The 115343-nt window shown below is 67.1% G+C and carries 104 protein-coding genes, 1 tRNA gene and 1 pseudogene (2 of these 106 cut by a window edge); 40 read left to right on the top strand and 66 right to left on the bottom strand.

The features are described from left to right. Together AB3K92_RS19650 and AB3K92_RS19655 are read left to right on the top strand one after the other, a co-directional pair. Positions 1–702: the 3' portion of an Abi family protein gene (locus AB3K92_RS19650; protein WP_369465649.1), read on the top strand. It extends 240 nt beyond the left edge of the window; the window shows 702 of its 942 coding nt (coding positions 241–942); the start codon falls outside the window, past its left edge; the stop codon is at positions 700–702. Positions 703–833: 131 nt separating this feature from the next. Then, positions 834–1061 (top strand): hypothetical protein, encoded by a 228-nt coding sequence (locus AB3K92_RS19655; protein WP_226203903.1) that lies wholly within the window; start codon positions 834–836, stop codon positions 1059–1061. Between the two features lie 90 nt (positions 1062–1151). On the opposite strand, the gene AB3K92_RS19660 is transcribed toward AB3K92_RS19655, so the two are convergent. After that, the gene (locus AB3K92_RS19660) at positions 1152–2429 is read right to left on the bottom strand and encodes a haloacid dehalogenase-like hydrolase (RefSeq protein WP_369465650.1); all 1278 of its coding nucleotides are present in this window, start codon (positions 2427–2429) and stop codon (positions 1152–1154) included. A gap of 431 nt (positions 2430–2860) precedes the next feature. Between AB3K92_RS19660 and AB3K92_RS19665 the strand changes: the two genes are divergently transcribed. The 6 genes from AB3K92_RS19665 to AB3K92_RS19690 all read left to right on the top strand — a co-directional run bounded on the left by AB3K92_RS19665 (position 2861) and on the right by AB3K92_RS19690 (position 8213). Further along, entirely contained in the window at positions 2861–3757 is an 897-nt protein-coding gene (locus AB3K92_RS19665) for a M24 family metallopeptidase (RefSeq protein ID WP_048024754.1), read from the top strand. A 44-nt stretch (positions 3758–3801) separates the two neighbouring features. Continuing rightward, the gene (locus tag AB3K92_RS19670; RefSeq protein ID WP_059492041.1) at positions 3802–5589 is read left to right on the top strand and encodes an SDR family oxidoreductase; all 1788 of its coding nucleotides are present in this window, start codon (positions 3802–3804) and stop codon (positions 5587–5589) included. 30 nt (positions 5590–5619) lie between these two features. Then, positions 5620–6525, top strand: a complete 906-nt coding sequence (locus tag AB3K92_RS19675; protein ID WP_021163287.1) for a metal-dependent hydrolase — start codon at positions 5620–5622, stop codon at positions 6523–6525. A 79-nt stretch (positions 6526–6604) separates the two neighbouring features. After that, a complete protein-coding gene (locus AB3K92_RS19680) occupies positions 6605–6892 on the top strand; it encodes a hypothetical protein (RefSeq protein ID WP_021163286.1) in 288 nt (95 codons plus the stop codon). A 251-nt stretch (positions 6893–7143) separates the two neighbouring features. After that, a complete protein-coding gene (locus AB3K92_RS19685; protein WP_059492152.1) occupies positions 7144–7521 on the top strand; it encodes a DUF2917 domain-containing protein in 378 nt (125 codons plus the stop codon). 314 nt (positions 7522–7835) lie between these two features. Then, positions 7836–8213 carry a DUF2917 domain-containing protein gene (locus AB3K92_RS19690; protein ID WP_021163284.1) on the top strand — a complete coding sequence of 126 codons (378 nt, stop codon included), beginning with the start codon at positions 7836–7838 and terminating at the stop codon, positions 8211–8213. 166 nt (positions 8214–8379) lie between these two features. On the opposite strand, the gene AB3K92_RS19695 is transcribed toward AB3K92_RS19690, so the two are convergent. Together AB3K92_RS19695 and AB3K92_RS19700 are read right to left on the bottom strand one after the other, a co-directional pair. Continuing rightward, entirely contained in the window at positions 8380–8658 is a 279-nt protein-coding gene (locus AB3K92_RS19695; RefSeq protein WP_006480752.1) for a hypothetical protein, read from the bottom strand. A gap of 210 nt (positions 8659–8868) precedes the next feature. Then, positions 8869–9387, bottom strand: a complete 519-nt coding sequence (locus tag AB3K92_RS19700) for a hypothetical protein (RefSeq protein WP_369465651.1) — start codon at positions 9385–9387, stop codon at positions 8869–8871. A gap of 143 nt (positions 9388–9530) precedes the next feature. Here AB3K92_RS19700 and AB3K92_RS19705 point away from each other — a divergent pair, with 143 nt between their 5' ends. Next, on the top strand, positions 9531–10832 hold the full coding sequence (locus AB3K92_RS19705; protein WP_021163282.1) for an NCS2 family permease: 1302 nt from the start codon (positions 9531–9533) through the stop codon (positions 10830–10832). Positions 10833–10922: 90 nt separating this feature from the next. Here AB3K92_RS19705 and AB3K92_RS19710 read toward each other — a convergent pair whose 3' ends face one another. The 3 genes from AB3K92_RS19710 to AB3K92_RS19720 form a co-directional block, all read right to left on the bottom strand. Continuing rightward, positions 10923–11072 (bottom strand): tetratricopeptide repeat protein, encoded by a 150-nt coding sequence (locus tag AB3K92_RS19710; protein ID WP_226203898.1) that lies wholly within the window; start codon positions 11070–11072, stop codon positions 10923–10925. Positions 11073–11409: 337 nt separating this feature from the next. Then, positions 11410–11697, bottom strand: coding sequence for a DUF1488 domain-containing protein (locus AB3K92_RS19715; RefSeq protein WP_011354308.1), 288 nt, complete (start codon positions 11695–11697; stop codon positions 11410–11412). 240 nt (positions 11698–11937) lie between these two features. Beyond that, positions 11938–12213 carry a DUF2964 family protein gene (locus AB3K92_RS19720; RefSeq protein WP_021163278.1) on the bottom strand — a complete coding sequence of 92 codons (276 nt, stop codon included), beginning with the start codon at positions 12211–12213 and terminating at the stop codon, positions 11938–11940. 335 nt (positions 12214–12548) lie between these two features. Between AB3K92_RS19720 and AB3K92_RS19725 the strand changes: the two genes are divergently transcribed. From AB3K92_RS19725 to AB3K92_RS19760, 8 genes are all read left to right on the top strand, one after another. Further along, entirely contained in the window at positions 12549–14453 is a 1905-nt protein-coding gene (locus AB3K92_RS19725) for a sigma-54-dependent Fis family transcriptional regulator (RefSeq protein ID WP_060331498.1), read from the top strand. A gap of 82 nt (positions 14454–14535) precedes the next feature. After that, positions 14536–14838, top strand: coding sequence for a 2Fe-2S iron-sulfur cluster-binding protein (locus tag AB3K92_RS19730; protein ID WP_042977775.1), 303 nt, complete (start codon positions 14536–14538; stop codon positions 14836–14838). 58 nt (positions 14839–14896) lie between these two features. Then, positions 14897–15391 carry an SRPBCC family protein gene (locus tag AB3K92_RS19735; protein ID WP_174415651.1) on the top strand — a complete coding sequence of 165 codons (495 nt, stop codon included), beginning with the start codon at positions 14897–14899 and terminating at the stop codon, positions 15389–15391. A gap of 92 nt (positions 15392–15483) precedes the next feature. Then, positions 15484–15861 carry a DUF2946 domain-containing protein gene (locus AB3K92_RS19740; protein WP_369465652.1) on the top strand — a complete coding sequence of 126 codons (378 nt, stop codon included), beginning with the start codon at positions 15484–15486 and terminating at the stop codon, positions 15859–15861. Between the two features lie 302 nt (positions 15862–16163). After that, positions 16164–16529 carry a copper resistance protein CopC gene (locus AB3K92_RS19745; protein WP_060056907.1) on the top strand — a complete coding sequence of 122 codons (366 nt, stop codon included), beginning with the start codon at positions 16164–16166 and terminating at the stop codon, positions 16527–16529. Positions 16530–16610: 81 nt separating this feature from the next. Continuing rightward, complete coding sequence (locus tag AB3K92_RS19750; protein WP_048024762.1) at positions 16611–17057, top strand: copper chaperone PCu(A)C; 447 nt, start codon at positions 16611–16613, stop codon at positions 17055–17057. 31 nt (positions 17058–17088) lie between these two features. Beyond that, the gene (locus tag AB3K92_RS19755) at positions 17089–17262 is read left to right on the top strand and encodes a hypothetical protein (protein WP_021163271.1); all 174 of its coding nucleotides are present in this window, start codon (positions 17089–17091) and stop codon (positions 17260–17262) included. A gap of 98 nt (positions 17263–17360) precedes the next feature. Then, a complete protein-coding gene (locus AB3K92_RS19760; RefSeq protein WP_233344199.1) occupies positions 17361–17990 on the top strand; it encodes a LysE family translocator in 630 nt (209 codons plus the stop codon). Positions 17991–18030: 40 nt separating this feature from the next. On the opposite strand, the gene AB3K92_RS19765 is transcribed toward AB3K92_RS19760, so the two are convergent. Next, entirely contained in the window at positions 18031–19356 is a 1326-nt protein-coding gene (locus tag AB3K92_RS19765) for a leucine-rich repeat-containing protein kinase family protein (RefSeq protein ID WP_369465654.1), read from the bottom strand. A gap of 151 nt (positions 19357–19507) precedes the next feature. On the opposite strand from AB3K92_RS19765, the gene AB3K92_RS19770 reads away from it, so the two are divergent. Beyond that, positions 19508–19592, top strand: a tRNA-Leu gene (locus tag AB3K92_RS19770). 265 nt (positions 19593–19857) lie between these two features. Here AB3K92_RS19770 and AB3K92_RS19775 read toward each other — a convergent pair. Together AB3K92_RS19775 and AB3K92_RS19780 are read right to left on the bottom strand one after the other, a co-directional pair. Next, a complete protein-coding gene (locus AB3K92_RS19775) occupies positions 19858–20343 on the bottom strand; it encodes a hypothetical protein (protein WP_369465656.1) in 486 nt (161 codons plus the stop codon). A 474-nt stretch (positions 20344–20817) separates the two neighbouring features. Continuing rightward, on the bottom strand, positions 20818–21708 hold the full coding sequence (locus AB3K92_RS19780; RefSeq protein WP_369465657.1) for a LysR substrate-binding domain-containing protein: 891 nt from the start codon (positions 21706–21708) through the stop codon (positions 20818–20820). A gap of 138 nt (positions 21709–21846) precedes the next feature. Here AB3K92_RS19780 and AB3K92_RS19785 point away from each other — a divergent pair, with 138 nt between their 5' ends. Continuing rightward, positions 21847–23088, top strand: coding sequence for an MFS transporter (locus AB3K92_RS19785; RefSeq protein ID WP_059485193.1), 1242 nt, complete (start codon positions 21847–21849; stop codon positions 23086–23088). A gap of 109 nt (positions 23089–23197) precedes the next feature. On the opposite strand, the gene AB3K92_RS19790 is transcribed toward AB3K92_RS19785, so the two are convergent. The 10 genes from AB3K92_RS19790 to AB3K92_RS19835 all read right to left on the bottom strand — a co-directional run bounded on the left by AB3K92_RS19790 (position 23198) and on the right by AB3K92_RS19835 (position 44058). After that, the gene (locus AB3K92_RS19790) at positions 23198–24445 is read right to left on the bottom strand and encodes an MFS transporter (RefSeq protein WP_059649461.1); all 1248 of its coding nucleotides are present in this window, start codon (positions 24443–24445) and stop codon (positions 23198–23200) included. Between the two features lie 22 nt (positions 24446–24467). Beyond that, positions 24468–25979 carry a PepSY-associated TM helix domain-containing protein gene (locus tag AB3K92_RS19795; protein ID WP_369465658.1) on the bottom strand — a complete coding sequence of 504 codons (1512 nt, stop codon included), beginning with the start codon at positions 25977–25979 and terminating at the stop codon, positions 24468–24470. A gap of 1 nt (position 25980) precedes the next feature. Next, on the bottom strand, positions 25981–26244 hold the full coding sequence (locus AB3K92_RS19800; RefSeq protein WP_369465659.1) for a hypothetical protein: 264 nt from the start codon (positions 26242–26244) through the stop codon (positions 25981–25983). Beyond that, positions 26244–28367: a TonB-dependent siderophore receptor gene (locus AB3K92_RS19805; RefSeq protein WP_369465800.1), complete on the bottom strand. Its 2124-nt coding sequence runs from the start codon at positions 28365–28367 to the stop codon at positions 26244–26246. Before AB3K92_RS19805 ends, AB3K92_RS19800 begins: the two co-directional genes overlap by 1 nt. Positions 28368–28579: 212 nt before the next feature. Then, positions 28580–30346, bottom strand: coding sequence for an ABC transporter ATP-binding protein (locus tag AB3K92_RS19810; protein WP_081076592.1), 1767 nt, complete (start codon positions 30344–30346; stop codon positions 28580–28582). After that, a complete protein-coding gene (locus AB3K92_RS19815; protein WP_369465661.1) occupies positions 30343–32064 on the bottom strand; it encodes an ABC transporter ATP-binding protein in 1722 nt (573 codons plus the stop codon). Before AB3K92_RS19815 ends, AB3K92_RS19810 begins: the two co-directional genes overlap by 4 nt. After that, entirely contained in the window at positions 32061–33113 is a 1053-nt protein-coding gene (locus AB3K92_RS19820; RefSeq protein ID WP_369465662.1) for a Gfo/Idh/MocA family oxidoreductase, read from the bottom strand. Before AB3K92_RS19820 ends, AB3K92_RS19815 begins: the two co-directional genes overlap by 4 nt. Next, positions 33110–38584, bottom strand: coding sequence for an amino acid adenylation domain-containing protein (locus AB3K92_RS19825; protein WP_369465663.1), 5475 nt, complete (start codon positions 38582–38584; stop codon positions 33110–33112). Before AB3K92_RS19825 ends, AB3K92_RS19820 begins: the two co-directional genes overlap by 4 nt. Beyond that, the gene (locus AB3K92_RS19830; protein WP_369465664.1) at positions 38581–42993 is read right to left on the bottom strand and encodes an amino acid adenylation domain-containing protein; all 4413 of its coding nucleotides are present in this window, start codon (positions 42991–42993) and stop codon (positions 38581–38583) included. Before AB3K92_RS19830 ends, AB3K92_RS19825 begins: the two co-directional genes overlap by 4 nt. Positions 42994–43116: 123 nt before the next feature. After that, the gene (locus tag AB3K92_RS19835; RefSeq protein ID WP_021163802.1) at positions 43117–44058 is read right to left on the bottom strand and encodes a helix-turn-helix transcriptional regulator; all 942 of its coding nucleotides are present in this window, start codon (positions 44056–44058) and stop codon (positions 43117–43119) included. 217 nt (positions 44059–44275) lie between these two features. Here AB3K92_RS19835 and AB3K92_RS19840 point away from each other — a divergent pair, with 217 nt between their 5' ends. Genes AB3K92_RS19840 through AB3K92_RS19855 form a run of 4 tightly spaced genes read left to right on the top strand, consistent with a single transcriptional unit; the run spans position 44276 to position 48442 of the window. Then, positions 44276–45928, top strand: coding sequence for a (2,3-dihydroxybenzoyl)adenylate synthase (locus tag AB3K92_RS19840; RefSeq protein ID WP_060323306.1), 1653 nt, complete (start codon positions 44276–44278; stop codon positions 45926–45928). Next, positions 45925–46698, top strand: coding sequence for a thioesterase II family protein (locus AB3K92_RS19845; protein ID WP_021163800.1), 774 nt, complete (start codon positions 45925–45927; stop codon positions 46696–46698). Before AB3K92_RS19840 ends, AB3K92_RS19845 begins: the two co-directional genes overlap by 4 nt. Continuing rightward, positions 46695–47000 (top strand): isochorismate lyase, encoded by a 306-nt coding sequence (locus AB3K92_RS19850; RefSeq protein ID WP_021163799.1) that lies wholly within the window; start codon positions 46695–46697, stop codon positions 46998–47000. Before AB3K92_RS19845 ends, AB3K92_RS19850 begins: the two co-directional genes overlap by 4 nt. Then, entirely contained in the window at positions 46997–48442 is a 1446-nt protein-coding gene (locus tag AB3K92_RS19855) for an isochorismate synthase (protein WP_369465665.1), read from the top strand. Before AB3K92_RS19850 ends, AB3K92_RS19855 begins: the two co-directional genes overlap by 4 nt. A gap of 25 nt (positions 48443–48467) precedes the next feature. On the opposite strand, the gene AB3K92_RS19860 is transcribed toward AB3K92_RS19855, so the two are convergent. Next, positions 48468–49352 carry a LysR family transcriptional regulator gene (locus AB3K92_RS19860; RefSeq protein ID WP_369465666.1) on the bottom strand — a complete coding sequence of 295 codons (885 nt, stop codon included), beginning with the start codon at positions 49350–49352 and terminating at the stop codon, positions 48468–48470. Positions 49353–49430: 78 nt separating this feature from the next. On the opposite strand from AB3K92_RS19860, the gene AB3K92_RS19865 reads away from it, so the two are divergent. Then, positions 49431–50732, top strand: a complete 1302-nt coding sequence (locus AB3K92_RS19865) for an aspartate aminotransferase family protein (protein WP_369465667.1) — start codon at positions 49431–49433, stop codon at positions 50730–50732. An 81-nt stretch (positions 50733–50813) separates the two neighbouring features. On the opposite strand, the gene AB3K92_RS19870 is transcribed toward AB3K92_RS19865, so the two are convergent. After that, positions 50814–51563 (bottom strand): SDR family oxidoreductase, encoded by a 750-nt coding sequence (locus AB3K92_RS19870; RefSeq protein ID WP_048024789.1) that lies wholly within the window; start codon positions 51561–51563, stop codon positions 50814–50816. Positions 51564–51611: 48 nt separating this feature from the next. On the opposite strand from AB3K92_RS19870, the gene AB3K92_RS19875 reads away from it, so the two are divergent. The 3 genes from AB3K92_RS19875 to AB3K92_RS19885 all read left to right on the top strand — a co-directional run bounded on the left by AB3K92_RS19875 (position 51612) and on the right by AB3K92_RS19885 (position 53994). Then, positions 51612–52589 carry an AraC family transcriptional regulator gene (locus tag AB3K92_RS19875; protein WP_021161418.1) on the top strand — a complete coding sequence of 326 codons (978 nt, stop codon included), beginning with the start codon at positions 51612–51614 and terminating at the stop codon, positions 52587–52589. Positions 52590–52678: 89 nt separating this feature from the next. Beyond that, positions 52679–53542, top strand: coding sequence for a helix-turn-helix domain-containing protein (locus tag AB3K92_RS19880; protein ID WP_369465668.1), 864 nt, complete (start codon positions 52679–52681; stop codon positions 53540–53542). A 44-nt stretch (positions 53543–53586) separates the two neighbouring features. Then, positions 53587–53994 carry a DUF2000 domain-containing protein gene (locus AB3K92_RS19885; protein WP_021161420.1) on the top strand — a complete coding sequence of 136 codons (408 nt, stop codon included), beginning with the start codon at positions 53587–53589 and terminating at the stop codon, positions 53992–53994. A gap of 27 nt (positions 53995–54021) precedes the next feature. Here AB3K92_RS19885 and AB3K92_RS19890 read toward each other — a convergent pair whose 3' ends face one another. From AB3K92_RS19890 to AB3K92_RS19925, 8 genes are all read right to left on the bottom strand, one after another. Continuing rightward, positions 54022–54372 carry a VOC family protein gene (locus tag AB3K92_RS19890; RefSeq protein WP_059698361.1) on the bottom strand — a complete coding sequence of 117 codons (351 nt, stop codon included), beginning with the start codon at positions 54370–54372 and terminating at the stop codon, positions 54022–54024. Positions 54373–54438: 66 nt separating this feature from the next. After that, entirely contained in the window at positions 54439–54714 is a 276-nt protein-coding gene (locus AB3K92_RS19895) for an EamA family transporter (RefSeq protein WP_226281415.1), read from the bottom strand. Positions 54715–54959: 245 nt separating this feature from the next. Beyond that, positions 54960–55661 carry an ABC transporter ATP-binding protein gene (locus AB3K92_RS19900; protein ID WP_011694813.1) on the bottom strand — a complete coding sequence of 234 codons (702 nt, stop codon included), beginning with the start codon at positions 55659–55661 and terminating at the stop codon, positions 54960–54962. After that, entirely contained in the window at positions 55661–56434 is a 774-nt protein-coding gene (gene livG, locus AB3K92_RS19905) for a high-affinity branched-chain amino acid ABC transporter ATP-binding protein LivG (RefSeq protein ID WP_059497127.1), read from the bottom strand. The genes AB3K92_RS19900 and livG overlap by 1 nt, the downstream gene beginning before the upstream one ends. Next, the gene (locus tag AB3K92_RS19910) at positions 56431–57702 is read right to left on the bottom strand and encodes a high-affinity branched-chain amino acid ABC transporter permease LivM (protein ID WP_042976328.1); all 1272 of its coding nucleotides are present in this window, start codon (positions 57700–57702) and stop codon (positions 56431–56433) included. Before AB3K92_RS19910 ends, livG begins: the two co-directional genes overlap by 4 nt. 11 nt (positions 57703–57713) lie before the next feature. Continuing rightward, positions 57714–58640, bottom strand: coding sequence for a high-affinity branched-chain amino acid ABC transporter permease LivH (gene livH, locus AB3K92_RS19915; protein WP_027789674.1), 927 nt, complete (start codon positions 58638–58640; stop codon positions 57714–57716). Between the two features lie 184 nt (positions 58641–58824). Next, a complete protein-coding gene (locus AB3K92_RS19920) occupies positions 58825–59943 on the bottom strand; it encodes a branched-chain amino acid ABC transporter substrate-binding protein (protein ID WP_027789675.1) in 1119 nt (372 codons plus the stop codon). 425 nt (positions 59944–60368) lie between these two features. After that, complete coding sequence (locus AB3K92_RS19925; RefSeq protein ID WP_369465669.1) at positions 60369–60728, bottom strand: hypothetical protein; 360 nt, start codon at positions 60726–60728, stop codon at positions 60369–60371. Between the two features lie 26 nt (positions 60729–60754). Here AB3K92_RS19925 and AB3K92_RS19930 point away from each other — a divergent pair, with 26 nt between their 5' ends. After that, on the top strand, positions 60755–61378 hold the full coding sequence (locus tag AB3K92_RS19930; RefSeq protein WP_369465670.1) for a hypothetical protein: 624 nt from the start codon (positions 60755–60757) through the stop codon (positions 61376–61378). An 86-nt stretch (positions 61379–61464) separates the two neighbouring features. Here AB3K92_RS19930 and AB3K92_RS19935 read toward each other — a convergent pair whose 3' ends face one another. The 12 genes from AB3K92_RS19935 to AB3K92_RS19990 form a co-directional block, all read right to left on the bottom strand. After that, positions 61465–61620 (bottom strand): hypothetical protein, encoded by a 156-nt coding sequence (locus AB3K92_RS19935; protein WP_369465671.1) that lies wholly within the window; start codon positions 61618–61620, stop codon positions 61465–61467. A gap of 537 nt (positions 61621–62157) precedes the next feature. Next, positions 62158–62442, bottom strand: coding sequence for a hypothetical protein (locus AB3K92_RS19940; protein WP_042976333.1), 285 nt, complete (start codon positions 62440–62442; stop codon positions 62158–62160). Positions 62443–62801: 359 nt separating this feature from the next. Beyond that, entirely contained in the window at positions 62802–63599 is a 798-nt protein-coding gene (locus AB3K92_RS19945; protein ID WP_369465672.1) for a hypothetical protein, read from the bottom strand. A 518-nt stretch (positions 63600–64117) separates the two neighbouring features. Further along, a complete protein-coding gene (locus tag AB3K92_RS19950) occupies positions 64118–64387 on the bottom strand; it encodes a hypothetical protein (protein WP_369465673.1) in 270 nt (89 codons plus the stop codon). Positions 64388–64519: 132 nt separating this feature from the next. Continuing rightward, positions 64520–65134 carry a hypothetical protein gene (locus AB3K92_RS19955; protein ID WP_369465674.1) on the bottom strand — a complete coding sequence of 205 codons (615 nt, stop codon included), beginning with the start codon at positions 65132–65134 and terminating at the stop codon, positions 64520–64522. Between the two features lie 261 nt (positions 65135–65395). After that, positions 65396–65662, bottom strand: coding sequence for a MafI family immunity protein (locus AB3K92_RS19960; protein ID WP_369465675.1), 267 nt, complete (start codon positions 65660–65662; stop codon positions 65396–65398). After that, a complete protein-coding gene (locus tag AB3K92_RS19965; RefSeq protein WP_369465676.1) occupies positions 65663–69955 on the bottom strand; it encodes an RHS repeat-associated core domain-containing protein in 4293 nt (1430 codons plus the stop codon). Further along, complete coding sequence (locus tag AB3K92_RS19970; RefSeq protein WP_369465677.1) at positions 69952–70410, bottom strand: DcrB-related protein; 459 nt, start codon at positions 70408–70410, stop codon at positions 69952–69954. Before AB3K92_RS19970 ends, AB3K92_RS19965 begins: the two co-directional genes overlap by 4 nt. 17 nt (positions 70411–70427) lie before the next feature. Further along, a complete protein-coding gene (locus tag AB3K92_RS19975) occupies positions 70428–72566 on the bottom strand; it encodes a type VI secretion system Vgr family protein (RefSeq protein ID WP_369465678.1) in 2139 nt (712 codons plus the stop codon). Positions 72567–72966: 400 nt separating this feature from the next. Next, positions 72967–73476: an OmpA family protein gene (locus AB3K92_RS19980; protein ID WP_048024871.1), complete on the bottom strand. Its 510-nt coding sequence runs from the start codon at positions 73474–73476 to the stop codon at positions 72967–72969. Between the two features lie 85 nt (positions 73477–73561). Next, positions 73562–74830 (bottom strand): diguanylate cyclase, encoded by a 1269-nt coding sequence (locus AB3K92_RS19985; protein ID WP_059489460.1) that lies wholly within the window; start codon positions 74828–74830, stop codon positions 73562–73564. Continuing rightward, positions 74827–75540 carry a YfiR family protein gene (locus AB3K92_RS19990; protein WP_257249931.1) on the bottom strand — a complete coding sequence of 238 codons (714 nt, stop codon included), beginning with the start codon at positions 75538–75540 and terminating at the stop codon, positions 74827–74829. The genes AB3K92_RS19985 and AB3K92_RS19990 overlap by 4 nt, the downstream gene beginning before the upstream one ends. Before the next feature lie 523 nt (positions 75541–76063). Here AB3K92_RS19990 and AB3K92_RS19995 point away from each other — a divergent pair. Next, positions 76064–77425, top strand: a complete 1362-nt coding sequence (locus AB3K92_RS19995) for a hypothetical protein (protein WP_369465679.1) — start codon at positions 76064–76066, stop codon at positions 77423–77425. Between the two features lie 142 nt (positions 77426–77567). Beyond that, positions 77568–78809 (top strand): NAD(P)/FAD-dependent oxidoreductase, encoded by a 1242-nt coding sequence (locus tag AB3K92_RS20000; RefSeq protein WP_369465680.1) that lies wholly within the window; start codon positions 77568–77570, stop codon positions 78807–78809. 23 nt (positions 78810–78832) lie between these two features. Here AB3K92_RS20000 and AB3K92_RS20005 read toward each other — a convergent pair whose 3' ends face one another. The 9 genes from AB3K92_RS20005 to AB3K92_RS20045 all read right to left on the bottom strand — a co-directional run bounded on the left by AB3K92_RS20005 (position 78833) and on the right by AB3K92_RS20045 (position 88100). Continuing rightward, complete coding sequence (locus AB3K92_RS20005) at positions 78833–79600, bottom strand: FadR/GntR family transcriptional regulator (protein WP_048024861.1); 768 nt, start codon at positions 79598–79600, stop codon at positions 78833–78835. A 68-nt stretch (positions 79601–79668) separates the two neighbouring features. Beyond that, the gene (locus AB3K92_RS20010; protein WP_059489469.1) at positions 79669–80559 is read right to left on the bottom strand and encodes an amidohydrolase; all 891 of its coding nucleotides are present in this window, start codon (positions 80557–80559) and stop codon (positions 79669–79671) included. A 91-nt stretch (positions 80560–80650) separates the two neighbouring features. Continuing rightward, a complete protein-coding gene (locus AB3K92_RS20015; RefSeq protein WP_021161439.1) occupies positions 80651–81592 on the bottom strand; it encodes an ABC transporter substrate-binding protein in 942 nt (313 codons plus the stop codon). Positions 81593–81692: 100 nt separating this feature from the next. Then, positions 81693–82730 carry an ABC transporter permease gene (locus AB3K92_RS20020; RefSeq protein WP_369465681.1) on the bottom strand — a complete coding sequence of 346 codons (1038 nt, stop codon included), beginning with the start codon at positions 82728–82730 and terminating at the stop codon, positions 81693–81695. Positions 82731–82761: 31 nt separating this feature from the next. Next, positions 82762–84300: a sugar ABC transporter ATP-binding protein gene (locus tag AB3K92_RS20025; protein WP_369465682.1), complete on the bottom strand. Its 1539-nt coding sequence runs from the start codon at positions 84298–84300 to the stop codon at positions 82762–82764. A 12-nt stretch (positions 84301–84312) separates the two neighbouring features. Further along, the gene (locus AB3K92_RS20030; protein ID WP_369465683.1) at positions 84313–85089 is read right to left on the bottom strand and encodes an SDR family oxidoreductase; all 777 of its coding nucleotides are present in this window, start codon (positions 85087–85089) and stop codon (positions 84313–84315) included. 59 nt (positions 85090–85148) lie between these two features. Continuing rightward, positions 85149–86426 carry an L-fuconate dehydratase gene (locus AB3K92_RS20035; RefSeq protein WP_059677160.1) on the bottom strand — a complete coding sequence of 426 codons (1278 nt, stop codon included), beginning with the start codon at positions 86424–86426 and terminating at the stop codon, positions 85149–85151. A 23-nt stretch (positions 86427–86449) separates the two neighbouring features. Then, complete coding sequence (locus tag AB3K92_RS20040; protein WP_027789693.1) at positions 86450–87292, bottom strand: ureidoglycolate lyase; 843 nt, start codon at positions 87290–87292, stop codon at positions 86450–86452. 43 nt (positions 87293–87335) lie between these two features. Next, positions 87336–88100, bottom strand: a complete 765-nt coding sequence (locus tag AB3K92_RS20045; protein WP_021161445.1) for an SDR family oxidoreductase — start codon at positions 88098–88100, stop codon at positions 87336–87338. Between the two features lie 665 nt (positions 88101–88765). On the opposite strand from AB3K92_RS20045, the gene AB3K92_RS20050 reads away from it, so the two are divergent. From AB3K92_RS20050 to AB3K92_RS20060, 3 genes are all read left to right on the top strand, one after another. After that, positions 88766–89056, top strand: a complete 291-nt coding sequence (locus AB3K92_RS20050) for a DUF3331 domain-containing protein (protein WP_021161446.1) — start codon at positions 88766–88768, stop codon at positions 89054–89056. Positions 89057–89223: 167 nt separating this feature from the next. Continuing rightward, a complete protein-coding gene (locus AB3K92_RS20055) occupies positions 89224–90210 on the top strand; it encodes an oxidoreductase (RefSeq protein ID WP_369465684.1) in 987 nt (328 codons plus the stop codon). A gap of 214 nt (positions 90211–90424) precedes the next feature. Continuing rightward, positions 90425–90724, top strand: a complete 300-nt coding sequence (locus AB3K92_RS20060) for a DUF4148 domain-containing protein (protein WP_021161448.1) — start codon at positions 90425–90427, stop codon at positions 90722–90724. A gap of 200 nt (positions 90725–90924) precedes the next feature. On the opposite strand, the gene AB3K92_RS20065 is transcribed toward AB3K92_RS20060, so the two are convergent. From AB3K92_RS20065 to AB3K92_RS20090, 6 genes are all read right to left on the bottom strand, one after another. Continuing rightward, entirely contained in the window at positions 90925–92121 is a 1197-nt protein-coding gene (locus tag AB3K92_RS20065; protein ID WP_059489482.1) for a TauD/TfdA family dioxygenase, read from the bottom strand. A 22-nt stretch (positions 92122–92143) separates the two neighbouring features. Continuing rightward, positions 92144–93100, bottom strand: a complete 957-nt coding sequence (locus AB3K92_RS20070) for an alpha/beta hydrolase (RefSeq protein ID WP_059649713.1) — start codon at positions 93098–93100, stop codon at positions 92144–92146. Between the two features lie 33 nt (positions 93101–93133). Further along, entirely contained in the window at positions 93134–93622 is a 489-nt protein-coding gene (locus AB3K92_RS20075) for a thioesterase family protein (protein ID WP_021161452.1), read from the bottom strand. Between the two features lie 21 nt (positions 93623–93643). Next, positions 93644–94609, bottom strand: coding sequence for an L-carnitine dehydrogenase (locus AB3K92_RS20080; RefSeq protein WP_021161453.1), 966 nt, complete (start codon positions 94607–94609; stop codon positions 93644–93646). A gap of 87 nt (positions 94610–94696) precedes the next feature. Further along, a complete protein-coding gene (locus tag AB3K92_RS20085) occupies positions 94697–95626 on the bottom strand; it encodes a 3-keto-5-aminohexanoate cleavage protein (protein WP_369465685.1) in 930 nt (309 codons plus the stop codon). A 79-nt stretch (positions 95627–95705) separates the two neighbouring features. Next, complete coding sequence (locus AB3K92_RS20090) at positions 95706–96659, bottom strand: choline ABC transporter substrate-binding protein (RefSeq protein WP_021161455.1); 954 nt, start codon at positions 96657–96659, stop codon at positions 95706–95708. A gap of 611 nt (positions 96660–97270) precedes the next feature. Here AB3K92_RS20090 and AB3K92_RS20095 point away from each other — a divergent pair. Continuing rightward, positions 97271–98854 carry an isocitrate lyase gene (locus tag AB3K92_RS20095; protein WP_021161457.1) on the top strand — a complete coding sequence of 528 codons (1584 nt, stop codon included), beginning with the start codon at positions 97271–97273 and terminating at the stop codon, positions 98852–98854. Between the two features lie 85 nt (positions 98855–98939). Here the strand turns inward: AB3K92_RS20095 and AB3K92_RS20100 are convergent, their stop codons facing one another. Beyond that, on the bottom strand, positions 98940–99839 hold the full coding sequence (locus tag AB3K92_RS20100) for a LysR family transcriptional regulator (protein ID WP_369465686.1): 900 nt from the start codon (positions 99837–99839) through the stop codon (positions 98940–98942). A gap of 121 nt (positions 99840–99960) precedes the next feature. Between AB3K92_RS20100 and AB3K92_RS20105 the strand changes: the two genes are divergently transcribed. Continuing rightward, a complete protein-coding gene (locus tag AB3K92_RS20105; RefSeq protein ID WP_059489488.1) occupies positions 99961–100404 on the top strand; it encodes a DMT family transporter in 444 nt (147 codons plus the stop codon). A gap of 281 nt (positions 100405–100685) precedes the next feature. Here the strand turns inward: AB3K92_RS20105 and AB3K92_RS20110 are convergent, their stop codons facing one another. From AB3K92_RS20110 to AB3K92_RS20140, 7 genes are all read right to left on the bottom strand, one after another. Beyond that, positions 100686–102191 carry an aldehyde dehydrogenase family protein gene (locus AB3K92_RS20110; RefSeq protein ID WP_059649734.1) on the bottom strand — a complete coding sequence of 502 codons (1506 nt, stop codon included), beginning with the start codon at positions 102189–102191 and terminating at the stop codon, positions 100686–100688. 33 nt (positions 102192–102224) lie between these two features. Further along, a complete protein-coding gene (locus AB3K92_RS20115) occupies positions 102225–102665 on the bottom strand; it encodes a cytochrome c (protein ID WP_205713655.1) in 441 nt (146 codons plus the stop codon). Between the two features lie 101 nt (positions 102666–102766). Beyond that, positions 102767–103267: a cytochrome c gene (locus AB3K92_RS20120; protein ID WP_059709419.1), complete on the bottom strand. Its 501-nt coding sequence runs from the start codon at positions 103265–103267 to the stop codon at positions 102767–102769. Beyond that, positions 103264–103800: a methylamine dehydrogenase light chain gene (locus AB3K92_RS20125; RefSeq protein ID WP_021161464.1), complete on the bottom strand. Its 537-nt coding sequence runs from the start codon at positions 103798–103800 to the stop codon at positions 103264–103266. Before AB3K92_RS20125 ends, AB3K92_RS20120 begins: the two co-directional genes overlap by 4 nt. 39 nt (positions 103801–103839) lie before the next feature. After that, positions 103840–104466: a methylamine dehydrogenase accessory protein MauD gene (mauD, locus tag AB3K92_RS20130; protein WP_369465687.1), complete on the bottom strand. Its 627-nt coding sequence runs from the start codon at positions 104464–104466 to the stop codon at positions 103840–103842. Then, positions 104463–105017, bottom strand: a complete 555-nt coding sequence (locus AB3K92_RS20135; RefSeq protein ID WP_048024826.1) for a MauE/DoxX family redox-associated membrane protein — start codon at positions 105015–105017, stop codon at positions 104463–104465. The genes mauD and AB3K92_RS20135 overlap by 4 nt, the downstream gene beginning before the upstream one ends. Positions 105018–105024: 7 nt before the next feature. Next, on the bottom strand, positions 105025–106182 hold the full coding sequence (locus tag AB3K92_RS20140) for an amine dehydrogenase large subunit (protein WP_060222300.1): 1158 nt from the start codon (positions 106180–106182) through the stop codon (positions 105025–105027). Between the two features lie 244 nt (positions 106183–106426). Between AB3K92_RS20140 and AB3K92_RS20145 the strand changes: the two genes are divergently transcribed. The 5 genes from AB3K92_RS20145 (at position 106427) to AB3K92_RS20165 (ending at position 112503) form a co-directional block, all read left to right on the top strand. Further along, complete coding sequence (locus AB3K92_RS20145; protein WP_048024823.1) at positions 106427–107389, top strand: helix-turn-helix domain-containing protein; 963 nt, start codon at positions 106427–106429, stop codon at positions 107387–107389. Positions 107390–107477: 88 nt separating this feature from the next. Further along, positions 107478–108422 carry a GlxA family transcriptional regulator gene (locus tag AB3K92_RS20150; RefSeq protein ID WP_021161470.1) on the top strand — a complete coding sequence of 315 codons (945 nt, stop codon included), beginning with the start codon at positions 107478–107480 and terminating at the stop codon, positions 108420–108422. Positions 108423–108919: 497 nt separating this feature from the next. Further along, positions 108920–110632 carry a peptidase gene (locus AB3K92_RS20155; protein ID WP_369465688.1) on the top strand — a complete coding sequence of 571 codons (1713 nt, stop codon included), beginning with the start codon at positions 108920–108922 and terminating at the stop codon, positions 110630–110632. 79 nt (positions 110633–110711) lie between these two features. Further along, positions 110712–111965, top strand: coding sequence for a M20/M25/M40 family metallo-hydrolase (locus tag AB3K92_RS20160; protein ID WP_369465689.1), 1254 nt, complete (start codon positions 110712–110714; stop codon positions 111963–111965). Between the two features lie 175 nt (positions 111966–112140). Further along, on the top strand, positions 112141–112503 hold the full coding sequence (locus tag AB3K92_RS20165; RefSeq protein WP_059489505.1) for a YbjQ family protein: 363 nt from the start codon (positions 112141–112143) through the stop codon (positions 112501–112503). Between the two features lie 6 nt (positions 112504–112509). Here the strand turns inward: AB3K92_RS20165 and AB3K92_RS20170 are convergent, their stop codons facing one another. After that, complete coding sequence (locus AB3K92_RS20170) at positions 112510–113760, bottom strand: MFS transporter (RefSeq protein WP_369465690.1); 1251 nt, start codon at positions 113758–113760, stop codon at positions 112510–112512. Between the two features lie 221 nt (positions 113761–113981). Beyond that, positions 113982–115343: pseudogene (gene cysS, locus AB3K92_RS20175) on the bottom strand (cysteine--tRNA ligase) (it continues 49 nt past the right edge of the window).

Consider the following 115343-nt stretch of genomic DNA (forward strand, 5'->3'; position numbering starts at 1 on the left):
ATCGTTGAACTCTACGCATTCGATCGACGTCTGCGCTCGATCACGATGGACGCGGTCGAGCGCATCGAGGTTGCGCTGCGCGCCGCACTCAGCAATCCCCTCGCAATCGACTACGGCAGCCACTGGTACGTCGAGAGGGACCGTTTCGTCGACCTGCGCCACTACGCGCGCGTTCTGGATCAGATCGCCCGGGAGTGTGAAACCCGGAAGGGCTCGGCACTGACTCACTACTATCGGACCTATGCCAGCCCCGACCTGCCGCCGATCTGGCTGGTCTGCGAGCGGCTGAGCCTGGGCGCATTGTCCCGAATTTTCAGCGCGCTCTCGATGCGCGACCGCAAGATCGCCGGACGCCATGCGTGGCCGGACATCCCTGATACGGTGCTCACCAGCTGGCTGCAATCGCTCACCGACCTGCGCAATGCGTGTGCGCACCACGCCCGGCTTTGGGGAATGAAGCTGACGGTATCGCCTCCCGCCAAGCCGGCCGGGCGAACGCTCGCCCGGTATGCTCCGGAAATGACCCGGCCGGAGACGTTCTACGCCCGCGCAACGATGATGAAGGCCCTGCTCGACCCACTCGGTCATGGGAGCGAATGGCGCGAAGCCTTGCGAGCGACGTTGACGGGGTGTGAGCACGTGGACGCGGCGGCCCATCTCGGCTTCACGACCGATTGGCATTCGACGCCGGCGTGGCGGTGAGTTCAGGGCGGATACAACCGAACACGCGGCAGGATGCCCGTCATGCATCCGTTTTCGACACGATGCATTTTGACATTCGTTCGATACTTCGCTAGGATTGCCGATGAAAACGCTGGGGACGCCTCTCGACGATGCGCAACACTTCAGACGGCAAAAGGACGCGCAAGCGTCCTTTTTTATTGCCCGCCTCCTCCGTTGCGAGCTCGATCCGCTTCCCTCCCCGGATTCGGTACCACTCCCGCACCCGATCGATCGTCCGGCGCCCGATCCTGCGCTTCTCCTTCATTTTCATGTTTCCGCTGCCGATCGATCTGCTGGGGGCGTTGCTGGATCGGCCGGGTACGCCGCGCGAGCGCTGAGACACGCGAGTTCCGGCTCGCGCGACGCGCCGCCGTCGATCCCGCCGGATGCCGGACGCCGGGCCGCCACGGCCCGGCATCAAGCACCCGTCAGGCCAGCAGCTTGCGCTCGGTCTTGCCGTACTTGATCGACTTCTCGTCGGGAATCATCAGGCCCGTGTGCTCGTCGCGGCCCTGCAGCAGGAAGCGCGCATCCGGCTGGCCGATCTGCCCGGCCGCGAGGTTGCTGTCCGCGCCGATCTCGCCCTTCTTCATCCGGTTGACGATCACGCCGGCAGCGGTGTCCTTGAAGTCGCGCAGCATCCACGCGTCGCCGTCGCTGTCGCCGAACACCAGCAGCGGGCCGTAGCCCTTCTTCGATTCGAGCACGTTGCGGATACCCACCGTCTTGCCGGGCCCCCAGTTGAAATGCCAGCCGGCCGGATAGGTGCTCGTGTACTTGCCGTCCTGCATGTCGAGGCGCAGACCGATCACGTTTTCAGGCGGCACGCCGTAGCCGTAGTTCGGATTGCCGGCGAACACGCGCACCACATCGTCGAGCGACGCGGTGCTCACGTACACGTCGATGCCGTTCGCGCGCAGCGTGTGCATCACCGCGCGGATTTCCTCATGGATGCGAATGCCGTGGAAATGCGTATCGGCGACGACGCCGGCCTTGCCCGGCAGCGTCTTCGGGCTTTCGTAGCGAACCTTGCGCAGCGCGTCGCCGATCCCGTAGTTGTCCGACGCTTCCGCCATCGCCTGCAGCTCGGCGGTCGTCATGTTCTTGTAGAAATAGATGATCCACTTGTAGCCGACTTCGAGCGGGTGCGTGTCGCAGATCGCGTCGTACATGAAGTACAGCTTCGCGCGGAAATCCTTGAACTGGTCGGTCTCGTGAATCTCGTCGAGGCTCTTGCTGCCGCCGAAACCCTTGTAGTTCGCGTAGAGCCAGCGGTAGTCGGATTCGACGTCGGCGGCGAGATCCTCCATCGTCACCGGCTTGCCGTCGACGGTCGTGTAGTCCTTCATGAACGCGCCCTTCGGCACGTCCTTCCACATCACGCCGACGAATTCGTCCGGTGTCAGCTTGTATTGCAGATGGTTGATCTGGTACATCAGCAACGCCTCTTCGCAGTCGTTCATGATGCACGTGTTGTCCCAGTCGAACACCGCGTACGGGCGGCGCTTTTCGTCGTAGCGCGCGCTCGCGACGCCATGCTGGTCGAGCACCGCCTGCAGGCGCGCGGCGTTGAACGGCGACCAGCGGCCCGGGTCCAGCGCGTCCGGCGCGGTTGCGCGCTTTGCGTCGGCGGTGCCGGCCTTGAGCATCAGCGACGTCGCAGCGGTCGCCGCGGCAAGGGTGTTCATGAACTGGCGGCGTTGCATGGTCTCTCTCCGTGGAAATGTCGAATCGGTTCCGGTCACTGCCCCGTGCGGCGCACTGGCGGGTCATCGCCACCGCGAAGCCGGGACTGCCTCGAATCGGGGGACGAATGATGTGACGAAATTATTTCGGCAATTTGACAGCGTCACGCCGCGACACGACGGCGAGTTGATCCGGCGCGACATGCCGGGCATCACGAAGCGATCGAACTCGGCCGTCCGGGCCGGCGACGCACCCGCTCGCGACATCGCCCGGAAACCTAGAGGCTCCCCTCCATTTCCCCCTGCCATTAGGACAAATCCTCACGTCCCGGCACGTGGAACCGTCTATGATCGTTACATTGATCAATGACACATTAAATGCTGACTGAATAACCCGCGACGGCGACGCCGGCGGACGGATTCCGGATCAGCGCCCCCCTTGGAGACGCATCATGGCCGACCACTCGCTGCCGGAAGTCCACCTCGACGAGCTGCCGCAATTCCGCGCGGTCCAGCAGCTTGCGTACCGCTGTGTCGAGACCGTCGGCGCGATGCTCTACCCCGGCATCACCGAAAAGGAAGCCGCACGCCTCCTGACCGAATGGCTGCAGGACAACGGCGTACACGACTGGCTGCACAAGCCGTTCGCGTGGTTCGGCGACCGCACCGCGTTCGAAGGCTTCTCGGGCCTCAAGCACATGGGCGGCTTCAATCTCGCGTTCTTCCCGAGCAACCGCCAGCTCGAAACCGACATGCCGGTGATCCTCGACGTCGCGCCGGTGCTCGACGGCATCGTGGCCGACGTCGGCTACGCGCACTGCCTCGGCCAGAACCCGATCCTCGAGCAGTTGCAGGACGACCTGATGGACCATCGCGACCTGATCGTGCGGCTCGTGAAGGCGCGCCGGCCGATGGCCGAGGTCGCGCAGGAAGTCGACGCGCTGTGCCGCCGCCAGGGTGTCGAGCCGCGCCACAAGGCCTATCCGTTCAAGGTGCTCGCGCATCGCGTCGCGAAGATCCACAAGCTGTCGAAGCCGCGCTTCGTCGCGCGCTTCGGGCTGAACGCGACGCGCAACCTGCTGCTCGACCAGGGGCGCGCGGCGAAACGGCAAGGCTGGTCGCCGCTGTGGTCGATCGACCGCCGCTCCGAGCATGCGCCCGTGCCGGGCCTGTGGGCCGTCGAGCCGCATCTCGGCTTCGCCGGCGTCGGCGCGAAATTCGAGGAGCTGCTCGTGATCACCGAAGACGACGCGTACTGGCTCGACGAAGACCTGCCGCACGTGCGCCGCTGGCAGCGCCGCCAGGCCGAGCGTGCGCAGGCCGTCGCGACCGTGCCGGCCGCCGCCTGACGCATCCTCGCCTTCTCCCCGACTCCCTGAACGACGGACTCACGATGCAGCCTCTTTCCAACGAAGCGCCGCTGGCCCTGTTCGAATCGGTTCATGGCGAAACGGCGGTCGCCTCCGGCGACCTGACGCTCGCGGTCAGGACCTGGGGCGACCCGGCCCGCTCGCCCGTCGTGCTCGTGCACGGTTATCCCGACGACAGCAGCGTCTGGCAGCACGTCGCGCCGCTGCTCGCGCGCAAGCACTACGTGATCGCATACGACGTGCGCGGCGCGGGCCTGTCCGGCGCGCCGAAGCGCACGGCCGACTACCACCTCGCGAAGCTGACCGACGATTTCGTCGCGGTGATCGACGCGCTCTGCCCCGGCCGCGCCGTGCATCTGGTCGCGCACGACTGGGGCTCGATCCAGGGCTGGGAATTCGTCACCGATCCGCGCCTTTCCGGCCGCATCGCGTCATACACGTCGTGCTCGGGGCCGTGCCTCGACCATGTCGGCTTCTGGCTGCGCGAACGCGTGCTGCACCCGACGCCCGCGTCGCTCGCCAGGCTCGGCGGCCAGCTCGTGCGCTCGTGGTACGTGTACCTGTTCCACCTGCCGCTCATCCCCGAGCTCGGCTGGCGGCTGTGGCTCGGCCGCGCGTGGCCGCGCCTGCTGCGCCGGCTCGAGAAAACGCCCGTCGCGCCGCGTCCGACGCAAGCCGACGACGGCGCGCGCGGCGTGCGCCTCTATCGCGCGAACTTCATCCGCTGCCTGTTCGCGCCGCGCGAACGCCATGCGCATGCACCGGTGCAGACGATCGTGCCGCTCGGCGACAAGTACGTGAGCCCCGCGCTGTCCGAGAACCTGTCGCGCTGGGTGCCGCAGTACTACCGCCGTGAGGTCGCGGCCGGCCACTGGCTGCCGCTCGCCGATCCGGCACGCTTCGCGGATCTGGCCGGGCAACTGATCGACGCGGTCGAATCGGGCAACGAGCCGCCCGCGCTCGCGAACGCGCGCCGCCGCGCAACGAGCGGCCGCTTCAGCGGCAAGGTCGCGGTCGTCACCGGCGCGGGCAGCGGCATCGGCCGCTGCGCGGCGCTCGCGTTCGCGCGCGAAGGCGCGACGATCGTCGCTTGCGACATCGATCCCGCAAGCGCCGAACGCACCGCGCTGCTGATCGGGCTGACCGGCGCGCAGGCCCACGCGAAACGCGTCGACGTCGGGTCCGCCGACGAAATGGAAGCGCTGGCGACGTGGGTCGGCAGCGAACTCGGCGGCGCGGACGTGGTGATCAACAACGCCGGCATCGGCATGGCCGGCGGCATCCTCGACACGAGCACGCGGCACTGGGAGCGCATCCTGCACGTGAACCTGTGGGGCGTGATCCATGGCTCGCGGCTGTTCGCGCAGCAGATGGCCGCGCGCGGCACCGGCGGGCACATCGTCAACACCGCGTCGGCCGCCGCGTTCGGGCCGTCGCGCGACCTGCCCGCGTACGCGACGACGAAGGCCGCCGTGCTGATGCTCAGCGAATGCATGCGCGCGGAGCTCGCGGAAAAAGGCATCGGCGTGACGGCCGTGTGCCCCGGCTTCGCGGAGACCGGAATCATGGCGTCGACGCAATACGCGGGCGCCAATGCCCAGGACGAAGCGCGGCTGCGCAAGCGCGCGACGAAGCTGTACCAGATGCGCGGCCTGAAACCCGAAACCGTCGCGCAGGCGATGGTCGACGGCGTGCTGCGCAACCGCCCCGTCGTCGCCGTCGGCGGCGAGGCGCACGCGATGCGCTTCGTCGGCCGCTTCATGCCGTGGCTCGGCCGGATGATCGCCCGCGTCAGCATGGCATCGCATTGACGGCGCACGCCGCCGCACAGGGAGACAAAGATGACCGATACCGCCGACTATCACAAGATCAAGGCCCGGCACGTGAAGTTCGACTTCAGCGACACGCCGGTCACCTGGGTGCCGAACGACCCGGGCAGCACGCACATCATCAACACGCTGAACCTGCTGTTCCCGGAAGGCGAGCTGTGGTTCTGCCGCGTGTACAACAAGGCCTTGCCGCTGATCACCGACGCGCGCCTGCGCGACGAGGCCGAAGGCTTCCTGCGGCAGGAGGCCGTGCATTCGCGTTCGCACGGCGGCGTGCTGAAGCATTACTACGACCGGCACGGGATCGACACGAAGCCGTTCACGCAAAAGCTCAACCGGCTGTTCACGCGCGTGCTCGGCGAACAGCCGCTCGGGCTGAAGATCGGCCACACGCGTTTCTGGCTGCGGCAGCAGCTCGCGGTGATCGCGTCGCTCGAGCATTTCTTCGGTTATCTCGGCAACTGGGTGCTCAACGCGCACGGGCTCGACGAGGGGAAAGCCGATCCGACGATGGTCGACCTGCTGCGCTGGCACGGCGCGGAGGAGGTCGAGCACCGCACGGTCGCGTTCGACATCTACCGGCACATGGGCGGCACCTATCCGGAGCGCTGCGTGCACATGGCGTTCGTGATCCTGCTGCTGCTCTACTACATCACGACGGGCGCGAAGTTCATGTACCGGCGCGACCCGGACGCCGGCCGCTACCCGGGTTTCGTGCTCGCGTGGTGGCAAGGCTCGCGGCGCGGCCACCTGCCGTCGTTCTGGAAGGTGATCGGCGCGGCACTGCGCTATTTCAAGCCCGGCTATACGCCGCATCACGAAGGCTCGACCGAACAGGCGCTCGCGTACCTCGCCCGCTCGCCGGCCGCACAGGCGGCCGCGCACGGCGGCAACTGGGGCACGGCGAAGGGCGCCTGAGCGGGTTTCTTGCCGGCTCCGCGGGCGGCGCCCGCCGAAATGCGTACAATCGCGGCTTCAATTTCCCGGAGGTGCCGCGATGGCCATGAAGAAAACCGATCTCGAAAAGAACAAGGCGCTCAAGCTGACGCACGCGATGAAGCAGTCGAGTTCAGCACGTTTCGGCAAGGGTGCCGAAGAAGTCGCCAAGCTCGACCGCCGCGCGCAGCGCAAGCTGGACCAGGAACAGGGCCTCGTGCCGTTCGCATGCAAGCTCAACGCCGAACTCGTCGAACAGCTGAAGGCGCGCGCGGCCACGCACCCGGAAGGGATGACGGGCCTGCTGTCCGAGCTGCTCGTGAACGGCCTCGCGCAACGCGACGCGTAACCGTCACGTATCTCGAAATTTCCGTTGACATCGATGCGCTGCCACGACACACTCGTTCGCATGCTTATGCTCAAGCCCGCCGCCATCGCGCATGAAAACCGAGTGAACGCCCATCCGTGGCGAGCACCGGAGGCGCTTGTGCGTTAGCATCGAGATTCAGTTGCGCATGTCACAAGGCCTCGCCGGAAGCGGATGAGGCCTTTTTGTTTTGGTGCGCGTCATCCCGCCCGGCTCAACGGAAGGAGATGACGATGGACCAAGCAAGCCGGCTGGTTGTCTGCCCCGATCGGTGCCGCACCGATGCGATCGCGTTGCCGCGGGTCGTGATCCAGTTCACGGTCGCGCCGCGCAAGACGCTGGCGTGGCGCGCGCAAAACGATGCCGAGATTCGCGTGCACGACGCGACTCTGTGGGTCACGCGGCTGGGCAGCGTCGACGATTACTGGATACGAACCGGCGACGTGCTGCGCGTGCGGCGCGGCGATCGCATCTGGATAAGCACCGACGACGCCCGTCCGGCCGAAGCATCGATCACGACCGCGTACGCGACGGGACGCGGCGCATGGCTGGCGCATGCGCTCGCGCGAATGCGCAGCCTGTTGCGCGAACGATGTCGAAGTCGCTCATGACGAACGTGTCGCGACGCATGCGATCCGGGTGCGCGGCCGCTTGCGCGCAGCCTCCGACGCATCACCTGCACTATCTCGAAAATTGTCGTTGACAACGCCGTTCCACGAAGACAAACTCGTTCGCATGCCTACGTACACGCTCGTCTCCGCCTCGATTCATCGATCGATGAACATTCGAAAGAATGGTTCACGGGAGGCGCTTGTGCGTTAGCAATCGGGCAGTACCGCATGTCACACAAGGCCTCGCCGGAAACGGATGAGGCCTTTTTGTTCTGGTGCACGTCATCCATCCGGCTCAATCACTGGAGAAGACGATGGACCAGGCAAGCCCGCTGTTTGACCGTCCCGATCGGCGCCACGCCGGCACGATCGCGTTACCGACTGTCGTGATCCGTTTCGCGGTCGCGCCGCGCACGACGATGACCTGGCGCGCGCCGCGGGACGCGGAGCTGCGCACGCATGGCGCGGCGCTGTGGGTCACGCGCCCGCCGAGCGTCGACGATTGCTGGGTGCAGCCCGGCGACGTGCTGCGCATCGCACGCGGCGAACGCATCTGGCTCGGCACCGTTGCCGACGACCGGCCGGCCGAAGCGACACTCACGACCGCATACGTGCGTCGCGGCGAGCGCTTCAGGCGCACGCTTGCGCAAGTGCAACGTTTGCTCTTCGGGATAGCGGGAAGGAGCGGATGAGCGACGTGCCGTCAGGCACGCGAGACGCGGAACGGCCGCGACCGGAAACGGACGCACCCGCGGCATGAGGCGCCGCGGGTGCGCATCGAATGACGCGGCACGCCGGTGCGTGCCGCGAGCGATCGCGCGCCGCGATGCAGCTGGTGCATCAGGTGCATCAGGTGCATCAGGTGCTGGCGGCGAGACGCGGGCCCGTGCTGCGGGGAGTGGAATCGAGGTCGGGGCGTTGCGCTGCCTGCGAGGTCACCCACGGATCGATGCCCTGCTTCTGCACCTCTTCGAGGAATGACACACGTGTGCGCCAGTAATCCGCTTGTAATTTCGCGTCGATGACGCGCTGTTCGGCAGCGAACAGTTCCATGCGCGCCGTCACGAGCATCGACGCAGCGGTTTTTTCCGGCGTGGGGGCGTGTCGCATCGCCCAACGGCTGATCCAGTTCAACATGCTGACCTCCGTGATTACGGACGAACCCGCATCGGGCAATCGCAACCGGCCGTGCCTGCCCGAACGCGCAACGGCCTTGACCGCACTTCACCGCCCGGCCTGCACGGACTGCGACTCCCCCGCGTCGGCAATTACCGGCCGGCGTGTGCATGCGCGGTGTATCTATCCTAGAAAGACTTGCCGGTTTATGCGATGGGGTCTTGCAATCTTTTACACAGAAACCACAGTCGCCCCCGCATCGCGAAATGACAGTTGCGGGCGGGACGGCTTCGGCGCACGATAGCCCGATATCTGCTCCCGCCTGGCCTGAAGAATGGCCGCCGCGCGCCGCTGCCAGGCCTCCGCGCCGGCCGCGCACGTGCTGCCTGCCCCGCGTTCGTGCAGCATGCGGGCGATCCGTTTCAGCCGGATGTCATCCCGCACCCGCCACGCGCACCACACCGCGCGCCGCTTTGTGCGTCCGCCTGCACGTCCGGCTTGCACTCGCTTCTCTCGTTGTTGCGCACGCATCGGCCGGCTCCGTTCGCTGGTGTTGCTTCCTTGGCTTGCTTCCTTGGCTTGCTTCCTTGGCTTGCTTCCTTGCCTTGCTTCCCTGCCTTGCTCCCGTTTCCGCCATTTCTTCCGGTTCGTTCCACCCGAACCGGTAAAATGCGCGCCTTCGCCGCGCGGCCGGGCTGCCAGACCGTTCGCGCGCAGGCTGCCGACCGATCTTGCGATCATGCCCTCCAACTATATCGTCCGAGCTATCCGCGCTATTACAATCCGCCGATAGCCGGGCAATAGTGGCTGGTTACATTAAGCCGGCCGTCCGCTGCCTGTACAACAATTCGGCACAACAAGCAACACGACAACCCGACCGGAGAAACGCCTTCATGGAATCCATCAAGCGGTATTTCGGCTTCGCTGAAGCCGGCACCGACTTCCGCACCGAAATACTCGCGGGCGTCACCACATTCCTGACGATGGCCTACATCATCTTCGTCAACCCCGCGATCCTCGGCGACGCCGGCATGCCGAAGGAATCCGTGTTCGTCGCGACCTGCCTCGTCGCGGCGCTGGCATCGATCATCATGGGGCTGTACGCGAACTACCCGATCGCATGCGCGCCCGGCATGGGCCTGAACGCGTATTTCGCGTACACGGTCGTCAAGGGGATGGGCTTCACGTGGCAGGCCGCGCTGGGCGCGGTGTTCATCTCCGGCTGCCTGTTCCTGCTCGTCACGCTGTTCCGCGTGCGCGAGGCGATCGTCAACGGCATTCCGAAATCGCTGCGGATCTCGATCACCGCGGGTATCGGCCTGTTCCTCGGCATCATCTCGCTGAAGACGTCGGGCGTGATCGTCGGCAACCCGGCCACGCTCGTCACGCTCGGCGACCTGCACAAGCCGACGACGATCCTCGCGATCATCGGCTTCTTCACGATCGTCACGCTCGACCACCTGCGCGTGCGCGGCGCGATCCTGATCGGCATCATCGGCGTGACGATCCTGTCGTTCTTCTTCGGCGGCAACCAGTTCCACGGCGTGTTCTCCGCGCCGCCGTCGATCGATGCGACGCTGTTCAAGCTCGACATCGGCGCCGCGCTGTCGACCGGCATCATCAACGTGATCCTCGTGTTCTTCCTCGTCGAGCTGTTCGACGCGACCGGCACGCTGATGGGCGTCGCGAACCGCGCGGGCCTGCTCGTCGAAGGCAAGATGAACCGCCTGAACAAGGCGCTGCTCGCCGACAGCACGGCGATCGTCGCGGGCTCGGTGCTCGGCACGTCGTCGACCACCGCGTATATCGAAAGCGCATCGGGTGTGCAGGCCGGCGGCCGCACGGGCGTGACGGCCATCACCGTCGCGGTGCTGTTCCTCGCGTGCCTGTTCATCGCGCCGCTCGCCGGCGTCGTGCCGGCGTATGCGACGGCACCGGCACTGCTGTACGTGTCGTGCCTGATGCTGCGCGAAATGGTCGAGGTGCCGTGGGACGATGCAACGGAAGCCGTGCCGGCCGCGCTCACCGCGCTGCTGATGCCGTTCACGTACTCGATCGCGAACGGCGTCGCGTTCGGTTTCATCGCTTACGGCGGCCTGAAGCTGCTGACGGGCCAGGCCCGCTCGGTCAAGCCGATCGTGTGGATCATCGCGGCCGTGTTCCTGTTCCGCTTCTTCTATCTCGGCAGCGAGTGACGGTCGCGCTTCGGCGCGATGCTCGACGAACGAACGCCACCTTCGGGTGGCGTTTTCGTTGGGCGGGCCGCGCAGGCCCGCCCGCGCGCATCACGGCGTCGCGACGCCCTTGAGTTCCTCGTCGTACAGCCGCTGCGCCAGCGGCGGATTCAGCGTCTTGACGCGGCGGTACAACTGCATCGCATCATCGATCCGCCCGGTGCGGCGATAGGCAACCGCCAGGTTGGCAATCACGTTCACGTGTGCGTCGTCGGGATACGCGGTTCATGCCGTCGAAGATCCCGACCGCCGCATCGGGCCGGTTGCCGCGGATCGCCGCGATGCCCGTTGCCTCGAGCGCCAGACGGTTCGCCGGATCGAGCTTCAACGCCTGATTCGAATGATTTTCTCTGCGATCCTGACGAATCGATACGCCGGGTCGTGCCGGCACCCCGGCAGCCGGCCGGGCGCGGCAGCAATCCGGTGCGCCCCGCATACGAAAATGCCGCCCGGGCACGCCGAACGGCATCGCATGAAAGGCAACGTCTTCGCGTGCGCGGCGTTCAGCGACGCGCGCAGCAAGACGGGCGTCGTGTCGTCAGCGCCAGTTGGCCTCGTAGAAGCGGACGTAGCCGCTGCGCAGCGTCACGCATTGCGCGCGCGTCTCCGACAGCAGGCGCCGTGCAGCCGCCTCGATACGGTCGCGGTGCTGGTCGAATGCACCGACCATGTCCTCGAAGCGCGGCGAAGCCGCACCGAAGTGGTCTTCCAGTGCCTCGGCGGTGATCTGACATTGAACGCGCTCGCCATTCACCAACGCCGTGAACGCAAGCATCAGGTCGCGCCCCGAATACTCGGGCTTCTCGTTCGTGAAATGGATTTGCATGGGACCCGCCTCGACCGGTAGAAAACGAATGACCGCGTCCGTCGTCCGCCACCGGCCGGACGAAATGTACGCGGGCTCGCCGGCGGGGGCACGGCCCGCGGGTAATGGCGCGGGTAATGCATGCCGGTTGCTTTCCACTTTAGACGGTTTCGCGCGGGAGACAAAATTTACGGCGTGCGTCGTTCCGACGCGCATTTCATCTGATCAGCGCGGCATCCGGCACCGTTTCGGAGACCGGCGTCAGTGAGGATCGTTGGGCCAGACGTTGAGCGCGATTGCGGCCGTCGTGGCGCCGACCGCAATCGCGGCCGCCCCGTATCGCACCGCATCGGTCAGATCGAACAGCAGCCCGTGGATCGCCACGGCAATGCCGCCCAGCATGATGAATGTGGCGATGGCCGCCAGCACGACTCTCAGTTCCGTCCGAACCATGATGCGTCTCCCGAACGGATGCATGTCGCGTCGCATGCATGTTGCAATGCGGAACACGGCGCGTGCGTGCTCCGTTTCCATCATTGCAGGCGGGTATTTAAAAGCAAGTGGATTTTGTACGCGGTCGCACATCGCACGCGGCGCTTGTATGATGTTGTGTGCCCGGATGGCCGGCGTTCGCGCGTCGATGGTGCGCCGCACGCGCAGGCGGGAACCGGTAGAGAAATCCGGCGAGCACGTGTGTGCCGGATCGGCCGGATTCGAGGAGCGTGGGGCTTGGGTGGCGCTAAAGCGCGAACTCTGGTCGACCGCGAAGCATGGGACCCGAGTAAGCGCTAAAGCGCTAACTCTGGTCGACCGCGAAGCATGGGACCCGAGTAAGCGCTAAAGCGCTAACTCGGGTCGACAGGAGACAAGTCATGCCGCAACCTTTCGTGCTGCCCGCCACCGCGGGTCGCACCGACCTGCTCGCGCAGGCGCATGCGCGTTCGACCGCGGTCGGCCTGCGCGCGCACGAACGTCCCGATTTCTCGCCGCTGTCGCGCCTCGCACTGCGCGAACTGCTCGACACGAATCACGCGCTGTTCTCGCACGCCCGCCCGGTAATGGAGAACCTCCACGCGCAAATCGCCGACACGCAAAGCCTCGTGCTGCTGACCGACGCGGACGGCGTCATCCTGCACAGCATCGGCGACGCGGACTTCATCGAAAAAGCCAACCGCGTCGCGCTGTGCACGGGCGTTTCGTGGGCGGAAGGCGCACGCGGCACCAACGCGATCGGCACCGCGCTCGCATCGGGCCAGGCCGTCGCCGTGCACGGCGACGAACACTTCCTGCGCGCCAACCACATCCTCACCTGCTCATGCGCGCCGATCTTCGACCCGTTCGGCCGCACGCTCGGCACGCTCGACGTCAGCGGCGATCCGCGCGGCTCGAGCCCGCACACGCTCGCGCTCGTGCGGATGTCCGCGCAACTGATCGAGAACCACCTGTTCGCGAACCAGTGCGCGGAAGCCCTGCGGCTGCGCTTTCATGCGCACGAGGAATGCGTCGATTCACTGTTCGCCGGGCTCGTCGCCTTCGGCCCCGACGGCGGGCTGATCGCCGCGAACCGCAGCGCACAATTCCAGCTCGGTGCGTCGTTCGACGCACTGCAACATCAGGCCAGCGACGCGCTGTTCGGCATGCGCTTCAGCCAGCTCGCGCAGCAGGCGGCACGCGCACCCGGCGCAATGTTCCGCCTCACGCTGTCGACCGGGGTACGCGTGCTGGCGCGCTGCGAATTCGCGGAAGCGCACAAGACCGCCGTCGCCGTCACGCCGCCCGCGCCCGCCGCACGCGTGCGCACACCGGACCCCGATGCGATCACGTTCGCGACGCTCGACACGGGCGACGCACGCATGGCCGCCGTGCTCGAACGCGTCGCGAAGATCCGCGGGCGCGACCTGCCGCTGTTGATCCTCGGCCAGACCGGCACCGGCAAGGAATGGCTCGCCCGCGCACTGCACCAGGCATCGCCTCGCGCGGACGGCCCGTTCGTCGCGGTCAACTGCGCGGCGCTGCCCGATTCGCTGATCGAGGCCGAGCTGTTCGGCTACGAAGACGGCGCGTTCACCGGCGCGCGCAAGCGCGGCAGCCCCGGCAAGATCGTGCAGGCCGATGGCGGCACGCTGTTTCTCGACGAAATCGGCGACATGCCGCTCGCGCAGCAGGTCCGGCTGATGCGCGTGCTGCAGGAACGCGCGGTGATGCCGCTCGGCGGCGCGCGCGCGGTGCCGGTCGACGTGCGCGTGGTCTGCGCGACCCATCGCGACCTGCGCGCGATGATCGCGGAAGGCACGTTCCGCGAAGACCTGTTCTACCGGATCAACGGGCTCGCGGTCACGCTGCCGGCGCTCGCCGCACGCACCGACCTGCCCGCGCTCGTCGAGCGGATTCTCGCGCGGCTCGCGCGCAGCGAACCGATGCCGCGCCGCATCGCGGCCGACGTGCTCGACGCGTTCATGCGCCACCGCTGGCCCGGCAACCTGCGCCAGATGACCAACGTGCTGCGCACGGCCGGCATGCTGGCCGAGGACGAAGACGAAATCACGCTCACCCATTTGCCCGACGATTTCTGGCTCGACTGCGACGACGCACCGGCGGCGCCGTCATCCGCGGCGCCGGCCGCATCGGCCGGCTCGCACGAAGGCACGACGCTGCAACACCATCAGGCCGCGGTGATCGATGCCGTGCTGGCACGGCATGGCGGCAACGTGTCGGCGGCCGCGCGCGAGCTCGGCCTCGCCCGCAATACCGTGTACCGGCACCTGCGCCGGCATTGACGCCGGCCGCCGGCCGACGCCGGCCGCCAGCCCGTTCGGGTATGCTTGGCGCGTTGCCGCCGAATCGCCGCCCGCCTTCGCCATGACCCATCCGGAACACCTTCCCCTCGTGCGCATCGAGCCGCTCGGCGCGACCTTCGATGCGCCCGATTCGCTCACGCTGCTCGAAGCCGCCGCGTTCGCGCGCGTGTCGCTGCCGCGTTCGTGCCGCAACGGCACATGCCGAAGCTGCCTTTGCCGGATCGTCAGCGGCAGCGTACGCTACACGATCGAATGGCCGGGGCTGAGCCGCGAGGAAAAAGCCGACGGCTATACGCTGCCGTGCGTGGCCGTCGCGACGTCGGACCTCGTGCTCGACGTGCCCGACGCGGTCATGCTCGACTAGACGCGGCCCGCGGTCGCGCGTGCCGTCCGGCAAAGGTTGATCCTGTGTGGAGAACGTCATGACCCAGCAAACCGATCGCATCGAGAAACAGGCCCTGCTCAACGCATCGCCCGACCGCGTGTGGGAAGCCGTCAGCAATTCCGGCGAATTCGGCCAGTGGTTCGGCGTCTCGTTCGACGGGCCGTTCGCGGCCGGCCAGCCGCTGTTCGGCCGCATCACGCCGACCCGCGTCGACGACGACGTCGCCAAGGCGCAAGAACCCTATGCGGGCACTGTGTTCGAAATCGTCGTCGATCGCGTCGAGCCGAAGCAACTGTTCTCCTTTCGCTGGCATCCGTTCGCGATCGACCCGAATGTCGATTACACCTCCGAGCCGATGACGCTCGTCACGTTCACGCTCGCGGCGCAGGCCGGCGGCACGCTGCTCACGGTCACCGAAACGGGCTTCGATCAGTTGCTCGAAACGCGCCGCGCGAAGGCGCGCGAGATGAACGATCAGGGCTGGGCCGCGCAGATGACGCTGATCGCGAAATACCTGGCCAGGCACGCATAGCGCGCCGCAACGCCGCACCGCCGTGTCGACATGCGACTCGACGTGCGTGGCATAATCCGCTCCATCGTCGCCCCTACGCCGCCGCGCATCGCATGCTGAGTCGTCGTCTCCGGAAGATCGGCAGTCTGATCGGGATGCTCGCCATCCTGATGACGGCGCTCGCGCCGACGATCTCGCAGGCCCTGACGACGCAGCGGCGCGTCGATACGCTGCTGGCCGGCTACTGCACGGCCGCGCCGGCCACCGGCGAGCGCGGCGCCGATGCGTCGCGGAAGAGCCTGCAGGCCCACCTACAGGCATGCGGCTACTGCAGCCTGCTCGCCCATACGCCCGCACTGCCCGCGCCCGAACTGACGTTCGCGGCCAACGTGCACATCATTCAGCATCGCGAAGCGACCCGCTTCGAAAGCCTGCGCCGCGCGCTGCCGCTCACGGCGGCGCAACCGCGCGCCCCTCCGTTCACGTCCTGATTCGTCGTCAACGCCCGTGATGCCGTAGCGCATCGCGTGGCCCGCGCACGCCGCCGGCATGCGCGACGTGTCACGTTTCGAAGGACGATCATGTCTCACCGTGTTGCGCGCGGCGTCGTTCCGTGCGTGCGGCCGCTTGCTGCCTGTGCGTACCGTCGCGCCCGCATTAGCCCGCGGGCAAACGCCTGGCCGCGCACGTTCGCGCCGGCGTCGGCCGCCATCGGTGCTGCTGCGATGGTGCGCGTGCATCCGTCCGTCGAATCCGTGTTGCTTCATCCGATTCGCCACTCGCACACTCAACCATGAAAACCGCCACTTTCATTCGCGGCACGCTCGCCGCACTCGGCTTCGTCACCATCCAGGCCGCCCACGCGCACGCACTCCCGAAGACGCAGGAACCGGCCGCCGGCGCCACGCTCTCAACCGCGCCGCATGCGGTCTCGATCGGTTTCAGCGAGGCGCTCGAGCCCGCCTTCAGCTCGATCGCCGTGACCGACAGCCGCGGGCAGTCGGTCGCCGACGGGAAATCGTCCGTCGACGCCGGCAACCGGAAACGCATGCACGTCGCGCTGGCCAGCCTGACCGCCGGCACGTACACGGTCACGTGGATCGCGGTGGCCAGCGATGGTCATCGCACGCAAGGCCACTACGCGTTCACGCTGAAATGACGTTCGCGATGCGCATCGGCGTTTCGTGCCGATCGCGTCGCCGCCGATACCCGCCGCATCCACCCATCAGGAGAACCAACCATGAAACGCCCGATTCCGACCGGCCTGCTGTTCGCACTGCTTGCGCTGCAGGCTCCCGCCACGTTCGCCGCGCCGGCCGTACAGGCAGAAAACTGCTGGATCCGTGCGATGCCGGCGACCGTGCCGTCGTCCGGCTACTTCACGCTGAAGAACGACGGCGACGCGCCCGCCACGCTGACGGGCCTCGACACGCCCGCATACGGAATGGCGATGCTGCATGAAACGCAAACGAACGGCAGCACCGCGAAGATGGTTCACGTCGACGCCGTCGAAGTGCCCGCGCACGGCACGGTGACCTTCAAGCCGAAGAGCTATCACGTGATGCTGGAGCAGCCGCGCCAGGCCGTCGCGCCCGGCGCGAAGGTGCCGTTCCGGCTGCGTTTCGCGGACGGCTCGACGGTATCCGTGACCTGCGACGCCAAGGCGCCGACCTACGCCGGCCAGTAACGCCGCCCGCCCCCGATCGAAGGAGACGCACATGAAACACCGCCTGCCGCTGGCCGACCTGATCGTCCGCTACCGGACGCCGCTGAATGTCGCCGTGCTGATCGTCTGCGGGATATGGGCCGGATGGATCGCGTGGATGACGCGGCCCGCCGCGATCGATACGCCGCCGTCGATCCCCGCCTACTGCATGCGCGACGCACGCTGACGCGCCGCGACGGCACGGTTCCGGGCAAGGCCGGGCCATATATTGGCGTGGCATCATCGCGTCATCCCGCCCGCCGGAACCGCCTCTCGGAGCGCCGCATGTCCCTTCAGACCTGGATGCTGTTTGCCGCAGCCTATCTCGCCACGACGCTGTCGCCGGGGCCCAACGTGCTGCTCGTCATCCGCAACACGGTGCGCTACGGCACGCACGGCACGGCCGCGACGATCGCGGGCAATCTCGTCGCGCAGGGCGTGGTCGTGGTGCTCGTCGCACTCGGCGTCGGCGCGGTGCTCGCCGCGATGCCGCCGCTGTTCGTCGCGATGAAGGTGGCCGGCGCCGCGTACCTGATGGTCCTGGGTGTCAGGCAACTGCGCGGCGAACGCAAGGCCGGCGCGTCGACCGGCGCGGCGGAGGTCGACGCGCCCGACCGCGGGAAGCTGTTCCGCGAAGCGCTGTTCGTGTCGGGCAGCAACCCGAAGACGATGATCTTCCTGTCGGCGTTCATGCCGCAGTTCATCGTGCACGACCGCCCGCTCGCGCTGCAGTTCGTCGTGATGTACGCGACGATCGCGTGCACCGTCGTGGTCGTTCACAGCGTCTATTCGGCCGGCGTGCGCCGGTTCCATCGTGGCTTCGGCATGAGCCGCGCGGTGCGTGCGCTCAAGCGCGCCAGCGGGCTGCTGTTCGTCGGGCTCGGGATCAAGCTGCTGACTGCGCGGCAGGCGTAAGCGCTCGTATTGTCGAGACCGAACCTGCCGCGCCGTCCCGTCAGCGTGTTTGCGCAGCCAGCGCGGCGGTGATCTCCACGAACGACGGCCGCGCGTCGACATCCTCGTTCAAACAGGCGGCCGCCAATGCGTCGAGCGTGGGCCGGCCGGCCCGCGCCTGCTGCCCGCATCGATCGAGCAACTCGCCGAGCAGGTAACCGAACGCACGCACCTCGAGGCGTTCGAACCGCGCACCGCGCATGCGGTCGTTCACGTCGTAGAGCGACGCCGCGCCGAAATCGCCGAGCAACGCGCCACCGGCACCGTCGTGCAGGATGTTGTGCGCATACAGGTCGCCGTGCATGATGCCGCGTTCGTGCAGATGGCCCGCGACCGACGCGATGCCGTGCGCGATCCGCAGCGCCGCGGCAGGCTCGAATCCCGTGCCGTCGGCATACACGTCGCGCGTGCAGGTCGCGAAGCTCGGCGGCCCCGCGAGATTCGTCAGCGCGGAATCGACGAGTTCCATCACGAGGCCGTGCGTGCCGTCCGGGTGCCCGCGCACCTTGCCGATCACCGGGATCATGTTCGGGTGGCGGCCGGCATGCAGGCACGCGGCCATTTCGCAATCGGGCAGGCCGTCGCTCGTCACCGCGCCCTTGAACAGCTTGACGGCGACCGCGCGCGGCGCACGGTTTTCCGCCGCCCATCGCGCGCGGTAAATCACGCCCGATGCGCCTTCACCGAGCTTCTGCTCGCATGCGAGCGATGCCCAATCGACGTCGGCGATGTCCGGCTCCGCCGACGCCGCGGCTTCCGGCGCCGCGCCGAACGGATTGCCGGCGGCAGCAAGCCACGCGAGCCGCGGCATCCGCAGCAGCCAGTCCGGCAGTTCGTCCAGGCGATTCGCCGACAGGCGCACCAGTTCGAGCGCGCGGCAGGCGGCCAGCCCGGCCGGCAGCGTACGCAGCCGGTTGCCGGCGAGCATCAGCTTCTGCAAGCGCGAGCAATCGCCGATATCGGCGGGCAACTCGTCGATTGCGTTGTCGGTGAGGATCAGCCAGCGCAATGCGCGCGGCAGCGATCCGCGCGACACCGTTTGAATCCGGTTCGCCTTGAAGCCGATCATGTCGAGCCGTTCGCACGCGCCGAGCACGCTGGGGAACGCGGTGAAGCGGTTGCCGGACGCGAACAGGATGCGCAGGCGATGCAGGCGCGGCAGGTCGTCCGGCAGCGCGGTGAGCGCATTGCCGGTCAGGTCGAGCACTTCGAGCGTGTCGGCGAGATCGAAAATCTCGCGCGGGAATGCCGTCAACCCGCATGCGAGCTTGAGTTGCCGTGCGCCGGCCAGTTGCCCGGCCTGCAGTTGTTCGAGGGTATGTGTCACGCGGAGAAAACGGGTTGCGGTTGCGGCGGCCATCGGGTCGATCGCCCGAATTCTACCGGGATCGCTTTCGCGCCTCCGCCCATCGTGTCACACCCTCTTCACAAACGCGAAATGTGACGCTACAATTGCGCCCCTTGCAGTGCAATGCAGTGCCGACGTGGTGAAATTGGTAGACACGCTATCTTGAGGGGGTAGTGGCGAAAGCTGTGCGAGTTCGAGTCTCGCCGTCGGCACCAGATGCGGTTTAACCACGTTTCAAGTTCAGCAGTCCACGCCTTGCGTCGAGGTTCAGACGATCCAGCCGCCTCGCAACGAGGTTTTCGTCGTGGTTCCTTCCTCATCCTCGCCTGGCGCGGCATGCGCCAATTGCCGGCCGACAAGACCTGTCGGAGCATGGCCCACATCGATAACCGCACGCTCCCCTTTCCAGCTTGAAGTCCATTCGATCGGACACTGTCGGGAATGCTGCGCGTCACGCTTTACTGACGGCCCGGCCACGCGTCAGGACAAGTTGAAGACCTGACTGCAAGGCAGCTTTGCGCCGCTATCGATCGTCAGATTGAAGTACGGTTTGCGATCGAGATGCCTTTCGTCCGCATCGGGATCGGGGATATTTCGAAATCGCTCGAAAACGAGCGTCTTGCCGTTCCGCAACCGTATCGACATGAACTTCATCGATTGATCGAATGTCGGCGTTCCCCATGACGAATCAATCGGCTTCCCGTCGCCAGCGGACAGGTAGACCGACAGGCTATTGCCCCACTCCTGACGGGGCACCACCTTCATCTGATCGGCATCCGCCTGAGGCACGCCAACATTGACGGAAAGTTTCTTCCCTCCCTTTACCGTGCAAACGAACTCCTGATTGCCGCCGAAGCGCTGCTGAAACGCGACGAACGGATCGGCGTTGCCTTGATCGGCCAGAACTGTCGCCCCCCAGCAAGAAAGCACTGCGCCAGAAATCAAAAACCACGCATTCCATTTCATTTGATCCAGACTCCCGTCACCTTTCTACCCTATTCGGACTGATGTAATCACGCACGAACAACGGTCCGGGCAGTACGACCCCGGCCTGACCATGAGTCGATTCATCGGTCGTATCGTAGACGATCACGGCACCCTCGGGGGGATCATAGGGGCTGGTGATGTATGTGCAAGCAGGCACCCCGCTTCTGCCAGGCGTAGCGAATGAATAGTGAATCCCTCATCGACAGGCTCCACAACCGGTCACGACGATCATCGATTGCAAATTCCGGAATCCATCCTTTATTTTCATCTCGCGATCAACACCGACAGATTGCAGACGGCAGCGCGCAACAATTAGCAAAAATACTTCTTCGTCGATATTGAAATCATTCAAATGCGAAGACCAGCATCCCGTCGAATACGACATCATCGCGCTTCCAGCATGCTCGAAAAACACGACGCCACATCGCTACGCGGTTTTTGTTTCCACGGCCCTCACACCGCCCCATCCTCCCCCGCCAGCAACAGGAAATTCCGGACCACCGCCGACGATTCATCGCATCGTGACGCAATGGCGAGCCGTGCCCGCAACGCATCCCCCGCCAACGGCCGATAAACGACTCCGGCAACCTGCACCTGCGTAATCGCCTTCGGCACGACCGACACGCCGAGCCCGGCCGCGACCAGCGTCACAGCGGACGCCATTTGCGGCGCAGGCTGCGCCATGCGCGGCTCGAACCCGGCGGCATTGCATGCGGCGACGATATGGTCGAACAGCGCGCCGCCGGCCTCCCTCGGCACCTGCACGAACGACTCGTCCGCCAGTTCCACCAGATCGATCCGCCGCCGCTGCGCCAGCCGGTGCGCAACGGGCAGCGCGACGAACATCGGTTCGTCGTCCCAGTCGAGTAACCGCAACGTCGCGGCGGCCCGGCGTGCCGGCCGCACGATCGCGACGTCGAGGTGCCCGGCCTCCAGCGCCTCCAGCAGCATCCGCGACGCGGCCTCCTGCAACGTCAGCTCGGCATCCGGAAACGCTTCCCGAAAGCGCCGGATCAGGTCCGACACTTTCGAATTGAACGCCGCCGTCCCGGTGAAACCCACGCGCAGATGCCCGGTTTCCCCGCGCGCGGCCCGCCTTGCCGCGCGCACCGCACGCACGGCGGCGTCGAGCACGCGGCGCGCTTCCTGCGCGAAGACCTCGCCCGCCAGCGTCAGCTCGGCGCCGCGCGCGGTCCGCCTGAACAGTTCCACATCGAGCTCGCTTTCGAGCGCCTTGATCTGCTGGCTCAACGGCGGCTGCCCGATGCCGAGCGCCTCGGCAGCCTTGGTGAAATTCGATGCGGCCGCCACGGCCAGAAAATAACGGAGATGCCGGAGTTCCATTCGTACGTGCTCTCACGGTGTGCCGGGTTGATTCACCAGCCAGTGGTTAAACATATCGCTGCGGTTACTTTCATATATTGGACATATACATGACCGTGCGCAAGAATTCAGGCATTCCTTCGCACATCGAGCGCAGTCATGTCCTCCCCTTCGCTTTCCCGTGCGCTGCCCGGCACGCAACAGGCCACGCCCGATGCGCTGCCCGCCGGCGTTTCCCCGCGCTCGGCCGCGTACAAGCGCATCGCTCTCGCGCTCTTCCTTGCCGGTTTTTCCACGTTCTCGCTGCTGTACTGCGTCCAGCCGCTGCTTCCCGCGTTCGCACGCGAGTTCGGGCTCGGCGCGGCCTCGAGTTCGCTCTCGCTGTCGCTGTCGACCGGGATGCTGGCGATCTCCATTCTGTGCGCCGGCGCGCTGTCCGAACGCGTCGGGCGGCGCGGGCTGATGTTCGCGTCGATGACGCTCGCCGCGCTGTTCAACGTGCTCGCCGCGCTGTCGCCCGACTGGAACCTGCTGCTGGTCTGGCGCGCGCTGGAAGGTTTCGCGCTGGGCGGCGTCCCGGCAGTCGCGATGGCGTATCTCGCCGAGGAAATCGCGTCGGAAGGGCTCGGTTTCTCGATGGGGCTCTATGTCGGCGGGACCGCGTTCGGCGGCATGGTCGGACGGATCGGCATGAGCATGCTGGAAGAGCACTTCTCGTGGCGCACGGCGATGCTGACGATCGGTGTCGTCGATCTCGTCGCGGCGGCCGCGTTCGTGATGCTGCTGCCGCCGTCGCGGCGCTTCGTGAAGCGCACCGACCTGACGCTGCGCCATCACTTCCGGCTGTGGGGCGAGCAACTGCGTCACGCGCGGCTCCCGTTCGTGTTCGCGATCGGCTTCCTCGTGATGGGCGCATTCGTGACGATCTACAACTACGCGGGGTTCCGGCTCACCGCGGCCCCGTTCAACCTGAGTGCGACCGCGTGCGGGCTGATCTTCGGCGCCTACCTGTTCGGGATGGTGTCGTCATCGAGCGCAGGCGCGCTCGCCGACCGCCTCGGCCGCGCACCGGTGCTCGTCAGCGGCGTGCTCGTGTTCGCGGCGGGCCTCGCGCTGACGCTGTCGCATTCGCTCGTCGCGATCGTCGTCGGCATCGTGCTCGTGACGATCGGCTTCTTCATTGCCCACTCGGTCGCGAGCGGCTGGGTGGGCTACCTCGCGGGGGCCGCGAAGGGGCACGCCGCGTCGCTGTACCTGCTTGCGTACTATCTCGGGTCGAGCGTGCTCGGGTCGATCGGCGGCACGTTCTGGCAACACGGCGCGTGGACGGGCGTCGCCGCTTATGTCGCGGTGCTGCTTGCGCTCGGGCTGCTGGCGGCGCGCCGGCTGGCACGGGCGTAACGGGTGTAGCAGACATAATGGGCGCAGTGAGTGCAGTGAACGCCCCGCGCGATCCGGTCATTCGTCGCGAGCTTCAGGCGCGCGACGCATCCGGCCAGCCGCGCGCCGATCAAGACGCCAGCGCATCATCCCCCTTCACCGCATACGCCGACTCGCGCCGCTTCAGCCGCATCGCGATCAGCGCCGCGAGCACCGCCAGCGCGGCGCCCGTGAGAAACCCGCCCGTATAACCGACCTTCGCGGTGAGCGACAGAATCGTCGACGACGCGATCAGCTCGCCGAGATCGCGCGTGCTCTGCACGGCCGTCACGTCGGTGCCGGCCTGGTCGCTGCCGCCCGCGAAGCGCATGCCGGCCGTCATGATCGACACCGACGTGATCCCGGTCGCCAGCGAACCGAGTACCGTGCACAGCCATGCCCACGACGGCGACACCGGCAGCCACCCGCCCGCCTGCGCGAACCACAGCAGCGCGGCCGCGCCCGCACAGCTCACGCCGGCCGTAAACGCGGGCCACAACCCGAGCCGCCTCACGAGCCACGCACCGCCGCCGCAACCGAGCACGACCGTCACGATGCCGCCGGCCATGCCGAGCTTGCCGATCGCGTCGAGCGTCCAGCCCGCGTCGTTGAGGAACAGCTTCGACAGGCCGAAGCCGGATACGGCCGTCATCGCCGACAGCAGCGCAAGCGACAGCAGCGACCACGAGCGCGGCCGCTTCGCGAAACGGACGAGGCTCGCATCATGCTCGGGCTTCGCGCGCGCACGATCCGCATCGCGCGGCAACACCCACAGCACGCAAACCAGGCTCGCGAGCGGCACGGCCGCCAGCGCGAGAAACGCGGCCCGCTGGCCGAACAGGCCGATCAGCGTCAACGTGCCGGCGCCGCCGCCGAAGAAGCCGATCATCACGCCCGCGATCTGGATCGCGTTGATCTTCGCGAGCGTGTCGCCGCTGAAGTGCTCGGCGGCCATCCCGTCGTTCGCGATGTCCTGGGTCGCGCTCGCAAGCGACGCGACGGCCAGCAGGCCGACCGCCCATCCGGCCGTCGCGACCGTCATCCCGATCTGCGCGAGGCTGCCGAGGCAGAGCACCACGAGCGTCTGCATCGGCAGCATCCAGCTGCGCCTCCGGCCGATGCGCGGCGACCAGCGGTTGTCGACGACAGGCGCCCACAGGAACTTCACGACCCACGGCAAACCGACGAGCGGCAGGAACGCCAGTGCATGAAGCGGTGCGCCGTCGTGGCGCAGCAGGGTCGGCATCGCATCCATCGCGATGCCGATCGGGATTCCCTGTGACAGGTAAAGCAGCGTGATCGTGATGACCAGGCGGCGATGTTCGAGCAGATCGCGCATCGAAGTCTCCAGTTGCATGAAATTAAAAAGGTTCGGCACCGGCCGGCACGGGCGCGGGCCGCATCGCATCGCGGCGCGGACGGCGCGCGGCACGCAGCAGCAATGCGCCGAACGCGACGAGGGCCGCGTCGATCGGCCAGTACACGGGTTCGCCCGCGCCGAGCAGCGCGATCGCGCAATGCGTCGCCCCTGCCAGCCCGTAAGCGGCGCCGGCCGCACGCATCAGCGTGCGCAGCCAGGCCGCGCGATCGGCCACGCAGGCCGCGAGCGCGAGTGCACCGCCCCACACGGCCCAGAACAGCATCGCGAGCACATGGTCGACGTGCACGCCGGCGGGCAACGCACGCCCCGCGAGCAGCAGGACGCCGCCGGCGAGCACCAGCCCGCCGCAGGTGCCGACGGCGACCGCGGCCAGCACGTTCGCCGAGCGGTCGTGCTGCGCCCGCCGCCGCTCGATCCACAGATGCAGCCCCGTCGCGCAGAGCGCGCACGCCGCGAGTCCCATCAGGAAATGCAGCACGCGCAGCACGCCGCCCATCGCACCGACCCAGCCGTATTGCGCGAAATGCAGCGGCTGCACCGCGATGAACGCGCGCAACCAGAAGCCTCGGCCGCGCGACGTGGCGTCCGCGAGCCATTGCCCGTCCACCGCGCGATACTGGTGGCGCTCGAACACCGCCGTGCTCGGCAGGCCGGCGGTCGTCCCGGCAATCTCGACACGCGCATTCACGTCGCCCCACCGATGCAGCACGACGGCTTCGCGCCGGAAATCCGGCGCACGTGCCGCATCGCGCCGCAGCAGCGCCTCGAGATCGGGCGCGCGTTGCCACGCGCCGCCGGCGGCAGTCGGCGGCGGCCCGCCGAGCAGCTCGGCGAACGCGCGCTGCGGTTGCCCCGGATATGCGACGCCCGCAAGCGACACCGTGCCGAGCGCGCCCAGCCCCGACAACGCGCCGGTGAACGCGAACAGCACGAGCCACGGCGAGCCCCACAGGCCGATCCACGCGTGCAGGTCGAACAGCGCGGTGCGCAGCCCGCTGCCGCGCCGGATGCGCGCCGCGGCAGGCCAGCGCCGGTGATGCACGACCAGGCCCGCGACGATGAGCACGAGCAGCACGATCCCCCACAGGCTGACGAAGATCCGCCCGGGAAAGCCCGCGAACAGCGTCTTGTGCAGCGTGACGAGCAACGCCGCGCGTCCGCCGTCGGCCAGCCGCTCGCCCGTCGCCGGGTCGAGCGCCAGCGTGCAGGCCTGGCGCGCGTCGCAGAAACGGATCGCCGGATCGGCCGGTTGCGGCAGCGCGATGCGCGCATCGCGCAACGGCACGCCGAGCGCCGCCGCGCGCGCGACGAGCGCATCGAGCGACAGCGCCGGCCGCGCGACGGCGACCGGCGGCGGCCGCCACCAGCCCTGCATCGAATCGGTCGCAAGACTCCACGTGCCGCTGAACAGCACGACGAACAGCACCACGCCGAACAGCGCACCGGCGCCGCGATGCAGCGCGCGCCAGCGCGAACGCGATGAAGCGTCCATGTCAGCGCCCTCCCCAGAACATCGCGCACGGCACGAGCACCGCGAGCCACAGGCAGGCGCGCCACGCGGCCTGCCGCCGCCCGGGCGCGACGAGCACCCACAGCAGCGCGGCGACACCCGCGGCCAGCGGCAGCAGCACCGCCGCGTAGAGCCGGTTCAGGCCGTCGGCCGGGTAATGACGGGCCAGCGTGACCGCCAGCGCGACCGCGCCCGGCAGCACACCTGCGATCGCGAGCGCCGCCCGCGTCCCCCAGCCGCCCACCATCAGAACTGCCCGCGCACGGTCAGCATCACGTTGCGCGGTTCCCCGTAGCGGTTGTTCCAGCCCGGCTGGCTCAGGCTCAGGTAGTACTTGCGGTCGAACAGGTTGTTGACGTTGACGGCCGCGCTCCAGTGCTTGTCGTAGCGATAGCCGAGCCGCACGCTGGCGAGCGCGTAGCCGCCCTGGCTCATCGTGACGCCGTTCGCCTGCGCCGAGTAATTGCTCTGCACCTGCAAGCCGCCGCCGATGCTCCAGCGCCGCTCCTGCCACGGCAGGTCGTAGTTGGTCCACAGCCGGAACAGGTGGCGCGGGTTCAGCAGCGGCGCGAACGTGCCCGCGTTCGCGAGGTTGTCCGCATAGCGCATCGTGTCGTACGTATAGCTCGCCCACACGCTCCACCACGGCGTGATGCGGCCGTTCGCCTCGAACTCGAAGCCCTGGCTGCGCACGCTGCCGCCGTTCACGTAGTAGCAGTTCGGCCCCGCGCACGGATGCGCGAGATCGACCTGCGGATTGTTGTCGAGATCGATGCGGAACGCCGCGAGCGACACGTTCAGCTTGCCGCCCGCCAGTTCGCCCTTCACGCCCGTCTCGTAGGTGCGCCCCTTCACCGGCGTCAGGATGCCGCCGCCCCACATCGACTTGGTTTGCGGCTGAAACACTTCCGCATAACTCGCGTACCACGACCAGTCGCGCGCGAAATCCCAGATCAGCCCGCCGTACGGCGTGAACTGGTGGCCGGTGTTGTAGTGCGCGCCGAGGCTGTCCTGGTTCCACCAGCTCATCCGGCCGCCGAGCACGAGCGTGACGGGTTCCGCGAGCTTGATGCGGCCGAGCCCGTACACGCCCTTCTGCGACACGTCGTTCTGCTGCGACTGCTGGTACGGGCCGACGCCCGGCTCGGGTACGCTGCCCGGGTTCCAGCGGTAGACGTTCACCGGCGTGCCGGCCACGTTGCCGAGCAGCTGCGCCGACATCTGCCCGCTGCTGCTGTTCGCGTAGGTCACGCCGAACAGCAGGTCGTGCGTCAGCCCGAACGCATGCACCGGCCCCTGCACGTTCGCATCGATGCTGCGGCTGTAGCTGCTGAACTGGTACGCGCCGCCCGTCAGTGCGCCGCCCGCACCGGTCGACGGATCGATCGCGCCGTACGAGCCCGCGTATTTCAGGTCGGAACGCACGCTCTGGTATTCGCCGCTGACCTTCGCTTTCCAGCCGGCGCCGAGCTTCTGCTCGACCGACGCGAACGCGCGCGTCGTGTCCCAGTCGAAGTGGCCCCACGCCGTGTCGAGGAACGTCGAGCGCGACAGGCCGAGGCTCGACCCGTCGCGCGCCATCGGCACGCCGGACATGTCGGGCACCGAGCGCGTCGTCTGGTACTGCGCGCCGAACGTGAGCAGCGTGTCGCGCGTCACGTCGACTTCCGTGATGCCGTAGATCGAGCGCGTGTCCTGTTTCGCATGGTCGTAGAAGAAATGACGATCCTCGTATGCGGCGACGAGCCGGCTGCGCACGGTGCCGGCCGCATTGAGCGGGCCGCCGATGTCGGCTTCCGCGCGGTAGCGGTCCCAGCTGCCGACGCTCACGCTCGCGTTCGCGGAGAACTGGTACTGCGGCCGCTTGCGCACGAGGTTGACCGTCGCGGCCGGGTTGCCCGAGCCGTGCAGCAGGCCGTTCGCGCCACGCAGGATCTCCACGCGTTCGTACACGGAGATGTCCTGCGGCGCGCTCGCCATGTCGCCGATCACCACCGGCACGCCGTCGAATTCGAACGAATCGACCTTGAAGCCGCGCACGAAATACGCGGTGGTGAGCAGCACGTACGGCTGCACGGTCACGCCCGCCGATTGCTGCATCACCTCGTCGAGCGAATACAGGTTCTGCTGGTCGATCCGTTCGCGCGTCGTCACGCTGACCGACTGCGGAATCTCCCGCAACGCCAGCGGCATCTTGCCGACCGTCGCCACGGCCGGATCGTCGGCCACGCCGCGCGACGCGGTCACGGAAATCGCCTTCAGTTCGCCCGCGGCAGGCTTCACGGCGGTCGTTTCCTCCTTCCGGACTTCCGCGCCGGCCGCCGGCGCCGCATCGGCGAACGCCGCCGCCGGATGCGCGGCGATCAGCAGGCCGAGATACAGCGACGGGCGCCAGCGCCCTCGCCCCAGACGGGCGACGCGCGCGCCCTTCGTCATCGATCTCCCAGGTTCCAGCACCTCGTACCGCATTCACGCCCCCGTATTTGATAATCATTCTCATTATCAAATAGAACCGGCAGGCCATTTTTCGATCGAGGGGCTTTTCCTATCGATTCCGGGCACGCCGGCCCGCATTGTTCACGTCAGTGTTCGGATTCGGCCGGCCGGGCTTCCGCGTTCGCGTCGGGCGGTGCGAGCCCGTCGGGCGGCTGCCCCGCGCGGGCGAAGGCCGCGTACCACGCGTCGGCCTCGACGAGCTGCGCGTGCGTGCCGGTCGCCCGCACGCGGCCCGCATCGAGCACGACGATCGTGTCGGCGGCCGCCGCGAGCGCCGGCTGGTGGGTGACGACGATGCGCGTGCGCTGCCCGCGCAGCGCGACGAGGCTGTCGCGCACGCGCCGCGCACTCGATTCGTCGAGGCTCGCCGTCGGCTCGTCGAACATCAGCACCGGCGCACGCGACAGCAGCGCGCGCGCCAGGCACGCCCGCTGGCGCTGCCCGCCCGACAGCAACTGGCCGCCCGGCCCCACGTCGGATTCGAGCCCGTCCGGCAAGCGCTCGGCGTCGTGCAGCAGGCCGACCGCGTCGAGCGCGTCGCGCAGCTCGGCATCGGTCGCGTCCGGGCGGCCCATCCGCACGTTCCACGCGAGGCTGCCGCGAAACATCCCGTTGTCCTGGAACACGAGGTTGCGCGTCGCCGCGAGCGTCGCCTCGCTCAGGTGCCGCACATCGGCGCGGCCGAGCAGCACGCGCCCGGCGCCCGGATCGTCGAGCCGCGCGAGCAGGCCGAGCAGCGTGCTCTTGCCGGCACCCGTGGGGCCGACGATCGCGACGAAGCCGCCCGCCGGGCAATGCAGGTCGACGCCGTCCAGCAGCGTCGCGCCGGCGGGCGAACGGTAGCCGACGCGCACCGCGTCGACACTCGCGTCGTGCACCGGCGTGCCGCGGTCGGGGCTGTCGAAACGCGGCGCATGCAGCACCGCGAGCACGGTGTCGAGTGCGCGCCAGGCGCCGCGCAGCGCCTGGTCGAGCTGCGTGAGCTGCGCGAGCGGTTCGATGAAACGCACGAGCAGCACGAGCACCGCCACGGCCGTCGCGGCATCGAGCCGGCCCGCCGAGACGGCCCATGCGCCGCCGGCCAGCATCGCGACGAACACGCCCTGCACCGCGCCCGCGAAGCCGAGTTCGATCGGCAGCGAGCGGCGCATCAGCGCGCGCGTGCGGCGATGCTGCGCGTCGAACGCGTGCATCAGCGCCGCGCGCGCGTCGCCTTCGCGGCCCGCGAAGCGCAGCAGCCCCTGATGCGCGGCGAAGGTCTGAAGCTGCACGGCCATGTCGCGATCGCCGGACGCGCGCGCCTGCTCGAACGCGAGGGTACGCGTGCCGCCGCGCTCGAGCAGCACGAACAGCAACACGGCGGCTGCCGCGAGGCACAGCGCGATGCGCCAGTCGATCCACGCGAGCCCGGCGACGACCGCAAGCGGCGTCACGACCGCGCCGATCAGCGGCCCGAGCAGGTGCGCCGGAATCCCCATCGCCTGCATGACCGGCCCGCGCAACAACCCGGCCGGATGACTGTCGCGCACGGCCTGCCACGACGCGATGCGCGGCAGGTGCCGCACGAGGCGTTCGACGAGACCGGCCGCGAGCGCGCCGCCCGCGCGATAGCCGCCGCGCTGCGCGACGTACAGCACGAATGCGTGGCACAGGGTCAGCGCACCGAGCACGATCGTCCAGTGCAACACGGCTGCCTGCGCGCCGGCGAACCACGCGCGGATCAACGGCACGAGCAGCAACCCGCAGGCGCCGTCGAGCAACGCGGCCGCCACCGCCCAGCCGACGCCGCGCCACAGCGCGCGGCGTGTGCCGGATGGCAGGCACTGCAAACGTTTGAGCGATTTCATCATCATGCGGCCTCCCCGTCCGCGGCACCGCGTTCGCGCCACAGCCGCGCATACAGCCCGCACGCGGCCAGCAGCGCCGCATGCGTGCCGCGTTCGACGATGCGGCCGCGATCCATCACGAGAATCTGGTCCGCCTGCCGGATCGCGTCGAGATCGTGGCTGACGATCACGCGCGTGCGCGCGTCGCCGCGCAGCGCGTTGCGCAATGCGCGCCCGGTTTGCGGATCGAGTGCCGATGCCGGTTCGTCGAGCAGCAACAGCGGCGCCGTCGACAGCAGCGCACGCGCAATCGCCAGCCGCTGCAGCTCGCCGCCGGACAGCCGCACGTCGCGCCCGCACACGCAACCGTAGCCGCCCGGCAACGCATCGATGCGTTCGTCGAGACAGGCCGCGCGCGCGGCCGCGCGAATCGCATCGTGATCGGCATCGGGCCGGTACAGCGCGATGTTCGCGGCAATCGACACGTCGAGCGCGGCGGCCTGCTGGAACACCATCGCCACCTGCTCGCGCCGCGTGTCCGGCGCGAGCAGCCGCAGGTCGGCGCCGCCGAGCCGCACCGTGCCGCGGTCGGGGTCCATGAAGCGCGCGAGCAGCATCAGCAGCGTGCTCTTGCCCGCACCCGACGGCCCGACGATCGCGGTGGTCGTGCCCGCCGCGACCGTCGCGTCGATGTCGCGCAGGATCGGCGTGCCGTCGATGTCGACGCTCACGCCGCGCAGCTCGATCGACGCATCGCACGGCACCTGTGCCGCGCCGTCGGCCGGCTCGGGCAGGCCCGGCTGCGCGAGCAACGCATCGAGGCGCGCAGCGGCTGCGCGCGCTTCGCGCAACGCATCGGCACCGTGGCCGAGCGCCCGCACCGGCGTGGCGACCGCCCAGATCAGCAGTGCGAACGCGCACAGTTCGCCGACCGGCAGGCGGCCGGCCGTGAGCCACGTCGCGCCGAACACGACCCACGCGAGCAGGAACGGCGTGCCGAGCAGCACCTGCGTGCAGGCACCAGGCCCGCCGACGCGGCCGACCCATGCCGAAAACGCCTGGTCGAAGCGCCCGGTCGACGCGAGCGCGGCCGCCTCGATGCCCGCGCCCGGATACTGCCGCACGAGCGCCGGGTTCTGCGCGAGCTGCGCGTAATCGCCCATCAACTGTTCGAGTGCCGCGTTGCGCGCCGCGATGGCCGGTGCGAACCGCGCCGAGCGCATCCAGCGGAACAGCGCGGCGCCCGCGACGAACGGGACCAGCGCAAAGGCGAGCAGCACGGGATTCAGGTAAAGCAGGCACGCCAGCGCCGCGCACGGCACGACGACGAGTTGCGTGACGTCGGCCGGCGCGTGCGCGACGAGCTGGTGCAACGCACGCACGTCCTGGTCGACGTGGCGCGCGACGCGATCGCTGCCCGCGCGCACGAACCAGCCGAGCGGCAAGCGTTGCAGATGATCGGCGAGCCGCCTGCGCAAGCGGTCGGCGAGATCGGCGTCGACACGGTGCGTCAGGTGCAGCGCGACCGTCTGGCCGCCCAGCCAGCACACGCCGGCCGCCACGGCCGCGACGAGCCAGCCGCGCGCCGTCGCGTCGAGCTGGGCCGTCTCGCGCCATACGTCGGCGATACGGCCGAGCGCGAGCCACGGCACGAGCGACGCGACACCCGCCAGCGCCTGCAGCACGACCGCCGCCGCAAGCGGCACCGCGAACGGCCGCAACATCGAAAGCAACGGTCCCTTCATGCGGCACGCTCCAGCAGCATGCCGAGCGTGGCCGCGCACGCGTCGCCCGGCGGCTGCTCCGGAAAACCGAGCTGCATCGTCAGTTGCTGCCAGACGCGCGTCACGTCGATGCTGCGCTGGTTGCACGCGTGCAACCCTTCGCCCGACACGAGCCGGTCGACCGCGCGCACGGCCGCCTGCGGCCAGCTGCGGGCATGAATCGCGCCCCACGTATCGCGCGCATCGTCGCAGATCTGGATGCTCGGCATGCCGTCGCCCGCCGCGTCGCCGAAGATCGGGAACAGCCCATCGTCGTCCGTCACCGGTTCGCGCAGCGCGGGCGCCCACCACAGCGGGCCATGCGGCGACGCGAGCGTCCACGTGCCGGCGTCCGTCGTCAGCGTGATGCTGAACAGCATGCTCATCCGGCCGTCGTCGGCCGCCGCCATCTCGTTGTGCACGCGCAGCGAGACCGGCGTTTCGGCGAGCACCATCGCGCATTCGCGCATCGACGACAGTGCCGGCCCGACCGGCTCGACCGACCACGGGCCCACGCCCTGCAGCGCGGCGGCCAGCACGTCGAGCGCCGCGTAACTGGCCTGCACCGAGCACACGAGATCCGCATGCACGGGCGCGCTCGTTTCACGCAGCCGTCGCGCGACCGCGATGAAGCGGGAGACGACCGGCAGGTTCGGATAGAAACTGTTGAGCAGGCAGCGCCGGCCGTGACGCGACGCGGTGCGCAGCACGCGATCCCATTCGTCGGGCAGCAGCGGATGCTCGATCACGACGTCGATCCCGCGCTCGAGCAGCCGGCACGCGAGCGCGGCCCCGTCGGCGCCGCGCGCCGCGCCGCCGACCGCGACACACGCGGCGCGCACGTCGTCGGGCAACGCTTCCGGACTGTCGAACACGGGCGCGCCGACGCGCGCGGCCAGCGCGGCAGTACGCGCGCTGCCTTGCCCCAGGATGCCGGCGACGCGATACGTGCCGGACGCGGCGAGGCCCGCCGCATAGAACTGGCCGAAGCGGGAGCCGGCCACGACGACCGGCAGCGGATGAGCCTTCATTGCGCCTCCTTCAGGCGGGTGTCGACGAACGCGGCGTTCAGGCAGTCGAAATGACCGCCGGGGATGTCGACGGACGTGATGCCGCCGAGCGCCTGCGCCGTCCAGTATTCGGTGAGCGCCGCGCGCTGCTGCGGAATCAGCGGGTTGCAGCGCTCCGGCACGAACAGCCGCAGCGCACCCGCGTATGGCGCGTCGCCCGCCCAGTGGCTCGCCTGCACCGAATGCATGAAAAGCCGGTACAGCCGTTCGCGCTCGTCGAGCAGCGGATGCGCGACTTCGTCCTGCATCGACAATCCGGCGGCCGCGCGCAGCACGCGGCGTCGCAACGTGTCGAGCGGCTCGCAGCGGTCGCCGAAAATCTCCAGCTGGGCCTGCAGGCTGCCGGGCGCGAGACGCGCGGGGTCGGCCTTCAATGCGTCGGCGAGTGCGTCGGCCAGCACATACGTTTCCGGGAACCCGAGCGCGTCGAGCGGCAGCCCGAGCGTCGCCGCGAAGTTGAACAGCACGAGCCGCTCGTCTTCGATCAGGTAGGGAATCCGGTAGCTCGACACGATGTCGAGCGTGCGCACCTCGACGCCGAGCTGCACCAGCGACTTCGCCATTGCGAGCGCGACCAGCCCGCCCGAGCAGTAGCCGAGCACGTCGACCTCGCGCACGCCGGTGCGCCACAGCGCATCCGCATAACGCCGGCCGAGCGTCGCGTTCAGGTGGCGCGCCGGCAGGTCGAGATAGTCCTGCGCGTCGCGCACCGCGAAGCCGAGCACCGGGCCGAGCCGCGCGAGCGCCGGCATGACCGGACGATACGCATGCACGGTGCCGAGCCCTTCATGCACGATCACGCGCGGCACGCCGTCGCCGGGCGCGAGCGGGATCGGCCGCACGTCGGCGCGCACGCGCGGCGCCGGCGCATGGACGACCGCCGAAACGTGCGCGCTGCGCGGCGCGGCCGGCGCAACCGGCGATGCGCTGCCCGACGGCTGCGCATCCGCGTCGCGCAGGCATTGCGCGAACGCGGCGGGCGTCGGTTGCGCGAGCACCCAGCGCAGCAACCGGTCGAACGGATGCGCGTGCGCGAGCGGTTCCTCGCCGCGCAACCGCGACACGAGTTGCGCGATCAGCAGCGAATCGCCGCCCGCGGCGAAGAAGTCCTGATCGGGCGTGACGTTGCGCGTATCGAGCACGGCTTCCCACAAGCCGATCAGCCGCGCCAGCAGCGGATCGGCGGCGGCCTGCGCGTGAGCCTGTCGAGCAGTCGCCGGCTCCGGTTCGCGGAGGTCGGCGATGCCGGCCAGCGTGCGGCGATCGATCTTGCCGTTCGCGGTCACGGGCAGGCGGTCGAGCACGCGCAATTGCGACGGCACCATGTAGCCCGGCACGCGCTCCGCGACGCATGCCAGCAGCGCGTCCGGCGCGATGCGCGCCGCCCCGCGCTTCACGTGCGCGAGCAGGATGTCGTAACCGAGTGCGTCGAGCGGCGTGCCGGGTGCCACGCAACCGAGCGCGCGATCGCCGCCCGCCGCTTGCAGCCATTCGAGCCACTGCGCGCGCGGCACGAACAGACGCGCCGATTCGACGCGCGCGTCGTGCGGCGTTTCCATCATCAACCCCTGGCTGATGCTGATCTCCGGATGCTCGGTCGTCAGTTCCTGGATCACCCACCACGCATCCGCCGCCGACAGCGCACGCAATCCGGCGACCAGCGCGACCGTGTCGCGCGCATTGTTCAGTGCGCCGGAGCTGATCGTGATGTCGATCGAATGCGGCGCAATACCCTGCGCGTCGAGTGCCGCGTTCATGTCGAACCGCTCGAACCGCATCCACGGATACGCGGCGAAGCGCTCGCGTGCCGCCGCGAGGAAATAGCTCGACACGTCGCTGAACAGGTAGTCGATCCGCGCGCCCGCTTCGACCAGCGGCGCGAGCGCGTCGACGATCGCCCGCGTCGCCGCGGCCGTACCCGCGCCGATCTCGAGGATGCGCCACGGGCGCTGCGGCTCGCGCGCGACGATTGCACGCACGGCCTGTGCCATTCCGTCATGCAGGGCCCGCGCATGTTCGCCGTCGCTGTACATCGCGTCGGCGATATGCGACGCGCCTTCCGGGAACATCAGGCCGGCGGGCGACACGGTGCCGTCCACCTGCACGTCGATGCATCCCGCGCTGTCGCGGAAGTAGTCGACGAGGACGGACGGCCACAGATCGGGCGACGCATCCTGCGCAAACGCGTCCCAGCAGGCATGCGCATCGGCATGGCCGGCATCGGGCCGCCTGCGCCAGCCGCCATCGGCATCCGCGTGCAGCACGCCGTGCCGGTCGAGCATCGCGAGCCAGTGGCGCAGCAGATGCTGTCGCGCCGCCGGCACGCGCAACCGTTCGCACAACGTCGCGAAGTCCGTCGCCGCCTCCTCGGTCAGCGCCCCTGCCGGCACGATCCACGCTGCCAGCGACGCAACGCAGGCCGCTTCGAGCCGGGCGACCGACCGCGCCACGTCCGCGTGCGCGGGCCAGCGCGCGGCGTCGAACGCCGTGCGCACGTGCGCCGCGATCTCGTGCAGCGCGTCGTCCTGCTGCGGCGGCTCCGCGCCATGCAGCGACACGAAGCTCGCGAGCCGGCGCTCCGTGCCGTCGCCGAGCACGATCGTCGCGGCCGCGCCGACGAGCGGATGTGCGGTCAGCGCCGCATCGATCTCGGCCAGCTCGATCCGGTAGCCGCGGATCTTCACCTGATCGTCCTGCCGCCCGAGGAATTCGAGCGAACCGTCGGCACGCACGCGGCCGAGATCGCCGGTGCGGTAGAGTCGCCGCCCGTCGCCGTGACGGATGAAGCGTTCGGCCGTTCGCACCGGATCGTTCGCGTAACCCGTCGCCAGCCCGACGCCGCCGATATGGATCTCGCCGCGCACGCCCGGCGGGCACGGCCGGCCGAGCGCGTCGAGCACCTCCATCGTCTGCCCGGTCAGCGCGCGGCCGTAAGGAATGCTGGCCAGCTGTGTGTCCGCCGGACGGATCGGATGCTCGATCGACCAGATCGATGCCTCGGTCGCGCCGCCGAGGCTGAACAGCGCGCTGTCGGGCCAGCGCCGCCACCAGCGGGTGGGCAGCGTCACCGGAATCCAGTCGCCCGACCACAGCACGCGGCGCGGGCCCGGCACATCGAGCGCCGGTTCGCTTTCGACGTAGTCGATCAGCATCTGCCCTTGCGCGGGAACCGAATTCCACAGCGTCACGCGATGGCGCGCCATCAGCGCGGCCCAATGCGACGGATCGTTGCCGCGCGCCGGATCGGGCAGCACGATGCACGCGCCGCGCGCGGTCGCGCCGAAGAAGTCGTAGACGGACAGGTCGAAACTCAACTCGGCCAGGCCGAGCACCACGTCGCCGTCGCCGACTTCATGGCGCGCGCTGATGTCGGCCAGCGTGTTGCACACGGCCGCGTGGCTCAGCATCACGCCCTTGGGCTCGCCGGTGGAGCCCGACGTATAGATCACGTACGCGAGTGCGTCGCCGGCGACGTCGCGCGCGGCGCGCGGCGGCCATTGCGGATCGATCGGCACTGCATCGACATCGATGCGCACGCACCCGTCGTGTTCGAACTCGAGCGCCTGCACGCTGACGACCGCACGCACCCGCGCATTGCGCAGGATCGCCTGTTGCCGCAGCGCCGGCTGGCGGCTGTCGACCGGCACGTACGCGGCGCCCGCCTGGACGATCGCGAGCACGGCCACGAGCTGGTGCGCGCACTTCGGCATCAGCACCGCGACGGTATCGCCCACGGCGACGCCGGCCTGTTCGAGCGCCGACCGCAGCGCCGCCGCGTGCTGCGCGACGTCGCGATACGTGCGCGCCCCCTGCGCATCGATCACCACCGGCGCATCGGGCGTACGCAACGCCTGCGCGGCGAAGCCGGCCGCGATGTGCGACTCCGCATCCGGATGGATCCCGGCGGCGGGCGCATCGGACGGCAGCACGATGTCGCCCGCGCGCGACCACCATGCTGCGTCGGCGGCGAGCCGGCTCAGCAGGGCGACGTACGCGTCGAACATCGCCGCGGGCATCCCGTCCGGAAACAGGTCGTCGCGCACGTCCCAGCCGATTTCCAGGCCGCCGAACTGATCGGTCACCTGGCAGTCGAGCCACACCTGCGGCGTCTGGCTGACCATGTAGCGCGGCGGCTCGGCGCGGGCCGCATGTTCACCGAGCAGCCGGCCGACACTGCCGATGCCGCTCGTGAACACCACCGGCATCAGCGCCGCATCCTTGCCGCGCCGTCGCGCGAGTTCGCGCATCACGTCGACACCGGTAAACGCTCGATGGTCGAGGTCGTCGAACATCCGCGCGCCGATCGTGCGGGCACGCTCGACGAAATCGCGCCCTTGCGTCGCATCGACCGCGAGCAGGCTCAGCGCGGTGAAATCGCCGAGCACCGCGTCGATGCGCGGATGCACGGGTGGCCGGTTCAGCACCGTCAGGTTCAGGCAGAACGCGGGCGACTGGCTCCAGCGGCCGACGACTTCGGCGAACGCGGCCAGCGCGACACTCGCCGCGCTCAGGCCGAAACGGCTCGCGTGGCCGCTCAGCGCGGCCCATTGCGCACGATCGAGCCGCGCATGCCGGTGCGTGAAGCGCGGCCGCGCGCCAGACGGCATCGCGGGCACCACCGGCAGATCGGGGCGCGGCGGCAGATCGTCGATGCGCGCAAGCCACCACGCCTTGTCGCGCGCATGATCCGCGCGCGTGCCGGCATGCGCTTCGTTGACGACGTAGTCGCGGAACGTCGCGTCGAGCGGCTCGGGCTGCCACTGCGGGTCGTCGTAGCGGCGCCGCCATTCGGCGAGCAGCAATTGCAGGCTCGCATAGTCGATCAGCGTGAAATCGACCGACAGGTGCAGCACCGCACCGTCCGGCCCGAGGGTCACTTCCGGCTGCAGCACCGGCCAGCGGTCGAGCGCGTGCACCGCATGGTCGAGACGCTCGCGCACGCGCCTTACGTGCGCGTCGAACGCGTTAGCGTCGACATCGCGCAGGTCGTGCACCACGAGCGGCTGCCACGGCACGTCGGGCAGCACGCGTTGCCATGCGTTGTCCTCGACGATCGCGCGCAGCATCGGATGCCGCGCGACGCACGCGTTCCACGCCGCCTCGAAGCGCACGCAGTCGAGATTCGCGGGCTCGCCGTATTCGACGTACAGATGGCACGCATTGCCGCCGAACTCGAACGATTCGTGGCGGCCGAGCACGTACGCGGCCTGCACCGGCGTCAGTGCGAACCGCTCGTGACGGCGCACCGGATCGCAGCGCCATGCGCCGTCCTGCAGGAAGCGGACGAACGCGTCGCGTTCGGCCTTGATGCGCGCGGCCAGGTCCGCATCGAGCGCGCCGGCCGGCGCGCGATAGCGCAACTGGCCGCCGTCGTCGCACCACAGTTCGATCTGGCGTTCGCGGCAGAGATCGAGCACGTCATCGAAGCTCACAGCACGCCCTCCTCGATCGTCGCAGCCCGCGTGTCGCCGTCGGCCTGCGAGGCTTGCAGGGCCGGTGCGGCCTCGTCGAGCTGCGCGGCGAGACCCGCGAGCGTCGGCTGCCGGTAGAACGCCGCCATCCCGACCCGCACGCCGAGCCGCTCGCGCAGTTGCGCGAGCAGGCGCGTCGCGAGCAGGCTGTCGCCACCGAGCGCGAAGAACGTCGCGTCGCGCGCGTTCGCCGGACGGCCGAGCGCGTGCTCCCAGCATGCGAGCAGCGTCGCCTGCCGTTCGTCGGCCGGCACGAATGCATCGTGGGCGGCCGGTGCGTCGCCGAGCGCGCGCGCGAGCGCCTCGCCCACCGCCCGCCGGTCGATCTTGCCGTTCGCGTTGAGCGGCCAGCGCGCGATGCACCACAGCGCATCGGGGCGCATCGCGTCGGGCAGGCGGTCGCGCAGCCAGTCGGCCAGCGCCGCTTGCGCGGCCGGTTCGCCGGCACGGCGCGCGTCGATGCACGCGAATGCGTTCGAACGCCAGCTTCGGGAGTCGAGCGTAAAACCGCACGCATGCGCGGCGGCGGCGATCGCATCGGGCGTGAACGGCCGCGGCAACGACGCATCACCCGCCACGCTCGCGACGAGTTCACGCAACGGCGAGTCGCGCAGCACGTCGGCGAACAGCAAACGGCCATCCTGCGCCAGCAACGCTGCCGCGATCCGGAACGTATCGCGCGGATCGTCGCGCAGATGCGCGGCCGCGAAACTGATCACGCAATCGAATTCGCCGAGATGCCGCGCGGGCAACAGGCCGTCCTGCATCGCCTGAAGCGCGGGCCTCGTAAGGGTGAAGCGTGCCTGTGCGGTGTGCAGCAGCCCCGGCGACACGTCGAACAGCGTCACGTCGAAACGTGGATCGTCGAGCACGCCGAGGCCCGCTTCGAACCATTGCCCGGCGCGGGCGTCGATCACCGCCACGCGCAGCACACCGGTGCGTGCAGCGGCCTGTGCCTCCAGCGCGCCGGCAAACTCGCGCAGCGCGCGGGCGCCGTCCGGCAAACGCGTCGCGAACGCAAGCGGTGACACGCACGGGTCCAGCGGTACGCGCTGCGCGGCCGTATCCGGATCGGCTGCGAGCGCGCGCAGCGACGCCGTCAGATCGTCGAGATCGGTTGCATGCCAGTCGAGCCGATCGAGCGCACCGTCGATGGCGATCGACGCATCGCCTTTCGCGTGCCGGTGCGCACGCAACGACGGCGGCAGGCCTGCGCCGCCATCGAGCAGCCGATCGGCGACGGCGCGCGCAACGGCCGCTTCCGCCTGAACCGTATCCGCCAGGTCGGCCTCCGCGAGCGACGACGGCGCGGCATCGGCAACGCGATCCGCACCACAACCGGCAACGCAATCGGCCGGCACGAATGCGGCGACGATGCGCGCAACTTCGCCACTCACGACACTCGCGCACGCACCGTCGATCTGCGGATGCGCGGCCAGCGCGGCCTCGATCTCGCCCAGTTCGATCCGGTGCCCACGCACCTTCACCTGGCGATCCTCGCGCCCCAGGAATTCGAGCGTGCCGTCGGGCCAGTAGCGGCCACGGTCGCCCGTGCGATACCAGCGGCCCGACGCGTGCTGCACGAAGCGCTGCGCGGTCAGCTCGGGATCGTTGCGGTAGCCGCGCGCGAGACTGTCGCCGCCGATCAGCAGTTCGCCCGGCACATAATCCGGCACATCGCGGCCGTCGGCATCGACGACGCGATAGGCCTGCCCCGGCAACGGCCGGCCATACGGAATCGAACGCCAGTGCGGCGGCACGTCGCGCACCGTCTGCACGTTCGACCAGATGCCGGCCTCGGTCGCGCCGCCGAGCGCATGGAACGCACACGCGTCACCGCACCGTTCGCGCAGGCGCGCCGGCAGGTCGAGCGCGATCCAGTCGCCGGACAGCAGCGCCGCGCGCACGCTGCGGCATGCGTCGGCCGCAGCGGGCACCGCCAGCGCCATTTCGAGCAGCGCGGGCGCCGAATTCCACAGCGTCACACGATGCTGCGCGATCAGGTCGATCCAGCGCGCCGCGTCGCGCGCGTCGTCCTGGGTCGGCAGCACGAGCTCGGCGCCGGCACCGAGCGCGCCGAACAGGTCGTACACCGACAGGTCGAAATCGAGCGCCGATACCGCGAGCAGCCGGTCTTGCGCACGCACGCCGAGCAGCGCATCGATCGCATCGATCGTGTTGAGCGCCGCCGCGTGCGTCATCTCGACACCCTTCGGCACGCCCGTCGAACCGGACGTATAGATCACGTACGCGGTGGCCTGCGGCGCCACCGCGAGCGGCGCGGCCAGCGGCGCATGTTTCATCAGCGAGGCAACATCGAAGCGCGGCAGCGGCGCATCCGCGTGCGCCGTGTCGCCGATCGCGGCCTTCACGCCGGCCGCGCGTTCGATCAGCGTCTTGCGCGCGGCCGGCTGCGCAATGTCGAGCGGCACGTAACACGCGCCGGCGGCCAGTACGCCGAACACCGCGGCCACCTGTTCCGGCCCGCGCGGCAGACTGATCTCGACGGCATCACCGTGACCGATCCCGGCGGCACGCAGGCCACCCGCGATCGCCAGTGCCTGCGCGGCGAGTTCGCCGCGCGTCACCACGCGCTCGGCGCACCGCAATGCGACGGCCGCCGGCTCGCGCGCGGCCGATGCAAAGAAGTCGGCATGCAGCGTGCGCGGCCGCGCGGGAGCGGGCACCACGTTGAGCGCATCGCGCACGCGTCGCTGCGCGGACGGCAGCTCGACCGCGATCGGCAGCCGCCAGTCGCGATCGCACAGCGCCTGCACGAGCGCGACATACGCGCCGAACATCGCATCGACCATCCCGTCGGGAAACAGGCCGTCGACGCTGTCCCATGCGAGCAACGCGCCGTCCGGCACGCGATAGAGCTGGTGATCGAGCCACACCTGCGGCGTCTGCGAAATCATGTCGTGCAGATCGCCGAACACGCGCGCGAATGCGTCGGGCACGAACGGCGCGTCGCCGAGATTGCACGAGAACACGACGGGCGCCGCGCGCGGCGCGCCCTGCCTGCGCGCATCGCGCAGCACATCGAGCGCCGGATACGCAGCCTGCGCGATCGCGCCGTGCAGCCGTTGCTGGAACGCGCGCACCGTGTCGGCCGCGCTCGCGTCGGCGCGCACGTCGCATTCGACGAGCAGCAGCGTCGTGAAATCGGCGATCACGCGGCCGAGATCGGGCGCATCGCCGTGCCGGTCGAACAGCGGCACGTTGAGCAGGAACGCCTGCCGGCCGCTCCAGCGCGCGAGCACCGCCGCGAACGCCGCACCGAACACCGACGACAGCGTGACGCCATGCTGCGCGGCCCGCGCCTGCAGGCGCGTCAGTTCGGCCGTGCTCAGCGTATGCGTGACGCGGCTGAAACGCGGCGCGCGGATCGTTTCCGGCGCACGGGCGAGCGGCAGCGCCGGCCCTTCCGGCAGCGTCGCGAGCCGCGCCTGCCATGCGTCGCGCGCCGCGGCCCGCGCATCGCGCGTATCGGCCGCGCGACGCGCGAGCCAGGTCGGGAACCACGTCGACGGCGCGTCGGGCAACGCCGACGGCTCGGCATACGCGGCGCCGATCTCCTGCATCAGCAGCCGCACGCTGTCCACGTCGGCCGCGAGCAGGTCGACGCTCAGCCACACGCGATCCTCGCCGCCGGGCATCTGCGCGAGGCCCATCATGAAGACCTGCGCGTGCTCGACGTCGAGACATTCATGCGACCGGAACGCGCGCAGCGACACCCATTCGGTTTCCGCTTCGGCGGCCGTCAGGTCGCGCCAGTCCGCATGCGCGAACACCGGGGCCTCCGGTGCCGCGACGATCTGCTGGCGGCCACCGGCAAAGCGCGCACGCAGCATCGGATGGCGTTCGCGCACGAGTCGGCACGCCGCGTCGAGACGAACGGGATCGATCGCGCGGCTGCGAAACTCGAGGAATGCGTGGCAGCTCACGTTGCCGAGCACTTCCCCGTCGCCGCGGCCGAGCCAGTACGCCTGCTGCACCGCGGACAAGTCGAACGGCGCATGCACGTCGACATCGACCGCCTCGGCGGCTTCGACGTCGGGCGCCGAGGATGCGCCGCGCGGTGCATTCGCGAGCAGCTCGGCCCACGCGCCGAGCGTCGGCGTACGCGCGAGCGCATCGAACGTCAGCGCGTAGCCGAGCCGGTTCACGCGCGTCTGCAGATACATCAGCCGGATCGAATCGAGGCCGCAGCTCAGCAGGTCCTCGTCATCGTCGAGCGACGCGATTTCGTCGACGGGCTCGTCGAGCAGCGCCGCGATCATCGCGACGAGCTGCGAGCGAAAGGCAATGGGAGAAAAACAGGAAGGATCGGAATGATCGATGGTTGAATCGACAGCGGTCTGGCTCATGGGCACGCCTTGTATGGGTCGTTCGATGGCGGATCCGCGCGGCGGCGGCCACCCGTGAATGAGAATCTATCTCATTCACGCCCATGAGCCCGGTCGATTGCTTTAGGCGGCCGGTCAGTTGTTTTAGATTGCCGCGCTCTCCAGTTCGGCATCGTCGATCGCGTTCGACGATGCGCGAATGTCGCTCGGCGAAATGCCGTAGCGCTTGCGGAACGCGATCGAGAAATGCGCGGGGCTGTAGCCGACGCGGTACGCCACGGTCGACACGTTCGCGTCCTCCGCGCACAGCATCGCGTGCGCGGTCCGCAGCCGGTATTCCTGCAGGTACGCGTACACGCTCGTGCCGAACACCTTGCGGAAGCCGGCCGTCAGCTTGCGCGAATTCATCCCCACCCGGCCCGCGAGCGCATCGAGCGTCGGCGGCTGCTGGAGCTCGCGCGTGAGGATGTCGCTCGCCGCGTACACGCGCTCGACGTCCGACGACGTGACGCGCACATCGGCCGGCGCGAACTGCCGCTGCGTCGCCAGCAGCTGCGCGCTCAGCGCGGTCAGCTCGAATGCCTTGGCCTTCAGGTAGTACTCGCGCACCGCGCCCTCGAACGGGCACGTCGCGATCTGCACCGCGAGCGCCTGCAGCGCCTTCGATGCCGGGCAACTGACGATGCGCGGATCGCCGCCCGTCGGCGCGAGCATCTTCTCCGGCAACAGGCTCAGGTTGCGGTCGAGCGCATCGAGGCCGAGCTGCACGATCGTGTAGCGCAGCGGCACGTCGCGGTCGTAGATCTGGTGCGTCGTGAACTCGCCGTCGTTGGCGATCACGCACAGGCCCGGCCCCTTGATGCACTGCTCGGGCTGGCCCGGCACGCGGCAGCGCAACTGCCCGCTCTGCACGAGGACGAGCTTCAGCCCTTTTTCGAGCGGCTCCTCGTACCAGTCGCGGCTGTCCGAGCACAGCGTGCCGCTCATGAGTTTCATGCCCGCGTCGATGTGCACCACGCCCGGATGATTGCCGGGCACGAGCACCGGCGGGTGACGTCGTGACGAAGCGAAGGAGGTCGAGCTCATCGGAGGTCCGTTGGTTAGGCGGCACGCGCGGCCCGGCGCGCGCCGGCGGCAACCGGCCGATTCTCCGGCCGGGCCGGGCGGGCGCCGCGCGGCAGGCGCCCGATCGAATGAAATTGCCGCGATATCGAAAGAAACGACGTTATCGCGGCACTTGTTACAAATGATAATACCTCTCATTTACATTTTTTGACAACTTGCCGGAACCCAAGGTCAGCGCATGCACTCCTCCCTTCCCTCCGTGGCGCCGGCCATCCCGGCCGACGCGCCCGACTGGCCCGACGACTTCGCACACCGCTATCGCGACGCCGGCTACTGGCAGGACACGACGTTCTTCGAGGCGCTCGACGCGCAAGCGCAGCGCACCCCCGACGCGCTCGCGGTCGTTGACGGCACCTGCCGGCTCAGCTATCGCGACCTGCTGGCGCGCATCCGCCGGCTTGCGGGCGGCCTCGCGCGTCTGGGCCTGGTGCGCGGCGACGCGGTCGTCGTCCATCTGCCGAACGGCGCACGCTTCATCGAAACCTGCTTCGCGCTGTTCCAGCTCGGGGTGCGGCCGGTGCTCGCGTTGCCCGCCCACCGACACTACGAGATCGGCGCGTTCTGCCGCTTCGCCGGCGCGCGCGCGTATCTGTGCGCGGCACGACTCGGCGAGTTCGACTGCCGGCCGCTCGCGGCCGCATTGCAGGCCGACTGCCCGACGCTCGAGCACGTCGTGATGGACGGCGACGATCACGCGTTCACACCATTCGACGCGCTGTACGACGCGCCGCCGCTGCGCGAATGCGCGGCACGCGCCGACGACATCGCGTGCTTCCAGCTGTCGGGCGGCACGACCGGCACGCCGAAGCTGATCCCGCGCCGCCATCGCGAATACCTGTACAACGTGCGCGCGTGCAGCGTCGCGAGCGGATTCGACGCCGGCACCGTCTACCTCGCCGCGCTGCCGATGGCGCACAACTTCACGCTGTGCTGCCCCGGCACGATCGGTGCGCTGCTCGCGGGCGGCCGCGTGGTCGCGACCGGGCGGCCCGAGCCCGAACAGAGCTTCGCGCTGATCGCGCAGGAACGCGTCACGCATACCGCGCTCGTGCCGCCGCTCGCGCTGCTGTGGCTCGACGAACAGCCGCAGCGCCGGGCCGACCTGTCGAGCCTGCGCGTGCTGCAGGTCGGCGGCGCGCGGTTGATGGACCACGCCGCCGCGCGCGTGACGCCCGTGCTCGGCTGCCGGCTGCAACAGGTGTTCGGGATGGCCGAAGGGCTCATCTGCTGCACGCGGCTCGACGATTCACCTGAACGAATCGCGCATACACAGGGCCGCCCGGTGTCGGACGGCGACGAAGTACGCATCGTCGACGAAACCGGCGAACCGGTCGCACCGGGCGAGATCGGCGAACTGCAGGTGCGCGGTCCGTACACGATACGCGGCTACTACCGGCTCGCCGGGCACGATGCAACCGCGTTCACGGCCGACGGCTTCTATCGCAGCGGCGATCGCGTGCGGCGCACCGCCGACGGCGACCTCGTCGTCGAAGGCCGCGACAAGGACCAGATCAATCGCGGCGGCGAGAAGGTCTCTGCCGAGGAAGTGGAGAACCTGCTGCTCGCGCACCCGCAGGTGCACGACGCGGCGGTGGTCGCGATGCCCGACCCGCTGCTCGGCGAGCGCACGTGCGCGTTCGTCGTCGCACGCGCACCCGCGCCGTCGAGGCTGGTGCTGAAACGCTACCTGCGCGACTGCGGGCTCGCGGCCTTCAAGATTCCCGATCGCATCGAGTTCATGCCGCGCTTCCCGGAAACCGGCATCGGCAAGACCAGCAAGAAGTCGCTGCGCGACCTGCTGCGCCGCCAGTTGCAGGCGGCGGCCGCATGAGCGCGCGACCGACCGGTTCGAACTGGATCCGCGAGCTGCGCCTGTCGCCGTGCCCGCGCGCGCAGCTCGTGTGTTTCCCGCATGCAGGCGGCACCGCGAATTTCTTTCGCAACTGGAGCCGCGCGCTGCCATGGGACGTCGACCTGCTCGCACTGCAGTATCCGGGCCGAGAGGAGCGCTTCGGCGAACCGTGCCTGACGACGATCGACGCCCTCGCCGGCCCCGCCGCCGACGCGCTGCAACGTTATGCGCACGCGCCGCTCGTGCTGTTCGGGCACAGCCTCGGCGCGGCGCTCGCGTACGAGGTGGCGGTGCGGCTCGAGGCGCGCGGCGCGGCGCCGCTTTACCTGGCCGTATCCGCGTTGCCGCCGCCGCATCGTCAGCGCCTGTCCGATCTGCACCTGCAATCCGACGACGCGCTCGTGGCCGATGTCGCACGGCTGTCCGGCGAGCACGCCGCGCTGCTCGCCGATCCGGAGATGCGCGCGATCTACCTGCCGATGATCCGCCACGACTACCGTGCGATCGAGACGTATCGCCGCGACCGGCCGCCGCGGCTCGACACGCCGCTCGGCGTGATGCTGCCGCTTGCCGATTCCGAGCTCGACGACGACGAAGCGCACGCGTGGCAGGACGTCGCGTCGCGCCCGATCCGCATCGAGACGTTCAGCGGCGACCACTTCTACCTGCGGCACCAGTACCCGGCGCTGATCGCGCACCTGGTCGAACGGATCGACCAATCCCTTCGTTACGGAAAGGAGTACACATGAAAACACCGGACGCCTGCACGGGGCTGCCCGACATTCGCGAAGCCATCGATCGCCTGGACGCCGACATCATCGACGCACTCGGCCGGCGCATGCAGTACGTGAAGGCCGCATCGCGCTTCAAGCCCGACGAAGCGAGCATCGCCGCGCCGGAACGAGTGGCCGCGATGCTGCCCGACCGGCGCCGCTGGGCCGAACAGGCGGGCCTCGACGGCGACTACGTCGAAACGTTGTTCGCCGGCCTGATCGCGTGGTACATCGCGCAGCAAACGCAGCACTGGCGCCGGCAACGGGGGCTCGCATGAACGCCGGCCTCCCGCTGCTGCACGACACGTTCGCCCGTGCAGCCCGCCGCGCCGCCGACACCGGCACGCCGACGCTCGCGTCGGTGTCGGTGCCGGTGCGGCCGCTCGACTTCTTCGACCTGATCGCCGCGTGGGACGACGGGGCCACGCCGTGGTTCTTCCACGAAGCCGGTGATACATCCGTCACGCTGTTCGGCTGGGACAGCGCGCTCGAACTGACCGCCACCGGCGATACGCGCTTCGCGCAGATCGATGCGCGCTGGCGCACGCTCGTTCGCGATGCCGTGACGGCCGGCCCGCAGCCGCCGCGCGCCGTCGGCGGCTTCCGGTTCGATCCGCGCGGCGCGCGCAGCGCGCACTGGGCGCCGTTTCCCGACGCCAGCATGACGGTGGCGACGCTGCTGATCGTGCGCGAAGGCGACGCGCACTGGGCCGTCTGCCAGCATGTCGTCGCCGCGCACGACGATCCGGCCGCGCTCGCGCATGCGTGTCTCGCGCGCATCGAGTCGCTCGGCTCGCTCGCGCCCGCCCGCGACGACGCTGCACCGCATCTGCTGCACACGCAGGCGCTGCAGGCGAGCGAATGGCAGCACGAAGTCCGGCGCGCGGTGGACGCGATCCACGGCGGCGCATTCGGCAAGGTCGTGCTCGCGCGCGACGTGCTCGAACAATACGCGCGGCCCGTTGCCATCGCGCCGCTGCTGCGCCGGCTGCGCAAGCGCGACGCGCACGCGCACCTGTTCGCGGTTCGCCGAGAAGGCGCCTGCTTCGTCGGCGCCACGCCGGAACGGCTCGCGCGTGTCGCGGCCGGCAACGTGCGCACGCATGCGCTGGCCGGGACGATCCGGCGCGGCGCCACGCCCGACGACGATCGGGCACTCGGCGCGGCCCTGATGGCTTCCGCCAAGGAGCGGCTCGAACACGCGCTCGTCGTCGACGCGATCCGCGCCGCGCTCACGCCGCTGTCGCGCGCGCTCGACGTGCCCGCGGAACCGTCGCTGCACCGGCTGCCGAGGCTGCAGCACCTGAGCACGCCGATCCGCGCGACGCTGAACGCGGACGCGACGCTCCTGCAGGTCATCGCGGCGCTGCACCCGACGCCGGCGGTGGCCGGCCATCCGCGCGACGCGGCGCTCGACCACATCCGCGCGCATGAAGGATTCGATCGCGGCTGGTATGCGGCGCCCGTCGGCTGGATCGACGCGCACGGCAACGGCGACTTCATCGTCGCGCTGCGCTCCGCGCTGGTCGACGGCGGGGCCTGCCGGCTGTTCGCGGGCTGCGGCATCGTCGCCGATTCCGAACCGGTCAACGAATATCAGGAGACCGAACTCAAGTTGTCGGGCATGCAGGCGGCGATCCGCGTGCGTGATGTGGGGGTGGAGGCGGCATCGGATGCGCATGACCCGGCACGGGTGTCGGCTTCGTCGACGGTCGAGTGACGCCGCGGCGCGGCGGCCGCACGCATCACAACAGCGGCAGCGTGAGCCGGATATGCTCGGCGAACGCCGCCGTCAGGTGCGACGGCCGCTTGCGATCGAACTTCAGCGTAATGCCCACGGCGGGCAACGGCGGCAGGCGCGGATCGCCGGTGACGATCGCCAGGTCGGCCGGTACCGCCGTCTGCGTCATCACCGCGAACGCCTGCCCCGAACGCACCAGCGCGATCAGCCCCGCGAGACTGCTGCTCGCGTATGCGACACGGTAATGACGGCCGGCGCGCTCCAGCGCCTCGCAGGCCGCGATGTGGTCGAGCGTGTCGCGATCGGACAACGCAAGCGGCAGCGGATCGAAATGCCCGGGTTCCAGCCCCGGATAGCCGATCCAGACCAGTTGCTCGCGGCGAATGATGTCGTCGTTCGCGCCGTCGTCCGGCAATGAAATCATCGCCAGGTCGACCGCGCGTTTCTCCAGCTGTTCGACGAGACGCGGCGTCGGCCCGCACACGACCTCGACGATCGCCTGCGGATGCTGGCTCGAAAACTGCCGCAGCAGCGACGGCAGCCACGCCTGCGCGTAATCGTCCGGGCACCCGAAGCGGATCGTCCCCGACAACCCCGTGCCGCACAGGTCGGCCATCGCCTCGTCGTGCAGCCGCAGGATGCGCTGCGCATGCACGAGCAGCCGCTCGCCCGGATGCGTCAGCACCACGCCGCGCCCGGTGCGCTGGAACAGCGGCTGGTCGACGGCCTCCTCGAGCCGCTTCATCTGCTGGCTCAGCGCGGACTGGGTGCGGCCGACACGCGCGGCCGCGCGGCTGAGCGCGCGCACCTCCGCGATCACGACGAACGAGCGCAGCAGGTCGATTTCGAGCGAAAGCCCCAAGGTATTAGCTCCTTTTCTACCTTGCATAAGAACTATTCGTTTCCATCAAACCAGACACACGCCTAGACTGCAAGCGCCCCCTGCCCTTTTGCCCGGAGATGCCCGATGTCCCTGAACGACGACCCGACCTTCTGGCGCAACGCCAGGCAGCACCTGGTCCGCTACGGCGGCACGTTCGAGCCGATGATCGTCGAGCGCGCGAAAGGCAGCTTCGTCTATGACGCCGACGGCCGCGCGATCCTCGATTTCACGTCGGGGCAGATGAGCGCGGTGCTCGGCCACAGCCATCCGGAGATCGTCTCCGTGATCGGCGAATACGCGGGCAAGCTCGACCATCTGTTCAGCGGGATGCTGTCGCGGCCGGTCGTCGACCTCGCGACACGCCTCGCCGACATCACGCCCGACGGGCTCGATCGCGCGCTGTTGCTCAGCACCGGCGCGGAATCGAACGAAGCGGCGATCCGGATGGCGAAGCTCGTCACCGGCAAGTACGAGATCGTCGGCTTCGCGCAGTCGTGGCACGGGATGACGGGCGCCGCCGCATCGGCCACGTACAGTGCCGGCCGCAAGGGCGTCGGCCCGGCCGCCGTCGGCTCGTTCGCGATCCCGGCACCGTTCACGTACCGGCCGCGCTTCGAGCGCGACGGCACGTACGACTATCTCGCCGAACTCGACTACGCGTTCGACCTGATCGACCGCCAGTCGAGCGGCAACCTTGCCGCGTTCATCGCGGAGCCGATCCTCAGTTCAGGCGGGATCATCGAGCTGCCGGAAGGCTATATGGCGGCGCTCAAGCGCAAGTGCGAGGAACGCGGAATGCTGCTGATCCTCGACGAGGCGCAGACAGGCGTCGGGCGCACCGGCACGATGTTCGCGTGCCAGCGCGACGGCGTGACGCCCGACATCCTGACGCTGTCGAAGACGCTCGGCGCGGGGCTGCCGCTCGCGGCGATCGTGACGTCCGCGGCGATCGAGGAACGCGCGCACGAACTCGGTTACCTGTTCTACACGACGCACGTGTCGGACCCGCTGCCGGCGGCCGTCGGCCTGCGCGTGCTCGACGTGGTGCAGCGCGACGGGCTCATCGCACGGGCGAACGTGATGGGCGACCGGCTCAGGCGCGGCCTGCTCGACCTGATGGAACGGTTCGACTGCATCGGCGACGTACGTGGGCGCGGGCTGCTGCTCGGTGTCGAGATCGTCAAGGATCGCCGGACGAAGGAACCGGCGGACGGGCTCGGCGCGAAGATCACGCGCGAATGCATGAACCTCGGGCTCAGCATGAACATCGTGCAGTTGCCCGGCATGGGCGGCGTGTTCCGGATCGCGCCGCCGCTGACCGTCAGCGAGGAGGAGATCGATCTTGGCCTGTCGCTGCTGGGGCAGGCGATCGAACGGGCGTTGTAACGGCGCGCGGTAACGCCCTTCCCCGCATCACGCATTCCGTCGCGCCGGCTCGACCGACCGGCGCGACGAATATCCGATCGATCAACGCGCCTCGGCCGCCCACGCCTCGGCATCCGCGCCGGCCGGAATGCGCATCGGGCTCGACGGATCGGTCGCTGCCCGCCATACGGCTTCGGCGACGTCCTGCGCATGGGTGATCGGCCCCGATGCATCGAGCATCCGCGCGACGGCCTTCCCGACAAACTCCGCATACGCTTCATGCTCGAAGCCATGCATGTTCGCGCGCGCGTTGTCGCCGAAGCGCGTGTCGGGCGCCCGGCCCGGCAACACGAGATGCGCGCGCACGCCGAACGGTTCGAGCTCGACCGCCATCGATTCGGTGTACGCATTGACCGCCGCCTTGCTCGCGCGGTACGCGCCGACCAGCGGCAACGCCTTCAACGTGACGCTCGACGTGACGTTCACGACCACCCCGGCCCCGCGCGCGCGAAACTGCGGCAGCACGGCCTGCGTGAGCGCGATCGTGCCGAGCGTGTTGGTCTCGAATAGCGCACGCACCGTATCGAGCGGCATGAGCTCGGCCGGCGCGGCCGCGCCGAAACCCGCGTTGTTGACGAGCACGTCGATCGGGCCCGCCGCGTCGATCGCAGCACGGATGCTGTCCGCGTTCGTCACGTCGAGCGGCAGCACGCGCAGGTTGGCCGACGGCGGCAGCACGTCTTCGCGCGGCGTGCGCATCGTCGCGACGACTTGCCAGTCGCGAGCCAGGAAATGGCGGGCGATCTCGAGGCCGAAGCCGGAGGAACAGCCGGTGATCAGTACGGTCTTCATGTGAACTCCTGTGATGTGTCATGTGTCGGGCAGGTGTTCGTACGATAGATGGCCGGATCCGTATTCGCTACAATCGAAAATCCGCTTTTCTTTTGCGAGAGTCCGGCGATGATCGACCCGCTGACCGAAGTCGTGACGCTGTTGCAACCGGGCGCGCGGTACTCGAAGTACGTGCGCGGCGCGAGCCCGTGGGCGATCAGCCGCACGGTCGCCGGCGAACCGTTCTACTGCGCGATCCTCGACGGCGGGTGCCGGATCGCGATCGACGGGCACGCACCGATCGAACTGTTGCCCGGCGACTTCATGCTGATTCCGGCGGCCCAAGGCGTCGCGATGTCGAGCCTCGAACCACCGGCACCGGGCGTCGAAACCGCGCCGCCAGTCGCGCTCGACCACGGCGAATACCGGATCGGCGACGCCGCCAACCCGGTCGACACGCGGATGATGGCCGGCAACTGCAGCTTCGGTTCGCCCGATGCATCGCTGCTGGTGTCGCTCCTGCCGCAATTCGTGCACGTGCGCGGCGAACCGCGGTTGACCACGCTCGTGCAACTGGTGCGCGACGAATCGCGTGCGCAGCGGCCGGCCCGCGAGATCGTGCTGGCGCGCCTGCTGGAAGTGCTGCTGATCGAGGCGCTGCGCTTCACGTCCGGCACGAACGCGTCGCCCGGCCTCGTGCGCGGGCTTGCCGACAGCCGCCTCGCAGCCGCGATCCGGCGGATGCACGAACGTCCCGCGCACCCCTGGACGGTCGTCGAGCTGGCAAAGGAAGCCGCGCTGTCGCGCTCGACGTTCTTCGAACGCTTCAGCCGCGCGGTCGGCGTCGCACCGATGGAATACCTGCTGACATGGCGCATGGCGCTCGCGAAGGACCTGCTCCGGCGCAACGAGGGCCGTATCGCGGAGATCGCGGGGCGTGTCGGCTATAGCTCGGCCAGCACGTTCAGCGTCGCGTTCACGCGGCACGTCGGCCGGCCGCCCGCGCAATATGCGCGCGACGAACAGGCGACGACGAACGACGCGTGAATGGCCGCGGCCGGGGCATCCGGCAGCGCGTGAGCGGGCGGCATCGGCGTACACTGCAGGACACGTCACGACGCGGCACGAAACGAGCGATGGAGAGGGACACGGCGACGAACGGCAACGACACGCGCGACCACTGGCTCGTCGCTCGGCGCGATGCGGACACCGGCATCGAGAGCCTGCATGCGCATTTCAGCGGCCATGCATACGATGCGCACGATCACGACGACATGCTGGTCGGTTTCACCGAACAGGGCGTGCAGCAATTCCAGTGCCACCGGTCGGTGCATACGAGCGTGCCGGGCCGCGCGATCCTGATCGAGCCGGGCGCGCTGCACGATGGCCACGCGCCCGAAGCCGGCGGCTTCACGTACGGAATGCTGTACCTCCCGCAGGCATGGGTCGAGCGAGCGGCACGCCGGCTGGACCTGCCGGGCTTCGGCGGCGTCGAAGCCGCGTTCGGCCACACGCTGGTCGACGATCGCGGCCTCGTCGACACGATCCGGCAGGCGTTCGTCGCGCTCCACGGCAACGAGGGCAAGCTCGCACGCGACCAGGCGCTCGACCGCCTGCTGACGCGGCTCGGCGGCGAATTGCGCGCCCCGCTTGAGAGCAGCGGCCATGCCGTCGCGCCCGCGATTGCCCGCGCGCGCGATCTGCTGCATGCGCGCATGAGCGACGATATCGGCCTCGATGCACTCGTCGATCTCACCGGGATCGACCGGTTCCGGCTGACGCGGCTGTTCCAGCGCGCGTACGGCACGTCGCCGCACGCATACCTGGTGCGCGTGCGGCTACGCGCCGCGCGCCGCCTGCTGGCCGCCGGCCGCACGCCCGCACAGGTCGCTGCCGACGTCGGCTTCGCCGACCAGAGCCACCTCGGCCGCTGGTTCCGCCGCGCATACCGGATCACGCCGGCTGCGTACCGGCAGATGTGCACAAACGTTCCAGACTGATCGCACGCGGCATCCGATCATGTGCGCTTCAACGAGGAGCAATCATGTTCGATACCAAGGTGGCGCTGATCGTGCGCGACGATCTCGCGGCGTGGCAGAAACTCAATGTCGTCGCGTTTCTCGCGACGGGCGTCGCGGCTGAAGCGCCCGAAGCGCTCGGCGAGCCTTACGAGGATGCGGCGGGACGCCGCTACGGCCGCATGCTGGGCCAGCCGATGCTGGTGTTCGCCGCCGATTTGAACGGCCTGCAGGCCGCGCACCGGCAGGCGCTGTCGCGCGAACTCACGATCGTGCCCTACGTGCACGCGATGTTTTCGACCGGGCACGACGCGGCCAACCGCGAAGTCTTTCGTGCCGGCGATGCCGAGCATCCCGACCTCGTCGGGCTGGCGTTGCGCGGGCCGAAGAAGGCGGTCGACAAGGCCGTGAAGGGGTTGGCGCTGCATACGTGAACACCCCGGCAGCCCCCGCATCCCGGATCAACGATGCGCGAGCACGTTGACGAGCTTGCCGAACGGATCGCGCACGTAAAACCGCCGCACGCCCCAAGGCTCGTCAGCCGGGCCGTATTCGACGGGAATCCCGGCCGCATGCACGCGTGCGAGTGCTTCGTCGACGTCGTCGACCTCGATCGACAGATCGGGCGTCGGCGTACCCGCCCCGCCCTGCGATGCGAAGCTGATCTGCACGTCCATCTGCTCGGCATTGCCATAGGTTGCGATCCAGCCGTGGTCCATCAGCAAGTCGAGGCCGAAGATCCGCTGATAGAAGCGCTTTGCGTCGTCGACTGATCGTGTGTCGATATTGGCGACGATCCGTTTGACCTTCATCGGATTCCTTCACAGGTCGTGACAGTACCGCGACGCTACACCGGAATCGCGTGCACAACCAGCGCATCAGCGCCCGGCCGCTTCCATCCTGGCACGCCGGGCCCGGGTGGCCCGCTCGCCTGGCTTGCCGGCCAGCCACACACCGATCGCGACGACGACGATGCCGAGATAGGTCGACACCGCGATGCTGTCGCCGAACATCCACGCGGCCCAGGTCAGCGTCACCGGCGGTTCGAGATAAACGAGGGTCGCCACGCGCGTCGCGGGCATGCGCTTGAGCAGCGCCCACAACGACAGGTAGGCGATGAAAGTCGAGAAAACCGTCAGCCACACGACGGACACCCACACATCCGGCTGACGGACGACGGCAATCGCGCCGCGCTGCATTTGCGCGACGTGCTGAAAAGCACGTTCAGGATCGGCCAGGGTAGAAAAGGCATCGGCAGATCGAGGTCGAGGTCGAACGGCTGCCGATAGAGGTGTTTCGCGTCGCCGCCAGGCGTAGCCGGATCAACTACGATCGAAGCCGAATCGGCTACACCATTCGCGTAGACCGCCGGCCCGTTGCAGGCCGGCGGCTTCCTTCATCAACCGCCGAGGTACGCCTGCTTGATCCGGTCGTTCGCGAGCAGGTTCGCGCCCGTATCGGCAAGCACCACGCGCCCCGTTTCGAGCACGTAGCCGCGATCGGCCACACCGAGCGCCTTGTTCGCGTTCTGCTCGACGAGGAACACCGTGACGCCCTCGTCGCGGATCGTCCTGATGATGTCGAAGATCTGCGCGATCACGAGCGGCGCGAGGCCGAGCGTCGGTTCGTCGAGCAGCAGCAGGCGCGGCTTGCTCATCAGCGCGCGGCCGATCGCCAGCATCTGCTGCTCGCCGCCCGACATCGTGCCGGCCCGCTGCGTCGCGCGCTCCTTCAGGCGCGGAAACAGCTTGAACACGTGCTCGATGCCGTCGTCGATCTCGTGACGGCTCGCGAAGAAGCCGCCCATTTTCAGGTTCTCGAGCACCGTCAGGCTCGGGAACACGCGCCGCCCTTCCGGCGAGATCGCCATCCCCTGCCGCATGATCTGGTGCGTCGACATCGCGGTGATGTCGTTGCCCTCGAACAGCACGCGGCCCGACGATGCGCGCGGCGTGCCGCACACGGTCATCATCAACGTCGTCTTGCCGGCGCCGTTGCTGCCGATCAGCGTGACGATCTCGCCCTTGTTCACCTCGATCGACACGCCCGCGAGCGCCTCGACCGCGCCGTAGTGCGTATGGACCTGTTCCAGCTTCAGCATCACTCTTCCCCCAGATACGCCTTGATCACGCGCGGGTCGTTGCGGACCGCTTCCGGCGTGCCGATCACGATCGGCCGGCCGTGCTCCATCACGAGGATGCGATCGGACACACCCATCACGAGGCTCATGTCGTGTTCGATCAGCAGCACCGACACGCCGAACTCGCGGCGCAGCTTGTCGATCAGATGCTGCAGTTCGACCTTCTCCTGCGGGTTGAGGCCGGCCGCCGGCTCGTCGAGCATCAGCAGGCGCGGCTCGGTGATCATGCAGCGCGCAATCTCCAGACGCCGCTGATGCCCGTACGACAGCGTGCCGGCCGGCCGGTTGGCGACCGACGTCAGCCCCATCCGGTCGAGCCACACCGCCGCGCGCTCGAGCGCGTCCTTCTCGGCACGGCGATACGCGGGCGTCGAGAAGAGGCCCGGCAGCAATCCCGCCTTCACCTTGCGGTGCTGCGCGACGAGCAGGTTCTCGACGACGGTCAGCGACTTGAACAGGCGGATGTTCTGGAACGTCCGCACGAGGCCCTTCAACGCGATCTTGTGGCTCGGCAGCCCCGCGATCGCGTGGCCGTCGAGCACGACGTCGCCGCCGGTCGGCTTGTAGAAGCCGCCGACGCAGTTGAACACCGTGGTCTTGCCCGCGCCGTTCGGCCCGATGATCGCGAATACTTCATCGCGGCGCACGTCGAAATCGATCCCGTCCACCGCGAGCAACCCGCCGAAGCGCATCTGCAGCCCGGCGACCTTCAACAGTTCTGCATGTGCGCTCATCGCGGCAGCTCCACGTGGGGACGGCTCGCGGGCAGCAGGCCCTGCGGACGCCACATCATCATCAACACCATCACCAGACCGAAGATCAGCATCCGGTACTCGGCGAAGCCGCGCGCGACTTCCGGCAGCACGGTCAGCAGGATCGCCGCGAGAATCACGCCGAGCTGCGAACCCATCCCGCCGAGCACGACGATCGCGAGGATCAGCGCCGATTCGATGAAGGTGAACGATTCAGGATTCACGAGGCCCTGGCGTGCCGCGAAGAACGCGCCGCCGATGCCCGCGAACGCCGCGCCGAGCGTGAACGCCGACAGCTTGATGCGCGTCGGGTTCAGGCCGAGCGAACGGCACGCGATCTCGTCGTCGCGCAGCGCTTCCCACGCACGGCCCATCGGCATGCGGATCAGGCGGCTCGTGACGAACAGCGTGAAGCCGACCAGCACGAGCGCGAGCAGGTACAGGAAGATCACTACGTGGTCGCCGCTGTATTCCAGCCCGATCAGTTCGTGGAACGTCTTCGCGCCTTCGACGCTCGCGCTGCGCGCCATCTCGTAGCCGAACACGGTCGGCTTCGGGATGCCCGAGATGCCGTCCGGGCCGCCCGTGAGGCTCGTCAGGTTGTTCGCGAGCAGGCGGATGATTTCGCCGAAGCCGAGCGTGACGATCGCGAGATAGTCGCCGCGCAGCCGCAGCACCGGGAAGCCGAGCAGGAAGCCGAACGTCGCGGCCGCGATCGCGGCGAGCGGCAGGCACTCCCAGAACGACAGCCCGAAGTACTGGTTCAGCATCGCGTACGTATAGCCGCCGACCGCGTAGAACCCGACATAACCGAGATCCAGCAGCCCCGCGAAACCGACCACGATGTTCAGCCCGAGGCCGAGGATCACGTAGATCAGCGCGAGCGTCGCGACGTCCACCGCGCCGCGCGAGCCGAAGAACGGCCACACGAGCCCGACCGCGAGCAGCACCCATACGACCGCGCGCTGCTGCCGCGCGCCCATCGCGGGCATCGCCGGCAGCTTCACCGCCGATTTCGCGCGCACGAGCCACGGCTTGAACAGCTGGAACAGGAACACGGCCGCGACCGCGATCCACACCGGCCGCCAGTGCGGCGTGAGCACCACCTGATAGCCGTCGAGCTTCAGTTGCAGCCCGAGCACCGGAATCGTGAGGATCGCCGTCAGGAACGCGGCGGCCACGGCATTTTTCAGCGCCTGGCCGAACGAAGCGTCGGCGGCCGGGCGGCGAACGGAAATGACTGTACTCATCTGCGTCTCCGTCAAACCTTTTCGATGTCCGACTTGCCGAGCAGGCCGGTCGGGCGGAAGAGCAGGATCAGCACGAGCAGGCCGAACGCAACGACGTCCTTGTACTCGGCCGGCATGTAGCCTGCGGCGAAGGTTTCAGCGAGGCCCAGCAGCACGCCGCCGAGCATCGCGCCCGGGATGCTGCCGATCCCGCCGAGCACCGCGGCGGTGAACGCCTTGATGCCCGCGACGAAGCCGATATACGGGTTCAGCTTGCCGATCGTCAGCCCGATCAGCACGCCGCCGACGGCCGCCAGCATCGCGCCGAGCACGAACGTGAACGAGATCACGCGGTTCGTGTCGATGCCGAGCAGGTTCGCCATCTTCATGTCCTCGGCGCACGCGCGGCAGGCACGGCCCATCCGCGAATGCGAGATGAACAGCGTGAGCGCGATCATCAGCACGACCGTCACGCAGACGATCAGCAGGCGCGCATACGGGATCGTCACGTCGAAGTCGCCGCCGAGATGGATGTCGAACGCGCCGGAGATCAGCACCGGCACGGACACGTCGCGCGCGCCCTGGCCGATCTGCACGTAGTTCTGCAGGAAGATCGACATGCCGATCGCGGAGATCAGCGGCACGAGGCGCGGGCCGCCGCGCAGCGGCCGATACGCGACACGCTCGACCGCGAAACCGTACAGCCCGGTGACGATCACCGACACGATCAGTGCGGCGCCGAGCACGAGCGGCAGTGGATAACCGGCGGAGATGCCGATGGCCGTCAGGGTGACGAGGCCCACGTATGCGCCGATCATGTAGATCTCGCCGTGGGCGAAGTTGATCATGCCGATGATGCCGTAGACCATCGAATAGCCGATGGCGATCAGCGCATAGATCGCACCCAGCGTCAGGCCGTTGACCAGCTGCTGGGCGAATTGCGGAAAGAAGTCAGTCATGTGCGGGAAGCTCCCGTTGGCGCTGTGTCGCGTACCGCGCCGGATCACGGCATTCGGCCGCGCGCAACGCACGGTGTCGTCTCGGGCCGCCTGCCGGCCGCGCACTGGGGACATGCGCGGCGCGAATGCACACCCGCCCCGTCCGGGTTTCGGACAGGGCGGATGCGTGGGCGGGTACTCCGTATTACTTGGCGGCGGTCTTCGTCGCGTCCTTGTGCCACGTGTACACGACGAACTTGAACGCCTTCAGGTCGCCCTGCGCGTCATACGCGACCTTGCCGATCGGCGTGTCGAACGTCGTCTTGTGCATGTACGCGGCGACCTTGGTCGGGTCGGTCGTCTTCGCGCCGGCGATCGCGTCGGCGATGATCTTCACCGCGGCGTACGACGGCATCTGGAACGGGCCGTTCGGATCGCGCTTCTTGTCCGCGAACGCCTTCACGAGCGCCGCGTTGGCCGGATCGGCGGAGAAGTCGGCCGGCAGCGTGACGAGCATGCCTTCCGAGGCCGGGCCGGCGATTGCCGTCACGTCCTTGTTGCCCACGCCTTCAGGCCCCATGAAGGTGGCCTTCACGCCCTGCTCGCGCGCCTGGCGCAGCAGCAGGCCCATTTCCGGGTGGTAGCCGCCGAAGTAGACGAAATCGACGCCTTGCGACTTCAGCTTCGTGATGATCGCCGAGTAGTCCGAATCGCCGGCGTTGATGCCTTCGAACAGCACGACCGGGATCTTCGCGGCTTCGAGGTCCTTCTTCACCGACGATGCGATGCCCTGGCCGTACGACTGCTTGTCGTGCAGCACCGCGACCTTCTTCGGCTTCACGTTGTTGATGATGAAGTGCGCGGCGGCCGGGCCTTGCTGGTCGTCACGGCCGATCGTGCGGAAGATGAAGTGACGCTTCTTGCCTTCCGTCAGCTGCGGTGCGGTGGCCGACGGCGTGACCATCACGATGCCTTCGTTCTCGTAGATGTCGGAGGCCGGGATCGTCGACCCCGAGCACACGTGGCCGATCACGTACTTGATCTTCTGGCTGACGATCTTGTTGGCGACGGCGACGGCCTGCTTCGGTTCGCATGCGTCGTCCATCATCACCACTTCGAACTTGTTGCCGCCCGCACCGCCTGCTGCGTTGACCTGCTCGATCGCGGTCAGCGCGCCGGCCTTCACCATGTCGCCGTATTGGGCGACCGAGCCGCTCATCGGACCAGCGATGGCGATCTTCACGGTTTCCGCTTGCGCGGTGGCCGCGCCGGCGGCGAACAGCACGGCGGCGACGGAAATGGACGTAAGACGGGACAGCGTCATCTGGGAGCTCCTCGATGTTGTTTAGTCATACGGGCAAAGGCGGCATGACTTGCGCAATCGAACAGCACCCGGGGCGAGGACATGGGACACGCCCGAGACACATAGAAGACGGAACTCCAGCGGAATGTTGCGTAGCGGGGCCCGGCTCTTGCAGTCCCCGAAGGGGACGTCTGGTTCGGAAAGACATCGTGATGCGTCTTGCATTGCGCAAGCGTTTCGCCTGCCCCGCTTGCCAAACCGCTTGATCGGAGGGGTGGTCCGACAGCCGTTGGCAAGGCAGTCGAAATTATATGGGCGTTTTTAAATCGTCTGTCAAAAATGCCGGTCTACCGAGGGAAAACACGTAGAGAGGTTGTGGCAGTCGGTAGCAATGACGGCGCAACCTTGGGGGCCCTGGGGTGCTTGATGGGAGTGCAATCTGGTTGCTATTGGCGGGGGTTTTTCGGCGCTGTGCCTTGTCGGGATTGGGATTGGGTGATAGGCGATTTTTCGTGGTGCGTGGCGGGGCTGTAAAGGGTCGCATCGTCGTTCTTCAATCGACTGATGATTGGTTTGGTGAGCACCATTGCAGTGCGTTGGGTGGAGGCGCTCAATCCTTCTGTTTGCCGACGATTCTCGATCGTTAGAAAGGTGATTGTTATTGATGTGAAATAATACGAATTCGCCTCTGCAATCCAGCCAGCCTTCCTGCGAGACGCGTCCACCGCGCCTCGCAGTCGCTTCAGGGCCACTTCAACGCCCGCCCGTCGCCCAGCCGCCAGCCAGTGATCTGCCGTTTTGTTCATTGCACATCACCTGATTGGGATCGCTCATGAATCATCCGTTTCGCCTTTCCTCCGCCGCCGCGATCGCGTGCGCGCTTTCTGTTTCTACCGCCAATGCGTCGGGCCGCGATACGCTGACCGATCGGTCGGCCGGTGCCAATGTCTTTCGTTCCGAACGGCGCGCCGCCATTCGCGATGATGGACATACGGCACGTTTGAACCGCCGCCGCTCGCAGTACGCTGCGCCCGTGGAGCGTAGTCCTTTCGATGCGCCGGATACGCGGCCGTTGCGTGTAACGGGCGATGCGCTTGTGGCAGCGCCGCCTTCGTCGGAACATGAACCCGAGTTGGTGCTGCCCGCGAATCGGGTCGCGCTCGGGGCGGGTGGCAGCGACAGTTTTGGCCGCGCGGTGCCTGGATACGAGCAGCGTGAGCAGAACTGGAATGAATACCTGCGGGCGAATGGCTCGCGACCGGCGGGGAGTGGCGGATCATATGCGGCGCAGCGGCCGTACGACGCGCCGCGCGGGCCGCATGGTGCACCGAATCCGTTCGATCCGTCCGTGCCACAGCCGGAGACGCGGACGTTCTATGACAATGGAGCGGGGACGCATTGCACAGCTACCGGCGGTGCGGGGACGTCGCGGTCTTCTTGCAATATCGCTTGGTGATCCGCTCGTCGCGGGTGGCTTAGGTTGCCCTGCCCGGCGCGCTGCGCGAGTTCGCGCAGCGCGACCGCATCTTGCGGCGTTGCCTTTTACAACTGCGTGATGATCAGCCTGCCGGGCTCAATATCGATTCGCGCCTTTCGGCCCGGGACAAAACACGCATCGCTGATCAGCCACATTCCACCAATCTTCATGTACGGAAAGATCTTCTCCGGCTTGAGGTCGGTTTTCGGCGTACCCCACATTTCCTAAATCGTGACGAAACGTTCCGTCTTTGGTGGTCGTGCTTTATGATTCGGCTTAGCCATGGGCAACGCCCACTTAGTTGGCCGCGGTTAGCGGGTCGTGAGTGTTGGTAGCACTTGCGGCCTGCGCTCGTTTACTGCGGCGTTTTAGTGGTTCGGAATCCTTCTTTGTTGGTATTCGGTGGATACAGTGCCTTGATAGGGAGTCGGCGCGTGTGGCACATCCATTCACGCGCTCGGCGTGCACGCAATCATCATCAGTTGGACATTGCCTATTAGACCATCACCGACGCGTATTGAGCTGCACGTTAGCCATTGGGATAGGCACGCGACTTGGTCAGTCCTCGGTTTATTGCGCGCCTCGAAGCCAATGGGGAGCAAATCGACGCAAGCGCGATCCGTCCCTGACACGACTGATCAGCACGTGACGATTTGAAACGGTTCGGCCTTGGCCACGCGCCACGTATAGCCGCTACCGGTACGGCGGTGAGCCTGCGCTTCCCCTAACGCGAACGCGCATAGCGGTTGCCGTGGTCGTTACGATGGCATCCGCATTAGACATTCGCGCAGGCGCTTAATCAACTCCGGGTTGTCAGTGCAATCGATAGGGCGGATGTTGTCGAGTGCCGGGACGTTCAAACTTATCCACTTCTGCGCCGACTTCGGGCCGGCAACCCAGTAGATCGTGTAAGCAAGATCAAGGTGCCCATTTAGAGCCTTGGCGAGATCTCGGACCTCCGGCAAATCCTTGTATTTCGCGAAAAGATCGGAGAATTTTTTCCAGACATCGTCACCAGCGTAGTACTGTTCGAGCTGATTCAACAGAGCACCCCCAAAAAGAAGCTAGATCGCCATCCTCATGATCATGCGCCAACGGCACGAGCACTACACCGTCACAATTCTGGCTGACTCAGCCTCCCGTACGTGAGTGCATGTGTAGTTGCTCTCGATGTCTTGGACCTCGGCAGATACCAGTCGTCCACCCGTACCGCAGCGATAAGAAAGCTCCATACTCGGTGTGCCAGTCGCCGCGCGGTACGGAATCTTCTTCGGCAACAGCGCGCAAGTATTGCGGTAAACAGTCGGCCGCTGTAGCGCGTGTAGTCGTCCACCGCATCCTTCGGGCGTGTGATTCGGAATCGGTCGAATCGCTTACGATCCGCGCCAATCAGGAAACGCGCTCACGGTAGCTTTCGCACCGGCTTATTCGTGGACGCTTTTTGCCAGGCGAGCAATATTCCCGCCTCTCCGCAAGCGTTGTTGACTTCGGGCAAAGCAGTCGCATCGACCGACCAAATCCACATGCCATTTGAAATGCTTTCCAACGATCCTCGAGAAGAATCAGATCCGATCCATTCTTTCAATGAAAGATCGTTGACGCGAATCTCCAGATGTTCTTCATTGAGAACATTCAGGGGATAAACCATCCTGAGTTTTGCTCCTTCGTAGCTCGCCGACCCTGGCGACCTATTAGGAAGCTCCCTGGTGAAAAGAGATGTATTTTCAAAAGGAAAAATTCCAACCAGATTAACACCAGTCGAATATTTGAACGCAATCGACGAATTTTCCGCATCGTAAGCGATCGCGTATTTAAATCTCACATTAATGGCCGCATGCTTTATAAATTTCACTATTTCTTCACTCACCTCGCCAATTGACCTCCCTATCTGGACATCAACAAATGATAGCCCCTCAAATTCCGGAGCATTGTGGCCAAATGAAATAACTGGGACGCCACCATTTTCCTCGTCGTTATATACCTGAAATTCAACGACCTCCCAAGCTGCAATCCTACCCCTTAATTCAGCGATAGACGTTTCATGATCATCAGCAAATCTCTCTCGGTTCCGGACAACGAATTCCAGAAAAACCGCCTTAGTTGCTTCTCCACCAAATTGACGAAACAGGCTTTCAGCCAATGACAGAGCGGACTCGACCTGAGTCGGATCGGTTCCATAAATTACGATTCCAGCGCTCATCTCTTCTCAGACTCCTGATATTGAGGCGAGAACAATTCCGTTCGCGTCTTAGTTGGAAAATTCCGGCTCTTGAAGCTCCGGCGCATCTGGCCCAGTAGATCCGAGGAAGAATCGAATCCGAATTAGCTGTCGCACTTCCCCGCTACGGTTTGTCTTTCGCGCATCTCCAAGGATCATCTCGAAGAGACATCGCTTTCCGGCGCACCGTGCGGCGAGTTCGTTCCTCTCGAATTTGCCCACCACCTGCAAGTAGGCCCTTGCGCCAAAGGCAACGTCTGGAAGCGTATCAAGATTGAGGTAATTTGTATGCAGCACTGCCCGTGATCTACGTTTCGGGCTCGTCATTGACTCATACCTTCATCGTACGACCTAGATCGAACCAATATTTGGCCATGGGAAATCAGTGGATCAACAGTCTGCATGCTAGCTGCTTGAGTATTCGACGGATGCTCTCCGAGAGTTTAATTTCAAGCCGCATGAAATCTCAATGCACCTCCGTCACTGTCTTCAAACGTAACCTACTGGCTGCCTATGGCGGCATTCCAAGCCCGCTCAAAATCTTCTTGTTTAATTTCGTCTTTTAACGAAAGATTAAGATCACCCCTCACTCCATCAAAGAGCAAAAATCCCATATCAGGATTCCAATCCTGTAAGGATGAAGACGCGTAGACCTTTCCACTATCAGGACAGCTGATCTGACGTGCCGCAACACCATTGACAAATTCCGTAAAAATCTCTCCGAAACCACACGGAAACTCCGTCCTAGAGCGAAAATACTCTCTTTTCATGAATAGATCGATCCGCCCATCTTCATTCGACACGAAATGTCAACCGTTAAAAAATCATCAAAACCCACACGAGCTCGAAAAATAAGGAAAGCAACGCTGCCTCGCTCGATTCCAGGTCGCTCATGCATATAATTACCTACAATATTCTTTTATAACACCCTCATCAAACGACTTACTTCCTGACACCCTACTTCCCAATAAATAATCAACATCCAGCCCACCCAATTCGACACCATTTCTTTTCGCCGCAAAAACAATGGTCAAAAGTGGATAGGAATAATAGTTTGGATTTTCCATTACATCCCAAATCAATCGAGCCCCAACCTCCATCGCATTTATGACCCTAGGCAAATAAATACCTGTCACTTTTTCGCACATCCATCGACACGTTGATTCGACTTCCATCTCGTTCTGCGGCAAGTCAACTGCACCACCGGGATTCGGAGAGAATGACTTTACTCTCTCCATGGATGTATTCATCGCGAGCACCAACCCCGTAGGTATCCTCGGCTTATACGGGGGATTATTTTTTTTAAAAAAATCCTGAAGATCAGGCGAATCGGCAGCAGCGGAAAGAATGTAGCCATTTGCATTCTTCAGGAATCTGAATCCAATTCGCCCGTTACCCACACCTTCTCGACCGACAAGAATTTCCCCCTTTGACACCTTAGCACCACTCTCAGCGACCTTTTCCTTGAGAACTTCCTGCAATCTTTTTTCAAAAATCTTCCTTAACTCCGCACTCACCTTGCACACCTCAGAATTTCAGCCATGGAATAGTGCATCGTACGAAATATCACGCCCCCAGGCACCTCACCTATATCTACATTGCCAGCTTCGGTCCAAATTTCCCAGTTTTTCCCCGCCGACGACCTAATTACCGCACAACCAATTCCGGCGACCGTATCGATGCCATCCATTCTTTTTGCATCGAACTGTTCCAAATCTTGTAGCAGCCTGCAAGATCAACTTATTCAATGCTCACACTCAGACCCCAGCTACCTGTTGTCATTGATCGCCAGGAATTAAGCTCTTCAAATAGGAAAGAATTTTCCTCCCGAGAGGAGACCCTAAATTTCCATTCAAAAATATGATCTCGCCATACTCATCCATCGAAACACCAATATCATGTTCGCAAATATAATTACACAGTGTATCCAGAGCCAAGGGCGCCTCATTGAAATCGATATATCCTAACGCAAATCTTATTTCATTTTCGGAAAGACGACCATTAAACCCCTCTCCAAGCACCCTCAATCTCTCCAAATCTTCCATTTATTTCGCCTCCGGTAAAATCGGAATAGGTTCATTGTCCGGGAATGCTGTCACGATTCGGCCAACAGCAGGCTGATAAACAGTGCGAATTCGCACACCATCTCTCACTTCCCAAGACACCCACGTGGCCGGCTCTCCCGCCTTTGTTAGAGCCCCGCCGGTTCCTGTCTGGGCGTACCATTTGGTGTTCGGAGAATTAACAACGCCGTCAACCTCAGAAATAATCTTTGTTGCATCCCACGATTCTGGAAATACGGTTTTCCCGGGATTACCGGGCCACATATGCCCGCCACTCGTAGGACTATCACCATAAAGGATATGTTTACGTGCTTTTGGATCACATCCAAACAATCCAAGTGGATCAATCCAGCTTATCGGATTGCCATTGGCATATTGATATAGATTAACCCCACCTGCCAGACCGATCGGGTCCGGACTAATATAACGTCCAACGTCAGGATCGTAGTATCGGAACAGGTTGTAATGTAGCCCCGTCTCTCGATCTAGATATTGCCCCTGGAAACGCAGGTTCTGCGGCCGCGGCACGGAACTCGGTCCAGATGCGGTCCCCTGCACTTCACCCCATGCCGGAATTGGCCGCTGTGACTCCCGCACGATCCAATCCTCCCGGACCGCGCTCCCCCACATCTTGTAGCGAGCCTGCCAGGTCAGTTCGCCATCGGCATTGGTCAGTTCCTCCGGCAACCCCGACACATCATTGTGGAAATAGTAAACCGCATCCCTCGCATCAGCATCGTTAGCCGCCGGCTTGCCCTGATCGATTCGCGCAAGCGGCACATAGCTATTAGCCTCATACAAATACGTCAGCGCTTCCTCGCCCTGACGGTCGTGATACGTCTCCTGCACAAGCCGCATGCCATCCCACAGGAAATCCGTACTCGCGTAACTGCCGTTGAGCTTCCGAATCCGCCGACCAAACGCGTCGTATTCAAAATGCGTCGTCGAGATCCCAAGCCGATCCTTCGTCACGACGGTCTTCAACTGGTTCCAATCGTCGTACTCAAGAATCAGTTCCTTGGCAGGCCCATGACCACTCACCTTGCGAACCAGCCGACCATAAACGTCATACTCGAAACGCTTGTCCTCGAACATCTTGAGCCGGTTGTGCTCGACGTAGCCACCCGGATGATCGCTCGACACCAGGTTAGCCGCCGCATCCCAGCGAAACACCTCCGACGGTAATCCCGGCCCCGCCGCCTGTTCAATGCGCCCCGTCGGGTCATACCGGTAGTTCGTCGTCCCATAACGCTGATCGCGCTTCTGGATCACATCGCCCGCTGCATCGTATTGCCACTGCTTCGCAAGCAGGTCATCAGCCGCATGGCCCCGCTGCGCAGCGTGCCGCGCGCGACGGCCTACCGCGTCGTATCCGAAATGACTGGTCAGCTTGCCCTGCGTTCGCAGCACCTCGCGATGCAGATCGTCCCGTTCGATGTCGGCGACCGCAGCACCGTCAACGCGAATCTGGTGCACATGTCCCGACCCGTAATGCAGCCAGTCGATCGTGCGCTCGCCGGAGATCGTGGTGCTGACGCGATTGCCGAGTTCATCATAGGTATGCGCGAGCCAGCCCGTCGGTGTGTATTCCTCGACGACCTCACCGCGAGCACCGTATTTCAAGCTGACCCGATTCTTCAGCGACGGGCCGCGAGCAGCCAGCGTGTACAACTCGGCGGATGTGATTCGGCTCGCCTTGTCGTACAGATATTCACACCGCTCATGCGCGGCTTGCTTCGCCGTCAGTCGACCGATCGCGTCGCGCTCGTATCGCGTCTCGATCTGTCCATCCCGGACACTCGTGCCTTGGCCGCACACGTCATATTCGTACGTACGCTTGTGACCATCGAGGCCGATCTGCGCAGAAACCAGATCGCGACGGTCATACTGGAAGCGATACGTCTCGCGATTCTCGTTGGTCAAACTCGCCAACCGGAACGCATCGTCGTACCCGAATCGCACGACACGATCAGCCGCATCCGTGCGTGCTATCAGCAATCCGCGCGGATTAAGTTCATAACGCGTGCTGCGCTGGTTCGCATCGACAACTTCAACGAGCCGCCCGGCTGCATCGTATCGAAACATCTGGCGCGCGCCGTCAGCCGTTCCGATCCCCGTGACGCGTCCCATCGCATCCGTTTCATAGACGGTGGACTGGCCCATCGCGTCGGTCACGCGCGCAAGCGCACCCCGCGCATCGTATGCAAACCGCGTGATCTTCCCGGAACAATCCGTGTACGAGGTCAACTGCGCGCGGCCGTTCCATTCGAGGAACTTGTAACCACCGCGCGCATCGCGGATCGTGTGTACCAACCCGCGTTCATCCCGGTGATACTCTGTCGAGAAGCCCGCCGGATCGCGCGTCATCGTCAGGTTGCCGCGATCGTCGTAGCGGTAAATCCAGCGCGCGTTGGCCGGATCGGTTTCCGCGACGGGCAGATCGTAGTGCCCGTTCCACTCGGTGCGCTCGACCTGGCCCAGTGCATCGATGCGCTGCGTCTGCCGCCCGCGCTCGTCATATTCGAAGCGGGTCGTGTTCCCTGCCGGATCGGTCGTACTGACCAACTGCCGCATCGCGTTCCATTCGAGTTGCCACACATGACCTTCGGCATCCGTATGACTCGTCGGCTGCTGATCCTCGTTCCACGTCCACTGCGTCACGCGGCCGATCTGGTCGGTGATCGTCACCGTGCGCCCGGCGAGGTCCGCATTGAACGTGTACGCTTCGCCGTCGTTGGTCCAGTGGCGCACGACACGTGCATCACGCCCGACACCCTCCCACGCATAGAAACACTGCAAGCCGCCACGCAACGTGTGCTGAACCATCAGTCCACGCTCGTACGCGAAACGTCGCGCGATATAGCCGCTGCGGTCGGTAACGGCAACCAGTTCGCCAGCATCGTTGTACGCGTAACGCACCAGCGTATCGGGTTGCTCACCGTCCACACCACGGGTCAGCTCGATCGCGGCAATGCGTCGGGCGTGCGACTTGTCGTAGGCGAACGCCAATACGCGACCAGCGCTGTCATGCAGCCGTGCCGGCCGCACGACCTCACCGGCCGCTTCCTGCTCCACCTCGATCCAGTTGCCGTTGCGATCCTCGAGACGCCACAGCTTGAGCGTTTCGTTACCCGCATCGCTCCGGGCACGACCGAAATCGCGATACACACCATCGACCGTCTCGACCACATAGTGGCCACCCTCGGTGCAGATCAGGTAAATGCCTTCAGGCACGCTGAAGTGACTCTCACCCGGCGACACGGCCGGGAACACGATATCGCGCCCCTGCTCGTCCCAGTAAGTGATCGACTGAACCTCGCCGTGTTCACGCGCGAGCCGCAGTTCGACGCTGATCGGCACGCTCCATCCCGTCCCGAACAGGCTGTCGGCACGATCATCGAGGCTGCTATAGAAACGCTGCCACACGATCGGCAACGGCCCGGGCAGTACGAAGTCGGTATCGTCCGTGCCGTCGAGAACCTTGCTGCCGGTAATGACGTTGACCGGATGCCCTGCCGACGGCCGCGCCAGGCTACCCAGCCAGGTACCGAACGCACCCGCCGCAAAATTCACCGCAAGACACGGCACCTTGCTCTTCAGGAACTGCCCCCAGCTCATCTTCCCGCGCCCGCAAACTGCGAGCGCAATACCCAGCGCCGCCCCCAGCCATCCGAGCCGGGTAGCCGACTTCACGTCCCTCACCCGCTGCGTGCCGCCGCCGATGAAAACGTTGTCCGAACCTTCGGCAATCGTCCCGTCGCACGTGGTCTTGTCCCCGACCCGCGCGGCCGGTTGATCGTTGATGTAAACACTCCCCGACCCATCGGCAATCATCTGCGGCCCGGGATGATCGGTACACGCAACGGTATCGAGATCGCCCGGCTTCGCCGCCCGCGCCGCCTTCTTGTTGTTGACGTAGACGTTCCCCGATCCGCTCGCGATCTTGCCCTTGATCTCGGGCGGCACCATCGAATTGGCCAGCGCCTTCGCGCCGTCGTCGATGGCTTCGTTCATCCCGCTCGCTTCCATCAGCGCGCCCGAGCCAACGGCCACGCCGACGCCAATCGCGATCACGAGCGGCGTCGCCAGCCCGGCCGTGCCGATCTCGAGCGCGGCGAGGCCGGCGAATATCAGCCCCTCCATCGCCTCCGCCACCAATGCCCCGACGATGGCGCCGCCGACGACCGACCCGACCGTACCGACCAGCTCACCCAGAAACGACGTGTGCTGGATCGGATCTTCGAAGCGAGCGGCCGCGAAGTTTTCCGCGCTCACGACGCGTCACCCGGCCCGAGCAGGGTCGGTCGCGCCGCGCGCGGCTGGAAACTGGCCAGCATGCGGTCGGCGACCGCCTGCTGTTCTTCGGTCAGCGGTGCCGCGCTGGTCAGCGTCATCACCAGCACGCGGCCGGCGTCGTCCGACGGAAACATGGTCTGCACCTGATGCCAGAGCCGGCCGTCCCGTTCGTGTGTGGAGTCGATCTGGATGCCCGCACGACCCGCCACCGTCACGGGCCGGCGTGCTTTCTCGGTCAGCATCCTGGCATCGCGCGACGCCACTTCCCATTCGCGCGCGACGAACGCGTCGAGATTCTCCCCGTCACGCAAGCGCCCGCGAGCGATCACGAGATTGAGGCCGCCGGGGCCGGCGTTCATCATCAGGATGTTGACCGTGCGATCAAGCGCCGCGTCCGGCAGTTCGAAGGTGCCTTCGTGAATTGCGTAGTGCATGGCTGGTTTCGTTCGTTTTATTTGTTGAGATCGATGCGCTTGCCGTTGACCATCACGCCGTCGTCGGTCATCAGGATCACGGAGCCCTTGTGTTCGAGGCGAATGCCTTCCGGCGCGAGCGAGATCGAGCTGTCCATCACCTTCAGCAGGATGCCTCGCTCGGCCATGTACACCTGCGTGCCGCCGCCCCCGTCCTTGGCCGGCGTCGTCACCTCGACGGTGGTCGCGGTCGTGCTGCGCTTCTCGGCGATCGTCTCGGTCAGGTTGCCCTGCGGAATCTGCTTCTCTTCGCTGCCGGTGGCCACCAGCACGGTACGCATCGGCCCCAGCACCTTGTGCGTCTCGTTGTTCTCGACGATGGTGTTCATGTCCTTCTGCGCGTGCATGAAGAACTCCTGCATGCCGTTCGTGTCGGTCATGCGGATCTCGTTCGACCCCTGCCCCTTGTGCGTCTGGCTCTTGATCCCCATCGTCTGGCCGGCCGCGCCGTGATACGGGTTGCCTTGCTCGCCGTTGAACACACGGCCGACGATCACCGGGTTGTCCGGATCGCCCTGGTTGAACGCGACGAGCACTTCCTGCTTGATCCGCGGAATCGCCGCCGCACCCCAGCCGTCGCCGGCCCACGGTTGCGACACGCGCACCCACATCGAATCGGATCCGTCCTTCTTGCCGCGCCGGTCCCACGGAAAATGCACCTTCACCGCGCTGCCGTTGGTATAGATTTCCTCGCCCTTCGGCCCGACGACGATCGCCGACTGCGTGCCGTGAATCACCGGCTTCGGCGTGCTGCGCGGCGCGCGATACGGCACCTTCTTCGGCAGCAGCGCGAAGCTGTTGCGATACGGCAGCTTCGCGCTGTGCTGCGTGTAGTCGTTCACCGCCTCGTGACGCACGTGCAGGATCACGTATTCCTGGTTGTTCTCGAGCACCGGGTGATTCGCCACGGTGACCGCGCCCGCCGTGGTCATGCGCCACGCGTAGCCGCCGCCGGTATAGCGGTGGGCCTGCGCCTCCTCGGCCTCCATCGCAAAACGGGCGTAACGGTTGCCGTCGTCGCCGTGGTCGTACAGCGACTGGTGCTCGAACCGCTCGGTCGCGTCGAGCCGCGCATGCTTGAGGTTCTGCGGCCCGGCTTCCACCAGCATCAGCGGCGACGACGGGTTCTGGTGGTTGAAGTCGCGGAACGTGACCTTGCCGACGCCGAAGCGCCGGCCTTCGTGCAACTGATCGATCCCGCTGTCCTCACTCGCCTCGGTGGCCGCGAACGGCACCGTGGCGAGCCCGTCGATCGGGCGGAACAGCAGGTTCGAATCGCCGATCACCAGGATGTGCTTGTCCTTCTCGTAGCGGTGCGTCCAGACGAGCCCCTCCTGCTCCATCAGCCGCGCGCAGAAGTTGTAGTAGCTCTCCTGGTACATCACGACATACTCGAGCGGCTTCTGGCTCGTCCGGATATCGAACACGAAGTCGGAAAACCCGTGCTCCTGGAAGATCTCGGTGAGGATGTCCTGCGCGGTCTTGTTCTGGAAGATCCGGCAGTCGGTCGAGCGCGTCAGGAACCAGAACCACGGCACCGCCGTCAGGTGATACTGCGTGACGTTCCCGGGGTTGCCCGCGCGGTCGAACGACGCAACGTAGCCGTCGAAGTAACGATCGTTGTCGCCGGTACCCGATGCGACGACACGCTCGAGCGTCGACAGGCGCGCCTGCTGGTCGAACCGGATCTTGACCTGCTGGCCGATCAGGTCTTCCGGGCGAAGGTCGTGGCGATGGGACAGCAGGTCGAGGTGGATCTCGGGCAACCGGTTCACGTGCTCGTCGACGACGGCGGCGCTGACCAGCAGCACATCCGGGCCGAGCGGCGTATCGAGCGTCACGTAGCGATTGAGCTGGGTCAGGCGCGCCGGGTTGGCGGCGCCGTTGATCGCCTCGGCGATCGCGCCGGGCGTCTTGTCCATCAGCGAGAAGCCGGTCTGCGCGAGCTGCATCGCGCGCTGGACGGTGTCGACGTGGCCGGCCAGCCCCGCGAGCGGCCCGAGGCTGCCGGCGACACTCGACGCAACCGGGCCGGCCAGGCCGCCGAGCGCGCTCAACGAGCCCAGCCCGCCGCCGCCCAAACCATTGGGAATACCCCCGTTCGGAGCGAAACTCATTCTTGTTCCTTGCGTATGATCTCAGGTTCCGTAGGCCGGCTGGCCGGCCCGAAGCCCCGATAATGTAGGACAAATTCCGACAGCGCGGAAGCCACTCGCAAACGTTTACGCTCGCGCCCCGAAAACCGGCAAACCAGGCTGACAGCGGGATTCCGGGGCAGGATCGCCCTCGGCGCCCCCATGGTGAGGAAGTACTCAAGGTGCCGGCGGGGCGATTTCGTCCGGGCACATGAAAGCCCCGGGCTCGAATGCGTCGAGCAACGCCATCCGGGCGTCGAAGACTGCTTCACCCGGTAATGCGCCACGTCAGCATGTCAGGGGCATGACGATCGGCTGCTCGCGGGGAGCAAACACCCGGGATTCCGCGGCACGCGCCGCGCCGCCCCGCCGAAGCGAAACCTCACCGCGGCGAGACCACGATCGCCGCCCGCCGGTTCTGCGCGCGGCCCGCCGGTGTCCGGTTGTCGCCCACCGGGTCGAGCTTGCCTTTCCCGACGACCGCGATGCGCTTCGGGTCCAGCCCGAGATCGACGAGCTCGATCGCCACCACCTCGGCACGCCGACGCGACAACTCGACGTCGTAGTCGTCCACGCCCTCTTCGTCCGTATAACCGTAGACCCGCACCCCGTTGATCCCGGCCGAATGGAGCGTGCGCCCGATCCGCTCGACGATCCGCCGCACATCGGGCTTGAGGTTGTAGCGATCGAAATCGAACAGGATCGGCCCGGTCGAGCCGAATTCGAAACCCTGCTGGGTTTCCTGGAAACCGGCCGACTTGAGCGCCGTGACCTGCGTCTGCGTCAGCCCGCGATGAAGCGGTGGCGTCTTGCAGCCGCCCAGCGCCATGCACAGCAGCAGCGCGCCCCAGACGCACGTACGCCCGATGCCCACCGGAAACGAGTGGTTCATGTCGCATCCCCTTCGAGTGCGCCCGCGCCGGGCGCGCTTGTTGTCATCCGCGGCTGCGGCCTCGCCCGCAGCGCGAAGCAATCGATCAAACCGGTCCCGCGACACCTTCGGCCAGCTGCCACGAGCCTGGCCGGGCGCGCTTGGCCCGGTACATCGCTGCATCCGCCGCGCGCAGCAAACCGCTCGCGTCCGATGCGTGGTCGGGATACAGCGCTACGCCGGCACTCATCATGGTGGCCACCATGCGGCCGTCGGACAGCTCGATCGACGGCGCCATGCCGGACAAGATCTCGTCGGCGATCCGGCACACGCTGCCCGCTTCGGGCACCGCCGCCAGCATCACCGCAAATTCGTCGCCGCCGAGGCGGGCGACCAGATCGGTCTCGCGCACCTGCGTGCGCAGCCGCGACGCGACGCCGATCAGCACCGCGTCGCCGGCATCGTGACCGAGACAATCGTTGATCTCCTTGAAGCGATCGCAGTCGAGATACAGGATCGCGACCCGCTGGCCCGTCGCATTCGCGTCGCCGAGCGCGCGCGCCAGGCGCGACTCGAACTGCACGCGATTGGGCAGCCCGGTAAGCGCATCGTGCGTCGCCTTGTGTTCGAGCGACGCGTTTTCGTCGCGCAGCGTGTTCTGCCAGTCTTCGAATTCGTCGAGCAGCGCATTGAAGTCGTCGCCGAGCTCGTTCAGTTCCGCGATCGCCGCCGGCTCGACGCGCCGTGCGAATGCCCGTTCGCGCCGCACTGCGTGCGCGACGCCGGCGAGCGCACGCAGCGGCGCGACGATGTTGCGCAGCAGGCGTTTCGAGCTCACATACGCGCCGAACACGCTGACGGCCAGGCAGCCGAGAATGCCGCCGATGCCGCCGAGCAGGAAGCCGAAGAACTGGTGCCCGCGGCCGCGCACGACGACCTTCCCGACGACGATGCCGTCATGCACGACCGGCACCGCGACGGGCCCGGGCAGCGCGACGTCGGCCACGATGCGCTCGAGCCGCGCGATCCCGTTGCCGGCTGGCAACTGCCACGTCGCGAACGGCTGGCCGTTGCTGTCGGTGACGACGACCTGCGCGACGTCTTCCTCGCTCGCTATCATTCCGATCGCCTCGTTCGCCGCGACGCGATCGCCGAACACGAGCGCCGCCTCGACCGTATAACCGAGCGAGCGGGCCAGCAGGTTCAGGTTGTTGCCGGCATACGCACGCAACGCGATCACGGCGACGACGATCAACGATACGGCCGCCATCGCGACGGCGACGAACGCGAGGCGCAGGTGCGCGCGGCGCAGCACGCTTTGCAGCGTGGGGCGCGGCATGCGCGAAGGGGGGAGGTGGAGCAACGGCCGCATCATGGCGCCCCCGGCCGTCGTGCGAGATTCAGCACGTTCGGGTGCACGCGCACGCCGCTGCGCGCCACCGCATCGAGATTGATGTCGAACGACACGCGCTCGCCATCGACATTGAGACAGAACATGCCGCCCGCGGTGCAGGACGGATCGTGCTCCGCGATCGTCAGGACGGGATGGCCGGCCAGCGCGCGCCTGACGCGCGTTCTCTCGTCGTTGTTCAAGGTGCCTAGATACACGACGTCGCACGCGATGCCGAGCGACGGATCGTCGAAGCGGACGTGCTGCACGTCGAGCAGCGTCGAGCCGGCCTGCAGCGTATCGGTCAAGCCGCGCGCGTAGTCGGGGCGGCCGGTGACGCACAGGTGCAGGCGCACGGGCATGGTCGGCCAGCGCGTGAAGCTGACGATGCCGAGTACCACCTGGCGCACGGCGGAGTCGTGTGACGAAACGGCGCGATCGGGCGTCGCCGCGGAATCGGCAGGGCTTGCGGCGGCGGCAATGTGCATGGTGTCGGACGGACCGTCCCCGTCGGCGGGTACCCCCGCGAGCACGGCCGGCGCCGCTCCCAGAACGCAAACGATTGCGAGAAGTGCGTGGCGCAGTGGAGCGGTACGGCCGGGCCGGCCCGTCTTCCGCGCGGCGATCGCCGCCGCGCACGTTGGCGTCGTTGCCGTCGCAAAACCGGCAGCCGCCGCGCACACTTTCGCATCCATGATGGCAACATCCGCTGGCGTCGCTCCGGCGCTGCCTCCCGCCTCCCTCCGTGCGCGAGCAGGCACCGTATCACGCGCACGATTGCTTCATCTTAGGTAAAAATCCGCGTGATCCACCAGTGGGAAACACCCGCTGGGAAGGGGGAGCAAGCGCGCTGAATGCGGCCTGCTCGCGACGCCGCGCGTGAATGTGAACATCGTCTTCGATTCAGCGTCGGCGCCGCAGTATTGATCGGCGGATTGGCGCACCGGTTGCATCTTGGATTGCCTCGGTACGAACGGATCGATCGCGGCAGGATGTCTTGCGATGCGCCGTTCGCAATGGCGTGGCGACCACCCGATGCACGCGGCCGCGCATTCCCTCGAACGCGGTCCGTCGCATCCGGTGACGGCCCGCTGCCGAGAAAGCCACTGACGTAGAATGGCCGGCACCGTCGATTCCTACGACGAAACTGCACGCCATCTCACCTCGCTGATTCCAATGAACCTCATCGCCAGGATTTTCGGCGCGCGGCCACCATCCATGGCGCCCGCGCACACGGTCTACTTGCAGCAAGGCCAGGCGATGCCGCTCGCCGACGCGCTGCAGAAGGTCGCCGCGAGCCGCGACGTTGCGCTGCTCACGCAGGCGATCGGTCATTACTCGGGCTATGTTCGCGAAGCGGCGATCGCCCGAGCGGTCGAGCTTGGCGACAGCGCACTGCTCGAACCGATCGCCGCACGCATCAACGACTGGGTGCCCGAAGTGCGGCGCGCCGCGACGAACGCACTCGTCACACTGCTCGCGACCGTGCCGGCCGCGCACTTCGCCGCCCTGCTTCCGTCGTTGCGCCAGCTCACGTCGGCCACGCGCGAAGATCACGGCCCATGGCTGCACGCATTCGAACAGCGGCTGGTGCAGGCAGGCGGCGTCGATACGATCGTCGACGCGATGCACGCCCCGGACTTCCGGCTGCGGCGCGTCGCCTGCCTCGTGGCATTCGATCACCGGATCCTGCCGGCTGCCGAACTGGTCACGCACGGCCTGACCTCCGGCGACATCGTGCTCGCCCGACGTGCGGTGGCGATGCTCGACGACGTGCCGGCAAGCGATCGCATGCGCTGCATCGATCTCGCGGCCGACTCCCCGTTCGGCCCGGTTCGCCGCGCCGCACTCGTTCACGTGATCGACCAGGGCATCGACGACGGCGCCGAGGCGTTCCTGTGGCGGTCAACGCTCGATTCGCAAGGCAGCTTGCGCGCCGCGGCGGCCCAGTTGCTCACCGAACTCGGCCGGAATGTCGCGGACCGCTGCGTTGCGCTGCTCGATACGGGCTCGTTGTCCGGTACTCGGGTTCGCGCGGCGCTGTCGTTGCTCGCCGAACTGCGTGCGCCCGCCGCAATAGCGACGATGGAGCGGTTCTCGACGGATGCGCGCAGCCCGGTTCGTGCACACGCACTCGTGCTGCTGGCTCGGTTGTCGCCATCGATCCGGGACGAGGTGGCCGCGCGCGCGCTGCTGGACCCCGCCCGCAGGATTCGCAAAACCGCGGTGCGCCTGTGCGAGCAAGGCGCATTCGTCTCGCTCGCGCAAATCGAACAGGTGCTCGAGCGATACGGCGATCGCCATGCCGCACGTGCGATCTGCTCACGGGATCAGTGGGACAGTCTCGTGTGCATCGTGCTGATTGCCGCACGCAATGAGCAATCGGACGATCCGGACGACGCGCTGACGCGCGACCTGCAAACGTGGCTGCGCAATCCCGTCTCGATGTGGACGCGCCCCGGCGCGGCGCAGCGCGCGATGCTCGACACGCCGCAAGCAACACGCCTGCTGGCGAGGGTTGCACGCGATCATCGCGAGGAACTGCGCACCCGGCTCCTGGAACACGGAATCGAGATCTGACGCGCGAGCGGCCGACAACTCGCCGCCCGCAACACGCCCCGCGCCGTCGCGAGTATGCTTGCAGTTCGAACGAATTCCCGTTCGGGCGAAACAACCGCCACGATCTCGCGCTCGCCCGGCTAACCGTCACTCACCACCACAGATGGACTTCGACGTCATCGTTCTCGGCGCCGGCATCGTCGGCGTCTCCGTCGCACTGCACCTGCAGGATCGCGGACGCAAGGTCGCCCTCGTCGATCGCGGTGCGCCCGGCGAAGGCACGAGCTTCGGCAACGCGGGGCTGATCGAGCGCTCGTCGGTCGAGCCGTATCCGTTCCCGCGCAGCCCGTTCACGCTGATGCGCTACGCGCTGAACCGCTCGACCGATCTCTACTGGCACAGCGCGTCGCTGCCCGCGTTCGCGCCGTGGCTCGCGCGTTTCTGGTGGGAATCGGCGCCGCTGCGCCACGCGGCAGCTTCACGCGACATGCTGCCGCTGATCGAGCGCTGCCTCGTCGAGCACGACGCGCTGATCGCTCGGGCCGGTGCCGGCGAACTGATCCGCGCGAACGGCTGGCTGGAAGCGTTCCGCACGCCCGCCGCATTCGAACGCGGCGTGGCCGAGGCCGGCCTCACCGCGCGCCGCCACGGGCTCGGCATCACGCCGCTCGATGCCGCCGCGCTGCTCGCGCACGAACCGAGCCTCGCCCCCGGCTTCTGCGGCGCGTTGCACTGGCTCGATCCGAAAAGCGTCGTCGATCCAGCCGCACTCGTCAAAGCGTATGCGCATCTGTTCGTGCAAGGCGGCGGCACGCTGCTGACCGGCGACGCCGCGAGCCTCGACGCACTCTCGCCCGGCTGGCAAGTGAACACGCAGGACGGCACGGCCGCCGCGCCGGCTGTCGTCGTCGCGCTCGGCCCGTGGTCCGACACGGTGTTCGGCAAGTTCGGCTACAAGATCCCGCTGCGCGAGAAGCGCGGCTATCACATGCATTACGCGCCGTCCGCGCGCGGCGTGCCGTCGGCGCCGATCGTCGATCGCGAATACGGCTACGTGATCGCACCGATGAAGCGCGGGCTGCGGCTGACGACCGGCGTCGAGATCGCGCGGCGCGGGCTTCCGCCAACGGGCGTGCAGCTGGAACGCGCGGAACGCGTCGCGCGCCCCGTGTTCGGTTTCGGCGAGCGGCTCGACCCGCAACCGTGGCTCGGCTTCCGGCCGTGCACGCCCGACATGCGCCCGGTGATCGGCCCCGCGCCCGCGCATCGCGGGCTGTGGTTCGCGTTCGGGCACAACCATCACGGGCTGACGCTCGGCCCCGTCACGGGCCGCCTGCTGGCCGAGATGATAACGGGCGAAGCGCCGTTCACCGATCCGGCGCCGTATCGCGCGGATCGCTTCTGACCTGGCAGCGCGTCGACGCGCGCTCAGTCGAGCGCGCGCCCGAAGATGCGGATCACTTCGTCGAGATGCTCGGCCATCGCACGGCGCGCGGCGTCCGGGTCGCGCGCACGGATCGCATCGAGGATCGCGCGGTGTTCCAGTTCCGATCGGTGCGGCATGTCGTTCGGCATGTACAGCGACTGCAGCCGCTGGAACATCAGGTCGTACTTGTGCGCGAGCAGCTGCTTGATCATCAGCGCATACGCGGCGTTGTCGCTCGCTTCCGCGATGCGGATATGAAACAGCCTGTCGCCCGGATGCGTGAGCGAGCCGCTGCGGTTGTCTTCCTGGTTGCGCAGGAACGCCTCGTGGATGCCTTCGATCTGCTCGTCGGAGCCGTGCTTCGCGGCAAGCGACGCGGCTTCCGGCTCGATCAGCCGGCGTGCCTGCAACAGCGCGAACGGCGGGATTTCGGTATCGAGATCGAGTGCGATGCCGAGTTCGGGATCGATCTCGATGACCGTGAACGGCGCGGCCTTCCCTGCCAGGCCGGGCGTGGGTTCGGGTACGGCGGCCGTTTCGGGGTGGCGCACCTTCACGCCGTCGCCGACGCGCACGCTGACGAGCCCGCTCACTTCGAGCGCGATCAGCGCTTCACGCACCGACGTGCGCGACACGCCGAACTGTTCGGCCAGTTCGCGCTCAGGCGGCAGGTAACTGCCCGGCGGAAAATCGCCGGACTCGATCATCGCACTGAGCTTGTCGGCGATCTGCTGGTACAGGCGGCGGTTCTGGATCGGCTGGATGGACATACGTTGATGCTGGTGATCGGTTGCATTGCGGACGGCCCGGCGAAGCGCACGGGCCGTTCGCGCCTATTTTATATGCCGCGCTTCGCATCGCCCGGCACCGCGTAACAACGCGCCGCCGTCCCGCCCCACAGCGCGCTGCGCTCGGCCGCCGACAGCCGCGATTCGGCCCAGCGCTCGACGATCGATGCGACTTCGTCATACGACGCGGCCAGCAGGCACACCGGCCAGTCCGACCCGAACATCAGCCGCTGCGGGCCGAACGCGTCGAGCGCCGCGTCGAGGCACTGCTCGATATGCCGGACGTCCTTCCCGCGCAGGCCGCGCTTCCAGTCCGCTTCCGTCACGAGCCCCGACAGCTTGCACGCGACGTGCGGCAGCGCGCCCAGCTCGCGCAACGCGGCGCGCCAGCGCGCGAGCGCCGATTCGTCGCGCTCGAATTCGGCCAGCGCGGGCTTGCCGGCGTGATCGAGCACGAGCCAGTGAGCGTCGTGCCGTGCGCAGAACGCCTGCACGTCCGGCAACTGGCGCTCGAACACGAGCACGTCGTACACGTAACCGTTCGCCTGCAGCCACGCGATGCCGCGGTTGAAGCCGGGATCGGCGACGAACGCGCCGGCGTCGGCTTCGTCCTGCACCTGGTGCCGGAAGCCGCGCAGCTTCGGGCTGCGCCATTCGGCGACGCGCTCGGCAAGCTGCGGCGCGGCGAGATCCTCCCAGCCGACCACCGCCGCGATGTGCGTATCGTCGCGGGCGAGATCGAGCAGGAACGCGGTCTCGTCGCGCCCGGCGCGCGCCTGCACCGCGATCGACGCGCCGAGCGCCTGCGCATGCATCAGCGGCCGCAACGCGTCGGGCAGGTAGTCGCGCGCGAGCACCTCCATGCCGGGGCCGATCCACGGATAGTCGGCCGCGCGATAACGCCAGAAGTGCTGATGGGAGTCGATACGCACTGCGCCCATGGTGTCCTCGTGTTCTGCTCAGGCGGCCGCGCGCGCCGCCGCGCCGCCGCACATGCTACGCGCCGCGCACGGCGGCGCCGTGGCACGGCGTTCAGTCGTACAGCACCGCCGCGATCTTCGGATCGTCGATATTGGTCTTGTCGTACCAGTAGAAACCGGTATCGATGACCTTCGGCAGCTTCTCGCCCTTGATCGCCTTCACGGCCGCCTCGACCGTCTTGTAGCCGATCCCGATCGGGTTCTGCGTGATCGCGCCGGCCATCAGCCCGCTGCGGATCGCGTCCTTCTGCTGCTTGCCCGAATCGTAGCCGACGATCACGACCTTGCGCTTCATTTCACGCACGCCGTTGACCACGCCGATCGCCGAGCCTTCGTTGGTGCCGAACAGCCCCTTGAGCTTCGGGTACCCCTGCAGGATCGACTTCGTCACCTCGGTCGACTTCAGCTGGTCGCCTTCGCCGTACTGCACGGTCACGACCTGCACCTTCGGGTGCGCCGCTTTCATCCGCTCGAGAAAACCGTCGCGGCGGTCGATGCCGGTGCGGCTCGTCTGGTCGTGCGCGACCACGGCCACTTCGCCCTCGTCGCCGATCAGCGCGGCGAGCTTGTCGGCGGCCAGCGCGGCGGCGGCCTTGTTGTTGGTCGCGGCCGTCGTCACCGGGATGTCGCTGTCGACGCCCGAGTCGAATGCGATCACCGGGATCTTCTCGGCCTGCGCCTTCTTCAGCAGCGGCAACGCGGCCTTGCTGTCGAGCGCCGCGAAGCCGAGCGCGGCCGGCTTCTTCGCGATCGCGGCCGACAGCATGTCGATCTGCTTGTCGACCATCGCCTCGGTTTCGGGCCCTTCGAACGTCACCTTCACCTTGTAGTCCTTCGCGGCCTGCGTCGCGCCCGATTTCACGGCCTGCCAGAACTGATGCTGGAAGCCCTTCGAGATCAGCGGGATGTAGGCTTCCTGCGCGTGCGCACCGGCCGTGACGCCGACGGCGAACGTCAGCCCGACGATCGCGTTCAACACCTTGCTCCTGATCACTTCGCGTCTCCTTTTTTCGTATCGACTGGAACGACTGGAACGCCGGCCGGAACCGGCGGTGAAGCACATGCCTGCGTGGATGCCTGCGTGCCTGCGTGCATCAGCGGCGCCGCCGGCGCAGGATGTCGACGTAGACGGCCAGGATGATGATCACGCCCGTCACGACCGTCTGCCATTCCTGCGCGACCGACATGATGCGCAGGCCGTTGGTCAGCACGCTCATGATGAACGCGCCGATGATGGTGCCGACGATGCTGCCCGCGCCGCCCGACAGCGACGTGCCGCCGATCACGACGGCCGCGATCGCATCGAGCTCGTAGCCCTGCCCGAGCGCCGGCTGCGCGGAGTTCAGCCGCGACGCGATCAGCAGCCCGGCGATCCCGCACACCGCGCCGCTGAACGTGTACACCGCGATCTTCCACGCGTCGACGTTCACGCCGGACAGCCGCAGCGCCTCCTCGTTGCTGCCGAGCGCGAACGTGTAACGACCGAAGATCGTGCGGTTCAGCACGATCGACGCGCCGATCGCGACGAGGAACAGGATCAGCACCGCATTCGGAATCGGCAGCGCCGGAATGAGGTTGCCGATCAGCGAATCCTGCGCGATCGACATGAAGCCCGGCGTGTCGTTGAAGTAGATCGGCCGCGTGCCCGAGATCACGAGCGACAGCCCCTTGAGCAGCATCATCATGCCGAGCGTCGCGATGAACGGCGGCACCTTCATCTTCGCGATCACGAAGCCCGATACGCAACCCGACAGCGCGCCGAAAAACAGCGCCGCCAGGATCCCGAGCGGCAGCGGCATGCCCCACTTCGTCAGCACGACGCCGGCCATCACCGCGCAGAACGTCATCAGCGTGCCGACCGACAGGTCGATGCCCGACGTGATGATCACGTAGGTACACGCGACCGCAAGCACGCCGTTCACGGCGGTGGCCTGCAGGATCGTGACGAGGTTGTCGACTTCGAGGAAGTTCGGTGACGCGAAGCTGAAGAACACGATCAGCAGCACGAGGCTCGCGAACGCGAGCAGCTTCTGGCGCGCGGCAGGGTTGAAGAAGCGCGACTTCAGGCTCGATGCGCCGGCAGGCGTATCGCCGGACGCGAGGGGCGGGACAGGATGCGTATCGTTGGACATGATCGGATAGGCGTATGGATCGGCGTCTGAATCAGGACAACACGGTCGACTCGCGCTGCGTCGCGAGCTGCATGATCTTTTCCTGCGTGGCGTCGGCCGCGCGCAGCTCGCCGGTCACGCGCCCCTCGCACATCACGAGAATCCGGTGGCTCATGCGCAGCACCTCCGGCAGTTCCGACGAGATCATCACGATCGCCTTGCCGTCGGCGGCCAGCGCGTCGAGCAGCTTGTAGATCTCGCTCTTCGCGCCGACGTCGATGCCGCGCGTCGGCTCGTCGAAGAACAGGATGTCGCAGTCGCGCAGCAGCCACTTCGCGATCACGATCTTCTGCTGGTTGCCGCCCGACAAAAGGCGTGCGGGCTGCGCGACCGACGGCGTGCGGATCGCGAGCTGCCGCACATACGCGTGTGCGGTATCGCGCATCGCGCGCGCGTCGAGAAACACGCCACGGTGCACGAAGCGACGCATGCTCGACATGGCGATGTTGTTCTGCACGTCCATCCCGACCGCGAGCCCGAAGTGCTTGCGATCCTCGGACAGATAGCCGATGCCGTGCTTCACCGCATCGGCCGGCGTGCGGATCGTCACGGTCTTGCCGTGCACGCGGATCTCGCCCGCGTCGATCGGGTCGGCGCCGAACACCGCGCGCGCGACCTCGGTGCGGCCCGCGCCCATCAGCCCAGCGAAGCCGAGGATCTCGCCGCGCCGCAGCGTGAAACCGACGTCGCGGATCGCACGGCCGCGCGACAGCCCGCGCACTTCGAGCGCGACGTCGTTCGCGAACGTATCGGGCGGCGTGCGGAATTCCGTCGCGAGCTGGCGGCCGACCATCATCGCGATGATCGCGTCCATCGACGTATCCGCCATCGGCACGGTCGCGACGTACTTGCCGTCGCGCATCACGGTCACGCGATCGGCGATCTGGCGCAGCTCGTCCATCTTGTGCGAGATGTAGACGATGCCGACGCCGTGCGCGCGCAGGTCGCGGATGATGCGGAACAGCTCGGCGATCTCCGCGTTGTTGAGCGCGGCGGTCGGCTCGTCCATGATCAGCACGCGCGAGTCGAACGACAGTGCCTTCGCGATCTCGACCATCTGCTGCTTCGCGACCGTCAGCCGGCCGACCGGCGTGCGCGGATCGAGATCGAGCCGCATCCGCCGGAAGATCGCGGCGGCATCGCGATTCAGCGTGTCTTCGTCGACGAACACGCCGAAGCGGCCGCGCGGCTCGCGGCCGATGAAGATGTTCTGCGCGACGCTCAGGTGGTTCATCAGGTTCAGTTCCTGATGGATGATGCCGATCCCGAGCGCCTGCGCGGCGCGTGGATCGGCGATCTCCACCGCACGGCCGTCCATCCGGATCTCGCCGCCGTCGCGCTGGTACACGCCCGCGAGGATCTTCATCAACGTCGACTTGCCGGCGCCGTTCTCGCCCATCAGCGCATGCACTTCGCCGGCACGCAGGTCGAAACGGCAATCGTCGAGCGCCTGCACGCCCGGGAAGCGCTTGCCGATGCCGGTCAAGGCGATCAGCGGCGGCGCGGCAGTCAGGTTCGGGTCGGGTTGCATGGAGCGCGGCCCTCAGCTGATCGCACGGTCGAGATGCGTATAACCGCCGTCGACGAACAGCCACTGGCCCGTCGTGTGCGATGCGCGTGCCGACAGCAGGAATACGGCCGTATCGGCGATCTCGTCGGCCGTCGTGAAGCGTTTGCCGAGCGGCACCTTGCCGGCGATGCCCGCCAGCTTCGCGTCGGGGTCGTCGAAACCGGCGAGCCAGTTGCGGTAAAGCGGCGTCATCACCTCGGCCGGAATCACCGCGTTCACGCGCACGCCGTCGTCGCGCAACGCGACGGCCCATTCGCGTGTCAGCGCGAGTTGCGCGCCCTTCGACGCGCAATAGCCGCTCGTGTTGCCCTGGCCGGTCACGGCCGTCTTCGACGAGACGTTGACGATCGCGCCGCGCGTCGCCTTCAGGTGCGGCACGCAGTAGTGCGCCATCACGTAGTAGTGGATCAGGTTGCGCTCGAGCGACGCGACGAACGCATCGCGACCGGCATCGAGCCCGACGCCGTCGTTGACGCCCGCGTTGTTGACGAGGCCGTCGAGACGACCGAAGCGCGCGACGGTCTGCGCAACCGCGTCGCGGCACTGTGCGTCGTCCCGCAGCTCGACCGACATGCATGCGGCCTGCGGCTGCTTCTGCACGAGTGCGCGCCAGAACGCATCGTCGGGCGCGTGGCGCGCGAACACCACCGGAATCGCGCCTTCTTCGGCAAGCCGCATCGAGATCGCGGCACCGATGCCCGATGCGCCGCCGGTCACGATCACGACCTTGTGTTGCAGATTCAAATCCACTTCGCGTCTCCGTCGTTCAAGTTGTCGGCGCGCACGACGCGCGTCGCGCGCGCCGTGCCTCAGCCCCGGAACCGGTACTGCTCCAGCGATTCGGGTTTCATCTCGATCGAGAAACCGGGCGCCGTCGGCGGCATGTAGGCCGCGCCGCGCACGATGCACGGTTCGACGAAATGCTCGTGCAGGTGATCGACGTACTCCGTCACGCGCCCTTCCTTCGTGCCGGAAATGCACACGTAGTCGATCATCGACAGATGCTGCACGTATTCGCACAACCCGACGCCGCCCGCATGCGGGCAGACGGGCAGCCCGTACTTCGCGGCCATCAGCATCACCGCGAGAATCTCGTTCACGCCGCCGAGCCGGCACGCATCGATCTGTACGACGTCGATCGCACCGCGCGCGATGAACTGCTTGAACAGGACGCGGTTCTGGCACATCTCGCCGGTCGCGACCTGCACGGGCGCGATCGCTTCGCGGATCGTGCGATGCCCTTCGACATCGTCGGGGCTCGTCGGCTCCTCGATGAACCACGGCCGCGCGAACGCCAGCTCGCGCACCCAGTCGATCGCCTCGTCCACTTCCCACACCTGGTTCGCGTCGATCATCAGCTTGCGGTCCGGGCCGATCACTTCGCGCGCGATCGTCACGCGGCGGATATCGTCCTCCAGGTTCGCGCCGACTTTCAGCTTCACGTGGTCGAACCCGGCTTCGACGGCTTCGCGGCACAGCCGCCGCAGCTTGTCGTCGCTGTAGCCGAGCCAGCCGGCCGACGTCGTGTAGCACGGGTAGCCGTCGCGCTCGAGAATCGCGATCCGTTCGGCCTTGCCTGGCGCCTGCCTGCGCAGCAGGTCGAGCGCTTCGTCGGGCGTCAGGCAGTCCGTCAGGTAGCGGAAGTCGATCGTGCGCACCAGTTCCTCGGGGCTCAGGTCGGCAACGAGCCGCCATAACGGCTTGCGTTCGGCTTTCGCCCACAGATCCCACACCGCGTTGACGACGGCCCCCGTCGCCAGATGGATCGCCCCCTTGTCGGGGCCGATCCAGCGCAACTGGCTGTCCGACGTGACGTGCCGCCAGAAGCGGCCCATGTCCGCGCGAATCCAGTCGAGGTCGAGGCCGACGACGAGGTGACGCATCGCGTCGATCGCCGCGCAGCAGATCTCGTTGCCGCGCCCGATGGTGAACGTGAGGCCGTGACCTTCGAGCCCGTCGCGGTCGGTTTCGAGCACGACGTACGCGGCCGAATAATCGGGGTCCGGGTTCATCGCATCGGAGCCGTCGAGCTGGCGCGAGGTCGGAAAGCGCACGTCGAGGACGCGCATCGATCGAATGATAGGCATGACGAATCGTCCGCGAAAGGGAATCAGGCCTGCACGGTGCGCTGGCGTTGCTCGCCGAGCCCGTCGATACCGAGCGTGATCACCTGCCCGGCGCGCAGATAGACGGGCGGCTTCTGCCCGAGGCCGACACCCGGCGGCGTGCCGGTCGAGATCACGTCGCCCGGCTGCAGGCTCATGAAGCGGCTCAGGTAGCTGATCAGGTGCGGCACGCGGAACACCATCGTCGCGGTCGTGCCGTTCTGGTAGCGATGGCCGTCGACGTCGAGCCATAGCCGCAGCGCATGCGGATCGGGCACTTCGTCGGCCGTCACGAGCCACGGGCCGAGCGGCCCGAACGTGTCGTTGCCCTTGCCCTTGTCCCACGTGCCGCCGCGTTCGAGCTGGAATTCACGCTCCGACACGTCGTTCACGACGCAGTAGCCCGCCACGTGCGACAGCGCGTCGGCTTCCGCGATATAACGACCGCCCTGGCCGATCACCACGCCGAGTTCGACCTCCCAGTCGGTCTTCTCCGAGCCGCGCGGAATCTCGACGTCGTCGTTCGGCCCCGAGATCGCGCTCGTCCACTTGCCGAACACGACGGGCTCCTTCGGCACTTCCATCCCCGATTCGGCCGCGTGGTCGGAATAGTTGAGCCCGATGCAGATGAACTTGCCGACGCGCCCGACGCATGCGCCGAGCCGCGGCGTGCCTTCGACCCGCGGCAGCGACGACGGCGGAATGTCGCGCAACCGCGCGAGCGAGGCCGGCGCCAGCGCATCGCCGGCGAGATCGTCGATCACGCCCGACAGGTCGCGGATGTGGCCCTGCGCATCGAGCAGACCCGGTTTTTCATGGTGTTTGTCGCCAAATCTCAGCAGTTTCATGTCGTCTTGAACGGAAATGGAAAGTGAACGGAGAAAGGCGCGGTCAGTTCGACCAGCCGCCGTCGATCAAATGGATCGCGCCGGTCGTGAACGACGCCTCGTCGGACGCGAGGTACAGCGCGAGCGCGGCCACTTCGTCCGCGGTGCCGATGCGGCCGATCGGCTGGCGCGCGACGAACGCCTGGCGCACCTCGTCGGCCGACACGTCGCGCATGCGCGCCTGGTCCGCGATCCGCTGCTCCAGCGACGGCGATTCGATCGTGCCCGGGCAGATCGCGTTGCAGCGGATGCCGCGCTCGACGAAATCGGCGGCCACCGCCTTGGTCAGGCCGATCACGGCCGCCTTGGTCGTGCCGTAGACGAAGCGGTTCGGCACGCCCTTCACGCTCGACGCGGCCGACGCCATGTTGATGATCGACGCGCCGCCCGCTTCGAGCATCGCGGGCAGCAGCGCGCGAATCAGGCGGTACATCGACGTGACGTTCAGGTTCAGCGAGAACGCCCATGCGTCGTCGTCGCAGTCGAGGATCGAGCCGTGGTGGACATAGCCCGCGCAGTTGAACAGCACGTCGAACGCGCGCTCGTTCGCGGCAAGCGCCGCGACGTCCTGCGCATCGGTGACGTCGAGCCGCCGCGTGGCCAGCCGGCTGCCCGCGCGTTCGGCGTCGGCCTCGAGCCGCACGAGCGCGGCTTCGTTGATGTCGGTCGCCAGCACATCGGCGCCCTCGCTCGCGAACCGCAGCGCGGTCGCGCGGCCGATACCCTGCCCGGCCGCCGTCACCAGCGCGCGTTTGCCCTGCAATCTCATGAGCGACTCTCCCGAAAAAAACCGGCCACCCGTCGGCCGATTGGCACAAAGGACCAAAGGTCCAACCAATCATAGGAGCCGACTTTGCGTTTGTCACGAAATCGGAATTCAGTATTTACCCGGGCGTGGAAATCGGGCGGTCGAGCAAGCGTCCGGCATTCGACGGCCCGCGGGCGCCCGTCCCGGGATCCGCGCACACCCAATACCGGCGGGCCGTCCAGCCGTTTATCCAGACACACCCGGCGCGGCGCCGCGCCAAACTGGCGAAAAAGTCATGTTCGCGTCAGGGTCTCAACGGGATGCGCGCGCCATCATGACGTACCGGACTGCGCTACCGGTCCATCGCCTCCCCGCCCGCGTTCGATCCCTGCGGGCATCTCCGTCCCCCGGCGATGGGCTCCGTGACTGGGCGAGCAGACACGGCGCGCAGGCCGATTTCCCGCCCCGGACTTCATGTCCGGGGCGTTTTTGTCTTTGGTTTTCCAAGAAAATAAGCGTGGATTGTTTCTAAATCGGCAAAAGGTAATTTGAGCCAGACAGGATGTTTTTTCCGGTCACAGACGCTTACATTTAGCGCACCACTCATGGAAACCGCTACGGATTCGCCATCGGGTAGTGACATCCACTGCCACGGCCGAACCGCACGAGCTTTAGGAAACGGCAAAATGAAGGCCTCCAAATCCCTGCCTGTGCTCGATCCCGCCGACGTCCACGTCGAAATTCTCGAACGCTCCGATACGCTGCTCGTCGTCCGCTGGGTCGAGCCCGGCCGCTGTCACTACGGTGAACAGCGCTGGCGCCGCCGCTTCGCGCAACGCACCGGCACGTGCGCGCTGTCGCGCCAGGTCATCCAGCGCGGCGACGAAGTCTTCCGCCCGGCCGAACGCCCGGCGCCCGCGAACGCGGCCGCGATGATCTCCGCCGCCGAAGTGCTCGCGCTGGCCGGCGGCAGGTAAATCCTGCCGGCCGCGCATCGCGACATGCGGTGCCACACGATGCGCAAGCCCTAGAAGCGCCGGTCTAATTCCCCTGCTTGTCTGCCACGACCACGCGCACTATCGTTACACCACTCGATGTAACGATTACGTGCCGCGGCTACCCGGTCGCGCCGATGGAGGCAGACATGCATGCATGGAGCGCGCGCCACGTCCCGGCGCAGGGCGGCAAGGTCGCGGTCGTGACCGGTGCCAATAGCGGGCTCGGCTGGCAACTCGCGGAAACGCTGGCCGCGAAAGGCGCGACCGTCGTGATGGGCTGCCGCGACGCGGCCCGCGCCGCGCAGGCCGCCGACGCGATCCGCCGGCTCCATCCCGATGCCCGCGTCGAAGTCGACGCGCTCGACCTCGCCGATCTCGCCTCGATCGCACGCTTCGCCGCCGATGTGGCCGAACGCCATGGCCGCGTCGATATCCTCTGCAACAACGCCGGCGTGATGTTCCTGCCGCTGCGCCATACGCGCGACGGCTTCGAGATGCAGTTCGGCACCAACCACCTCGGCCATTTCGCGCTGACCGGCCATCTGCTGCCCGCGCTGCGCGCCGCGCGCCGGCCGCGGGTCGTGACGATGTCGAGCGGCCTCAACCGCGGCGGGCGAATCCGCGTCGACGACCTGCGCGCCGAGCGCCGCTACAACCGTTATCTCGCCTATTGCGTCAGCAAGCTCGCGAACCTCGTGTTCGCGATCGAACTGCAGCGCCGTTTCGAGCGCGCGGCGTTCGCCGGGATCAGCGTGGCCGCGCACCCGGGCTACGCGGCAACCAACCTGCAGTTCGCGGGCCCGGCGATGGACAGCTCGCCCGCGCGTGCGGCGCTGATGCGGGCCGCGAACCGTTATCTCGCGCAGCCGGCCGACCAGGGGGCACTGCCCGCGATTCATGCGGCGACCGCGCCCGATCTCGCGGGCGGCGCGTATATCGGGCCGTCCGGCTGGTTCGAGTCGCGCGGGCTGCCGGCGCCCGCGAGCGTGCCACGCGCGGCCCGCGACGTGGGATCGGCGGCGTTGCTGTGGGAGGCATCGGAAGCCGCGACGGGCGTGCGCTTCCTCAGCTCGGGCGCGCCGGCCGGACGTTCGCCGGGCCGGCCGTTCGACACGGCGGCCGAGGCGCGCTGAAATGCGTGCCGGCCACTGCAACATTCTTCATACTTGTTGCACCAACCGATAAGAAAGCCCGTTGAAAGCCTGAGTCGACGCGCCACTGTTACTGCCCAGGAAACAATCTATCGTCAAAATCAGCGTTTACCCTGAACCTTCCGATGACTAAGATTTGATCAATCGCTTAAGACATGGTGTCGAGAGCGAACTCAATAAAACACCGGAGGTCATCATGAAATCGCTCGTTTCCGCAGTCGTTGCCGCTGCCGCCCTGTCCGCTTCGTTCGGCGCATTCGCCCAAAGCACCGTGACCCGCGCGCAAGTGAAGAACGAACTGGTTCAGCTCGAACAAGCCGGCTACAAGCCGGGCCTGTCGAGCCCGTACTACCCGAACGACATCCAGAGCGCCGAAGCGCGTGTTCATGGTGCCGACACCAGCGGCTACGGCGCGCAACCGGCTCCGGCCGTCCACTCGGGCGCCCCGGCCGCAACGTCGTCGAACGCTCGCGACTCGATCTTCTTCGGCCAGTAAGCCGATGCGCCCCCGACGGGCGCCGCGCGCAGCGCGATGAAGAAACATCAGGACGGGCCCCCTTGCGGGGCTCGTCCTTTTTTATGAAACGCATACCTCCGCCGCCCGGCAGCGGGCGGCTTCGCCCGGGCGCCTTGCGTCCGGGCGCTTTTTCATCCTGCGCGGCAGGTGTGCAGGCAGGATGAAGCCGCGCGTGCCCGTCAGTGCGGTGCAGCCGCGGCAGACGCCGAACGCGACAGCACGCGCCACCGCGACAGCAATTCGTCACGATCGACGTAGCAGCCCTGCAGATGCCGGCGGCCGGTCGACGGATCGAACTCGGTGCGCGCATGCAGCACGCGCCGGTTGTCGAACGCCCACATGTCGCCCGCCCGCAGCCGGCGCTGCACGCGAAAGCGCGGCTCGCGCGCAAGCGCGAGAAAACGCCGGTACGCGCGATAGACGGCCGCGACCGAGCCGGCCGGCGCATCGAGCGGCCCGCGCAGGAAGTTCGCGACGCGCACCTCGGTCACGTTGCCGCGCGCATCGAGACCGATCACCGGCGCCGAGCAGCGATAGTCGCTGTTCGCACTCTTGTTCCAGAACTCGAACGGCGTCGACGCGAGTTGCTCGAAATCGGCCGGGTGCTCGCGCCGCAGCGCATCCGCCAGCGCGAAGCCGTCGAGGAACACGCTGTCGCCGCCGGTCGCATCGTTCGCCAGGCAATGCAGGAACTGCACGCCCGGCTGCAACTCGCGGGTCGGCAGATCGGTATGCGGCGGCAGGTTCAGCGACGTATACGCATTGCTGTCCGGACGCGGCTTCGATTCGACGTCGAACAGCACACCGAAATTGCTCTCGCGGATCAGGCCGACGCGGCGCGCGATCTCGTCGACGCGCCCGCGCTCGGCCGGCACGCCTTCGACGAGCGTCAGCCCGGTGCGCTGCAACGCGGCGAGCCATGCGAGCAACGCGCCGTCGTCCTCCATCACGTCGCGCCACGCGAACACGCCGATGGCCGTCGCATCGTCGCCGGCCCACACGTGCCGCCCGTGCGCGGCCTGGCGCTCGGCGCGCGACGCGTCGTCGTACGCATGCGCGCGCAACCATCCCGGCGACCACGCGCTGCGATGTCCGTCGTTCCACTCGACATGCAGCGCGCCGTCGGCTTCGATGTGCACCGCGCGCGCGGCGAGATCCTCGCGCGCGTCGGCGATCTCGAACACCTGTTCACGCGTGACGGCATGCACGCATGCGGAGCACGCGCAGTTGTCGCGCAGCCAGTCGAAATGAAACGGCGATCGTCGCGTGTCGCTCCACTCGACGTCCACCGCTGAGTCGCCAATCGCGACCGCCGCAATGGTCGCGTCGACCGAAAACGTCCGCCAGTCCTCGATACGGTGTTGCGCTGCCTGCATCGTTGCCTCCCGGAAACGCCCGCTACGCGTGTGGTGCGAGCAGAAACCCGCCGACCGTCCGGTGCATCCGCGCCGCCTGCGGGCTCGTTCCGAGCGCGCGCCAGCAGCCGTGCACCAGCCCCTCTCCCATCCAGTAGTGCGCGGCACCGCCGGCCGCGCGAATCCGTTCGACGTACACGCGCGCATCGTCGCGCAGCGGATCGTGTTCGGCGCCGATCGCGAGAACGGGCGGCAGGCCGTCGAAACGCGCCGCCGCGAGCGGCACCGACGCGCGCAACAGCGGATTGCCGTCTCCCAGCGCATCGGACAAGTCGCCGTTCCAGTACAGCGCGCGATAACGATGGACATCGTCGAGCGTCAGCATCGGTGCGTGCGCTTCCGTTTCGCGCGCCGGCGATTGCGGTTCGAACCCGAGCATCGGATAGACGAGCGCGATGCCGTCGACACCGCCTTCGCCCGCATCGCGCAACGCGGTGGCCACGGCCGCCGCGAGCATGCCGCCCGCGCTGTCGCCCGCGAGCGTCAGCGGATGCGCGCACGGCCCGAACGGCCAGCGCGCGTCGCGTGCGGCGCGCGTGACGGCCAGGCAATCTTCGAGCGCGGCCGGCGCGCGATGCTCGGGCGCCAGCCGGTAGTCGACCGCGATCACGTCGAGCCCCGTATCGGCCGCCAGTTGCGCGGTGATCAGCGCATGACTGTCGAGCGAGCCGACGACGAAGCCGCCGCCATGCAAGAACAGCACCGTGCCGCGCGGCGCACCCTGCGCGGACGTGTAGCGCCGCAGCGCGATCGCGCGGCCGTCGGGCGCCTGCCAGACGGCGTCCTGCTGCACGATGCCGGCCGGCAGCGCAGCCGGCGTCCACTCGGCCGCGAAGCGGTCGTAGAGGCGGCGCTGCTCGGCGGGCGCGCGTTCGGCCGCGTCGGCTGGATACCACGCGTCGACGGCAGCGACGAACGCCGCGATTTCCGGTTCGAGCATCGTGTGCGCTCCGCGCTTGAAGGTTCGCGCCCGCTATCGGCGCGGCGGCAGCGCGATCACGCGGCCCGCATACGCGGGTGCCGCGCAATCGCGCTGCAACGCATGCAGCCCGGCCACGCGTGCGGCCACGTCGTCGTCGAACGGCGCCGATTTCGCGCCGTCGCGCGTATCGACGTGCAGCAGCATCTGCTCGCTCGCCGATACCGCGTCGTCATGCCCGTCCGCGAACAGCTCGAGATACAGGTGCAGCCGCTTCGCGTCATGCGCCAGCACGCGCGCATCGACACGCACCTGCGTGCCCTCCTTGATCTCGTGCAGGTAGTTCACGTGCGCTTCGAGCGTGTAGACCGAGCGGCCCCGCTCGCGACGCGCGGCGTCGTCGAGGCCGATGCGATCCAGCAGCGCATCGGTCGCGAAGCTGAAGATCAGCAGGTAGAACGCATCGCGCAGGTGGCCGTTGTAGTCGACCCATTCGGGCCGCACCACGTCGCGGTATATCGTCAGCGGGGTATCGCCGGTCATCGCCTTCAGTCCTTTAGTGCTTTAGTCCTCGAATCGCATCCCGTGCCGCGCCTTCACCGCGGCGATCGACTTCAGCACCTCGGTGATGCACTCGTCGCGATAGCGTTCGAGTTCCTTGATGCTGCGCGTGCCCTGCTGTTCGGTCGTGCCTTCGACGACGCTGTCGATCAGCGCATCGGTGAGCGTGGGCGCGACCAGCTTCGTCCACGGCAGTTCGAGCGCGGGGCCGAATTGCTGCATGAAGTGTCGCATGCCCGCATCGCCGCCGGCGAGCGTGTAGGTCAGGAAGGTGCCCATGAACGACCAGCGGATGCCCGCGCCGAAGCGGATCGCGTCGTCGATCTCGCCGGTCGTCGCGACGCCCTCGTTGACGAGGTGCAGCGCCTCGCGCCACAACGCCTCGAGCAGCCGGTCCGCGATGAAGCCCGGCACTTCCTTGCGCACGTGCAGCGGCCGCATGCCGAGCTTGCGATAGATCTCCATCGCGCCTTCGACCGCTTCCGGCGACGTGCGCGCGCCGCCGAGCACCTCGACGAGCGGCAGCAGGTAGACGGGATTGAACGGGTGGCCGACCACGCAGCGCTCCGGATGCGTCGCCCGCGCGTAGAAATCCGTCGGCAGCAGGCCCGACGTCGACGACGCGATGATCGCGTCGGGTTTCGCCGCGCGGCTGATCTGCTCGTGCAGTTCGAGCTTCAGCGCCTCGCGCTCGGGCGCGCTTTCCTGGATGAAATCGGCATCGGCGACGCACGCCTCGATCGTCTCCACGAAACGCAGCCGCGCGGGATCGGCGCCGGGCGCGAGGCCGACGCGCTCGAGCGCGGGCCACGCGTTCGCGACGTTCGCGCGCAGCCGTTCCTCCGCGCCCGGCGCGGGGTCCCAGACGACCACGTCGAGACCGTGCGCGAGCGCGCGGGAAATCCATCCGCTGCCGATCACGCCGGTGCCGATGGCGGCGAACGTCTTGATGTCGGTCTTCACAGCCATGTCAACGCATCCTTCAAATCAGGGGAAATCGGTGGGCGGCCGCGCTGGGCGTGCCGCCGCGTCTTGTCGGTCAGTCGGCGCAACCGCTCACGCGAACTCGGCGACCGCCCGGCGTTTGAGCGGACGCTCGCCCCGTGCGGGCAAGCCGAGCTTGCGGCGGCCTTCGGCCGGCGTCAGCACCCGGGCGCCGAGCCGTTCGACGATCTCTCGCGCGCGCTCGACGAGCGTGCCGTTGGTCGCATGCACGCCGCGATCGAGCCAGATGTTGTCTTCGAGGCCGACGCGCACGTGGCCGCCGAGCAGCATCGCCTGCGCGACCATCGGCATCTGCATGCGGCCGATCCCGAAGCCCGCCCAGTGCGCGCCCGGCGGCAGGTTGTCGACCATCGCCTTCATCGTGCCCGTATCGGCCGGCGCGCCCCAGGGAATGCCGAGGCACAGCTGGAACAGCGGCGGATCGTCGAGCAGCCCCTCCTTCAGCAACTGCTTCGCGAACCACAGATGGCCCGTGTCGAAGATTTCCAGCTCCGGCTTCACGCCGAGTTCCTGGATGCGCTTCGCGCCGGCGCGCAATTGCGCGGGCGTCGACACGTAGATGTAGTCGCCGTCGCCGAAATTCAGCGTGCCGCAGTCGAGCGTGCAGATTTCGGGCAGCAGTTCCTCGACGTGCGCGAGGCGCGTGAGGCCGCCGACGAGATCCGTGCCCTTGCCGAAACGCATCGGGTCCTCGCCCGGGCCGATCTCGAGATCGCCGCCCATGCCGGCCGTCAGGTTGATGATCACGTCGACATCGGCCGAGCGGATACGGTCGACCACTTCGCGGTACAGGTTCGGGTCGCGGCTGCCGCGCCCCGTCTGCGGATCGCGCACGTGGCAGTGCGCTACGGTCGCGCCGGCCTTCGCGGCCTCGATCGCGGCGGCCGCGATCTCCTTCGGCGTGACCGGAATCGCCGGATGCTTGCCGACCGTATCGCCCGCGCCGGTAACGGCGCAGGTGATGATGACTTCATGGTTCATGCTGGTTGCCTCGCTTGACTCGGGTTGTGTCGCATTGCGGGTGTTTCGTCAGGGCGCGCCGCGGGCGGCGCGCGGGCCGTCACAGGCCGAGATACGCCTTCACGGCCGGCAGCCCGTCCTTGCCGTCGAACGTCTTGACGCCCGCGAGCCACGGATCGAGCACCTGCGGGTTCTTCTTCAGGTACGCCTTCGCGGCGTCGGCCGGCTTCGTCTTGTTCATCACCGACTGCATCAGCTGGTTCTCGAGCTGCGTCGAGAAGCGCAGGTTCGTGACGAGCTTGCCCGCGTTCGGGCAGCGCGCGATGAAGTCGGGCGCCGTCAGCGTGTACACGCGCGCTTCGCCGTAGTTCGGGCCGAACGACGCGTCGCCGCCGGACAGGTAGTTCATGCTCAGCTGGATGTTCATCGGATGCGGTTCCCACCCGAGGAACACGACCCACTTCTTCTCGCGGATCGCGCGCTCGACCGTCACCAGCATCCCGGCCTCGCTCGATTCGACGAGCTTGAAGCCGCCAAGCCCGTACTGGTTCGTGTCGATCATCTTCTGGATCGTCGCGTTCGCGCTGCTGCCCGGCTCGATCCCGTAGATCTTGCCGTCGAGTTCAGCACGGTGTTTCGCGATGTCCTCGAAGGTCTTCAGGCCGGCCTGGTATTCGTAGCTAGGCACCGCGAGCGTCGCCTTCGCGCCGGACAGGTTCGGCGGTTCGACGACGTTGATCGACTTGCTGTCGAGGAACGGCTGGAGCTGCTTCTGCTGCACGGGCCACCAGTAGCCGAGCGACACGTCGAGCTGCTTGCTCTTCAGGCCGGCGAACGAGATCGGCACCGACGCGATCGTCGTGGTCGGCTTGTAGCCGAGCGCCTCGAACACGGTCGACGCGAGCGCCGTGGTCGACGTGATGTCGGTCCAGCCGATATCCGCGAAACGCACGGTGCGGCAGGTCGCGGCCTCCGTTTCGGCCCATGCCGCATGCGTGAACGCGCCGGTCGCCAGCACGGCCGCGGCAAGCGCGGCAATCTTCGTCGACTTCATGGTTCGGTTCCTCCCTGTTGGACTCGTGGCAGCCGGTGCGCGGGGTGTGCGCCGACCTGCATCGTGGGAGTAAAAGTAACGAGCCATATTGGTCGCGAGAAGACCGGCGGCGACCTGTTCTTGACTGTTTGCGACTATGAGTGGAAACCACTAGGTTTCTTGAGAGGCTTGTTGGACGGGGTTCTTGCGCGTATTGCGGGGGAATTCAGTTTGTCCACGTGCGGCGCGATGCCTGGGGCTCCGCCGGGACGAAACGGAGCGCCGGTGCGGCTTCCGACCCGGCACGCGCACGCCGCACCGACGAACGGGTGTCATGGACGCATGTGAAGCTGGCCCGGCCTCCAGCAGCCGAAAGCGCGTTTCGTATTGCGGAATCCGCGCCGATTTCCCGCGCCGCCGCGTTTTCGCCGCTTGAAAACTTGTTTTGCATCGCAAAAACAGCAACGTAACCCGTTGAAAAACAACAAAAAATAATGTCTTATGTCTTATATAAGACATCACCAAAAGCTCAACGGGCGGCGTTACTATTTATCCCATGCAGTTCGCTGCGACAGACGTGGCGGGCACGCTCAACCAGTTACTCAAACGCGCTTTGCTCCCAGGAGATTGACATGGCCCAGTATCAAGACGACATCAAGGCAGTTGCCGGTTTGAAGGAAAACCACGGCAGCGCGTGGAATGCGATCAGCCCCGAGTACGCCGCCCGCATGCGTGCCCAGAACAAGTTCAAGACGGGCCTGGACATCGCCAAGTACACCGCGAAGATCATGCGTGCCGACATGGCCGCCTACGACGCCGATCCGTCCAAGTACACGCAGTCGCTGGGTTGCTGGCACGGTTTCATCGGCCAGCAGAAGATGATCTCCATCAAGAAGCACTTCAACAGCACCGAACGCCGCTACCTGTACCTGTCCGGCTGGATGGTCGCCGCGCTGCGCTCCGAGTTCGGCCCGCTGCCGGACCAGTCGATGCACGAAAAGACCTCGGTCAGCGCGCTGATTCGCGAGCTCTATACGTTCCTGCGCCAGGCCGACGCCCGTGAACTGGGCGGCCTGTTCCGCGAACTCGATGCCGCCAAGGACGCTGCAGCGAAGGCCGCGATCCAGGACAAGATCGACAACCACGTCACGCACGTCGTGCCGATCATCGCCGACATCGACGCCGGTTTCGGCAACGCGGAAGCCACGTACCTGCTGGCCAAGCAGTTCATCGAAGCGGGCGCATGCTGTATCCAGATCGAAAACCAGGTGTCCGACGAGAAGCAGTGCGGCCACCAGGACGGCAAGGTCACCGTGCCGCACGAGGACTTCCTGGCCAAGATCCGCGCGATCCGCTACGCGTTCCTGGAACTGGGCGTGGACGACGGCATCATCGTGGCCCGTACCGACTCGCTGGGCGCCGGCCTGACCAAGCAGATCGCCGTGACCAACACGCCGGGCGACCTGGGCGACCAGTACAACGCGTTCCTCGACTGCGAAGAACTGTCGGCCGACCAGCTGGGCAACGGTGACGTGGTCATCAAGCGCGACGGCAAGCTGCTGCGTCCGAAGCGCCTGCCGAGCAACCTGTTCCAGTTCCGCGCCGGCACGGGCGAAGCGCGCTGCGTGCTCGACTGCATCACGTCGCTGCAGAACGGCGCCGACCTGCTGTGGATCGAAACCGAAAAACCGCATATCGCGCAGATCGGCGGCATGGTCAGCGAGATCCGCAAGGTCATCCCGAATGCGAAGCTGGTGTACAACAACAGCCCGTCGTTCAACTGGACGCTGAACTTCCGTCAGCAGGCATATGACGCGATGAAGGCAGCAGGCAAGGACGTGTCGGCATACGACCGTGCGCAGCTGATGAGCGTGGAGTACGACGAGACGGAACTGGCCACGCTGGCCGACGAGAAGATCCGCACGTTCCAGGCGGACGCATCGCGCGAAGCAGGTATCTTCCACCACCTGATCACGCTGCCGACGTACCACACCGCCGCGCTGTCGACCGACAACCTGGCCAAGGAATACTTCGGCGACCAGGGCATGCTGGGCTACGTGGCCGGCGTGCAGCGCAAGGAAATCCGTCAGGGTATCGCCTGCGTGAAGCACCAGAACATGTCCGGCTCGGACATCGGCGACGACCACAAGGAATACTTCAGCGGCGAAGCAGCGCTGAAGGCGGCAGGCAAGGACAACACGATGAACCAGTTCTGATCGTCGCCATACCGGAAGCACGACGCCAGCCCGTTTCGACGGGTTGGCGTTTTTTTATCCGGCGGGATGACGCACGGGGTGCCCTTCAGGCATCGTGCCGTGCGCTTTCCGCTGCGATCACGCGCACGAATGCGTCCGCCAGCGCCGTCGGCTCGACCGGCAGCACCAGCGCGCACGCCGATTTTGCGTCGTCATCCGAGATCGGCACGAAAACGACTCCGTCGATACCGAGGCTCGCCATCCGTTCCGGCACGATCGCCACGCCCTGCCCGGCCGCGACGAGATTCAGCATCGACGTCTTCGGCGACACGATCCGGGCGGTCGCGGGCACGAATCCCCGTTTCAGGCAAAGGTCGATCACGACGCGCGCCAGCCCGCCCCGCTCCCGATGCACGGCCGATACGAACGGCTCGTGCCGCAGCCGCGAGATCGCGGTGCGCCGGCGGCCCGCCAGCGGGTGGTCGGCCGGCACCGCCACGCACAAGCGCTCGGCCGCGAGCTCGACGAAACGCACGCGCGGCTCGCGGCGCAGCACCGGCACACGGACGATCCCGAGATCGGCGTTGCCGTTCGCGATCTCCAGCACCTGATCCTCGGACGACGCGCGGTCGAGGTCGATCCGCGCACCCGGGCATGCGCCCATGAAACGCTCGAGCACCGGCATCAGGCTGCCGACGGGAACGGTGCTCGAATGCAGGAGCCGCAATACACCCGCTTCACCGCGCGACAACCGTGCGCCCTCCTCGGCCGCGGCAGCCAGCGTCGCCGGAATCGACGCGACGCGATCGCGATAGATCGCGCCGGCCGGCGTGAGCCGCACGCCCCTCGGCTCCCGGTCGAACAGCGGGAACCCCAGTTCGTCTTCCAGTTGACCGATCTGCCGGCTCAGCGCCGACTGCGCGACGTGGAGCGCGCTCGCGGCCGGCGTGAAGCCGCCGAGATCGGCCACGGTCAGGAAGTACTGAATTTGTCTCAGGGATGGCATGCCGAAACGAGATGGACAAGCGCCAGATTTGATATTTGCGTTATACCGCCGCGCTTCCCAGAATGGAAGCCTGCCGTGCCGGAACCGCCGTCGCGGCCACATCGCCGGAGCTGCCCTCTTCGTGACTACTCTCCTGTCGTATCTGCTGGCCGTCGCCGCCGGCATCAGCGTGGCGTTGCAGCAGGTGCTCAACGCCAACCTCCGCGCGCAGCTCGGCTCGCCGTGGTGGGCCGGGTCGGTCAGCTACCTCGTCGGCCTGGCCGCGATGCTCGCCGTCGCGCTCCTGTCCCCGCACCCTCGCCTGAGCGGTACCGTCGCCGAGGCGGGATCGTGGTTCAGCTGGACCGGCGGATTCTTCGGCGCGGTGTTCGTCGGCATCGCGATCCTGATGGTGCCGCGACTGGGCGCCGCGACGACGCTCGCGCTGATCGTCGTCGGGCAGATGACCGGCGCGCTCGTATTCGATCATTTCGGTGTGCTCGGCATCCAGCAGCATTCGGCCAGCCCGATCCGCCTGGCCGGTGCGGCGTGCCTCATTCTCGGCGTGGTGCTGGTTCGTGCGTGATGCGTTCATGGCGTTCGCGACATTCTTGCGTTCGCGCGTGCGATCGGATGTCGTGCTTCGTCGTGCTCCCGTCGTGCTCCGACCCGGCCGGCTGGCCTTGCGCACCGCCCGGTGCCGCATCGAGCGGATGCTTCAGTTCGAGCGCGCCTGCGCCGAACGGGATCGGCGCGTGGCCGCAGCCCGCCGCCGGCACCCGGCCGCGTTGCCGCGATCCGGATGTGCCCGCCTGTGGCATGCGTGCGCGGCCGACGTGGCGGCGACGCACGCACCCGTCGTTACGCTCATGCGTAGTTCATCATCACCGACTTGCTTTCCGTGTACTGGTCGATCACCGCGCGACCGAGTTCGCGGCCGAAACCCGACTGCTTCATCCCGCCGAACGGCATCGCGTTGTCGAGCAACGAGTGGCAGTTGACCCACACCGTGCCCGCGGCGATGCGCGGGATCAGCTTGTGAATCGCGGAAAGGTCGTTCGACCAGATGCTCGCGCCGAGGCCGTACGGCGTGTCGTTGGCGAGTTGCACGGCCGTGTCGACGTCGTCGAACGGCATCGCGACGAGCACCGGCCCGAAGATCTCCTCGCGCACGACGCGCATCGCCTGCGTCGTATCGACCAGCACGGTCGGCTCGACGAAGAAGCCCGGGCCGTCGATCGCGCGGCCGCCCGCCGCGGCGCGTGCGCCTTCGCCGAATCCCGAATCGATATAGCCGCACACGCGCTCGCGCTGCTTCGCCGAGACGAGCGGGCCGATCTGCGTCGACGGATCCATCCCCGGGCCGATCTTCAGGCTCGCGGCGATCTTCGCGACGCGCCCGATCACGTCGTCGAACACCTTCGCGTGGATGTACGCGCGCGACCCGGCCGTGCACACCTGCCCCTGGTTGAAGAAAATCGCGTTCGCCACACCGAGCGCGGCCTTGTCCGGATCGACGTCGGGCAGCACGATCACCGGCGACTTGCCGCCGAGTTCCAGCGACATCCGCGTCATGTTGTCGAGCGCCGCGTGGCCGATCGTCTTGCCCGTCTGCGTCGAGCCCGTGAACGCGATCTTGTCGATGCGCGGATCGCGCGACAGCGCGGCGCCGGCCGTATGACCGTAGCCGGTGACGATATTGACGACGCCGTCCGGGAAACCGGCCGCCTGGATCAGCTCGCCCAGGCGCAACGCACTCAGCGGCGTATCTTCCGCGGGTTTCAACACCACGGTGCAGCCCGTGGCCAGCGCGGGCGCGAGCTTCCACGCCGCCATCAGCAACGGGAAATTCCACGGAATGATCGCGCCGACCACACCGACCGGTTCCTTGCGCGTGTAGGTGAAGATCTCGCTGTCGGGCATGTACGGCATGCCCGCGTCGATCACGCTGCCTTCGATCTTCGTCGCCCAGCCGGCCATGTAGCGGAAGCACTGCGCAGCCATCGCGACATCGAGCCCCTGCGCCACCATCACGGGCTTGCCGTTGTCGAGCGACTCGATCTCGGCCAGCTCGCGCGCATTCGCGTCGATCAGGTCGGCGAGCGCCAGCAGCAGACGCTCGCGGTCGGTGGTCTTCGCGGTGCGCCACGGCCCCGCATCGAATGCGCGCCGCGCGGCGGCGACGGCCTGTTGCACGTCGTGCTCGTCCGCCTCGGGCACGCGCGCGAGCACGGTGCCGTCGGCCGGATTCACGACGTCGAGCCGGCGGCCCGACGCAGCGTCGGTCCACTCGGCGCCGATCAGCATCTTCTTCGGCTTCGCGAGAAACGCGCGTGTGGCGTCGAGCAGCGGAAAGTTCTGGTTCGTCTCCATCTTCGTTTTTCCTCGATTTCCTGAATCGGTCGGTCAGTAGCGATCCACGACGCCGTCGACCCCGCGTGCCTGCAACGCGCGAACGAGGCCCGCGCGCACGGTCGCGACGTCGGAATAGGCAGGACGGCGGTGCGCGGCGACTTCGGCGGCCGTATAGGGCTTGAAGTCGCGCGGCAGCGCGTCGCGGTTCATGGTCGTGAGTACCCAGTTGAGCACGTCGGCCAGGTCCTGGTCCGACAGGGCCGAGTTCGATGCGCCGGGCACGCGCATCACGTACTCGCGCCCGGCCGGCAAATGCGTGAAATAGCCGAGCGAGTTCGCGAGCGGCGGCACCTTGCCGGCGATACCGCCGCCCGTGGCCGTGTGGCAGCCCATGCAGTTGAGCACCCAGTGCTGCCTCGCGAGCGCCGCGTCAGCCGCGCCTTCCGCATGCGCGGGTGCCACGGTCAGGCCGACGACCGCCCCGGCAAGCATCAGCAGCGACGACAGGCGGTGCGACAGGTGGCCGAGCCACGATGCCGCCGCGCACCGCGTGCGCGGCGCGACGTCGCAAACGCGGGATGCACGGGCAACCTTCACAGGCCGAGCCCCTTGATGACGACGTCGCGTTGCGCGTGAACAGCCGTGCCGTCCATCGCCTTCGCGCGCGCCGCGCGGATGTCGGCCGCCGTGAATGGCTTCGCATCGCCGTGCTGCGCGTTGAGATCGAACACGACGTAGTTGAGCACGTGCGCGATATCGTCGTCGCTGGCGCTCGCAAACGACGGCATCTTGAAGTTGTAGCTCTTGTCGTGCACCTTGATCTCGCCGAACATCCCGTGCAGCAGTGTCGCGACCAGCTGCGCACGCCCCGTCTCGGCCGTCGCATACTTGCCCGGATACTCGGTCAGCGGCGGCGCGAGGCCGTCCTGCCCTTTCCCGCCCGCCTGGTGGCACACCGCGCACTGCGCGTCGAACAGGCTCTTGCCGGCCGGGTAATGCACGGCTTCCTGCGCGCCGGCGGCGCCTGGCAACGCGAAGGCCGCCACGGCCGTCATGCATGCGACTGCGATCTTTCCTGCTTGCGTCACTTTCATTGCTTTGCCGCCCCCAACAGAACCGAAACCGAACAGTGGTAATTCGAATTGCCGTTCGCCATGCACCAGTTGATGTCGTTGTTCAACGACAGCTTGTACAGCGGCTTCTCGCGCTCGTTGCGGTTGCAGAAGCACTTTCCGCACGACGTCTTGCCGCAGCAGTCGTTGTACGACACGATGTAGTCCGAACCGTCGTGCGGATTGCGGCAGGTGCCGATCCACGTGATCGGCGAAGGCGTCGTGCCCGGCGGGCAACTGCTCGACGTGCCGCCGCAGCAACTGCACAGCCAGCCGTCGATCGCGCAGTATTTCCAGTAGTCGCAGCTCATCGGGTCGTCGCTCGCCCCCGAGGCGGCGGCACCGGATGCGCCCGACGCCGCGTCGGCCGCATACGCGGTGCGATCGACGGGCAGCAGCGGCAGCATCGCCGATCCCACCAGCACCTTGCCGAGCTTCGCCATCGCGCTGCGCCGCGAACTGTGCTGCGCGACGCCGCGCGCCGACCGCTCGAACCATGAATCAAACAGGCCCATGTCGTTGTTCTCCCTTGACGTTGAAAGAGGGTCGGCCGGTCATGCGTGCTGCGCGTGCGCGTCGTGGCTGTGATCGCCGTGCACGAACTGCTGCAGCGATGCGACGCCGCGCTCCTTCGCTTCGAACAGGCTCTCGAGATGCTCGCGCGTATTGACGAGGCCCTTCGCACGCACCGTGCCGGTTTCGTCGAGCAGCACCGCGTACGGCAGCTTGCCGATCTGGTACGCGAGGCCGAGCTCCTGCGACAGCACGTACGGGAAGCGCCCGAGGTCGTGCTTGCGCGCGAAGCGCGTGTGTTCGTCGATATCGCCGTCGCTCGCGAGCACGATGTTCACCGGCGTCGATTCGCTCGCCTGCAGCGACGGCAGCAGCGGCAGCAGCTTCTTGCAGACGGGGCACGTCGGCGACAGGAAGAACAGCAGCGTCGCCTTGCCCGACGCATCGATGCCGCCGACCTTCACCCGCGAGCCGCGAATGTCGGTCAGTTCGAACGCCGGCGCGATCGCGCCGACCGCCGGCCCCTTGTCGATCATCAATGCGCCGGCCGGCATGATGCGCTCGTACAGGATGCCGATCTGGCGCACGAGCGCGAGACAGATCGCGCCGAGCGCGAGGACGGCCACCCACAGCAGGGCGGTGGAAACGGTGAGAGCGGTTTGCATCATGAATTCCTCAGATGGGAAAGGCGCGGTACGTTGGCGAGCAGCACGTCGACGGTGAGCAGCGCGCAGACGATCAGCAGCACGGAGAAAAACAGCGTCAGGTAGTCGAACCACACGACCGCGCGCGCGCCCGGCTCGACGAGCGCGGTCGCGGCCAGCGCGGCGAGCAGCAGCGCGCGACCGACGTGCAGCCAGCCGATGCCGCGCGGCGCATCCGCTCGCGCGGCCGCGAAGCCGGAACAGCCGCAGTCGATGTCGGTGTGGCCGCGCAGCAGATTGATCGCGATTGCCGCCGCGAAGGCGACGAGCAGCGCGATCAGGCCGATCGCGCCGGCCGTGCGCGTATCGGGAAACAGCAGTGCCGCCGCGCCGACGGCTTCCGCGAGCGGAATCGCGAACGCGACGGGCGCGGTCAGCGCGTCGGGCAGCAGCCGGTAGCCGGCGAGTGCCTGGCTGAACGCGGCGGGACGGCGCATCTTCGCGAAGGCGCCGAGCAGCACGACGACGGCAGCGCCGGCCTGCGCGCTGGTGGCAAGTACGGGATCGAGCGTCATCGCGGCCTCACGGGTTGACGAGCAGCGACGACGTATTGCCGATCTGCTTCTCGACGTTCTGCAGCTTGCCCGTGCGCGCATCCATCACGACGAGGTCGGAGGTCGCCGTCAGCCCGTAGAACAGCGGCTTGTCGTCCTCGCTGACCTGGATCGACACGAGGGGATCGATCTTCTGCTGCGCGAGATCCCAGCGCGCGACACGCTGCTTCGACTTCAGGTCGAACACCCACACCTGCGTGCCGGGGTCCTTGTGCGAGCCGTCGGTACCCTTGTGCATCAGCACGTAGTAGCGGTTCTGCTTCGCCTGCACGGCCGTCTGCTGCATGCCGCCCGGGCGCCAGCCTTCGGCGCGTTCGGCGTCCGTCAGCAGCGGCCACGGCTTGCCGAACGCGGGCTTGTCGCCGCTGAAATCCGCGCTGCGCACGTTGCCGCCGTAGGTCGTAAACAGATAGTCGCCCTTGTAGCGCGACGCGTTCACGAACGCCGGATCCTTGTCGACGTCGATGAACGCATCCGACATCGTGCGCTTCGTTTCCTTGCCGTTCGCATCGAGCGTGACGGTCAGCGCCTTGCCGCTTTCGCACAGCGCCGTGAAGCGGTCGTTGCCCGACGGATACGCGAGCACGCAGGCCGCCGTGTCGATCTCCGACAGCACCTTCTTCGAGACCGCGTCGATCACCGTAACCGATGCGGCCGGCGTGATGTTCGCGACGTACAGCCGCTTGCCGTCCGCGCTGAGCGCGGTGTTGTACGGCGACGGCACATGCTGCGCATGCTTCGCCGGAATCACGATCTCGCCCGCATGATCGAGCGTCGTGTTGTCGGTGATCTCGACGACGTCGGTGCGCGTGCCGTGCGAGCCGCGCGAGAAGTACGTCGTCGCGACGAAGCTCGTCTTGCGGTCCGGCGAGATCGCGAGGCCCGGGCCGAAGCCGCCGTCGATCTGGCCGAGCAGTTTCTTCGCATCGGCGTCGTACACGTAGATGCGTCCGTCGGTCATCGACGGCATCGAGATATCGACGATATAGACCTCGTGCGGATGCCAGGGCGGCATCTTCTGCACGACCAGTTCTTCCGGCTTTTCCGTCGCATTCGCGCCGCCGGCCCATGCCGCCGCGAACGCCAGCGTCGCCGCGAGCACCGCGGTTCGTCGCCTTGTCCTCATGTCGCCTCCAGTTGGGGAATCACGTAACGTGGGGCGACTGTAGTTCGACAATAAATCCGGTCAGCACCCGGACCGGCACCGCGTGCGTGCCGATTCGGGATATTGGAAAACCGCCTGAAAGGCACGCCGGCCGAACGCTTCCGACCCTCTGGCAGATGCGCCCGGAATAGCGCTGCCCCTTATTGCGCCGACCGCGCGGTCGGTTTAATCTTGCGCGGTCCTGATCGACGCACCTGGAGGCGCTGTGTTCGTGTTTCACGAGAGGTTCGACAACGCGGACCGGCATGCCGAGGCGCTGCGCGGCTGGAACCAGCGCTACGACCAGATCGGCTCCGGCGCGTATCGCAGCGCGGTCAAGCATGCGGTGCTGGACAGCGTGCAGCTGTTCCAGGAGGCCGCCAACGTTCGCATCATCCAGCGCGGAAGGTTGCCGCACGACCAGACGGTATTCGGCATGCCGCTCACCGGCGCGGGTGCGTTCGCATTCGGCGGTGCGCGCATCGAACGCGGCACGATGGTGCTGGCGCGCGGCGGCACCCCGTTCGAGCTGCACTCGCCCGACGACATGTCGCTGATCGGTGTCGTCGCCAATGGCGAACTGATGCAGCAGATCGAGGATGCGGCCGACGTCCGCCTCGACGAAGTCACGTTGCGGCGCGGCGTCGTCGACATGCCCACCGCGGTGCTGATGCGCGCGAGCGTGCAGATCGCGACGCACCTCGAGCGTGTATTGTCGGCACCCGATACCTTCCGCGACGCACGCGCGCAGCGCGAACTGCGCGGCGAGATCGGCAACGTGCTCGTCGATCTCCTCACGTACCGGATTCCCGAGCCGCCGAACCGTCTCACGCATGCATGCCGCGCCGACATCGTGCGCCGCGTGCACGACTACGTGATCGACCATCCCGAGGCACCGGTCGACGTGCTGAGCCTGTGCACGCAATTGCGCGTGAGCCGGCGCACGATGCAGAACAGTTTCCAGTCGGTCGTGCAGACCAGCCCGTTGCATTACGTGCGATCGCTGCGCCTGTCGCAAGTGCGGCGGATGCTGCTCGACACGCGGCAGGCCGACCTGCCGATCAGCGACGCGGCCGCACGCTGGGGCTTCATCCACCTCGGGCATTTCGCGAACGCCTACAAGGCGCAGTTCGGCGAGTTGCCGTCGACCACCGCGCGCCGTTCCGCGCGCGGCGCAAAAACGCGCTGAAGCCGCGCAAAACCCGCGATAATCTCCGGCTGACCGTTCGCCGCCCCGCGCGACACGCGACGACCACCGGATTCCATTGCCTGCCCCGATGCCCGAGGATTTCCACTTCCTGCTGCTGCCCGGCTTTTCCGCGCTCGGCTTCATGTCCGCGGTCGAACCGCTGCGCGTCGCGAACCGCTTTCGCACGGAGCTCTATCGCTGGCACGTGATCAGCGCCGACGGCGCGCCCGTCGCCGCGAGCAACGGCATTCCGGTCGCCGCCGAAGCCGCGTGCGCGGAGGTCGAAACGGTCGATACGGTGTTCGTCGTCGCCGGCTTCGATCCGCTCGTGTGCTACACGCGCGCGATCGGCGACTGGCTGCGCCGCCAGCACCGTCATGGTGCAACGCTCGGCGGCATCGACACGGGCAGCTTCGTGCTCGCGGAAGCCGGGCTGTTCGACGCGTCGCAGCCGCTCACGCTGCACTGGGAAGCACTGGCCGCGTTCCGGGAACGCTACCCCGGCCTGAACGCGACGCAGGAGCTGTTCGAGATCGACGACCGGCGCATCACGTGCGCGGGCGGCACCGCGTCGATCGACATGATGCTCGACCTGATCGGGCGGCGGCACGGTGCCGATCTCGCGGCGGCGATCTCCGAGCAGTTCGTGGTCAGCCGGATCCGGCAGCGCTCGGACAGCCAGCGGCTCGAGATCGCCGCGCGCTACGGCGTGCACAACCGCAAGCTGATCCAGGTGATCGGCACGATGCAGCGGCACATGGAAAACCCGCTCGGCTCCGATGCGCTCGCGCAGGAGGTGTCGATCACGCGGCGCCAGCTCGAACGGCTGTTCAGCGCGACGCTGAACGACACGCCGACGCATTTCTACCTGAACCTGCGGCTCGATCGCGCGCGTGAACTGCTGCAGCAGACCGACATGAGCATCACGTCGGTGTGCGTCGCGTGCGGGTTCGAATCGCCGTCGCATTTCTCGCGCACGTATCGCGCGCGATTCGGCCTGAGCCCGCGCAGCGACCGTCGCGCGACGCGCTGATCGTCGCGGGTTTCAAACACAATCCCGCGCGGAATTGCGCGTTCCGGCAGCGTTTCCCGCCGCTCGCTGAACAATGCCGACGATTGATCGACGGACTGAAGAGGTCATCGAAAATAAACTGGAATGTCGTTGAAAATATTCTGTAACATACCAAAAAAAGTTAGATAGGCAGCCTAACGACTTGCATGCCGCATCGCGGCAGGCTGCCACCGATATCGATTCGATCCGAGGGGTATGACATGACGATGCTCGATTCGCCGTCGCCGCACCTGCCTGCCGTTCGATTCTTCGTTCGCCGCTTCTCGCGCGCGTCCTCCTGCTTCTCGCCGTCCAATCCCGCCAGTTTCTTTTCGACCTGACATTTAGGTTTCCTTAGTCAGTCGACGCTCCCCACACCGCTTCGCCGCACCGGCTCGATCGAGCCGGCGCGCGGGCCGTGTCGTGCCTGCGCGCCACGAACGCGCGGGCGTGTCCAACCGTTGAGATGAGGATCACGTATGCAGACATCACGCAAAGCACTGCCGCTCGCCCTGGGTCTCGCGCTCGGTTTCGGCATCGTCGGCGGCACCGCGGCCGATACGAAAGTCTCGAATCCGCAAGCAACGAGCCTGCGCGAAAGCCTGACACGCGGCGTCGCGCCGCCGGCCGCCAAGGCGGACACGGCCGCCGGGCAGTTCCGCGCGGACGGCGTGGCGGTCACGCTGTACAACCCCGCCTATCGCGCGAAGAAGGCCGCCGCGACGCCCGCCGCCACCGCGCGCGACTTCGTCGCGTCGCAGGCCGCGCAACTCGGGCTCGACGCGACCGCGCTCGCGAGCCTCGTCGTCACGTCGGAGCGCAGCGACGCCGAGTTCACCGTCGTGCGCCTGCAGCAGCAGGCAGCCGGATTGCCCGTGTACGGCAGCGATATCGCGGTGACGGTCGCGAAGGACGGCCGCATCCTGTACGTCGCGAGCAACACGATCAACGGCGTCGTCGCGAAGTCGGGCAAGGCGCAGGCCGTCGACCAGCAGCAGGCGCTCGACCGCGCACGCGCGTATCTCGGCGTGAGCGGCTTCACGAACCAGGATGCGCAGCTCGTCGCCTTCGTCGACAAGACCGGCACGCATACCGCGTGGAAAGTGCGCGGCCGCCCGAACAACGGCCCGAAAGGCGACTGGGAACTGCTGATCGACTCGGGCAGCGGCGAAGTGCTGCGCGCCGAGGACAAGGCCCTCTACGCGACCGACGGCACGGGTTTCGTGTTCCGGCCCGACCCGCTGTCGCCGACCAAAAGCAGCTACGGCAGCACGGGCTACAAGGACAGCAACGACGCCGATTCGTCGCAACTCACCGCCGCGCGCGTGCGCGTGACGCTGAAGGATCTCGCGCAGTCGGGTGCGCGTTATTCATTGTCGGGCCCGTATGCGGCATGCGTCGATTTCGACGCGCCGCGCGACAACGCGTGTCCCGTGCAGTCGACCCCCGCATTCGAATTCACGCGCGGCAACCTGTATTTCGAGGCGGTGAACGCGTACTACCACATCGACACGTTCCTGCGTTACGTGAACCAGACGCTCGGCATCAAGGCGCTGCCGTACCAGTACACGGGCGGCGTGCAGTATGACCCGCACGGCGAATCGGGCGACGACAACTCGTCGTACTCGTCGAGCAGCGGCCGGCTGACCTTCGGGCAAGGCGGCGTCGACGACGCGGAGGATGCGGACGTCGTGATCCACGAACTCGGCCACGGCATCCACGACTGGGTGACGAACGGCGGCCTTTCGCAGCAGGAAGGGTTGTCGGAAGGCACCGGCGACTATCTCGCCGCCGCGTACAGCCGCGACTTCAACCAGTGGAGCCCGTCGGATGCGCAGTACCACTGGGTCTACAACTGGGACGGCCACAACGAGTTCTGGGGCGGCCGCGTGACCAACTGGAACGTCGGGCGCACCTATGCGCAGGCACGCGGCGCGGAGATCCATACGGCCGGCCAGTACTGGGCCTCGTGCAACCTCGTCGCGCGCGACGCGATCGGCGCGCAGGCGATGGACAAGGCGTTCCTGAAGGGGCTGTCGATGACCAACAGCTCGACCAACCAGAAGGCCGCCGCGCAGGCGGTGCTGACGGCGGCGTCCGCGCTCGGCTACAGCAACGCGCAGCTCACCGCGATCGGCAATGCGTACAACCAGAGTTGCACGTACGGCGTGACCGTACCGAAGAAGTCGTAATTCCGCAGCAGGCGGGAGCGTGTCGCACGACCTGCGGCGCGCCCCCTTCATCGACATCGCCATCCTCACGAGATCGAACATGCCTACTCTGAAACTCACCCGCCTGAGCGCCGCGCTGGGCGGCATGCTGCTGACCGCCGCCGCGCACGCGACGCCGGTGTGGATCACGCTTGGCGACGCGGCATTCCGCCAGTTGCAACGCATCGACGCGAGCGCCACCGCGCAATACAGCACGACGCTCGACGCCGGCAAGGCGGCCGATGGCGCGGCGCGCCGCGAGACCGTACACGTCGTCGAGATCGACGATTCGCGGCTCGGCGACCTGGCCCACGCCGTCCACCATACGCGCGGCCACGGGCCCGGCTACGTCGTGCACGACTCGTTCGACGACGCGCGCCAGGCACTGCAGCCGTTGCCGACGCCGCTCGCGAAGCAGGCCGCGGCTTCCACGTACCAGGTTTCGAACGCACCGCAGATCGGCACGTGGATCCAGCAGCTGCAGGCCAGCAACATCGTCGGCACGATCACGTCGCTGTCCGGCTTCACGAACCGCTACTACACGACGTCGCACGGCGTCGCCGCGTCGGACTGGCTCGCGCTGCAGTGGAAGCAGCTGGCCGGTTCGCGCGCCGACATCACCGTCGAGCAGTTCACGCACACGGGCTTTCCGCAGAAATCCGTGATCCTGACGATCCGCGGCAGCGATCCGGCCGCGGGCACCGTCGTGCTGGGCGGCCACCTCGATTCGACGGTCGGGCGCACGACGGAAAACACGCGCTCGCCCGGCGCGGACGACGATGCGTCGGGCATCGCCAGCCTCACCGAAGCGCTGCGCGTGCTGCTGGCGAACAACTACCGGCCGAAGCGGACGATCAAGTTCGTCGGATACGCGGCCGAGGAAGCCGGCCTGCTCGGCTCGAAGGCGATCGCGAAGCAGTTTCGTACGCAAAACGTAAACGTCGTAGGTGTGCTGCAGCTCGACATGACGAACTACAAGGGCGACCCGAAGGACATCTACCTGATCACCGACTACACGAACGCGTCGCAGAACACCTACCTGACGAATCTGGCGAAGACCTACCTGCCGGAACTCGCGATCGGCACGTCGCAGTGCGGGTATGCGTGCTCGGATCATGCGTCGTGGAATGCGCAAGGGTATCCTGCGTCGTTCCCGTTCGAGGCCGATCAGAACGACAGTCCGTATATCCATACCGTGAACGACACGCTGGAGAATTCGGATCGGCAGGCGAACCATGCATTGAAGTTCGGCAAGCTGGCGCTGGCTTATGCGGTCGACCTCGGCGGCAACGGCAGTGCGACCGTGAAGCGCTGACGGCGTGCGGCCGGGCTGTTCGTCCGGAAATGAGGGAAGCGTATGCTCGCGGTTTGCATACGCTTGCGTCGCGAAGCGTTCTCCGTGGTCGCGGCGCCGACCCGCCGTCGAACCCGGTACCCCGCGTCGTCCGGATAGAATCCCCGTTCGACCACTTCGCTACACGCTTCCCGCCATGACCGATTTCTCCCGCTCCATCGACGACCTGTCGCCCGCCCGTGTCACGACCGCGTTCGACCTGCCCGGCCACACGACCGTTCGCTCGCTCGGCGTCGTCCAGGGCATCGTCGTGCGCTCGCGCTCGATCGTCGGTTCGTTCGGCGCATCGCTGCAGACGATCTTCGGCGGCAACATCACGCTGTACACGTCGCTGTGCGAAAAAGCCCGCCAGCAGGCCTTCGACAAGATGCTCGCCGACGCAGGCAAGCTCGGCGCGAACGCGATCGTCGCGATGCGCTACGACTCGACCGAGATCGGCGCGGGTGTCACGGAAGTCATCTGCTACGGCACGGCCGTGCGCGTGACGCAGGACGCCTGACGCCCGTCACGCGTCGCGCTCGAGCGACTTCATCGTCGTGAGCTGCGGGAACAGCCGCATCCACGTGAGCGCAACGGCGATCGTCGCCGCACCGCCGACGACGATCGCGGCCGGCGCGCCCCACCATGCAGCCGTCACACCCGATTCGAATTCGCCGAGTTGATTCGACGTGCCGATGAACAGCGAGTTGACGGCACTCACACGGCCGAGCATGTCGTCGGGCGTGCGCAGCTGCACGAGCGACAGGCGCACGACGACGCTCACCACGTCCGATGCGCCGAGCGCCGCCAGCGCGACGAGCGACAACACGAAATTTCTCGACAGCCCGAACACGATCGTTGCGATGCCGAACGCGATCACGCCGCCGAACATCGCGCGGCCGGGCCGCCCCTTGAGCGGAAAGCGCGTGAGCCACAGCGTGCCCGCGAGTGCGCCGACCGCCGGCGCCGCGCGCAACGCGCCGAGCCCCCACGGCCCGACCTGCAGGATGTCGCGTGCGTAGATCGGCAGCAGCGCGGTCGCGCCGCCGAACAGCACCGCGAACAGGTCGAGCGACAGCGCGCCGAGGATCGCCGGTTCGCGCCGGATGAATGCGATGCCTGAAAACACCGAACGGAGCGTCACCGGTTCGCGCGCGGGCGGCGCGCCGCGCAGCGGAATCGTACCGCTCAACACCGCCGCGACCGCGAACGCGACGACGCTCGTGCCGAACGCGACGGGCGCGCCGACGCCATACAGCAGCCCGCCGAACGCGGGCCCGAGAATCTGCGCGGCCTGGTTCGCCGAGGTCGACAACGCGGTCGCGCGCGGCAGGTCGCTGCGCGGCACGACGGCCGGCAGCAGCGACGACACCGACGGCGACTCGAACGCGCGAGCCGTGCCGACGATCGCCGCGAGCGCATACACGGCCGGCGCGGCCAGCCATCCTTGCGCGGCGCCGAGCAGGAACACGCCGGCGGCCAGCGCCTCGACGGCCTGGCAGATCGTCGCGATGCGCCGGCGGTCGTAGCGATCGGCCACCTGCCCGACGACAAGCGTCAGCGCGAACATCGGCACGAACTGCGCGAGGCCGACGAGACCGAGTGCGAACGCGCTGTGCGTGAGCGCGTAGACGTACCACCCGATTGCAACCGACAGGATCTGGAAAGCCAGGGAAGACATCACGCGCGTGCCCCAGAAGCGCTGGAACGGTACGTGACGGAACAGGTTGGCGGGCAACGGGGATAAGGGACTGGGATCGGGCACGGAGTCGGTCATCGAGGTCTCGGCGGTCGGCGCGGCACGCCGGCACCGTTCGGGAACGCGACGGCGCACGCCGACGCATGCGCGCGACAACGGTACGGACGCGGCGAAATCGCGATGATATGCCAAGCGCGCAAAACGGGCCGGGGACGTGGCCGGCAACGTCGAGCGGACGCAGGGGGCAACGCATCCGGCGGCCCGGGCACGGGATCTTCCGATGCTGGCGGCCGCGGGCTTCACCGGGGCGGAACGCCCTCATCGGCCGCGCCGCCGGCGATGCCGAACAGGCGTTGACCGTCCGGGGTGTCCTCGACTCGCCAACCCTGCGCGCTCAATGCTTCCCGTATCCGGTCGGCCTGCACCCAGTCCTTGTCCGCTCTCGCGCGCTCGCGTTCGGCGAGCAGCGCGCGAACGTGTTCCGGAATGTCGGGTGCAACCGGCCTCCATGCGCGCAAACCGAGGCCCAGCACGGTGTCGAAACTGTCCACGGTCGCTTTCAGCGTCGCGGGGGGCAGGTTGCTCCTGACCAGATCCCAGAGCACCGCGAGCGCCCTGGGCAGATTCAGGTCCTCGTTCACTTCGGCGTCGAATCGCGCGGCGAAATCCGCATCGACGCGCCCCCCGTCCGGCCAGCCGGCATACAGGTGCCGAAGCCGGTTCAGCGCGGTGTGCGCGGCGTCGAGCGACGCCCACGTGAAATGCAGCTTGCTCCGGTAATGGGCCGTCAGGCACAGGTAACGGTACGCGAGCGGGTCGATGTTCCTGCTCTGCAAGGTCTGCAGACGAACGAAATCGCCGCTCGACTTCGACATCTTCACATCGGCATCGAGCGTCAGGAAGTGCCCGTGCATCCAGTAATTCGCGAGGTTCGTGCCGTGGGCCGCCCGCGCTTGCGATCTCGTTGCTGTGGTGCACGGCGATATGGTCCTCGCCGCCGCAATGGATATCGAACAACGTCCCGAGATACTTCGCCGACATCGCCGAGCATTCGATATGCCAGCCCGGAAAGCCGCGCCCCCACGGGCTGTCCCATTCCATCTGCCGCTTGACGCCGGCCGGGCTGAACTTCCACAACGCAAAATCCGTGATGCTCCGCTTGTCGCCCAGCGCGACCCGCTTGCCCGCCTGCAACCCCGCGCGGTCGAGCCGCGCGAGATACCCGTAGTCGTCCTGCCGACTGGTGTCGAAGTAGAGGCCGTCGTCCGTGCGATAGACGTAGCCGCCCCGGTCGAGCGTATCGATGAACGCGATCTGTTCGGCGATGTGATCCGTGGCGCGGCACCAGACTGTCGGCTCGAGCAGGTGGAGCGCGCGCCAGTCCCGCACGAAAGCGTCGGTGTAGCGCCGGGCGATGGCCCACGCCGATTCGCCGGTGCGGCGGCTGCCCTTTTCCATCTTGTCTTCGCCTTCGTCCGCATCCGAAGTCAGGTGGCCGACGTCGGTGATGTTGACGACGTGCCGCACCTCGTATCCGTTGCGCACCAGTACGCGGCGCAGGAGATCCTCGAACACGTAGGTTCTCAGGTTGCCGATGTGGGCGTCGTCGTAGACCGTGGGGCCGCAGCAGTACATGCCGACCTGCCCGGCCCGGATTGGCG

Origin of the sequence: Burkholderia sp. Bmkn7, assembly GCF_041103175.1 — a bacterium.
Classification (GTDB): Bacteria; Pseudomonadota; Gammaproteobacteria; order Burkholderiales; family Burkholderiaceae; genus Burkholderia; species Burkholderia cepacia.

What these genes read in the sequence shown, in the direction of transcription:
- AB3K92_RS19680 (WP_021163286.1), top strand. Translation starts at nt 6,605, where the DNA reads ATGGCCATGAAGAAAACCGATCTCGAAAAGAACAAGGCGCTCAAGCTG.
- AB3K92_RS19830 (WP_369465664.1), bottom strand. Translation starts at nt 42,993, where the DNA reads ATGAGCCAGACCGCTGTCGATTCAACCATCGATCATTCCGATCCTTCC.
- AB3K92_RS19870 (WP_048024789.1), bottom strand. Translation starts at nt 51,563, where the DNA reads ATGAAGACCGTACTGATCACCGGCTGTTCCTCCGGCTTCGGCCTCGAG.
- AB3K92_RS19685 (WP_059492152.1), top strand. Translation starts at nt 7,144, where the DNA reads ATGGACCAAGCAAGCCGGCTGGTTGTCTGCCCCGATCGGTGCCGCACC.
- AB3K92_RS19775 (WP_369465656.1), bottom strand. Translation starts at nt 20,343, where the DNA reads ATGAAATGGAATGCGTGGTTTTTGATTTCTGGCGCAGTGCTTTCTTGC.
- AB3K92_RS19875 (WP_021161418.1), top strand. Translation starts at nt 51,612, where the DNA reads ATGGCCGGATCCGTATTCGCTACAATCGAAAATCCGCTTTTCTTTTGC.
- AB3K92_RS19985 (WP_059489460.1), bottom strand. Translation starts at nt 74,830, where the DNA reads ATGATGCGGCCGTTGCTCCACCTCCCCCCTTCGCGCATGCCGCGCCCC.
- AB3K92_RS19815 (WP_369465661.1), bottom strand. Translation starts at nt 32,064, where the DNA reads ATGAAGGGACCGTTGCTTTCGATGTTGCGGCCGTTCGCGGTGCCGCTT.
- livH (WP_027789674.1), bottom strand. Translation starts at nt 58,640, where the DNA reads ATGACTGACTTCTTTCCGCAATTCGCCCAGCAGCTGGTCAACGGCCTG.
- AB3K92_RS19980 (WP_048024871.1), bottom strand. Translation starts at nt 73,476, where the DNA reads ATGAACCACTCGTTTCCGGTGGGCATCGGGCGTACGTGCGTCTGGGGC.
- AB3K92_RS19885 (WP_021161420.1), top strand. Translation starts at nt 53,587, where the DNA reads ATGTTCGATACCAAGGTGGCGCTGATCGTGCGCGACGATCTCGCGGCG.
- AB3K92_RS19855 (WP_369465665.1), top strand. Translation starts at nt 46,997, where the DNA reads ATGAACGCCGGCCTCCCGCTGCTGCACGACACGTTCGCCCGTGCAGCC.
- AB3K92_RS20020 (WP_369465681.1), bottom strand. Translation starts at nt 82,730, where the DNA reads ATGTCCAACGATACGCATCCTGTCCCGCCCCTCGCGTCCGGCGATACG.
- AB3K92_RS19810 (WP_081076592.1), bottom strand. Translation starts at nt 30,346, where the DNA reads ATGATGATGAAATCGCTCAAACGTTTGCAGTGCCTGCCATCCGGCACA.
- AB3K92_RS19745 (WP_060056907.1), top strand. Translation starts at nt 16,164, where the DNA reads ATGAAAACCGCCACTTTCATTCGCGGCACGCTCGCCGCACTCGGCTTC.
- AB3K92_RS20035 (WP_059677160.1), bottom strand. Translation starts at nt 86,426, where the DNA reads ATGCCTATCATTCGATCGATGCGCGTCCTCGACGTGCGCTTTCCGACC.
- AB3K92_RS20060 (WP_021161448.1), top strand. Translation starts at nt 90,425, where the DNA reads ATGAAATCGCTCGTTTCCGCAGTCGTTGCCGCTGCCGCCCTGTCCGCT.
- AB3K92_RS20150 (WP_021161470.1), top strand. Translation starts at nt 107,478, where the DNA reads ATGCCCGAGGATTTCCACTTCCTGCTGCTGCCCGGCTTTTCCGCGCTC.
- AB3K92_RS19790 (WP_059649461.1), bottom strand. Translation starts at nt 24,445, where the DNA reads ATGCGCGATCTGCTCGAACATCGCCGCCTGGTCATCACGATCACGCTG.
- AB3K92_RS20140 (WP_060222300.1), bottom strand. Translation starts at nt 106,182, where the DNA reads ATGAGGACAAGGCGACGAACCGCGGTGCTCGCGGCGACGCTGGCGTTC.
- AB3K92_RS19850 (WP_021163799.1), top strand. Translation starts at nt 46,695, where the DNA reads ATGAAAACACCGGACGCCTGCACGGGGCTGCCCGACATTCGCGAAGCC.
- AB3K92_RS19690 (WP_021163284.1), top strand. Translation starts at nt 7,836, where the DNA reads ATGGACCAGGCAAGCCCGCTGTTTGACCGTCCCGATCGGCGCCACGCC.
- AB3K92_RS19715 (WP_011354308.1), bottom strand. Translation starts at nt 11,697, where the DNA reads ATGCAAATCCATTTCACGAACGAGAAGCCCGAGTATTCGGGGCGCGAC.
- AB3K92_RS20160 (WP_369465689.1), top strand. Translation starts at nt 110,712, where the DNA reads ATGCCTACTCTGAAACTCACCCGCCTGAGCGCCGCGCTGGGCGGCATG.
- AB3K92_RS19950 (WP_369465673.1), bottom strand. Translation starts at nt 64,387, where the DNA reads ATGAAAAGAGAGTATTTTCGCTCTAGGACGGAGTTTCCGTGTGGTTTC.
- AB3K92_RS19960 (WP_369465675.1), bottom strand. Translation starts at nt 65,662, where the DNA reads ATGGAAGATTTGGAGAGATTGAGGGTGCTTGGAGAGGGGTTTAATGGT.
- AB3K92_RS20125 (WP_021161464.1), bottom strand. Translation starts at nt 103,800, where the DNA reads ATGGGCCTGTTTGATTCATGGTTCGAGCGGTCGGCGCGCGGCGTCGCG.
- AB3K92_RS19720 (WP_021163278.1), bottom strand. Translation starts at nt 12,213, where the DNA reads ATGATGGAAACGGAGCACGCACGCGCCGTGTTCCGCATTGCAACATGC.
- AB3K92_RS19860 (WP_369465666.1), bottom strand. Translation starts at nt 49,352, where the DNA reads ATGCAAGGTAGAAAAGGAGCTAATACCTTGGGGCTTTCGCTCGAAATC.
- AB3K92_RS20155 (WP_369465688.1), top strand. Translation starts at nt 108,920, where the DNA reads ATGCAGACATCACGCAAAGCACTGCCGCTCGCCCTGGGTCTCGCGCTC.
- AB3K92_RS20070 (WP_059649713.1), bottom strand. Translation starts at nt 93,100, where the DNA reads ATGCTCGAACCGGAAATCGCGGCGTTCGTCGCTGCCGTCGACGCGTGG.
- AB3K92_RS20120 (WP_059709419.1), bottom strand. Translation starts at nt 103,267, where the DNA reads ATGAAAGTGACGCAAGCAGGAAAGATCGCAGTCGCATGCATGACGGCC.
- AB3K92_RS20085 (WP_369465685.1), bottom strand. Translation starts at nt 95,626, where the DNA reads ATGAACCATGAAGTCATCATCACCTGCGCCGTTACCGGCGCGGGCGAT.
- AB3K92_RS19780 (WP_369465657.1), bottom strand. Translation starts at nt 21,708, where the DNA reads ATGGAACTCCGGCATCTCCGTTATTTTCTGGCCGTGGCGGCCGCATCG.
- AB3K92_RS20025 (WP_369465682.1), bottom strand. Translation starts at nt 84,300, where the DNA reads ATGCAACCCGACCCGAACCTGACTGCCGCGCCGCCGCTGATCGCCTTG.
- AB3K92_RS19655 (WP_226203903.1), top strand. Translation starts at nt 834, where the DNA reads ATGCGCAACACTTCAGACGGCAAAAGGACGCGCAAGCGTCCTTTTTTA.
- AB3K92_RS19930 (WP_369465670.1), top strand. Translation starts at nt 60,755, where the DNA reads ATGAATCATCCGTTTCGCCTTTCCTCCGCCGCCGCGATCGCGTGCGCG.
- AB3K92_RS19670 (WP_059492041.1), top strand. Translation starts at nt 3,802, where the DNA reads ATGCAGCCTCTTTCCAACGAAGCGCCGCTGGCCCTGTTCGAATCGGTT.
- AB3K92_RS20045 (WP_021161445.1), bottom strand. Translation starts at nt 88,100, where the DNA reads ATGAGATTGCAGGGCAAACGCGCGCTGGTGACGGCGGCCGGGCAGGGT.
- AB3K92_RS19970 (WP_369465677.1), bottom strand. Translation starts at nt 70,410, where the DNA reads ATGCACTACGCAATTCACGAAGGCACCTTCGAACTGCCGGACGCGGCG.
- AB3K92_RS20110 (WP_059649734.1), bottom strand. Translation starts at nt 102,191, where the DNA reads ATGGAGACGAACCAGAACTTTCCGCTGCTCGACGCCACACGCGCGTTT.
- AB3K92_RS19800 (WP_369465659.1), bottom strand. Translation starts at nt 26,244, where the DNA reads ATGGTGGGCGGCTGGGGGACGCGGGCGGCGCTCGCGATCGCAGGTGTG.
- AB3K92_RS19935 (WP_369465671.1), bottom strand. Translation starts at nt 61,620, where the DNA reads ATGTGGGGTACGCCGAAAACCGACCTCAAGCCGGAGAAGATCTTTCCG.
- mauD (WP_369465687.1), bottom strand. Translation starts at nt 104,466, where the DNA reads ATGATGCAAACCGCTCTCACCGTTTCCACCGCCCTGCTGTGGGTGGCC.
- AB3K92_RS20010 (WP_059489469.1), bottom strand. Translation starts at nt 80,559, where the DNA reads ATGGGCGCAGTGCGTATCGACTCCCATCAGCACTTCTGGCGTTATCGC.
- AB3K92_RS20080 (WP_021161453.1), bottom strand. Translation starts at nt 94,609, where the DNA reads ATGGCTGTGAAGACCGACATCAAGACGTTCGCCGCCATCGGCACCGGC.
- AB3K92_RS20170 (WP_369465690.1), bottom strand. Translation starts at nt 113,760, where the DNA reads ATGACCGACTCCGTGCCCGATCCCAGTCCCTTATCCCCGTTGCCCGCC.
- AB3K92_RS19755 (WP_021163271.1), top strand. Translation starts at nt 17,089, where the DNA reads ATGAAACACCGCCTGCCGCTGGCCGACCTGATCGTCCGCTACCGGACG.
- AB3K92_RS20095 (WP_021161457.1), top strand. Translation starts at nt 97,271, where the DNA reads ATGGCCCAGTATCAAGACGACATCAAGGCAGTTGCCGGTTTGAAGGAA.
- AB3K92_RS20100 (WP_369465686.1), bottom strand. Translation starts at nt 99,839, where the DNA reads ATGCCATCCCTGAGACAAATTCAGTACTTCCTGACCGTGGCCGATCTC.
- AB3K92_RS20065 (WP_059489482.1), bottom strand. Translation starts at nt 92,121, where the DNA reads ATGCAGGCAGCGCAACACCGTATCGAGGACTGGCGGACGTTTTCGGTC.
- AB3K92_RS19990 (WP_257249931.1), bottom strand. Translation starts at nt 75,540, where the DNA reads ATGGATGCGAAAGTGTGCGCGGCGGCTGCCGGTTTTGCGACGGCAACG.
- AB3K92_RS20075 (WP_021161452.1), bottom strand. Translation starts at nt 93,622, where the DNA reads ATGACCGGCGATACCCCGCTGACGATATACCGCGACGTGGTGCGGCCC.
- AB3K92_RS19730 (WP_042977775.1), top strand. Translation starts at nt 14,536, where the DNA reads ATGACCCATCCGGAACACCTTCCCCTCGTGCGCATCGAGCCGCTCGGC.
- AB3K92_RS19835 (WP_021163802.1), bottom strand. Translation starts at nt 44,058, where the DNA reads ATGAGCTCGACCTCCTTCGCTTCGTCACGACGTCACCCGCCGGTGCTC.
- AB3K92_RS19725 (WP_060331498.1), top strand. Translation starts at nt 12,549, where the DNA reads ATGCCGCAACCTTTCGTGCTGCCCGCCACCGCGGGTCGCACCGACCTG.
- AB3K92_RS20115 (WP_205713655.1), bottom strand. Translation starts at nt 102,665, where the DNA reads ATGCTTGCCGGGGCGGTCGTCGGCCTGACCGTGGCACCCGCGCATGCG.
- AB3K92_RS20000 (WP_369465680.1), top strand. Translation starts at nt 77,568, where the DNA reads ATGGACTTCGACGTCATCGTTCTCGGCGCCGGCATCGTCGGCGTCTCC.
- AB3K92_RS20040 (WP_027789693.1), bottom strand. Translation starts at nt 87,292, where the DNA reads ATGAAACTGCTGAGATTTGGCGACAAACACCATGAAAAACCGGGTCTG.
- AB3K92_RS19910 (WP_042976328.1), bottom strand. Translation starts at nt 57,702, where the DNA reads ATGAGTACAGTCATTTCCGTTCGCCGCCCGGCCGCCGACGCTTCGTTC.
- AB3K92_RS19945 (WP_369465672.1), bottom strand. Translation starts at nt 63,599, where the DNA reads ATGAGCGCTGGAATCGTAATTTATGGAACCGATCCGACTCAGGTCGAG.
- livG (WP_059497127.1), bottom strand. Translation starts at nt 56,434, where the DNA reads ATGAGCGCACATGCAGAACTGTTGAAGGTCGCCGGGCTGCAGATGCGC.
- AB3K92_RS19900 (WP_011694813.1), bottom strand. Translation starts at nt 55,661, where the DNA reads ATGCTGAAGCTGGAACAGGTCCATACGCACTACGGCGCGGTCGAGGCG.
- AB3K92_RS20090 (WP_021161455.1), bottom strand. Translation starts at nt 96,659, where the DNA reads ATGAAGTCGACGAAGATTGCCGCGCTTGCCGCGGCCGTGCTGGCGACC.
- AB3K92_RS19865 (WP_369465667.1), top strand. Translation starts at nt 49,431, where the DNA reads ATGTCCCTGAACGACGACCCGACCTTCTGGCGCAACGCCAGGCAGCAC.
- AB3K92_RS20135 (WP_048024826.1), bottom strand. Translation starts at nt 105,017, where the DNA reads ATGACGCTCGATCCCGTACTTGCCACCAGCGCGCAGGCCGGCGCTGCC.
- AB3K92_RS19880 (WP_369465668.1), top strand. Translation starts at nt 52,679, where the DNA reads ATGGAGAGGGACACGGCGACGAACGGCAACGACACGCGCGACCACTGG.
- AB3K92_RS20050 (WP_021161446.1), top strand. Translation starts at nt 88,766, where the DNA reads ATGAAGGCCTCCAAATCCCTGCCTGTGCTCGATCCCGCCGACGTCCAC.
- AB3K92_RS20165 (WP_059489505.1), top strand. Translation starts at nt 112,141, where the DNA reads ATGACCGATTTCTCCCGCTCCATCGACGACCTGTCGCCCGCCCGTGTC.
- AB3K92_RS19925 (WP_369465669.1), bottom strand. Translation starts at nt 60,728, where the DNA reads ATGAACAAAACGGCAGATCACTGGCTGGCGGCTGGGCGACGGGCGGGC.
- AB3K92_RS20005 (WP_048024861.1), bottom strand. Translation starts at nt 79,600, where the DNA reads ATGTCCATCCAGCCGATCCAGAACCGCCGCCTGTACCAGCAGATCGCC.
- AB3K92_RS19795 (WP_369465658.1), bottom strand. Translation starts at nt 25,979, where the DNA reads ATGGACGCTTCATCGCGTTCGCGCTGGCGCGCGCTGCATCGCGGCGCC.
- AB3K92_RS19995 (WP_369465679.1), top strand. Translation starts at nt 76,064, where the DNA reads ATGGCGCCCGCGCACACGGTCTACTTGCAGCAAGGCCAGGCGATGCCG.
- AB3K92_RS19975 (WP_369465678.1), bottom strand. Translation starts at nt 72,566, where the DNA reads ATGAGTTTCGCTCCGAACGGGGGTATTCCCAATGGTTTGGGCGGCGGC.
- AB3K92_RS19735 (WP_174415651.1), top strand. Translation starts at nt 14,897, where the DNA reads ATGACCCAGCAAACCGATCGCATCGAGAAACAGGCCCTGCTCAACGCA.
- AB3K92_RS19705 (WP_021163282.1), top strand. Translation starts at nt 9,531, where the DNA reads ATGGAATCCATCAAGCGGTATTTCGGCTTCGCTGAAGCCGGCACCGAC.
- AB3K92_RS19820 (WP_369465662.1), bottom strand. Translation starts at nt 33,113, where the DNA reads ATGAAGGCTCATCCGCTGCCGGTCGTCGTGGCCGGCTCCCGCTTCGGC.
- AB3K92_RS19920 (WP_027789675.1), bottom strand. Translation starts at nt 59,943, where the DNA reads ATGACGCTGTCCCGTCTTACGTCCATTTCCGTCGCCGCCGTGCTGTTC.
- AB3K92_RS19740 (WP_369465652.1), top strand. Translation starts at nt 15,484, where the DNA reads ATGCTGAGTCGTCGTCTCCGGAAGATCGGCAGTCTGATCGGGATGCTC.
- AB3K92_RS19890 (WP_059698361.1), bottom strand. Translation starts at nt 54,372, where the DNA reads ATGAAGGTCAAACGGATCGTCGCCAATATCGACACACGATCAGTCGAC.
- AB3K92_RS19840 (WP_060323306.1), top strand. Translation starts at nt 44,276, where the DNA reads ATGCACTCCTCCCTTCCCTCCGTGGCGCCGGCCATCCCGGCCGACGCG.
- AB3K92_RS19665 (WP_048024754.1), top strand. Translation starts at nt 2,861, where the DNA reads ATGGCCGACCACTCGCTGCCGGAAGTCCACCTCGACGAGCTGCCGCAA.
- AB3K92_RS19760 (WP_233344199.1), top strand. Translation starts at nt 17,361, where the DNA reads ATGTCCCTTCAGACCTGGATGCTGTTTGCCGCAGCCTATCTCGCCACG.
- AB3K92_RS20055 (WP_369465684.1), top strand. Translation starts at nt 89,224, where the DNA reads ATGCATGCATGGAGCGCGCGCCACGTCCCGGCGCAGGGCGGCAAGGTC.
- AB3K92_RS19785 (WP_059485193.1), top strand. Translation starts at nt 21,847, where the DNA reads ATGTCCTCCCCTTCGCTTTCCCGTGCGCTGCCCGGCACGCAACAGGCC.
- AB3K92_RS19695 (WP_006480752.1), bottom strand. Translation starts at nt 8,658, where the DNA reads ATGTTGAACTGGATCAGCCGTTGGGCGATGCGACACGCCCCCACGCCG.
- AB3K92_RS19750 (WP_048024762.1), top strand. Translation starts at nt 16,611, where the DNA reads ATGAAACGCCCGATTCCGACCGGCCTGCTGTTCGCACTGCTTGCGCTG.
- AB3K92_RS19845 (WP_021163800.1), top strand. Translation starts at nt 45,925, where the DNA reads ATGAGCGCGCGACCGACCGGTTCGAACTGGATCCGCGAGCTGCGCCTG.
- AB3K92_RS19660 (WP_369465650.1), bottom strand. Translation starts at nt 2,429, where the DNA reads ATGCAACGCCGCCAGTTCATGAACACCCTTGCCGCGGCGACCGCTGCG.
- AB3K92_RS19675 (WP_021163287.1), top strand. Translation starts at nt 5,620, where the DNA reads ATGACCGATACCGCCGACTATCACAAGATCAAGGCCCGGCACGTGAAG.